The sequence below is a fragment of the Gluconobacter cerinus genome, assembly GCF_025961355.1.
Classification (GTDB): domain Bacteria; phylum Pseudomonadota; class Alphaproteobacteria; order Acetobacterales; family Acetobacteraceae; genus Gluconobacter; species Gluconobacter cerinus.
Map to the genome: position 1 here is coordinate 1,122,501 of NZ_JAOQNM010000001.1, position 115,343 is coordinate 1,237,843.

103 protein-coding genes, 3 tRNA genes and 1 pseudogene (2 of these 107 cut by a window edge) are annotated in these 115,343 nt (G+C 56.8%); 39 read left to right on the forward strand and 68 right to left on the reverse strand.

Going from position 1 to position 115,343, the window contains the following annotated elements:
* The 7 genes from M2305_RS05125 to M2305_RS05155 all read right to left on the reverse strand — a co-directional run.
* Nucleotides 1-5,020: the 5' portion of a DUF4011 domain-containing protein gene (locus tag M2305_RS05125; RefSeq protein WP_264648753.1), read on the reverse strand. It extends 992 nt beyond the left edge of the window; 5,020 of the gene's 6,012 nt are visible here — the first part of the coding sequence; it begins with the start codon at nucleotides 5,018-5,020; the stop codon falls past the left edge of the window.
* Nucleotides 5,021-5,145: 125 nt separating this feature from the next.
* Nucleotides 5,146-5,562, reverse strand: a complete 417-nt coding sequence (atpC, locus tag M2305_RS05130; RefSeq protein ID WP_046900215.1) for an ATP synthase F1 subunit epsilon — start codon at nucleotides 5,560-5,562, stop codon at nucleotides 5,146-5,148.
* Nucleotides 5,563-5,567: 5 nt separating this feature from the next.
* Entirely contained in the window at nucleotides 5,568-7,031 is a 1,464-nt protein-coding gene (gene atpD / locus M2305_RS05135) for a F0F1 ATP synthase subunit beta (protein ID WP_099213283.1), read from the reverse strand.
* 21 nt (nucleotides 7,032-7,052) lie between these two features.
* Nucleotides 7,053-7,940, reverse strand: coding sequence for a F0F1 ATP synthase subunit gamma (locus M2305_RS05140; protein WP_046900217.1), 888 nt, complete (start codon nucleotides 7,938-7,940; stop codon nucleotides 7,053-7,055).
* Nucleotides 7,941-7,949: 9 nt separating this feature from the next.
* Entirely contained in the window at nucleotides 7,950-9,485 is a 1,536-nt protein-coding gene (atpA, locus tag M2305_RS05145; protein ID WP_046900218.1) for a F0F1 ATP synthase subunit alpha, read from the reverse strand.
* Nucleotides 9,485-10,057, reverse strand: coding sequence for an ATP synthase F1 subunit delta (gene atpH, locus M2305_RS05150; RefSeq protein ID WP_264648755.1), 573 nt, complete (start codon nucleotides 10,055-10,057; stop codon nucleotides 9,485-9,487). The genes atpA and atpH overlap by 1 nt, the downstream gene beginning before the upstream one ends.
* A 504-nt stretch (nucleotides 10,058-10,561) precedes the next feature.
* Nucleotides 10,562-10,635, reverse strand: a tRNA-Gly gene (locus M2305_RS05155).
* 174 nt (nucleotides 10,636-10,809) lie between these two features.
* Here M2305_RS05155 and M2305_RS05160 point away from each other — a divergent pair.
* From M2305_RS05160 to nusG, 3 genes are all read left to right on the forward strand, one after another.
* A tRNA-Trp gene (locus M2305_RS05160) sits at nucleotides 10,810-10,886 on the forward strand.
* Nucleotides 10,887-10,948: 62 nt separating this feature from the next.
* On the forward strand, nucleotides 10,949-11,203 hold the full coding sequence (gene secE / locus M2305_RS05165; RefSeq protein ID WP_232309136.1) for a preprotein translocase subunit SecE: 255 nt from the start codon (nucleotides 10,949-10,951) through the stop codon (nucleotides 11,201-11,203).
* 9 nt (nucleotides 11,204-11,212) lie between these two features.
* Nucleotides 11,213-11,743 carry a transcription termination/antitermination protein NusG gene (nusG, locus tag M2305_RS05170; RefSeq protein ID WP_046900219.1) on the forward strand — a complete coding sequence of 177 codons (531 nt, stop codon included), beginning with the start codon at nucleotides 11,213-11,215 and terminating at the stop codon, nucleotides 11,741-11,743.
* Between the two features lie 75 nt (nucleotides 11,744-11,818).
* Here nusG and M2305_RS05175 read toward each other — a convergent pair whose 3' ends face one another.
* The 4 genes from M2305_RS05175 to M2305_RS05190 form a co-directional block, all read right to left on the reverse strand.
* Nucleotides 11,819-12,433 carry a PqiC family protein gene (locus M2305_RS05175; RefSeq protein ID WP_086633137.1) on the reverse strand — a complete coding sequence of 205 codons (615 nt, stop codon included), beginning with the start codon at nucleotides 12,431-12,433 and terminating at the stop codon, nucleotides 11,819-11,821.
* Between the two features lie 4 nt (nucleotides 12,434-12,437).
* Nucleotides 12,438-14,108: a PqiB family protein gene (locus M2305_RS05180; RefSeq protein ID WP_046900221.1), complete on the reverse strand. Its 1,671-nt coding sequence runs from the start codon at nucleotides 14,106-14,108 to the stop codon at nucleotides 12,438-12,440.
* Complete coding sequence (locus M2305_RS05185; RefSeq protein WP_046900222.1) at nucleotides 14,105-15,580, reverse strand: paraquat-inducible protein A; 1,476 nt, start codon at nucleotides 15,578-15,580, stop codon at nucleotides 14,105-14,107. Before M2305_RS05185 ends, M2305_RS05180 begins: the two co-directional genes overlap by 4 nt.
* 224 nt (nucleotides 15,581-15,804) lie before the next feature.
* A tRNA-Thr gene (locus M2305_RS05190) sits at nucleotides 15,805-15,880 on the reverse strand.
* 174 nt (nucleotides 15,881-16,054) lie between these two features.
* Between M2305_RS05190 and M2305_RS05195 the strand changes: the two are divergent.
* Nucleotides 16,055-16,222 (forward strand): annotated as a pseudogene (locus tag M2305_RS05195) (plasmid stabilization protein); the annotation flags it as partial.
* 49 nt (nucleotides 16,223-16,271) lie between these two features.
* Here M2305_RS05195 and M2305_RS05200 read toward each other — a convergent pair.
* Both M2305_RS05200 and M2305_RS05205 read right to left on the reverse strand, forming a co-directional pair.
* Nucleotides 16,272-17,498, reverse strand: a complete 1,227-nt coding sequence (locus M2305_RS05200; RefSeq protein ID WP_264648757.1) for a pyridoxal-phosphate-dependent aminotransferase family protein — start codon at nucleotides 17,496-17,498, stop codon at nucleotides 16,272-16,274.
* Nucleotides 17,495-18,730, reverse strand: a complete 1,236-nt coding sequence (locus M2305_RS05205; protein ID WP_264648758.1) for an allantoate amidohydrolase — start codon at nucleotides 18,728-18,730, stop codon at nucleotides 17,495-17,497. The genes M2305_RS05200 and M2305_RS05205 overlap by 4 nt, the downstream gene beginning before the upstream one ends.
* A gap of 101 nt (nucleotides 18,731-18,831) precedes the next feature.
* Here M2305_RS05205 and M2305_RS05210 point away from each other — a divergent pair, with 101 nt between their 5' ends.
* Nucleotides 18,832-19,713 carry a LysR family transcriptional regulator gene (locus M2305_RS05210; protein WP_264648759.1) on the forward strand — a complete coding sequence of 294 codons (882 nt, stop codon included), beginning with the start codon at nucleotides 18,832-18,834 and terminating at the stop codon, nucleotides 19,711-19,713.
* Between the two features lie 39 nt (nucleotides 19,714-19,752).
* A complete protein-coding gene (locus tag M2305_RS05215) occupies nucleotides 19,753-21,318 on the forward strand; it encodes a gamma-glutamyltransferase family protein (protein ID WP_276556513.1) in 1,566 nt (521 codons plus the stop codon).
* 46 nt (nucleotides 21,319-21,364) lie between these two features.
* Here the strand turns inward: M2305_RS05215 and M2305_RS05220 are convergent, their stop codons facing one another.
* From M2305_RS05220 to M2305_RS05235, 4 genes are read right to left on the reverse strand one after another with little or no spacing between them, the layout of a single operon-like run.
* Complete coding sequence (locus M2305_RS05220) at nucleotides 21,365-22,699, reverse strand: AtzE family amidohydrolase (protein ID WP_264648761.1); 1,335 nt, start codon at nucleotides 22,697-22,699, stop codon at nucleotides 21,365-21,367.
* Complete coding sequence (locus M2305_RS05225; protein WP_046900228.1) at nucleotides 22,696-22,875, reverse strand: DUF4089 domain-containing protein; 180 nt, start codon at nucleotides 22,873-22,875, stop codon at nucleotides 22,696-22,698. Before M2305_RS05225 ends, M2305_RS05220 begins: the two co-directional genes overlap by 4 nt.
* A 31-nt stretch (nucleotides 22,876-22,906) precedes the next feature.
* Nucleotides 22,907-23,287 (reverse strand): oxalurate catabolism protein HpxZ, encoded by a 381-nt coding sequence (gene hpxZ / locus M2305_RS05230; RefSeq protein ID WP_264648762.1) that lies wholly within the window; start codon nucleotides 23,285-23,287, stop codon nucleotides 22,907-22,909.
* A 1-nt stretch (nucleotide 23,288) separates the two neighbouring features.
* Entirely contained in the window at nucleotides 23,289-24,188 is a 900-nt protein-coding gene (locus M2305_RS05235; RefSeq protein WP_264648763.1) for a DeoR/GlpR family DNA-binding transcription regulator, read from the reverse strand.
* Between the two features lie 60 nt (nucleotides 24,189-24,248).
* Between M2305_RS05235 and M2305_RS05240 the strand changes: the two genes are divergently transcribed.
* From M2305_RS05240 to nagA, 5 genes are read left to right on the forward strand one after another with little or no spacing between them, the layout of a single operon-like run.
* Nucleotides 24,249-25,208 carry an N-acetylglucosamine kinase gene (locus tag M2305_RS05240; RefSeq protein WP_264648764.1) on the forward strand — a complete coding sequence of 320 codons (960 nt, stop codon included), beginning with the start codon at nucleotides 24,249-24,251 and terminating at the stop codon, nucleotides 25,206-25,208.
* 11 nt (nucleotides 25,209-25,219) lie between these two features.
* Nucleotides 25,220-26,173, forward strand: a complete 954-nt coding sequence (locus tag M2305_RS05245) for an SIS domain-containing protein (RefSeq protein WP_264648765.1) — start codon at nucleotides 25,220-25,222, stop codon at nucleotides 26,171-26,173.
* A gap of 3 nt (nucleotides 26,174-26,176) precedes the next feature.
* Nucleotides 26,177-27,463: a D-tagatose-bisphosphate aldolase, class II, non-catalytic subunit gene (locus M2305_RS05250; protein ID WP_264648766.1), complete on the forward strand. Its 1,287-nt coding sequence runs from the start codon at nucleotides 26,177-26,179 to the stop codon at nucleotides 27,461-27,463.
* Nucleotides 27,460-28,740 (forward strand): glucose/galactose MFS transporter, encoded by a 1,281-nt coding sequence (gene gluP / locus M2305_RS05255; RefSeq protein ID WP_264648767.1) that lies wholly within the window; start codon nucleotides 27,460-27,462, stop codon nucleotides 28,738-28,740. The genes M2305_RS05250 and gluP overlap by 4 nt, the downstream gene beginning before the upstream one ends.
* Nucleotides 28,737-29,846, forward strand: coding sequence for an N-acetylglucosamine-6-phosphate deacetylase (gene nagA, locus M2305_RS05260; protein WP_264648768.1), 1,110 nt, complete (start codon nucleotides 28,737-28,739; stop codon nucleotides 29,844-29,846). The genes gluP and nagA overlap by 4 nt, the downstream gene beginning before the upstream one ends.
* A 26-nt stretch (nucleotides 29,847-29,872) precedes the next feature.
* Here the strand turns inward: nagA and M2305_RS05265 are convergent, their stop codons facing one another.
* The gene (locus M2305_RS05265; RefSeq protein WP_264648769.1) at nucleotides 29,873-31,618 is read right to left on the reverse strand and encodes a glycoside hydrolase family 13 protein; all 1,746 of its coding nucleotides are present in this window, start codon (nucleotides 31,616-31,618) and stop codon (nucleotides 29,873-29,875) included.
* 207 nt (nucleotides 31,619-31,825) lie between these two features.
* On the opposite strand from M2305_RS05265, the gene M2305_RS05270 reads away from it, so the two are divergent.
* Nucleotides 31,826-32,470: a D-sedoheptulose 7-phosphate isomerase gene (locus M2305_RS05270; RefSeq protein WP_264648770.1), complete on the forward strand. Its 645-nt coding sequence runs from the start codon at nucleotides 31,826-31,828 to the stop codon at nucleotides 32,468-32,470.
* A 56-nt stretch (nucleotides 32,471-32,526) separates the two neighbouring features.
* On the opposite strand, the gene M2305_RS05275 is transcribed toward M2305_RS05270, so the two are convergent.
* From M2305_RS05275 to M2305_RS05285, 3 genes are all read right to left on the reverse strand, one after another.
* Nucleotides 32,527-33,432, reverse strand: coding sequence for an NAD-dependent epimerase/dehydratase family protein (locus tag M2305_RS05275; protein WP_264648771.1), 906 nt, complete (start codon nucleotides 33,430-33,432; stop codon nucleotides 32,527-32,529).
* Between the two features lie 205 nt (nucleotides 33,433-33,637).
* Nucleotides 33,638-33,805, reverse strand: coding sequence for a hypothetical protein (locus M2305_RS05280; protein ID WP_167386170.1), 168 nt, complete (start codon nucleotides 33,803-33,805; stop codon nucleotides 33,638-33,640).
* Nucleotides 33,806-33,883: 78 nt separating this feature from the next.
* Nucleotides 33,884-35,386, reverse strand: a complete 1,503-nt coding sequence (locus tag M2305_RS05285) for a carbohydrate porin (protein ID WP_264648772.1) — start codon at nucleotides 35,384-35,386, stop codon at nucleotides 33,884-33,886.
* A 302-nt stretch (nucleotides 35,387-35,688) separates the two neighbouring features.
* On the opposite strand from M2305_RS05285, the gene flgH reads away from it, so the two are divergent.
* Entirely contained in the window at nucleotides 35,689-36,435 is a 747-nt protein-coding gene (gene flgH, locus M2305_RS05290; RefSeq protein ID WP_046900238.1) for a flagellar basal body L-ring protein FlgH, read from the forward strand.
* A gap of 60 nt (nucleotides 36,436-36,495) precedes the next feature.
* Here flgH and M2305_RS05295 read toward each other — a convergent pair whose 3' ends face one another.
* From M2305_RS05295 to hrcA, 9 genes are all read right to left on the reverse strand, one after another.
* Nucleotides 36,496-37,743 (reverse strand): hypothetical protein, encoded by a 1,248-nt coding sequence (locus tag M2305_RS05295; RefSeq protein WP_211497154.1) that lies wholly within the window; start codon nucleotides 37,741-37,743, stop codon nucleotides 36,496-36,498.
* A 3-nt stretch (nucleotides 37,744-37,746) separates the two neighbouring features.
* The gene (locus M2305_RS05300; protein ID WP_046900240.1) at nucleotides 37,747-38,181 is read right to left on the reverse strand and encodes an ExbD/TolR family protein; all 435 of its coding nucleotides are present in this window, start codon (nucleotides 38,179-38,181) and stop codon (nucleotides 37,747-37,749) included.
* Nucleotides 38,182-38,253: 72 nt separating this feature from the next.
* Entirely contained in the window at nucleotides 38,254-38,679 is a 426-nt protein-coding gene (locus M2305_RS05305) for an ExbD/TolR family protein (protein WP_086633118.1), read from the reverse strand.
* Between the two features lie 4 nt (nucleotides 38,680-38,683).
* Nucleotides 38,684-39,763, reverse strand: a complete 1,080-nt coding sequence (locus M2305_RS05310) for a MotA/TolQ/ExbB proton channel family protein (protein ID WP_080951457.1) — start codon at nucleotides 39,761-39,763, stop codon at nucleotides 38,684-38,686.
* 141 nt (nucleotides 39,764-39,904) lie between these two features.
* Nucleotides 39,905-40,570, reverse strand: coding sequence for an energy transducer TonB (locus tag M2305_RS05315; RefSeq protein ID WP_046900242.1), 666 nt, complete (start codon nucleotides 40,568-40,570; stop codon nucleotides 39,905-39,907).
* Nucleotides 40,571-40,967: 397 nt separating this feature from the next.
* Nucleotides 40,968-42,099, reverse strand: a protein-coding gene (gene prfB / locus M2305_RS05320) for a peptide chain release factor 2 (protein ID WP_099213300.1) whose coding sequence is annotated in 2 segments (ribosomal slippage) — nucleotides 40,968-42,029 and nucleotides 42,031-42,099 — 1,131 coding nt in all. Because the reading frame shifts where the segments join, the coding sequence is not laid out codon by codon here.
* 40 nt (nucleotides 42,100-42,139) lie between these two features.
* Nucleotides 42,140-44,758, reverse strand: a complete 2,619-nt coding sequence (locus tag M2305_RS05325) for a penicillin-binding protein 1A (protein WP_264648773.1) — start codon at nucleotides 44,756-44,758, stop codon at nucleotides 42,140-42,142.
* An 85-nt stretch (nucleotides 44,759-44,843) separates the two neighbouring features.
* Entirely contained in the window at nucleotides 44,844-45,734 is an 891-nt protein-coding gene (locus M2305_RS05330; RefSeq protein ID WP_264648774.1) for an aldo/keto reductase, read from the reverse strand.
* A gap of 62 nt (nucleotides 45,735-45,796) precedes the next feature.
* On the reverse strand, nucleotides 45,797-46,867 hold the full coding sequence (gene hrcA, locus M2305_RS05335; RefSeq protein WP_046900246.1) for a heat-inducible transcriptional repressor HrcA: 1,071 nt from the start codon (nucleotides 46,865-46,867) through the stop codon (nucleotides 45,797-45,799).
* An 83-nt stretch (nucleotides 46,868-46,950) separates the two neighbouring features.
* On the opposite strand from hrcA, the gene rph reads away from it, so the two are divergent.
* Together rph and rdgB are read left to right on the forward strand one after the other, a co-directional pair.
* Complete coding sequence (gene rph, locus M2305_RS05340) at nucleotides 46,951-47,661, forward strand: ribonuclease PH (RefSeq protein ID WP_264648775.1); 711 nt, start codon at nucleotides 46,951-46,953, stop codon at nucleotides 47,659-47,661.
* On the forward strand, nucleotides 47,661-48,260 hold the full coding sequence (rdgB, locus tag M2305_RS05345) for an RdgB/HAM1 family non-canonical purine NTP pyrophosphatase (protein WP_264648776.1): 600 nt from the start codon (nucleotides 47,661-47,663) through the stop codon (nucleotides 48,258-48,260). Before rph ends, rdgB begins: the two co-directional genes overlap by 1 nt.
* Here rdgB and M2305_RS05350 read toward each other — a convergent pair.
* The 3 genes from M2305_RS05350 to M2305_RS05360 form a co-directional block, all read right to left on the reverse strand.
* Nucleotides 48,238-48,699 carry a hypothetical protein gene (locus M2305_RS05350; protein WP_211497159.1) on the reverse strand — a complete coding sequence of 154 codons (462 nt, stop codon included), beginning with the start codon at nucleotides 48,697-48,699 and terminating at the stop codon, nucleotides 48,238-48,240. The two genes, rdgB and M2305_RS05350, sit on opposite strands and share 23 nt — an antisense overlap.
* Before the next feature lie 235 nt (nucleotides 48,700-48,934).
* Entirely contained in the window at nucleotides 48,935-50,320 is a 1,386-nt protein-coding gene (locus tag M2305_RS05355) for an amidohydrolase family protein (RefSeq protein ID WP_264648777.1), read from the reverse strand.
* Nucleotides 50,321-50,421: 101 nt separating this feature from the next.
* Complete coding sequence (locus tag M2305_RS05360) at nucleotides 50,422-52,260, reverse strand: ABC transporter ATP-binding protein (protein WP_264648778.1); 1,839 nt, start codon at nucleotides 52,258-52,260, stop codon at nucleotides 50,422-50,424.
* 121 nt (nucleotides 52,261-52,381) lie between these two features.
* On the opposite strand from M2305_RS05360, the gene nth reads away from it, so the two are divergent.
* On the forward strand, nucleotides 52,382-53,062 hold the full coding sequence (gene nth, locus M2305_RS05365; RefSeq protein ID WP_197463201.1) for an endonuclease III: 681 nt from the start codon (nucleotides 52,382-52,384) through the stop codon (nucleotides 53,060-53,062).
* Between the two features lie 6 nt (nucleotides 53,063-53,068).
* Here nth and M2305_RS05370 read toward each other — a convergent pair whose 3' ends face one another.
* The 3 genes from M2305_RS05370 to M2305_RS05380 are packed head-to-tail and all read right to left on the reverse strand — an operon-like array spanning nucleotide 53,069 to nucleotide 56,626.
* The gene (locus M2305_RS05370; protein ID WP_456306137.1) at nucleotides 53,069-55,261 is read right to left on the reverse strand and encodes a ComEC/Rec2 family competence protein; all 2,193 of its coding nucleotides are present in this window, start codon (nucleotides 55,259-55,261) and stop codon (nucleotides 53,069-53,071) included.
* Between the two features lie 55 nt (nucleotides 55,262-55,316).
* Complete coding sequence (locus M2305_RS05375) at nucleotides 55,317-56,042, reverse strand: NADPH-dependent F420 reductase (RefSeq protein ID WP_211501481.1); 726 nt, start codon at nucleotides 56,040-56,042, stop codon at nucleotides 55,317-55,319.
* Nucleotides 56,039-56,626 carry a hypothetical protein gene (locus tag M2305_RS05380; RefSeq protein ID WP_064274299.1) on the reverse strand — a complete coding sequence of 196 codons (588 nt, stop codon included), beginning with the start codon at nucleotides 56,624-56,626 and terminating at the stop codon, nucleotides 56,039-56,041. The genes M2305_RS05375 and M2305_RS05380 overlap by 4 nt, the downstream gene beginning before the upstream one ends.
* A gap of 200 nt (nucleotides 56,627-56,826) precedes the next feature.
* Between M2305_RS05380 and gltX the strand changes: the two genes are divergently transcribed.
* From gltX to M2305_RS05425, 9 genes are all read left to right on the forward strand, one after another.
* Nucleotides 56,827-58,230, forward strand: a complete 1,404-nt coding sequence (gltX, locus tag M2305_RS05385; protein WP_264648779.1) for a glutamate--tRNA ligase — start codon at nucleotides 56,827-56,829, stop codon at nucleotides 58,228-58,230.
* Nucleotides 58,223-59,164, forward strand: coding sequence for an aspartate carbamoyltransferase catalytic subunit (locus tag M2305_RS05390; protein WP_046900251.1), 942 nt, complete (start codon nucleotides 58,223-58,225; stop codon nucleotides 59,162-59,164). Before gltX ends, M2305_RS05390 begins: the two co-directional genes overlap by 8 nt.
* Complete coding sequence (locus tag M2305_RS05395; protein WP_264648780.1) at nucleotides 59,161-60,435, forward strand: dihydroorotase; 1,275 nt, start codon at nucleotides 59,161-59,163, stop codon at nucleotides 60,433-60,435. The genes M2305_RS05390 and M2305_RS05395 overlap by 4 nt, the downstream gene beginning before the upstream one ends.
* A complete protein-coding gene (gene plsY / locus M2305_RS05400) occupies nucleotides 60,432-61,061 on the forward strand; it encodes a glycerol-3-phosphate 1-O-acyltransferase PlsY (protein WP_264648781.1) in 630 nt (209 codons plus the stop codon). Before M2305_RS05395 ends, plsY begins: the two co-directional genes overlap by 4 nt.
* Before the next feature lie 41 nt (nucleotides 61,062-61,102).
* Nucleotides 61,103-62,290: a DNA-processing protein DprA gene (dprA, locus tag M2305_RS05405; protein ID WP_264648782.1), complete on the forward strand. Its 1,188-nt coding sequence runs from the start codon at nucleotides 61,103-61,105 to the stop codon at nucleotides 62,288-62,290.
* A 20-nt stretch (nucleotides 62,291-62,310) separates the two neighbouring features.
* The gene (gene topA / locus M2305_RS05410) at nucleotides 62,311-65,016 is read left to right on the forward strand and encodes a type I DNA topoisomerase (RefSeq protein ID WP_086633109.1); all 2,706 of its coding nucleotides are present in this window, start codon (nucleotides 62,311-62,313) and stop codon (nucleotides 65,014-65,016) included.
* 169 nt (nucleotides 65,017-65,185) lie between these two features.
* Nucleotides 65,186-66,871, forward strand: coding sequence for a S41 family peptidase (locus tag M2305_RS05415; RefSeq protein WP_408871491.1), 1,686 nt, complete (start codon nucleotides 65,186-65,188; stop codon nucleotides 66,869-66,871).
* Between the two features lie 26 nt (nucleotides 66,872-66,897).
* Nucleotides 66,898-67,239 carry a DUF1491 family protein gene (locus M2305_RS05420; RefSeq protein WP_264648784.1) on the forward strand — a complete coding sequence of 114 codons (342 nt, stop codon included), beginning with the start codon at nucleotides 66,898-66,900 and terminating at the stop codon, nucleotides 67,237-67,239.
* Nucleotides 67,240-67,381: 142 nt separating this feature from the next.
* A complete protein-coding gene (locus tag M2305_RS05425; protein ID WP_099213312.1) occupies nucleotides 67,382-68,530 on the forward strand; it encodes an OmpA family protein in 1,149 nt (382 codons plus the stop codon).
* 140 nt (nucleotides 68,531-68,670) lie between these two features.
* Here M2305_RS05425 and M2305_RS05430 read toward each other — a convergent pair whose 3' ends face one another.
* Nucleotides 68,671-69,222 (reverse strand): hypothetical protein, encoded by a 552-nt coding sequence (locus tag M2305_RS05430; protein ID WP_264648785.1) that lies wholly within the window; start codon nucleotides 69,220-69,222, stop codon nucleotides 68,671-68,673.
* Between the two features lie 316 nt (nucleotides 69,223-69,538).
* Here M2305_RS05430 and M2305_RS05435 point away from each other — a divergent pair, with 316 nt between their 5' ends.
* The 3 genes from M2305_RS05435 (at nucleotide 69,539) to M2305_RS05445 (ending at nucleotide 73,095) form a co-directional block, all read left to right on the forward strand.
* Nucleotides 69,539-70,099 carry a hypothetical protein gene (locus tag M2305_RS05435; RefSeq protein WP_249203008.1) on the forward strand — a complete coding sequence of 187 codons (561 nt, stop codon included), beginning with the start codon at nucleotides 69,539-69,541 and terminating at the stop codon, nucleotides 70,097-70,099.
* An 81-nt stretch (nucleotides 70,100-70,180) separates the two neighbouring features.
* Nucleotides 70,181-72,196 (forward strand): DNA topoisomerase IV subunit B, encoded by a 2,016-nt coding sequence (gene parE / locus M2305_RS05440; protein WP_046900259.1) that lies wholly within the window; start codon nucleotides 70,181-70,183, stop codon nucleotides 72,194-72,196.
* A gap of 2 nt (nucleotides 72,197-72,198) precedes the next feature.
* Nucleotides 72,199-73,095, forward strand: a complete 897-nt coding sequence (locus M2305_RS05445; protein ID WP_264648786.1) for an EamA family transporter — start codon at nucleotides 72,199-72,201, stop codon at nucleotides 73,093-73,095.
* Nucleotides 73,096-73,114: 19 nt separating this feature from the next.
* Here the strand turns inward: M2305_RS05445 and dld are convergent, their stop codons facing one another.
* The 5 genes from dld to ileS all read right to left on the reverse strand — a co-directional run bounded on the left by dld (nucleotide 73,115) and on the right by ileS (nucleotide 80,881).
* Nucleotides 73,115-74,830 (reverse strand): D-lactate dehydrogenase, encoded by a 1,716-nt coding sequence (gene dld, locus M2305_RS05450; RefSeq protein WP_264648787.1) that lies wholly within the window; start codon nucleotides 74,828-74,830, stop codon nucleotides 73,115-73,117.
* A gap of 165 nt (nucleotides 74,831-74,995) precedes the next feature.
* Complete coding sequence (gene mutL, locus M2305_RS05455; protein WP_264649934.1) at nucleotides 74,996-76,858, reverse strand: DNA mismatch repair endonuclease MutL; 1,863 nt, start codon at nucleotides 76,856-76,858, stop codon at nucleotides 74,996-74,998.
* 39 nt (nucleotides 76,859-76,897) lie between these two features.
* Nucleotides 76,898-77,473, reverse strand: a complete 576-nt coding sequence (locus tag M2305_RS05460) for a DUF3035 domain-containing protein (protein ID WP_064274244.1) — start codon at nucleotides 77,471-77,473, stop codon at nucleotides 76,898-76,900.
* A gap of 49 nt (nucleotides 77,474-77,522) precedes the next feature.
* Nucleotides 77,523-78,035, reverse strand: coding sequence for a signal peptidase II (gene lspA, locus M2305_RS05465; RefSeq protein WP_080951423.1), 513 nt, complete (start codon nucleotides 78,033-78,035; stop codon nucleotides 77,523-77,525).
* Nucleotides 78,035-80,881, reverse strand: coding sequence for an isoleucine--tRNA ligase (gene ileS / locus M2305_RS05470; protein WP_211510223.1), 2,847 nt, complete (start codon nucleotides 80,879-80,881; stop codon nucleotides 78,035-78,037). Before ileS ends, lspA begins: the two co-directional genes overlap by 1 nt.
* Nucleotides 80,882-81,100: 219 nt before the next feature.
* Between ileS and M2305_RS05475 the strand changes: the two genes are divergently transcribed.
* Entirely contained in the window at nucleotides 81,101-82,066 is a 966-nt protein-coding gene (locus M2305_RS05475; RefSeq protein ID WP_264648788.1) for a TraB/GumN family protein, read from the forward strand.
* An 89-nt stretch (nucleotides 82,067-82,155) separates the two neighbouring features.
* Nucleotides 82,156-82,935, forward strand: a complete 780-nt coding sequence (locus M2305_RS05480; RefSeq protein WP_264648789.1) for a tetratricopeptide repeat protein — start codon at nucleotides 82,156-82,158, stop codon at nucleotides 82,933-82,935.
* Between the two features lie 23 nt (nucleotides 82,936-82,958).
* On the opposite strand, the gene M2305_RS05485 is transcribed toward M2305_RS05480, so the two are convergent.
* From M2305_RS05485 to M2305_RS05520, 8 genes are all read right to left on the reverse strand, one after another.
* On the reverse strand, nucleotides 82,959-85,346 hold the full coding sequence (locus M2305_RS05485; protein WP_264648790.1) for a TonB-dependent receptor: 2,388 nt from the start codon (nucleotides 85,344-85,346) through the stop codon (nucleotides 82,959-82,961).
* 217 nt (nucleotides 85,347-85,563) lie between these two features.
* Nucleotides 85,564-86,487 carry a bifunctional riboflavin kinase/FAD synthetase gene (locus tag M2305_RS05490; RefSeq protein ID WP_264648791.1) on the reverse strand — a complete coding sequence of 308 codons (924 nt, stop codon included), beginning with the start codon at nucleotides 86,485-86,487 and terminating at the stop codon, nucleotides 85,564-85,566.
* A complete protein-coding gene (gene mtnC / locus M2305_RS05495) occupies nucleotides 86,484-87,164 on the reverse strand; it encodes an acireductone synthase (RefSeq protein ID WP_264648792.1) in 681 nt (226 codons plus the stop codon). The genes M2305_RS05490 and mtnC overlap by 4 nt, the downstream gene beginning before the upstream one ends.
* Before the next feature lie 9 nt (nucleotides 87,165-87,173).
* A complete protein-coding gene (locus M2305_RS05500; RefSeq protein ID WP_046900271.1) occupies nucleotides 87,174-87,728 on the reverse strand; it encodes a 1,2-dihydroxy-3-keto-5-methylthiopentene dioxygenase in 555 nt (184 codons plus the stop codon).
* Nucleotides 87,729-87,731: 3 nt separating this feature from the next.
* The gene (locus M2305_RS05505; protein WP_264648793.1) at nucleotides 87,732-88,358 is read right to left on the reverse strand and encodes a methylthioribulose 1-phosphate dehydratase; all 627 of its coding nucleotides are present in this window, start codon (nucleotides 88,356-88,358) and stop codon (nucleotides 87,732-87,734) included.
* Nucleotides 88,358-88,615 carry a twin-arginine translocase TatA/TatE family subunit gene (locus M2305_RS05510; protein ID WP_046900273.1) on the reverse strand — a complete coding sequence of 86 codons (258 nt, stop codon included), beginning with the start codon at nucleotides 88,613-88,615 and terminating at the stop codon, nucleotides 88,358-88,360. The genes M2305_RS05505 and M2305_RS05510 overlap by 1 nt, the downstream gene beginning before the upstream one ends.
* Before the next feature lie 71 nt (nucleotides 88,616-88,686).
* Nucleotides 88,687-89,157: a CHAP domain-containing protein gene (locus M2305_RS05515; RefSeq protein ID WP_264648794.1), complete on the reverse strand. Its 471-nt coding sequence runs from the start codon at nucleotides 89,155-89,157 to the stop codon at nucleotides 88,687-88,689.
* Nucleotides 89,154-89,762 (reverse strand): regulatory protein RecX, encoded by a 609-nt coding sequence (locus tag M2305_RS05520; protein WP_264649935.1) that lies wholly within the window; start codon nucleotides 89,760-89,762, stop codon nucleotides 89,154-89,156. The genes M2305_RS05515 and M2305_RS05520 overlap by 4 nt, the downstream gene beginning before the upstream one ends.
* 64 nt (nucleotides 89,763-89,826) lie before the next feature.
* Between M2305_RS05520 and M2305_RS05525 the strand changes: the two genes are divergently transcribed.
* The 9 genes from M2305_RS05525 to M2305_RS05565 all read left to right on the forward strand — a co-directional run bounded on the left by M2305_RS05525 (nucleotide 89,827) and on the right by M2305_RS05565 (nucleotide 100,493).
* A complete protein-coding gene (locus M2305_RS05525; RefSeq protein WP_264648795.1) occupies nucleotides 89,827-91,392 on the forward strand; it encodes a D-aminopeptidase in 1,566 nt (521 codons plus the stop codon).
* A 151-nt stretch (nucleotides 91,393-91,543) separates the two neighbouring features.
* A complete protein-coding gene (locus M2305_RS05530; RefSeq protein ID WP_264648796.1) occupies nucleotides 91,544-92,746 on the forward strand; it encodes an aspartate aminotransferase family protein in 1,203 nt (400 codons plus the stop codon).
* 41 nt (nucleotides 92,747-92,787) lie between these two features.
* Entirely contained in the window at nucleotides 92,788-93,717 is a 930-nt protein-coding gene (gene argF / locus M2305_RS05535) for an ornithine carbamoyltransferase (RefSeq protein ID WP_264649936.1), read from the forward strand.
* A gap of 47 nt (nucleotides 93,718-93,764) precedes the next feature.
* Complete coding sequence (gene hslO, locus M2305_RS05540) at nucleotides 93,765-94,646, forward strand: Hsp33 family molecular chaperone HslO (protein ID WP_211497217.1); 882 nt, start codon at nucleotides 93,765-93,767, stop codon at nucleotides 94,644-94,646.
* Nucleotides 94,643-95,695, forward strand: a complete 1,053-nt coding sequence (locus tag M2305_RS05545) for a hypothetical protein (RefSeq protein WP_264648797.1) — start codon at nucleotides 94,643-94,645, stop codon at nucleotides 95,693-95,695. Before hslO ends, M2305_RS05545 begins: the two co-directional genes overlap by 4 nt.
* A gap of 19 nt (nucleotides 95,696-95,714) precedes the next feature.
* A complete protein-coding gene (locus M2305_RS05550) occupies nucleotides 95,715-96,542 on the forward strand; it encodes a hypothetical protein (RefSeq protein ID WP_264648798.1) in 828 nt (275 codons plus the stop codon).
* 121 nt (nucleotides 96,543-96,663) lie between these two features.
* Nucleotides 96,664-97,389 (forward strand): gluconate 2-dehydrogenase subunit 3 family protein, encoded by a 726-nt coding sequence (locus M2305_RS05555; RefSeq protein ID WP_080951425.1) that lies wholly within the window; start codon nucleotides 96,664-96,666, stop codon nucleotides 97,387-97,389.
* A gap of 12 nt (nucleotides 97,390-97,401) precedes the next feature.
* Nucleotides 97,402-99,180: a GMC family oxidoreductase gene (locus M2305_RS05560; RefSeq protein WP_264648799.1), complete on the forward strand. Its 1,779-nt coding sequence runs from the start codon at nucleotides 97,402-97,404 to the stop codon at nucleotides 99,178-99,180.
* The gene (locus M2305_RS05565; protein WP_264648800.1) at nucleotides 99,177-100,493 is read left to right on the forward strand and encodes a cytochrome c; all 1,317 of its coding nucleotides are present in this window, start codon (nucleotides 99,177-99,179) and stop codon (nucleotides 100,491-100,493) included. The genes M2305_RS05560 and M2305_RS05565 overlap by 4 nt, the downstream gene beginning before the upstream one ends.
* Nucleotides 100,494-100,539: 46 nt before the next feature.
* On the opposite strand, the gene M2305_RS05570 is transcribed toward M2305_RS05565, so the two are convergent.
* The 18 genes from M2305_RS05570 to M2305_RS05655 all read right to left on the reverse strand — a co-directional run.
* Entirely contained in the window at nucleotides 100,540-101,760 is a 1,221-nt protein-coding gene (locus M2305_RS05570) for a glycine-rich domain-containing protein (protein WP_249203006.1), read from the reverse strand.
* Between the two features lie 35 nt (nucleotides 101,761-101,795).
* Nucleotides 101,796-102,482, reverse strand: coding sequence for a hypothetical protein (locus tag M2305_RS05575; RefSeq protein WP_264648801.1), 687 nt, complete (start codon nucleotides 102,480-102,482; stop codon nucleotides 101,796-101,798).
* A gap of 3 nt (nucleotides 102,483-102,485) precedes the next feature.
* Nucleotides 102,486-103,724: a hypothetical protein gene (locus M2305_RS05580; protein ID WP_264648802.1), complete on the reverse strand. Its 1,239-nt coding sequence runs from the start codon at nucleotides 103,722-103,724 to the stop codon at nucleotides 102,486-102,488.
* 44 nt (nucleotides 103,725-103,768) lie between these two features.
* Nucleotides 103,769-104,908 carry a baseplate J/gp47 family protein gene (locus M2305_RS05585; RefSeq protein WP_264648803.1) on the reverse strand — a complete coding sequence of 380 codons (1,140 nt, stop codon included), beginning with the start codon at nucleotides 104,906-104,908 and terminating at the stop codon, nucleotides 103,769-103,771.
* A gap of 42 nt (nucleotides 104,909-104,950) precedes the next feature.
* Nucleotides 104,951-105,310 carry a phage tail protein gene (locus M2305_RS05590; protein ID WP_264648804.1) on the reverse strand — a complete coding sequence of 120 codons (360 nt, stop codon included), beginning with the start codon at nucleotides 105,308-105,310 and terminating at the stop codon, nucleotides 104,951-104,953.
* Nucleotides 105,307-105,930 carry a baseplate assembly protein gene (locus M2305_RS05595; protein ID WP_264648805.1) on the reverse strand — a complete coding sequence of 208 codons (624 nt, stop codon included), beginning with the start codon at nucleotides 105,928-105,930 and terminating at the stop codon, nucleotides 105,307-105,309. The genes M2305_RS05590 and M2305_RS05595 overlap by 4 nt, the downstream gene beginning before the upstream one ends.
* A complete protein-coding gene (locus M2305_RS05600; protein ID WP_264648806.1) occupies nucleotides 105,927-106,988 on the reverse strand; it encodes a hypothetical protein in 1,062 nt (353 codons plus the stop codon). Before M2305_RS05600 ends, M2305_RS05595 begins: the two co-directional genes overlap by 4 nt.
* Nucleotides 106,985-107,194, reverse strand: a complete 210-nt coding sequence (locus tag M2305_RS05605; RefSeq protein ID WP_064274264.1) for a hypothetical protein — start codon at nucleotides 107,192-107,194, stop codon at nucleotides 106,985-106,987. Before M2305_RS05605 ends, M2305_RS05600 begins: the two co-directional genes overlap by 4 nt.
* A gap of 6 nt (nucleotides 107,195-107,200) precedes the next feature.
* A complete protein-coding gene (locus M2305_RS05610) occupies nucleotides 107,201-108,118 on the reverse strand; it encodes a hypothetical protein (RefSeq protein ID WP_264648807.1) in 918 nt (305 codons plus the stop codon).
* 18 nt (nucleotides 108,119-108,136) lie between these two features.
* On the reverse strand, nucleotides 108,137-109,012 hold the full coding sequence (locus M2305_RS05615) for a hypothetical protein (RefSeq protein ID WP_264648808.1): 876 nt from the start codon (nucleotides 109,010-109,012) through the stop codon (nucleotides 108,137-108,139).
* A gap of 166 nt (nucleotides 109,013-109,178) precedes the next feature.
* Nucleotides 109,179-109,499: a hypothetical protein gene (locus M2305_RS05620; protein ID WP_099213336.1), complete on the reverse strand. Its 321-nt coding sequence runs from the start codon at nucleotides 109,497-109,499 to the stop codon at nucleotides 109,179-109,181.
* Nucleotides 109,496-109,921 carry a hypothetical protein gene (locus M2305_RS05625; RefSeq protein ID WP_046900291.1) on the reverse strand — a complete coding sequence of 142 codons (426 nt, stop codon included), beginning with the start codon at nucleotides 109,919-109,921 and terminating at the stop codon, nucleotides 109,496-109,498. Before M2305_RS05625 ends, M2305_RS05620 begins: the two co-directional genes overlap by 4 nt.
* Before the next feature lie 2 nt (nucleotides 109,922-109,923).
* Nucleotides 109,924-111,408, reverse strand: a complete 1,485-nt coding sequence (locus M2305_RS05630; protein WP_264648809.1) for a phage tail protein — start codon at nucleotides 111,406-111,408, stop codon at nucleotides 109,924-109,926.
* Between the two features lie 84 nt (nucleotides 111,409-111,492).
* Nucleotides 111,493-112,470, reverse strand: coding sequence for a hypothetical protein (locus M2305_RS05635; protein WP_264648810.1), 978 nt, complete (start codon nucleotides 112,468-112,470; stop codon nucleotides 111,493-111,495).
* A 10-nt stretch (nucleotides 112,471-112,480) separates the two neighbouring features.
* Nucleotides 112,481-112,885 (reverse strand): hypothetical protein, encoded by a 405-nt coding sequence (locus M2305_RS05640; RefSeq protein WP_264648811.1) that lies wholly within the window; start codon nucleotides 112,883-112,885, stop codon nucleotides 112,481-112,483.
* 205 nt (nucleotides 112,886-113,090) lie between these two features.
* Entirely contained in the window at nucleotides 113,091-113,492 is a 402-nt protein-coding gene (locus M2305_RS05645; protein ID WP_264648812.1) for a hypothetical protein, read from the reverse strand.
* Between the two features lie 55 nt (nucleotides 113,493-113,547).
* Nucleotides 113,548-114,927, reverse strand: a complete 1,380-nt coding sequence (locus tag M2305_RS05650; protein WP_264648813.1) for a DUF4043 domain-containing protein — start codon at nucleotides 114,925-114,927, stop codon at nucleotides 113,548-113,550.
* 76 nt (nucleotides 114,928-115,003) lie between these two features.
* On the reverse strand, nucleotides 115,004-115,343 hold the 3' portion of the coding sequence (locus tag M2305_RS05655) for a phage scaffolding protein (protein WP_233125942.1). Its footprint extends 149 nt past the window's final position; 340 of the gene's 489 nt are visible here — the last part of the coding sequence; its start codon lies beyond the right edge, outside the window; it ends in the stop codon at nucleotides 115,004-115,006.

The window sequence follows — 115,343 nt, forward strand, 5'->3', positions numbered from 1 at the left end:
CAACGGACCCGTGGTGTAAACCGGCAAGTGCACCTGCACCATGCTCCGCAAAAGTCAGGAACTTCCGAAGATGCAGTACACCCTCTGCAGAGCTTCTGGACGGATCGATCTGTTCAGCGCGCAGGGAACCAAAAACAACCAGTTTTTCACGCGCCCGCGTCACAGCGACGTTGAGGCGTCTTTCACCGCCCGCACGATTCAACGGCCCAAACGAAACGTAAGGCGCCCCTTTTAGCTCCGGCGCATAGGTGAGGGAAAAGAACATCACGTCCCGCTCTTCTCCCTGCACATTTTCCAGATTTCGAATCAGGACGGGTTCCGGGCACTCTTCGCTGAAGAACGGCACCAGCGAGGAATCCTCCATCTGGGCCTTTTCCAGCAGATCAGTAATCAGTGTCTGCTGTTCTCCGTTGAACGTTACGACGCCAACAGATTTCTCTCCGTCAGTCTTCAAATGCCTTACAACAGCATCCGCAACAGCTCTGGCTTCTGCGGGATTGGTTCTGCTGCCACCTCTCTGGTAGTTGCCCCCCTCCACAAACCGGAAGGAAACGGCTCGATCCTGCGTCACGTTCGAGGGGAACGTGATGAGGTCGCCGCCATAATACTGACTGTTGGAAAACGCGATCAGGCTCTCGTGCCGGCTGCGATAGTGCCATTTCAGCGTAATTTCCGGCACACCAGCCGCACGACACTCATCGAGAATGGACTCCATATCGCAGAGTTCACCGTCGTCGTCCTCATTCTCACTTCGCGCAAAGAAGCTGGTCGGCGGTAGCTGCTTGGGGTCTCCGACCACGATCACCTGTCGGCCACGTCCGATGGCCCCGATGGCATCCCATGTCGGGATTTGCGAGGCTTCATCGAAAATAACCAGATCGAACGGCTCACTATCCGGGGGAAGATATTGCGCTACGGAAAGAGGGCTCATCATGAAGCAGGGCGTAAGCGCTCTCACCGCCCGTGGTGCAGCAGCAGCCAACTGACGAATCGGCATATGCCGGGCTTTCTTCTGCGCTTCACGATGAATCATCACATACTGTGAGTCCTGCCGCCGCACGTCCTGAGCGGGAATATTACCTGAGAGCCTTGCCCGGATCAGACGCCCTGCCAGACTGGCAGCGTCTCCATCCCAGGTCTTGAAGCGCTCGATTTGTTCTTCATGCGCTGCGGCAACGAAACCGCGCAGTCGTGGCTGCTCATCAACGGCTGCTGCCAACCACCATCGGGCATAAGCGGCAGTCAGAACGGATTGAAGCTCTTTCGGAGCCACGCGCTCTGCCACAAGCGCCTCTACTAACGGACCCAATCCCAGACGCTCAGCTGTATGACAGGCCTTTCGCCATGCACACCAGTCCCGCAGATTTTTACCCTGCTCAAGCCAGCCAGTCAGATGTTGAGACAAACGCAGCAGCCAGTCTTCGCCATCTGGCTCGATTGCAAGAAGAGGACTTCCCGCCAGGTCGGCCAAAAGGCTCAGGCTTTCCTCAGCAGCCGAAAGTGCCTTCCTGAACCCCGTAATTTTCAGACCTACCGGCCCACTCTCTGCAAGAAGATCGCGCCCTTCTGTAAGCAGCTCCCGGATTTGCCGTCTCACAGAGAGCAATCCTGCGAGATCCGGGACGCAGCTTGCCAATGCAGCGCGAATCTCAGCTCCCCAGAGCAGAGCGGCTTCGATCTTGCCAAAATCGGTCGTCACATCACTCCAGAGAGAACCGACAACCTCTCTATGAGGGGCTCCCTTCAGGTCGCGTTCCAGCGCAGACAGGTCCAGAAGCCGGGACAGTTCATCACTCAAGTCGTCCGGCAAGACGCCTTTCGCACTCGCTTCAAGTCGTCGGCGTACAGCTTTCTGAGCACTCCTGCGCGAAAGAAGCCATTTGTCTTCGGAGTCCTTCCACTCACGATGCAAGTCTTCCAACGGGAGTGTTTTCGCATCACTCCAACGCACAGCCAGCCCCTGCTCTAGAGTGCAATGACGTGCAATCCGTTCTTTTTCTGCAAGAACAACCTGAGCCTTGTCCTGCGCATCTTCGGAAAGGGCCCACGCTCCCCAGGCCGCTTCCGGCCGATACAACAGAGCACAGAACGACTGCAGTCGATGGAGTTGAGCCAACGATCGGTCAGTGCCAGTCAAACCCAGTACGCGGCACAGATCATCCGTTGCTTGAGACAGCGCATCAAGCTGTCCTCTCAAGGCCTGACTCTGCTGAAGGATCTGATCCTGCCAGCGAGACGTCCAGTCTTCCTGCTCTATTCCCGACAACTGAGGCGACAGGGTATCCCGCCCGAAGCGCTCATAGAGGCCCGCCAACAAACTGGCCGCATTCTTGAGCGACTCCCAGTCTGCTTCAGTATGGGCGTCTGGAGCTGACCATTTCAGAGCAAGCGGATAAGTGCCGTTACGATCAGCCTCCAGAACCACGCCTATGGCCTGATAGGGAGTCCATCCGTTGCTCCACCGCTTATGCAGATCCTGCACATAGGCATTCAGATCCTGGCGGACTGCCATCAGACGGCTTTGGGCCGAGGTCCATTCCGCTGTTGAAAACTCTTCCCTGACCAGTTGAACCTGCTGAAACTGTTCCAGCACTGCGCCACGCCCCGCCTGAGGCGAAAACAGATCCAGGCAGAACTCACCCAGCCCTACAGAACGCAGACGATTCCGTACGACTTCCAGCGCAGTTCTCTTTTCTGCGACGAACAGGACCGTCTTACCCCGTCCCAGCGTATCAGCGATGATATTGGCAATCGTCTGGCTTTTGCCGGTTCCCGGCGGACCGATCAGGACAAAGTTTTCACCCGCTGCCGCCCGGGCTACGGCGGTCAATTGGGACGAGTCAGCCTCCATGGGACAAAGCAGGGAAGCCTCGTCCAGAGCGTTATCCAGCGATTTCTGGCCCTCGAACACAGCCGTGGAGAAGCCACTTCCAGTGTCATCAGATTCTGAAACCCCATCCAGAAGACGACTGGCAACCGGGTTAATACGCAGCGCGTCCCGTCTTTCCTGCAAATCCTTCCACATGAGGAACTTGGCGAAAGAGAGGGTCGTCAGGCTGACACGTTCCTGAACTTCCCATTGCGGGAGCTGGCGGATTTTTGCGCGGAAAATGTCAAAGATGCGCGCAACGTCCAAACCAGCCTCATCCTCAGGAAGCTCTCCTTCAAGCTCAGGAAACCGCATGGCGAAATTTTGTCGAAGAACTTCCAGAAGACTGCCATTCACCCGACTTTCATCGGTATGCGCGCGCAACCGGAATGGAGCGTTAATGCTGCTACGTTCCAGAATAACGGGGACCAAAATCAAGGGGGCTCTCGCCTTGCGATCCCGCCCCCGAGGTTCCCACACAAGCTCTCCCAGAGTCAGGAAAAGTATGTTTGCCCCTCCCTCCTGCGCGGCCGCACGCGCCTTGCGATAGATTTCTGTAAGAGCGGACTGTAAGCCAGCTTCATCCCGGGCAACCAGCAGTTCACCGTGCTCCAGAGCCTCTGCAGCAATAGCCCTGTGCTGATCGTCATGATGACGCTGCTGATGGAGCGCAGCACTTCTCGGGTCAGACCCATCCATCAGTTCGGGACGAGCTCGAAGCCTGAGCGCTGGTTTCCGTTCCCCTCCCCGCATTTCTGCCAGACGGTCTTCCAACCTTCCCTGATCTGCACAGCAGATCTCGATGATCTGTTTCTCAGAGCGTGGCAGGTTCAGAAGGCGGCTTCGGCCTGAAATATCCAGTAGCCGTTTACACCAGCGATCCAAACGGGATTCCGGTGTCTCTTCGTTTTCATGGTCTCCGAGTTCTTCCCGAAGATCAGGCGCTGCTTTCCACTGAGGCGTGGCAGAGGTCTCCACATCATCGCTCTCGGCCGGATCAGTATTAGGCACAAGCGATGACAACGGCCGAATGCGGCGCAGTCGGGCGCGGTGGACGTCTATGACCTCTTCAAATTTCGAGTCTTCACCGTCATCCTGAAGCTGTGCAAGCCCACGCTCACAGGCCTTTGCAAAATCCGGGCAAGACGCTGCAGTTACAAGCGTTGTCTCGAACACACAGACATCATCAAGGGCTACCCTGTTCCGCAATCCAGGCAGATCCTGAATGACTGAGGTTCCAGACTGCTCCCGAGACAGCCAAAGCCCGGTAAAAGCATGACCTTTGAGCATGATCAGTAATGGCCGCAAGCCAACAGCTTCAAGGCAGGACGCAAACAGTAAGGCTGTATCCAGGCAAGTCGCCAGCCGGTCTTCCACAATCTGAGTGGGAAGACGCACCCTCTGGCCAGCCTCCACAAAAGAGGCCGGGGGACTAACATACGTAATGTTTAAGCCAGCGATTGCGCACCAGATCGCTTGTGCCTGTTCCCACGCCCGCTTTCGACCACCCTGGTATCCCTCCAAAGCGCCACTGTGGCCGGCCTCCTGTAGAAGAAGAGAAGCTGAACGAAGAATTTTTGCGACAGCAGGATCGTTCGGTAGAACAAAGGCTGCAAGCAGATCGGGCAGCCCTTGTAATCCGCCCCATTCGCTTCGGCAGCGGACAGTCAAAGGAAAAACACGCTCGAGAAGCGTCACCCGCGCACTATCGGGCTGTATCTCCGAGACTGTAAAATGAACTTCAGCGCGTGTTGCTTCGCTCAGCGAGGCGAGATAGGCGCTATCCAGTTCCACATCGAGGCGCTCTAACGCCCGAAACTGTCCCATTCCGAGAGACTGAATTCGCCAAGAGGTTGTTCGGAGCACACCGGGTTTGGAATGCAGCGTAATCTCAACATCTGAGAGATCCCGATCTGCAAGATTACGAACCGCAAGCTCCAGCAAAACTGGGACGCTGTTTTCCCAGAGCGCACTACTGACGCTCTCCCGGACGACAACCGTCAGCTCGACGATATCTTCTGCAATCGGTTCAGATGTCGCGCCTTCTTCCCGCTCTGCGTCTACTACATCCCCTGCACCTTCGATTGCCTCTACAGGGGCGAGATCAACGCCCTCGGACATAATTTCAGTGTCAGGGGAAGAGTCCGTCATTACGCGCCACCATCACTTGGTAAAGTCTGGACGGCAGCATACAGGAAGCTTGCGGACAAAGAAAAACCCACCCAGTCAACTGACCGGATGGGTTCTTTCTCTTTTCATAGATGCTGCGTTCAGCCTCAGACTGAAGCAGGACCTTCAACAGCTTCCAGTTCAGCGCGAACGCTCTGGATTTCACGGCTGAGACGATCATGCGCATCAGTATCGTTCGGCTCGATCTGGGCCCATGTGGTTTCCAGATCACGCAGACGATCACGGGCATCATCCGCAGACAGCTCGCTCATGAGCTGAGCAGAATCTGCCAGAATGGTGCAGTGTTCTGCGCCCATATCTGCGAAACCACCGCCCACGAAATAACGGTCGACGATCTTGTCGCCTTCATACAGGGCCACAACGCCACCACGCAGCTGAAGCATCAGCGGTGCACGGTCCGGCATGGCTGCAATATCGCCCTCCATGCCCGGGACCACCGCCATGTCGACCTGACGGTCAACAAGACGCTTTTCCGGGCTGACGATCTCGATGCGTAGGGGCATCAGGATCAGGCCTCCTGCTTCATCTTCTCGGCCTTGGCGATGGCCTCGTCAATGTCGCCAACCATGTAGAACGCGCCTTCTGGCAGGTGATCGTATTCACCGTTTACAACAGCCTTGAAGGAACGGATCGTGTCTTCCAGAGCAACCAGCTTGCCAGGTGCGCCTGTGAACACTTCAGCCACATGGAACGGCTGGGACAGGAAGCGCTGGATACGACGTGCGCGACCAACGATCTTCTTGTCTTCTTCAGACAGCTCATCCATGCCCAGGATCGCGATGATGTCCTGCAGACCCTTGTAGGTCTGAAGCGTCTGCTGAACCTTACGAGCAATGTCGTAATGTTCCTGACCGACGATCTTCGGGTCAAGGGAGCGGGACGTGGAGTCCAGCGGGTCAACAGCCGGATAAATGCCCATTTCTGCGATCGAACGGTTCAAAACCGTCGTGGCATCAAGGTGAGCAAAGGTCGCAGCAGGTGCCGGATCGGTCAGATCGTCAGCAGGGACATACACGGCCTGAACGGACGTGATGGAGCCCTTCTTGGTGGACGTAATGCGCTCCTGAAGGGCACCCATTTCCGTTGCCAGCGTCGGCTGATAACCCACGGCGGAAGGAATACGGCCCAGCAGAGCGGACACTTCCGAACCAGCCTGCGTGAAGCGGAAGATGTTGTCCACGAAGAACAGAACGTCCTGACCTTCTTCGTCACGGAAATATTCTGCGAGTGACAGACCCGTCAGAGCAACACGGGCACGTGCTCCCGGTGGCTCGTTCATCTGGCCATAGACCAGAGCAACCTTGGAGCCTTCCGTGGAACCGTCTTCAGCGATCTTGATAACGCCAGCGTCCTGCATTTCGAAATACAGGTCGTTACCTTCACGGGTACGCTCACCCACACCTGCGAATACGGACACGCCACCGTGTGCCTTCGCGATGTTGTTGATGAGTTCCTGAATAATAACGGTCTTGCCAACGCCTGCGCCACCGAACAGGCCGATCTTGCCGCCCTTCAGGTACGGGCAAAGAAGGTCAACGACCTTGATGCCTGTTACGAGAATTTCGGACGCAGCAGCCTGCTCCTCAAAGGACGGAGCCTTGCGATGGATCGGGAAATACTTGTCGCTAACGATCGGACCACGTTCGTCAATGGCTTCGCCAATGACGTTCAGGATACGACCAAGTGTAGCCGGGCCAACCGGAACCATGATCTGCTTGCCAGTGTCACGGACTTCCGCGCCACGGCTCAGGCCGTCCGTCGTGTCCATGGCAATGCAGCGGACCTGACGCTCACCGATTTCCTGTGCAACTTCCAGAACAAGCGTGTGATCGCCGTTCTGAACATGCAGGGCGTTCAGGATAAACGGAAGATCGCCTTCGAACTGCACGTCAACAACCGGGCCACGCACCTGCGTGACACGGCCGACGACGTTATTTGCAGCCGGGGCAGAAGGGTTAAGAGTCTCAGACATCGGTTCGTCTCCTGCGTGATCTCAAACGGCTTCTGCGCCGGAGATGATCTCGATCAGTTCATTGGTAATGTTGGCCTGGCGCGTACGGTTGTACTTCTGGGACAGACGGTCGATTGCCTTGCTGGCATTCCGGCTCGCGTTGTCCATAGCCGTCATCCGTGCACCTTGCTCACCTGCTGCACTCTCCAGCAGGGCAGAGAAAATCTGCACCTGAAGATTGCGTGGCAGAAGATTGGCCAGGAGCGTAGCCTCATCGGGCTCGAATTCGTATTGGGCAGCCTCGGCAGGCGCCGCATTGTCATTTTCCGCGACGGACAGAGGCACCAGCGGAAGCTGGATGGCAATCTGCGTCATCGCGTTGACGAAGCGGTTGTAGATCAGCGTGCAGCGATCAATCTCGCCGGCTTCAAGCATGGCGACAATCTTCTTGCCCACATACTCAGCCTTGTCGAAACCGACGTCACGGCCTTCCGTCCCTGCCACGCGCTCAACCACCAGATCCGGATATTCCTTTGCAAGAATATCAGCACCCTTACGGCCAACCGGCAGAAGACGCACTGTCCGACCCTCATCCCGCAGCGTGCGGATCAGCTGACGCGCACTCCGAACAATGTTGGCGTTAAAGCCACCCGCCAGACCACGATCCGAAGTAAGGACCACCACAAGATGGACCTGATCCTTACCCGTACCGCCCAGCAGCGTCGGCAGGCTGGACGCATCAGCGCCGCGGCTTGCCGCTGCCAGTTCCGCCATCATGCGGCCCATGGCCTCGGCGTAGGGACGAGCCGCCTCAGCCTGGGACTGGGCGCGTCGCAGCTTGGATGCTGCGACCATTTTCATGGCGTTCGTGATCTTGCGCGTCGATTTGACGCCCGTGATCCGACCGCGCAGTTCCTTCAGCGAAGCCATGGACTATCCTCAGGCTGCAAAGCGCTTACCGAAAGCTTCGAGCAGCTCCTTGAGCTTGCCTTCCGTCTCCGGCTTGATCTGGCGATCGTTGCGGATGGCCGTCAGAATGCCAGCGCCAGCGCCGCGCATTTCCGTCAGCAGTGCAGCCTCGTAGGCCACAACCTTATCCACGGCGATCGGATCAACATATCCACGGGTACCAGCGAAAAGAACAACAACCTGCTCTTCAACCGGAAGCGGGGACGTCTCAGGCTGCTTCAGCAGCTCGACCAGACGTGCACCACGATCAAGCTGCTTGCGCGTTGCAGCATCCAGATCGGAAGCGAACTGCGAGAACGCAGCCATTTCACGATACTGAGCCAGCTCGAGCTTGATCTTGCCAGCAACCTGCTTCATCGCCTTGATCTGAGCGGCCGAGCCCACACGGGACACAGAACCACCAACGTTCACAGCCGGACGGATACCCTTGTAGAACAGGTCCGTCTCAAGGAAGATCTGACCGTCGGTGATGGAAATCACGTTGGTCGGGATGTATGCAGCCGTGTCACCAGCCTGCGTCTCAATGACCGGCAGAGCCGTCAGAGAACCGCCGCCGTTGGCATCAGACATCTTGGCTGCACGCTCGAGAAGACGGGAGTGCAGATAGAACACGTCACCTGGGAAAGCTTCACGTGCCGGCGGACGGCGCAACAGCAGTGACATCTGACGGTATGCAACAGCCTGCTTCGACAGGTCATCGTAGCAAGCCAAAGCATGCATGCCGTTGTCACGGAAGTACTCACCCATGGCGCAAGCCGTGTAGGGAGCCAGATACTGCATTGGTGCAGCATCAGAAGCCGTGGCAGCAACAACGATGGAATATTCCATCGCACCCTGCTCCGTCAGCGTACGAACCAGGTTTGCAACCGTGGAGCGCTTCTGACCAACAGCAACGTAAATGCAGTAAAGAGACTTCTTCGGGTCGCCTTCAGCATTGACTGGCTTCTGGGCCACAATGGTGTCAACCAGGATCGCCGTCTTACCGGTCTGGCGGTCACCAATGATCAGCTCACGCTGGCCACGCCCGATCGGAACCAGAGCGTCAATGGCCTTGATGCCCGTCTGCATCGGCTCGCTAACCGACTGACGCGGCATGATGCCCGGAGCCTTCACTTCAGCGCGGCGATATTCCACGTCCGTCAGCGGGCCACGACCGTCGATCGGGTTACCAAGGCCGTCAACAACGCGACCAAGGAGCCCCTTGCCAACCGGAACTTCAACAACGGACTTCGTGCGAAGAACCGTGTCACCTTCACGGATTTCGTCGCCATCACCGAAAATCACGATACCGACGTTGTCGGCTTCGAGGTTCAGCGCCATGCCCTTGAGGCCAGAGCCTTCAAACTCGACCATTTCGCCAGCCATGACATTCGTCAGGCCGTAAACACGAGCAATGCCGTCACCAATCGACAGGACCGTGCCCGTCTCGGAAACGGTCTCGACCTTGTCGAAAGACGCGATCTGCTGCTTGAGGATGTCCGAAATCTCAGCGGGACGGATATCCATCACGCGGCTCCCTTCATGGCGTTCTGCAGGCGAGTCAGGCGCCCGGCGATCGAAGTATCAAACAATGTAGAACCGACACGCACAGTCATGCCGCCAATCAGGGAGGCATCTGTACGTTCGATCATGGACACGCGGCTGTAACCCGCTTCGGCCAGACGGCCCTGAAGCTGGCTGCGCTGCATGTCAGTAAGAGGCTGAGCGGAGCGGATTTCTGCAACGGTTTCGCCGCGGAGGCTCGCATCAAGGGCCAGCACGCCGTCCAGAATAGAAGCGAGATCAGCAAGACGGTGGTTAGCAGCAATCACGCCGACGAAGCGACGGACGGCATCTCCGAAACCGAGTTTCTCGGTCAGGGCACCAGCAACCTTGCTTGAACGATGTGCATCAAGGCGGGAGTCCACAAGGAACGTCCGCAGGTCAGCACTCTGGGAAATCGCATCGCGAAGTCCCCGAACCTGAGCCAGCACATCAGAGAGCGCTCCCTGCTCTGAGGCATAGTCGTAAAGCGCTCGGGCATAGCGTTGAGCCAAGCCACCTGTGGGTCCCATCTGCGGCACCTGTGTCACCGTCACACGCGTGTTCCGTCTCACTTTTCCGCCGCAGGATGCGGCCGGAACCGGCTTATCCGGTCCCTTGCTTCCAAATCCGTTGGGATTCAGGCACACACGACCCTACGCAGGATTCGTCTGAACCCGGTCCTCCACTTGGCGCCGCCTCTAGCACGTCCCCATGATCCAGTGCAACCGAGGCAGAGCTACAACCTTACCGCACAACTAAATTTTTCAGCGTAACACTGCTCTTTGCAGGCAAATTCTTCATTCCCAAAAAACAGCAGCGCGCATGCCAGCCTGCTGCTGTCAGGGAGAGCTCAGAATTTCTAAAATTTTGCGGAATTGCCTGACAATCATTGGGGACTGTGTTCAAGCAGAGATAAAATGCCGGCATCGAGCAAGAGAGTTGCGGAGTATGCAATCAGCTCACAGGAACTGCGGCCAGACGCTTGGCAGAGCAGAAAAGGCACATAGAAGTACCCAGCTCTGATTAGTCGCCTGGATCAGATTTTTTGGGGAACCTGCTGGAGCGGGCGAAGGGAATCGAACCCTCCTCAGAAGCTTGGAAGGCTACTGCATTACCACTATGCTACGCCCGCCCTTAGGTTGCCGGTGTCATACTCCATTCCTCAGCATCCTCGCAAGAGGGGGAATGCCAGAAATGAAAAATATGAACCTAGATGCTTATGGGTACTTGACTTTCATCCCTGAACATTATCTTTTCCGCCCCACTGTCGTTGGTGTATCACAGTCTTTGTGGTACCCCCGATGATAGGGGCGTAGCTCAATTGGCTAGAGCGTCGGTCTCCAAAACCGAAGGTTGTGGGTTCGAGACCCTCCGCCCCTGCCACCCCGCTTTACCGGATAGCTTTTCCGGCACCGGGACGCGGATTTTCATTTGATTCGAGGACGATGGTGTCGGTCACTACCCCGAAAGACGAGTCGCGTAAGACGGCGCCTCATAAAAACGGATCCGGCTTCAATCTGGGCACGTACATCAAAGACGTGCGCAACGAAGCCAAGCGGGTTACGTGGCCTACACGTCGTAACACCCTCATTACGACGGGTGCGGTGCTTGCCATGGTTACCGTGACCTGCATCTTCTTCTTCATCGTGGATCAGGTCATTGGCCTGGGCGTCCGCGAGCTGTTTGGCGTTGGAGGCTAGGTCCGCAGCATGGCAAAACGTTGGTATGTTGTGCATGTCTATTCCGGGTTCGAGAAAAAGATCGCGAGCCACATTCAGGAACAGGCTGCACAGAAGGGCTTATCTGACCATTTCGAGCAGATCCTTGTCCCATCCGAAGACGTGACGGAAATGCGCCGGGGCCGTAAGGTCAATTCAGAGCGCAAGTTCTTCCCCGGCTACGTTCTTGTGAAGATGGAACTGACGGATGATGCATGGCATCTCGTCAAGGACACCCCCAAGGTCACCGGCTTTCTAGGAACGCGCAATCGCCCAACCCCGATTACGGCTGCAGAAGCAGACCGGATCATGAAGCAGGCTCAGGAAGGTGTGGAACGTCCACGTTCTGCCCTCACCTTCGAGATCGGCGAGCAGATCCGCGTTGCAGACGGCCCGTTCACGTCCTTTACGGGCATGATCGAAGAAGTCGACGAAGAACGTCAGCGTCTTAAGGTCAGCGTTTCCATCTTCGGTCGTTCGACCCCGGTGGACCTGGACTTCACGCAGGTTGAGAAGCTCTAATCTCTTCTGCTGAGACGGTATGAATAAAAAAGGCTCCCATTTGGGAGCCTTTTTTATTGCCTCGGGTAGTCCCTCTTACCGGCTTGTAGAGGGGAGTGATCGCAGCCGGGAAGCTGCGTGATCCGCGAGAACGGATAGCCCCTGACTGAGAGAGGCTACCAGCTTCCCGGTGTTGAGCTGCGCACTCTCAGGAGATTGCCAGGCAAACGCTTCAGTCAGAACCGGGCCAATCATCTTCTGGGCAGGATGAACGGATACAGCACCAGTGATAAGCGCATGGCCAGCCGCATCGGCTTCGAAATTCCGGATTGTTACCTCTACATAGGCAGAGGGCGTCGTCGTTACCGCATCTCCCTGCGACACGACAGTTGTTCCCGGAAGACGCTGCGACAGATCAGTCGTCAATGTCTGGGCTATCATGTCTGGAAGCGCTTCGCTCCAGCTATCGCCAGTCGCCAATGTCGTCTGGTAATCGCGATTCTGGCGAACAATAGTATCCCGATCGAGGCGAGAAGGAACAACAGGCGTTCGGACTTCCACGACAACAGGACCGCCCGATTGGACCATCCCGGATACAGGTGCCAGCGTATACAGTTTGGGGTCACTGCTACAGGCCGTCAGTGAGACTGCAAGGCCAAACATGCACCCCATGGACAATAGGCGCATACGAAAAGGCGAATATTTTGCCATGGGATCAGTTCCTACGACCGGTAATAAGTGCTGATGGATGATGTCCCAGATAGTCTGTCAGGAAACGGAGCGAACGCGCCATCTGCGTCATCTGTGTAATCATGCCCTGAAGGCTACGCTGAAAATCCGTATCTCCGCCGTAGGACCCAAGAAGAGTCTGAGCGTTGGTCAAGGTTCCCTGCAAGGCCGTCATAAGCTCTGGAAGATGCTGATTGGCATTCTTGCTCAACGCATCCAGGTTTTGGAGCGAATTACGCAACGCAACCAGAGACTGCGTCACTTCGCGGCTGTTCAAACGGCCATCCGCATGCGCGATCAGGTCATTGACGTGCTCACCAATCTGCGTGAGCGGCATCGCTGCAATCTTGTCCGTGATGGTGGAAACAGACTCCATAATCCCATCCATGCCACCTGGCTGACTGGGAAGCACAGCGACGTCACCCTCGTACGTCATGGTCACAGGTGGTGCATTCTTCACGAACTGTAGCCCGATCAGCGATTCACCCGTCAGGAAGCTGGCACTTTGGACGGAAGCACGCAGGCCATTGGCCACGAACGCGGCAAGATACTCCTTGGCACGCGCAAGCTGGCTTTCGCTCCATTCCGGCATCATGCGCTCGGGCTCGATCTGCATTTCCACCCGGACCTTCGGGTGCGCCTGCGGAGAAGGCATCTGCAACTTTACAGATGTCACTGTTCCAACCTGCAGGCCGAACAGACTGACCTGACTTCCAGCCGCAAGCCCCTTCACGGATGTATCGATATAGGTCACGACACGGAGGCGCTGATGGTAGCGGGCACTTTCTGCATCGGCCTGGCTTGTGTAAAGCTTGAAAACCGAGTTTGCAGGGGCAACAGGCGCGTTCACGGCATTCCGATTATCCGGTAGCCCAAATGCCACACCACCAGAGAACAGCGCTTGCAGCGACTGCATCTGAACCTTCAGACCACCCGCCCCCAGACCAACCTGAATTCCCGAGACATTCCAGAAGCGACTGTCCGTACGCAGGTAATGATCATATGGCGCCTTGATGAAGACCTGCACAACAATTGGGCCCTCCCCCCCGGGCGGCATCGTATAGCCCAGCACGTCACCAACTGGGACATCCCGGAAGAATACGGGAGCGCCCTCACCCAATGAACCGAGAGCCGGTGACACGAGCCAGAATGTTGTTCCAGGCTGGTCAGAGCGGACGCCCGGTGCTGCTTCAAGACCGCGGAATTCAGTCTGGTAATGCTCCCCAGAGGTTCCAGGATCAATCGCGATATAAGCCCCGGAGATCAACGTATCGAGTCCGGTGATGCTGGCACCGTTGATACGTGGCCGCACAACCCAGAAACGCGTGCTGTCTGTCAGAATATGGGCGCTATTCGCATTCATCTGAACCTTGACGCTCACATGACGCATGTCACGGCTCAGAGTGATGTCCTGCACTGTACCCAGCGTCACGGCCTTGTTCTTGACCTGCGTCTGGCCAGGAGTGAGGCCATCTGCAGTATCAAAGGTAATCGTGATCTCGGGCCCACGCGTGGCAAAATGCTTCCAGGCCAGCCAACCAGAAATCAGAATAGCCAGAACTGGAATCAGCAGAATCAGGGAGAAGCGGGTCCGGCGTACCGGAGCTTCCTCCGGAAAGGCCGGCTGCTGCCCGCGATTATTTCGGGAATCGCTCACGCGCTTTCAGGCTCCATAGAGGTATCAGAAGAAGGGGTCGGGCCATCGGTTGGCCTGCCATCAGAAAGGCTACGCCTCGTTGCGTCGCTAGCCACAGAACTGTTCAGGCCTGCCGCATCCCACATTGCCCGAGGATCAAACAGCTCCACGGCAAAAATGGTCAGGATCACGACCAAAGCAAAACAGATCATGCCGGGGTCGGCAGTCACATTGGCCAGAAACGCAAAATGGACCACCGCACAGAGAATAGAGATCATGAAGACGTCGATCATCGACCAACGCCCGATAATGTCCACCATGCGATAGAGTTTCCCAAGCAGCGGTAACTGCCACCGGGACCTCAGCTTCGTGCTGATGATCATGAAACTCAAGGCCAGAATTTTCAGAACCGGAACGGTAATGCTGGCAAAAAGAACCAGCAGGGCCAAAGGCACCATACCAGCCTGCCACAACTCAATCACGCCGCTGATAATGGTACTTGGCGCGCCTGATCCCACCTTGGTGTAGGTCATGACAGGCAGCATATTGGCCGGAATGTAGAAAATAACGCCTGCGATCAGAAGACAGCTGGCCGATGCCAGGCTTTGCCTTTTACGTCGGCGCAAAATCTGATCGCACCGCGGACAATCGCCCATATCTGCCTCCTGCAAAACAGGATGATCAAAAGCGACCACCAGTCCGCAGGCGTGACAGGACAGCATGTGCTCAACAGGAGGAAGCGCGTCTTCGTGAGCATCCAGATGAGCAACATCCAGAATACGCCCCCGATGGCCGTCCACCCTTTTTCGCAAGTCGCGATTGTTCCAGATCAGATCGTCATCAAACGTGGAATCCATGGCGGCCATCGTCAGCATCAGGCCACCCAGCAGGTACACCCCGGGTTGCAGATCGACGAGGGCAAGATCCACGAGCTTGGTATAGGCAACCAGCACGCCCAGAACATAGACTTCCACCATGGACCAGCCGCGAAGGCGATCGTACCAGGTCAGAAGTCTCGGGGTCCAGTCAGGCATGTGGGGGCGGGACGCGCCATACAGCACAGCCCCCATCAAGGCGATGACAATACCTGGCATGACCAGAGTTGTCAGTCCGACCAGGAAAGACATGGTGTTGTAGCCCTGATGCGATAGCTCAATAGGGCCAGACATCAAAGCGACGGTGTTCTCACGTCCATAGACGTTCAGCGTCATGAGTGGACTGATCAGGAGAGCAATGTAGAGCGCAGCGGAGGCCACACAGAAAGCAGCAGGCGCACCAATGACGGAGGTCTTTCGACGGCGTGCAATTTGCGCGCCACAGCGTTCGCACTCTGCCAAAAAGCCAGGCTTGAGTTCGGGAACCCTCTGGAACAGCCCACAGACGGAGCACTCGTGCAAACCTTCCACAACATGCAACGACGCACGTGGACGCTGCGGTGTCCGGGACAGGTTGACGGCATTTTGCCAGAGGCGTTTGTGAAAACGGTCAGTCATGACGCTCCTAACCTAACGCATGGAGCCGCCATAAGACAGTGCAGCCAGCACAACGTGGCCCACGCATCAGGATCTGATGCCGAATGGTAAACCCACTTTACAGCATTTGCCCAGAGCCAGAAAATTTTCTGGCAATAATCTGACAAAAACCAGACATCAAAGTCCGTCTGCATACTGGAACTGTATGCCTGGTAGCCTGATCTATTTTGAGGAAAATACCTCGATGGTGCCGGAGAAGAGATTCGAACTCCCGACCCCATCATTACGAATGACGTGCTCTACCAGCTGAGCTACACCGGCGCATCCATCGAGGTGGGCGCTTTCTAACTAACGGCTTTGAGCTTGGCAAGCCCTTAATGAAAGAAAACTGTCTTACATTCTATGAAAATACCACATCCGACCATCTTACTGGCAAAACCTGACGGTTCTTAAAGCGTAATGCCGCTTCAGACCTTGTTTTCAGGAGGACAGGCCATGCCACGTGGAGACAAATCAGCCTACACAGACAAGCAGAAACGCCAGGCTGAGCACATCGAAGAAAACTATGAAAAGCACGGCGTCCTTAAGAAAGAAGCTGAGAGCCGTGCCTGGGCAACCGTCAACAAGGAAAGTGGCGGTGGCAGGAAAAGTGGGTCAGGCCGGAAAAATCATCCGGAAAATTAAATCCGGCCTGATCTGACTGCGAAAGACTTCAGGCAGCATCCCAGGAAGCACGCGCCGCATCTACTCCGGCCCCACGGGGTAGCTGGACGCCCTCACCTGCGAGAACGGCTTCAAACGCCGCCAGGGTCAGTAGAACCTTATGCTTCTGCGCATTCACACCCATCGCGCCAATACGCCAGATCTTGCCTGTCAGTGGACCGAAAGACGAGACGATCTCGATTTCAAAGTCCTTGCGCATCAGCTCGCGAACCCGGGCGTTATCAACCCCTTCAGGAACCCATACGCCAGTCACATTGGTCATCCGCGTAGCGTCGTCGCCATAGACGCGCAGCCCCATCGCCCGCAGACCCGCCACCATGGCCCGTCCAGCACGCGTGTGACGGGCGACCCGGGCATCCACACCTTCCTCAACCACGATCCGAGCAGCCTCACGGGACGCATAAAGCATGGACGTCGCTTCAGTGTGATGGTTCATCCGTGCCGGAGACCAGTAATTCATGAGCATCGCCAGATCGAAGTAATTCGACTGAATCACCGGCCCCTCACCCTGCGGCTGGCCTGTCGCAATACCGGCTTCGTCATGCCGCCGACGCAGGATGGCTTCTACAGCACGATCCGATAGCGTGATCGGTGCAGATCCCGGCGGTCCACCAAGGCATTTCTGAAGCCCGGCAGTTGCGACATCGATGTTCCAGGCGTCCGTCTTGAACTCCATTCCGCCCAGCGTAGCAGTCGCATCGACGTAGAGAAGGACGTTATGACGGCGGCAAATAGCACCGATTTCTGCGAGTGGCTGGGCCGTTGTGGTGGACGTATCGCCATGCACGGTCGCCACAAGGCCAGGCTTGTGTTCGATAATGGCAGCTTCAATGGCGGCCGGGTCAACAACCTGCCCCCATTCCATATCCACAGTGCAGGGAATACCGCCGCACCGATGAACAATTTCCGTGAGCAGAAGGCCAAAGCGCCCGATCCGCGGAATAAGCACCTTCATGCCCGGAGAAACCAGCGAAACCAGAGCAGCCTCAATGGCCGAACGGGCAGAACCGTTGATCAGCAGCGTCCAATGATTCTTTGTCTGAAAAACTTCCCGATACAGCGCCATGGTTTCATCCATGTAAGCCGTCATTTCGGGGTCCATCTGGCCAATGACGTCCGTTGCCATGGCCCGTAGAATGCGTGGGTGCACATTGGCAGGCCCTGCGCCCATCAGCAGGCGCGATGGCGGATCAATTTGAGCAAAAGATGAAGTCATGACTGAAATTCCTTGACGCAAGCAAGCAGGGTGCGATGGGCGAGTTCAACGTCTTCCACAAGCACTGTTTCATCTGGATGATGGCTCAGACCACCAGGGCTGCGAATAAACAGCATACCCATCGGGCAGAAGCCCGCCATGGCCATGCTGTCATGCCCGGCACCGCTGAGAAGCCGAGGGGCAGAGCGCCCTGTTACCGCTTCAACAGCCGAAGCAAATCGTTCAATGATCCCCGGAGAGCACGCTGCCGCTGCCAGTTGCTGTGGAGCCGTAAACGAGACATCCAGTCCGCGCCGGTTCGCAATGTCGCGAATATCAGACCTGATGCCTTCAGCCAGTGCGTCGCGCACCTCATTGGAGCCTGCGCGCATATCCAGTGAAAACCAGACATCGCCGGGAATGACGTTTGACGTATTAGGCGTCACTTCTATTTGCCCAACCGTTGCCACGAGATTTCCGGCCCCGTTCAACCCACGCTTTTCTACTGCCAGCATCATCTCCGCAGCCCCGGCTAGCGCATCGCGGCGCAGAGTCATCGGCGTAGTACCAGCATGATCGGCCTGCCCCTTGACCATAACGCGCTGGCGGGTCTGGGCAGCGATCGCGGTCACGACGCCCAAGGGCTCATCCGCAGCTTCCAGACAAGGGCCCTGTTCGATATGCGGCTCGATAAAGGCCAGAATATCCTCTGGTCGGCGCGTTGCATTCTTTAGCTGCGACGGGTCCAGGCCATATGCCAGCATCGCGTCGGCAACCGTCATGCCTTGAGAATCCGTTACGCCCTGAGGAACGGCACTGATCTCCCCCGTCATTGTTCGGGAGCAGATCATGGGAACAGGAAACCGGGATCCTTCCTCGTCACCAAACCCAATAACCTCGATTGGGAATGGGAGGCGCGTGCCCTGATCCTTCAAGGCTGCAACCAGCTCGATTCCCAGCATCACGCCGAGGTTGCCGTCGAAAGCTCCCCCATTCCGCACCGTATCAAGATGCGAGCCAATCATGAGAACCGGCGCCTTTGGATCTGTCCCTTCATAGCGACCAACCAGATTACCCACGGCATCGGTCCGCACATCCATGCCTGCTTCTTCCATCCAGATCTGGACCTGAGCGAGGGTATGTCGATAGGATGTTCCGAGCCAGAAACGGAAAAGGCTACCAGCCATCTCGCTGAATGGAGGTTCAACGAGAATGCGGCACCGTTGAACGGCACGGGCTCCGTGGGCTGTCATTTTGTCTCCGCCAGAAGGACGTACAATCTTGAATAAAGTTTGCGCTCATAACGGGACCAGATCAAGTTGACCTCGTGATAAAACTCACCTCACATATTCGCATGAAAGATCAAACCCACCTTGATCCCATGCATCTACAGTCGTTTCTGGCGGTTGCAGAAACTCTGCATTTCACGTCTGCAGCGCAGATGCTGGGTGTCAGTCAGTCCACGATCAGTCAGCATGTCAGCCGGCTGGAAGAGCAATTGAGCACCCGGCTGCTGGCACGCAGCACAAAAGCTGTACGCCTGACGGAAAACGGCACGGCCCTCGTCTCATTAGGGCAGCGCCTTTTGCAGGTTGAAGATAGTCTGTTTGCCTATTTCCGGGACGGGACACCACGTGGAACCATCCGGCTGGGTGTGACGGAAGACCTCCTGTTAACGCGTTTCCCAGAAATTCTAGGCGTTTTTCGCGCGGCACATCCCTCTCTTCAGATCACAATGACCATCGGGCTCAGTGCATCCCTGACGCGCCTTCTGGACAATGATGAAATTGATCTGCTTTGCGGGATGCGTCGCTCTTCCGAGACGCACGGCCAGAAGCTCTGGACCGAAGAGCTGCGGTGGTTCGGCCCGGCGCAAACACCTTTCTCAGACGGTCAGTCCATTCCACTGGTGACGTTCCCGGAAGGTAGCGTCACCCGACGCCTTGCAATCGAAGCCCTGAACCGTGCCGAACTCCCGTGGCACATCGCCTTCACCAGCGGCAATCTGAGCGCAATTCTGGCCGCCGTCCGTGCAGGATACGGCATTACGGCGCAGCCCGGGTTTCTGCGAGAGTCTGATGGGCTTTCCCTTTGCGAAATGCCCGCCCTGCCGCGCATCCCGAATGTCGATTTTATTGCGGCCACACGTCACCAGACCGCTCAGGGGCCAGAAGAGCTGCTGATCCAGACTTTGTGTGACCATATCTCCCGCCTCCAATCTTCCCCTCCTGCCTGACGGGTATTTTCCATGCAGACGCCCAATTCTCTCCGCGGGATGGTGACATCCCCCCATCACCTCGCAAGTCAGGCTGGACTGGACGTCCTGAAAGATGGCGGGACAGCTATTGAAGCCATTGTAGCAACAGCGGCCGCACTGGCTGCAGTCTACCCCCACATGACAGGCCTCGGAGGGGATTCGTTCTGGCTGATTTCCTACCCCAACGGGCAGACCATTGCGATTGATGCCTGCGGACGGTTGGCCAGAAATGCCACGCTGGATCTGTATGCTCAGGCTGGTCACAGCGTCATCCCTTGGCGGGGCGGTCTGGCTGCCAATACTGTCGCCGGAACGGTCTCTGGATGGGAAGCAGCCCTGAAAGAAAGTGCCAAGCAACAACCTTCCCTCCCGCTAGATCGCCTCCTGCGCGATGCCATCCATTATGCCAGCACAGGACGCGTCGTTTCGGAGAGCGAAGCCGCACTTCTGAAGGAAAAGCAGGCAGAGCTTTGTGGAAACGAGGCTTTTCGGTCTTTCTGCATCCCTGACGATATTCCCTGGCAGGAAGGAGAAATTCAGACCTCGCCTATTCTGGCGGCTACACTCCGAAGCCTCGCTCACCACGGTCTGCGGAGTTTTTATGAGGGCGATCTGGCAAAAGGCATGGCGGCCGATCTTGAGGCCGCTGGCAGCCCCCTGCGTCTGGACGACTTCCTGTCTCATCGCGCTGAAGTCAAAGCGCCACTGGATGTTCAGACCTCAATGGGGACGCTCTATAATATGGCACCCCCAACACAGGGTGCAGCCTCTCTGCTGATCCTCGCGCTGGAAGATCGTCTTCCCCAATGCGACGCGTCAGAAAGTTATGAACACCTTCACGGACTGATCGAGGCCACGAAGCAGGCTTTTCGTTACCGAAATCGCGAAATTGATGGCCGTTCGACCGCGGAAGACGATATTCGCGCCCTTCTGCAAGACCCGTCAGCTCTCGACGAAATGGCTGCCCGCATTTCCATGACAGAAGCATTCCCCTGGACGGAAGAAACACAGTGGGGCGACACGACGTGGATGGGCGCCATTGATAGCAATGGTGTAGCCGTCAGCATGATCCAGAGCCTCTATTTCGAGTTTGGCTCCGGTGTAATGCTGCCGCAAAGCGGTCTGTTCTGGCAGAACCGTGGATCTTCATTCCGCCTGAAACCCTCTGGCTGGAACTGCCTGCTACCCGGCTCAAAACCTTTCCACACCCTGAACCCCGCCGCTGCCCGCCTCAATGATGGACGCGTCATAGTTTACGGAACCATGGGGGGTGAAGGCCAACCCCAGACACAGGCCGCCGTTTTCAGCCGCTATGCCCGACATGGTGTTCCACTGCAGGAGGCGATCTGCCGTCCCCGCTGGCTCCTGGGTCGCACATGGGGGGAGGAAAGCACGTCGCTCAAACTGGAGCCTGGATTTGATCCGACCGTAGTTCAGGCCCTTCAGGATGCAGGACATGTGATTGAGCAGCTTCCTGGCATGTCATCCATCATGGGACATGCCGGAGCCATCGTAAGGCATGCGAATGGTCGCCTCGAAGGGGCTACCGACCCACGCAGCGATGGGTCCGTGGCGGCCTGGTAACTTCAAGAGAAGGAGGCACTCCTGTAAAAGCGCCTCCTTCTCATGCTCAGACCAATCGAGCTTCGGCAGTTCCATCCCGCTCAAGGGATTCACCCAGAGCCAGCAACAGATCTTCCCTGCCCGGACGCGCAATAAGCTGGGCTCCCAACGGCAGTCCTGCCGTTTTCATCGGAACCGTCAAAACCGGGAAGCCTGCCAACGTCAGCGGTTGCGTATAAAGCCCCAGATTGGCACGCGCAGAGACCATTTTACCCCCTACTTCAATCAACGGTTGATCAAAGCGCGGCGCCTCACCCACCACAGCAGGCGCCAGCAGAATATCTGCATCAGCAAAAGCCTCATGCATCCGTGCGCGGAACCAGTTTCTCAGACGATGCGCCTGGAAAATCAGGGAAGCCGGCAAAAGGGCGCCAGCAAGCAGGCGGTCGCGCACTGACGGATCGTAATCTTGCGCCTGTGTGCGCAGACGATGCAGATGCAATGCTGCTCCTTCCGCGGCACTGATCACGAAAGCAGACGCTCTCGCCCGCGCAACTTCAGGCAGTTCCACCGTATTTTTGGCACCAAGCCGGGCCGCCAGTGCGTTTACTGCTTCCTGCATGGAAGCGGACATGTTCTCCGCAAACCATCCACCCAGACGCGCCACTTTCAAGCCACCAACATCAACAGGTGCGTTTTCCGTCCGTACCAATGCCTCAAAACACGCTCTCAGGCCGCCCGCACTGTCCGCAAAAGGCCCAACTGTGTCGAGGCTGGCAACAAACGGGTAGCTACCCTCAATTGGAAAACGCCCCTGCGTTCCCCGAAGCCCCCAAACGCCACACAAAGAGGCTGGAACACGGATGGACCCGTTGGTATCGGACCCCAGACCAAGCGAAAACAGGCGCGCCGCCACCCCAGCCGCCGATCCACCAGACGAACCACCCGCCAGATGATCTGGCGCATGAGGGTTGCGTGTAACGCCATGGTGGGCATTGTCCGTCGCAAACCCGTAAGCGAACTCGTCCATGTTTGTCAGTGCTACAGGGATGGCTCCAGCGTCGATCAGACGTGCCACGAGTGCGGCATCCCGCGCCGCAGGCGGATCATTTGCCAGCACCTTCGAACCCGCTGTCGTAACCTGACCGGCCACATCAAACAGATCCTTGATCCCGAATGGAACACCCGCCAACGCGCCAGGATCACGGCCTTCCGCAACAGCAGAATCAACTGCAGCGGCAGCGGCAAATGCCCGATCCGTGAGGGCGCGCGTGACGCAATTCAATGCTCCATCCCGCTCGGCGATGTCTGCAAAAACAGCTTTGGTTACGTCTGTTGCAGATAACTCGCCGCATCGAACACGCGCAGCAATGTCCAGCGTGCGAAATTCAAGCCCGCTCATGGTTCGTACTCGAACGCAGGTTCAAGCCTGTCTGACAGTTCCATTCCCTCGATCAGGGTCGCATAGGAACGCAGAAGGTCGAGGTTCATCCGAACCCCCTTATGAAATTCAGCGGGTATCACAAGGCCATTCGCCGTTGCGAGAACCTCGATTTCCTTATCTTCCGAAAGATTCATGCTGCTGCCGTCGCCTCTTCAGAGTTAGTCTTCAGGATATGTCGGCCATCAGGGAAACATGCGCAGCCAGAATCTTCCAGCCATTCTGTGTACGAAACCATGTCTGACTCTGACGGCCGATTTTGGAACCACCCCGGCGTTGAAACTCCAGATCAACCACGGCAACATCCTGACCGATCACCGTGATGACGCGTTTCAGCACATCCCGTGGCGGAGAACCTCCTGGACGCTGTTTCCGGAATTCCCTGATTTCTTCGATGCCATAGAGATTTTCACCAACCCCGTATCGGACTGTCTCCGGCCCCGCATAAAAGAGGTCATCCAGGGTCTGAAGATCATTCTCACCCAACGCTTTTTCATAAAGATCAGCCAGGCCTGAAACCTCAGCCAGAATTTTGGGCTCGTTCAGCATCCTATATCTTTCCTTCTGCATGCCCCGCGAGCACGACGTCATGCCCCTCGTCTCGCAGAGACTGAACCTGTCGGGCATCAAGATCGGTGTCCGTAAAAATACAGGAAACCTGATCCAGGAACCCGACACTGTAAGTGGAGTGGAGCGCAAATTTTGTACTATCCACAAGAAGAAAGCACGTCTCCGTCCGCTTCATCATAAGCGCGTTGAGCCTGGCCTCTTCCTCATCAGGCGTCGAAATCGTCGCGTCTGGTTGCACAGCACTAGCGCCGAGAAATACCTGATCGAACCAGAGTTTCTCCAGTGCCTGCTCTGCCAAAAGTCCAACCAGACTGCGATTGGTATGCCTCACTCTGCCACCAAGAAGAATCGTCTCGACACCTTCAACACCGCTCAGCATTTCCGAAACCATGATGTTGTTGGAAAAGACCGTCAGTGGCATGGGCGAAATGCGCAGACGCCGCGCGAGCTGCAGAACGGTTGTCCCGGCATCAAAGAAAACCTTTGATCCTCGCTCGATCCGACAAAAAGCCAGATCCGCAATGGCGCGCTTGTGTTCGAGTGCGTGATTTTCCCGCGCCTCAAACGCAACCTCTCGATCGATGGAAGCAGTCAGGGACGCACAGCCGCGTGTCCGGATGACAATGCCCTGCTCTTCAAGCAACTGAAGATCCCGCCGGATCGTCGCAAGAGAAGCATCCACCTGTCTGGCCAGCTCGTGGACACCACTCATTCCGTTCAGGTAAAGGTAATGCCGGATCTGAGCCAGCCGGTCAGAAGCCAAAAGACGCTCTCCCCACTGAGCCATGACACGGTGCGCCGAAGCATACCCATATTTTTCAAAAAGCACGCATAAAATGATCGAAATCGGAACGTTTCGCTCAGAAAGATGACTTGACATGACTGGCCTCTGGCTAGTCAGATCGAGACAGGATCCTACTACCCGCAAGAAAGCCTGGCCGTGACTGAACCCTGTATCGCAGCGATTGACGGCGGGGGCAGCAAGACTCTCCTTGTTGTCCTTCGTCAGGATGGAACAGTCGCCGCCAGCCGGCAGACAGGCGGAACGAACCCCTTTGACCAACCCCTCTGGCGCGAGAGGCTGACGGGCCTTCTGCAGGTACTCCCTGTCGAGACCCAGTCTGTCGGACTTGGGCTGGCCGGATACGGCGAAAGTGAAACGCTTTGCGCCCGGCAAAAAAACGCTGTCTCCGAAAGTCTCAGAGACATTCCATATTCCCTCACAAATGATGTGGACATGGCTTGTTCAGCCGCATTTGGGGGGCAGCCCGGCATTCTTCTTCTGTCTGGCACAGGTTCCATGGCATGGGCGTCCGATGCTGCGGGCAAGCATTGCCGGGTCGGCGGATGGGGCAGCCTGTTTGGCGATGAAGGCAGCGCCTACCAGATCGGCCGAAACGCCCTGGCACTTCTGACGCACATTCTCGATGGTCGAAACACGCAGGATGCCAGCTTCCTGGCGCCCTTCACTGCGGCCATGGGCCTGCCATCCAGCCCGGAACTCTGCACGCCTGCTCTTCTGGAGTGGTATGGCACCCTCGAGCATCCTCGCTCTGCCGTTGCAGCTCTCGCCCGCCATGTGTCTGCCCTTGCTGAAGACGGTTGTGTCCCGGCCATGGCTCTTCTGGATCAGGCCGCATCCGATCTGGCCACGCATATCCTTGCGGCGCGTAGAAAAATACCGGGATTAGACCTCCCCTGGAGCTATGCGGGCGGTACGCTGCAAAGCGCGTACCTGCGAAATGCCATCGCAAGACAATGCGGAGCACCTCGCCCGCCCCTTCTCCCTCCCATTGGTGGAGGCCTCATTTCTGCTGCTCGCCAAGCCGGATGGGCAGCAGATACACACTGGATTCAATCCCTCTCCCGTACCCTCGACACCGTAGGCTCAGGGGCCTGAAAGGTTTTCTTATGAACGCTACTGAGCGCGGTATTCGCGAACAGTTTCCCCTCTGGAACCAGGTAGACATGCAAGATGTGCATCCAGACCCGGAGACTTTCACAGTCGTCGTAGGATGTGGAACATCTGTTCATATTGCGGATTCAATCGCGGCAAGCCTGAATGCTAATGGTGTGTTTTCGCGTGCTGTTGCAGGCAATGAGTGGACACGCCGCCCGCAGGATTATGTACCGTCCTCAATCCGCCCAAACATTCTGGCTCTTTCACGCAGCGGAGAGTCGACTGAGACGGTCGCCGCTGCCATCGAAAGCCGAAAGAACGGTCTGCACGTTACAGCTTTCACCTGCGCGGAAGAGACTAGTCTCGAGAAGAACGCAGACGAAACCGTCTTGGCCGAAACCCATACGGAAGAAGGCATCGTCATGACAGCGTCGGCCAGTCTGATGCTGCTGATGGGCCTGCGTTATGCAGGTATTTCCGTCACGCCGGAAACAACAAAGGCTGCCGAGGAACTCCTTAACGCCGCAGATCCGCAGCTCAAGACTCTGATCGAAGGGCGTTCCCATTTCGTGTTCCTGGGCGCTGGTGCGCTTTATGGCGTTGCCCGCGAAGGCTCCCTGAAACTTCAGGAAATGAGCCTCAGCCAGACAGAAGCGCATCATCCGCTGGAATACCGTCACGGCCCGATCAGCCTGATTGATGACAGCTCTCTCGTCGTCTTCCTGTACCACCCGGACACGCTGGGAGAAGAGAGCATTCTTGCCAAGGATCTGATGGGCAAGGGCGCACGCGTTCTAGGCATTGGTGGCCCCGGCACCGTCTCTCTTTCCGTTAAGGAAGACGCAGATGTTCGCCCGCTGGTCGTTCTGCCAGTGCTTCAGCTTTTCGGCGAATATGTCGCGCGCTCGAAGGGATTGGATACTCTGGCCCCTCGTCATCTGACCAAAGTTGTGACGATCGCCTGATTCATGAGCCTTTCTCCGTTCCTGAACCTCGTTCGCCAGACGCACGATCCAGACGTTCCGAAAGCCCAACGTCAAGGATTGACTTCTGTCTGTTCCGCACACCCATTGGTGCTGGAGGCGGCGCTTCAACGCGCTGCCCGGACCAAGAGGCATGTTCTGATCGAGGCGACCTGCAATCAGGTCAATCAGGATGGGGGTTATACCGGCATGACCCCGGCAGATTTCCGGGATCTTGTGCTTGGAATTGCCGCTAAGGTCGGCTGCCCGGCGCATCTTGTTCTACTGGGTGGCGACCATCTTGGCCCCAATCCATGGAAAGCCCTGCCTCCACAGGAGGCCATGGACAAGGCCCTGACCATGATCGAAGCCTTTGCGAAAGCGGGCTTCGTCAAACTGCATCTCGATGCCAGCATGGGCTGCGCGGGCGAACCGGTTGCGCTTTCCGATGAAACCGTTGCCGAACGCGCCTGCGCCCTTGCACAGCGCGCCGAAAGCGCGGCTCCCGGTCAGGCCGTCTATATCATTGGAACGGAAGTCCCTGTTCCAGGTGGTACGGCTGAGGCTCTGGATCATCTGGAGCCAACCTCTCCGGACTCTGCCACCGCCACACTTCAGGTTCATGAAACACTGTTCCGCAGCACGCTGGGCGACGACGTCTGGAGCCGTGTGATCGGGCTTGTCGTTCAGCCGGGCGTGGAATTCGGTGTGGAAGATGTCGTGATTTACGACCGGCCGCGCGCGCAGTCCCTCTCGGCCACGCTAAACCAGATGCCGGGCCAGATCTTCGAAGCCCATTCGACCGATTATCAGCCCCTCCCCGCCCTGCGCGCACTTGTGGAAGATGGCTTCCTGCTCCTGAAAGTCGGACCGGGCCTGACCTTTGCCCTGCGTGAAGCCCTGTATGGGCTGGACGGCATCCGCTCCGTCCTTCTGCCACAGCAGGAAAGCCTGCGGGCGCTTATGGAACGGATCATGACCCAGCAGCCTGCGCAGTGGCATGGCCATTACGAAGGCACAGAGAGCAAGCTCGCCATTCTCCGTCACTATGCTTACAGCGACCGTATCCGCTATTACTGGCCTCAACCTGATGCGGAAGCCGCCGTTGAAACGCTTCTGCGCCAGCTTGAGGAAACAGGGCTGCCAGACCCGCTTCTGAGCCAGTTCCTGCCGGTGCAGTACGAAAAAATCCGCGACGGGCTGCTTCCACGGCAACCGCGCGCCATAATTCTTTCCGCAATCGACACAGTTCTTGGCCTGTACGATCAGGCCTGTGGAGCAGAAGTGACATGAACCGTTCCCCGGACAGCCTGACTGGCTCATACGGCCTTGGTCCACTTGGTGTTGCCGCCGCCATCTTCTTCATGATGGGTTTTGTGACCTGGCTGAACGGGCCGCTGATCTCGTTTGTCCGGGTTGCGTTCTCACTAGGAGACGTCAGCGCTTTTCTGGTGCCTCTGGTCTTCTACCTGTCGTATTTTTTGTTCTCCATTCCCGCATCGTTTGTCGCCCGTTCACTGGGTCTGCGTCGCGGTCTGTCCGGAGCACTGGTTTTGTGTGCGGCAGGCGTAGCCCTCTTCGGGCAATTCGTCTCCATGCGCATTTATGGCGGCGCACTGGCTGGGCTTCTGGTGCTGGGTTCAGGGCTTGCACTGATGCAGGTCGTTATCAACCCATTGGTCAGCCTGCTTGGTCCTTCGGAGCGCGCCGCCCAGCGTATTGCCATCATGGGTGTCTGCAATAAATTTGCCGGCATTCTGGCGCCTATCGTCCTGGCCACAGTCGTCATGGGCGATATCGGGAATGTCGCTGAGAAAGCGCAGCTTGCTGCAACACCAGAAGCACGGGACGCCATTCTAAACAGCTTCGTCCATGCCATTTATGCGCCCTATATGAGCATGGCTGTCGTTCTTCTGGTTGCTGCAGTGGGCGTGATCTTTTTTCCTCTGCCGGAACTCCAAGCCCCGCCGCTCCCAAGCGTGAGCGGAAGTACAGATAAGATTTTCCGGCCGCATCTTGTCTTCGGCATTGCGGCTATGTTCATCTATGTCGGCATCGAAGTCATGGCGGGCGATGCCATCGGCACATATGGGCAGGGCTTTGGCCTTCCCCTAAGCGAGACCAAGTTCTTCACCTCCCTGACTCTTGCTGGAATGCTGGCGGGTTATGTCGCGGGGTTCGTGGTTGTTCCACGCATCATCACGCAGGAGCGCTTTCTTGAGTTCTCCTGCATTGGCGGCTGCATCCTGACCATTGCGGCCTTCCTGACGCATGGTTACGCCTCCGTACTTTGCGTCGCTTTGCTGGGCGCCACAAACGCCATGATCATGCCGACAATCTTCCCGATTGCCATTCGAGGCGCTGGCCCTTGGACCCCACTGGCTTCCGCACTGATTGTCATGGCGTATAGCGGTGGCGCAATCATTCCGCAGGTCTATGTCCTGCTAAAGCCTTATGTCGGGTTTCAGGCCATGTTCGCCCTCCTCGTTCTGCCATCCTATCTCGCAGTTCTTTTCTACGCTCGCCGCTACGGACAGACGGGCCTTCTCCCACTGGACCAGAAACAATGACGTCTCATCTCGATGGAAATCTCGTACTCCGGGACCGGATCGTCCCCGGTCGCGTGACCTTCGGCACCCATATCCACGATCTTGAGCCGCTGAAAAACGCTGGCAACCGTTACATTCTTCCAGGCTTCATTGATGGACATGTTCACGGTGGCGGTGGAGCCGACACCATGGACGGTGTGGAAGCCATTGAAACACTGTCCCGGTTCCACATGTGTCACGGCACTACGACCATTCTCCCGACAACCATTACGGCACCCTGGAATGACGTAATGAATGCCCTGAGAGCCGTCGCGGAAGTCTGTGAACGCGGGGTGGAAAACGGTCCGCGCATTCATGGAGCCCATTTGGAAGGGCCGTTTGTGAGTCCCCACAAGCTGGGTGCGCAGCCTCCCTTTGCCATTCCGCCCTCCCCTGACCGGGTTCAGGAAGCTGTCGAAACCGGGTGTGTCCGCGTGGTCACGCTTGCTCCCGAACTGGACCATGCAGAAAGTGCCATGCGCAGTTTTGCAGCGGCTGGCGTAAGGGTCAGTCTTGGCCATACCACCACAGATCATGAAGGCGCCGAACGCGCCATCTGCCTCGTCTGTGGAGCTGGGGGCACCGTCGGTGCGACCCATCTTTTCAACGCCATGTCTGCGATTGAGGGCCGCAAGCCCGGCCCTGTAACGGCACTTATGTGCAGCGACACCGCATATGCCGAGATGATCTTCGATACCTACCACGTGCACCCCGCCAGCTTTCGTCTGGCCTCACGCGTTATGGGGGACCGCCTCCTGTTCGTAACAGATGCCATGCGGGGAACAGGTGAACCGGAAGGCCCCAGCAGTCTGGGTGGACAGGACGTCCTGATCCAGGATGGCGTTGTCCGCCTTCCCGGCGGCTCTCTGGCAGGAAGTGTCCTGACCCTTGACCAGGCTGTGCGCAACGCCGTGCAGGCCGGGAAATCACTTCCGGAGGCTGCACGGCTCGTCAGCACCAATGCAGCTGCATATCTTGGCCTTCATGATCGGGGCACAATCACTCCCGACCTTCTGGCCGATTTCACCGTTCTGGATGACACGCTGCAAATCGCGGAGGTCTGGGTTGGTGGGCAAAGAACTTTTTGAGGCTGCCTAATTGAGCAGACGTCTCTTCAGATATCCGCGGGTGGTGCCAGCCGATAAACGCCTGCCTGCCAAGGCCTAAGCTCAGGTAGCACATCCGCTGCCTGAGCTGATGCGCTGTCGATCAGAACCTCAGATATTTTCAGACCATGCGGCAGAATATAGTGTTCCTTTTCCCCACACATATTGATCAGAACAAGAAACTGCTCGTCCTCTAGCGTACGCGTAAATGCAATGACCGAAGGATGGTCTGGATCAACATCTTCAAATGTACCGTAAATCAGCGCCTGATGCGTAGCGCGAAGCTCAATCAAGCGGCGGTAGTAGTTCAGAATGGACCCGGGGTCAGCTTCCTGCTGGGCCACATTGATGTCCGTATGATTTGGATTGATCCGAAACCACGGCACACCAGTCGTAAACCCGGCACGCGACGTTCCATCCCATTGCATGGGTGTTCGTGCATTATCCCGACTGATCTTTGAGAGGCTGGACAAGACCTCTTTTGCGGACATTTTTCCAATACCGACAGTATTGTCCCAGATGCCCCTGGCGTTGATGTCCTCGAAATCCTCGATCCCATCGAACCGGATATTCGTCATGCCAATTTCCTGCCCCTGATAGATATAGGGCGTCCCACGTCGCATCAGGAGCATTGTTGCCAGCGCCTTGGCTGACGGGCCGTGCCCTTTGGGCGAAGGATCTCCGAACCATGAGACAGATCGTGGATTATCATGGTTTTCCAGAAAGGATGTCAGCCAGCCCTCTGGGCCAGAAGATGTATCTTCCCCTCTTAAAACTGCTTTAAGATCCTTGATCGTCCAATCCTGAACCTGCCAGTCATGGCGACCAAGGCGGACAATTTCGAAGTGAAAAACCATCGTCATTTCCCCTCGGCTTTCCTCTACAAAAGCCGGGGTCTCATCGAAGGGCACACCAAAAGCTTCCCCAACTGTCAGAAGGTCCCGGTCTGCGAAAACCTCCCGATGCATGTCCTGTAGATAATCATGCACTTTGGGGCCGGTGACATACACATGCTCAAGGCTCTCCATCTCAGCCAGCGTCAGGTCTCTGAGATCAGGTAGCTTGGACAGAAAGCAGATCGCATCCAGCCGGAAGCCTGCGACGCCCCGGCCCAGCCAGAAACGCATCATCTCGTACATTTCTTTCCGGACTGCCGGATTTTCCCAGTTCAGATCAGGCTGTTCACAAGCAAAATAGTGCAGATAATACTGCCCTGTTGTCTCATCTTTCTGCCATGCGCTTCCACCAAAGATGGACAGATAATTATTGGGCGGTCCGCCATCCCGGCCATCCCTCCAGATATAGAAATCGCGATAGGGGTTTTCCCTGCTGGCACGGCTTTGGCGAAACCAGGCATGTTGATCACTCGTGTGGTTAGCCACGATATCCACAATGAGTTTCATCCCACGGGCATTTAAGCCTTCTACCAGCCGGTCAAAGTCTTCCATAGTCCCCTGAAGGGGATCGACTTTGCGGTAATCCCGGATGTCATACCCGTTATCAACATTCGGGCTGTCATAATGCGGGGCCAGCCAGATCACCTGTACACCCAGAGATTGCAGGTAATCTAACCGACTGATGAGGCCCGGAAGATCACCAATTCCGTCTCCATCGCTGTCACAGAATGAACGTGTGTAAACCTGATAAACCACAGCTTCCTTCCACCAGCGCCTCCTGTCAGGCGTATTGGCTTCACTTGCGCGAAGGGCAGTCAGGAAGGGAGCACTGGAATTGCTGGAGGATGGCTGTGACATCGGGTCTATCTCCTCACGGATACAGGCCTGCAACGAGCCACACGCAAAAAGCGTTTCAATCTTTAGCGCACAAGTTAGCGAGACTGCTTTATAGATCAGCGGCTTGACAGATGCGCCCTGAGCCAGTCTGTCTCTGTGTCATGCCGGTGAGCCTCAATAAGCATTACCGCCGCTTTTTATATCGTATTCCAGGAGCTGTTGACCCTGATGTCATCGATCCAGACATCCACCCTGCTGAATGACCTTCCTGCTTCCGAGCGGAATTATATGCAGGACTATCTTAACCAGTCGGCAGAAACGATGGTGGCGTTCTCAAAGGACGACTCCTGCTCCGAGATGATGGCAGGAATTGCTCTGACCATCATGTCAGCCCTGCAGGATGACCGAAAGCTTCTGGTTGCAGGCAATGGTGGAAGCGCCGCCGATGCCCAGCACATTGCCGGTGAATTCACGGCACGCCTGATGTATGACCGCCGACCGCTAGCCGCTATTGCGCTGACAACGGATACATCCAGCTTAACCGCCATTGGGAACGACTACGGCTTCGATCACGTCTTTTCCCGGCAGGTTCTCGCTCTGGGGCGCAAGGGGGATGTTTTCCTCGGCATCACAACATCTGGACGTTCGCCGAATATCATAGAGGCGCTCAAGGCTGCCCGCGCACAGGGTGTTATAACCGTCGTCTTTACTGGCCAGACATCCGTGGACATTCCCGAAGCGGACTTCGTGCTCCGCGTTCCTTCCGCATGGACCCCCCTGATCCAGCAGATGCATATCACCGCCGCACATATTGTTTGCGCCTTGGTTGAACGGGCACTGTGCCCACAGTCCGCCGATCAGGAACAGCACTGAGCACAAGCCAGCAGCCAGATTTCAGTCTCTGCCTGCTGGCTCAAAATTTTGAACGGTCAGGACCGTACACGCCAACGCCAGTCGTTCAGAACTTCCTCAAGGGTGTTTTTCCAGGAAATCTGAGCTGTCCATCCCAGAATGCGTTGGGCTTCAGAAGGGTCCCCCACCATATTCTGCAATCCTGACGGCGTCGGATGAGTAGAATCCAAACGGACTTCTGGGTGCACTCCCGCCATTTCCAGCAGATCATTTAGCATGGACTGTACGGTTCGGGTCTCACCACTACAGATGTTCAAAATCATGCCATCCGCAGGAGCATCCTCTAACGTCAGGGCATCGATATAGGCGTCACACGCATCCCGGACGTTTGTAATGTCGTATCCGACATCCGGGTGGTTGATCGTAATACTAGTCTGCTGATGCGCCTCAACCCGAGCGACCTGAGAGGCCAGAAAGGGTAGAATGGCATTCACATCCTGGCTGCTTCCAGCCTGCGTAAACGGCCGCATCCTTACAGCATGCAGGCCTTCTTTCGCCATCATTCCTACAGCCATGTCCGCGGCCGCCTTGCTGGCAGCATAGGAATTCAACGGCGCTACGGTCGCTGCTTCGTTCAAGGGAATGCCCTCTGCGAAAGAAGCACCGTAAATTTCAGCTGAGGAGACATGCACAAATCTGATGTGACGGGCGTGTTTTTGAAACGTCTCCGCCAGATTCATTGTACCATCAAGATTGACCTGCCAGGCGCGCCGTGTGTCCTGACTGGCTTCCAGAACCGATGACACAGCCGCAAGATGAATGCAGGCGTCAGGGCGTGTATCCTGCACAACACGCTCTACGGCCTCACGATCCAGAAGATCCAATTGCCCTTCAATCAGAACATGATCGGGCATCCGGTCTTTAAGGCGTGTTTTGAGATGGGTCCCGACAAACCCAAGACCGCCCGTCAGAAGAATTCGCATCGCCTGCACTCACACTGGCCGCCCTGAGGGACCACGGGAATTAGACAACGTGAGAAGCGAATTTTCCGAAACGGGCGGCATTGATCATTCTCCCATGCTGACGGATCTGAGGACCGAACAAAGGTACGGCCGTTCCGCCATCCCTTCGTTCTCGACCACATTCAGTCACGGGGCAAGAGAGCAACTCTTGTGCAGGGGTACAGGATCAGTTCCCGAGAGAACGATCAACAGAGCGGCCAGCGCGTTCGATCGGGCCCTTCGGCGGATCAACGGTGTCACGCACCTTCTCACCGAACGTCCGGTGGTGTTCGCAGGCCGTCAACGTCACGCAGGACACGGAAAGGGCCAGAAGAAGCAGTATCGATTTACGCACGTGGAGTAATCCTCCGAAAAGACGGTGAAGCCATCAGAAACGATCAGCGCCGTTTCCGGTTCCCTGCACGTAACGAATTCAGAAGATTTCGATATGACTCTTGAAGCCCATCATAACGGCATCCCGTAAGTTCACCTGCCCGTTTGGGTTATGGTAATATTGGAGATCAGGCTCGAACGTCATCGCACGGCCGATTGCGAACGTGTAGTTCAGCTCTGCAACTTCCTGATGCGTCTGCAAGCCCGTCGCCCGATAAGGCAGAGACTTGCCGGCAGCCAGAAGAATCCGTTCAGTTCTCTGCACACCTGACGCGATATGAACATACGAGACCGCCAGTCCGATCGAGTCTGACGGTCGGGCAGCCCAGAAGCCTTTCCAGGTTACTCCCAGATAGATCTGCCGGTCCCTGAGTGCAGTCCGCGGCTCGTTCAGTACAACGCCCCCCATAAGCGTGACACCGCCCTGTGGGTTAATTCTGGAGCCTTTGATGCGCTGGTCCACCATCAGCCAGGTGGACCATGAACCGCTATGGCGGGCAGCAGAATATCCGCTATCTGCATACGGGTTTCCCAACGTATCCAGAAAGTTCTCAGACCGCCCCATCGTCTCCACGGCTATGCCAAGTTTGTAATGGCCCGGATACGCCAGCTCTCCGGAAGGGCGACGGAAGATGGGCTGCCATCCGATTTCTACGGGAAAGATTTCACCAACAATATTCGAGCCATTCAGCTTGAACCCTGTTCTGTGCTGCGCGACCGAATAAATGCCCTCTTCCGCAAAATAGACACCCGTCTCGACATAAACATCCCGCCGCCAAGGCCGCCCCCTCACACGCAACGCCCAGACAGACGCCGGATAAGAGCTATAATAGGCACTGTCAGAAGCACCTTTGGGCCGACCGCAGAAGCTATTGTTCACGAAGGAGCAAAACACAGTACCGGCGGCAAAATCCGAAAGCTGGGACATACGGCCCGCTGCGATTGCCAGTCGGTTCTGGAACAGGTGCTGCTCCCCATATGCCATCACAAGATGCACGACGACGTTTCCGCCACCACCGTAGGTTTCCTGACTGTGAGCGAGCCAGTCTCCAAACATGCGGTTAGCCGTTGTGCCGTAGCGTCCTATGAAAATCACATGAGTCGCAAAGCCCTGAAGCTTCGCCAGACGGTTCCAATCCGTGACAATATTCAGAGCATACTGTCCGGCATTAGACGCGCCCTGCTTGTAACCATACCCTTTGGTCGGAGCCGTCACGGCGCCCATCATCTCGTTCATATTGTCGAACTGGGCAATCGTTCCATGGCGCCTCAACCAACCATGAGCATCATTCACAAAAGGAAAAAGCGAAGGCGGAGCAGACAGATTTCCAGCAAGGTCTTCATAGGCCGACGCTTTGGGCAAAAGCTCCGCAGCCCCTGCTGACAACGGTGCAGCCTCTGTTTCCCCACTGGCCTGATCTGACGCAGTACGTCCTTCGGTCGAAGACGTTTCAGACGCCGGCTCGGCAGCCATGGCGCCACCGGCCGAGGACAGCACACATACGGAAACAGCAACACGCATCATACGCCGCACAACGGCCATGCAGCTTTCTTCCGTATCGCTTTTTACGTGATCGCTTATCGAACTATCACCGCTCAAAAATGAATTTTCCTTGATGTCGCTTCAACCCACCCTGTTTATGCACACGACGACATCAGCTTCCATCCTGCAAATGCTGCCCCCTGCACGGCGTGAACCCTAGACGGGGGATAATATGGATATTGTAAATTTCACAAACCGGAGAAAAGTGCGCTAAAGGGGCCGTCCAGAGGCAGAGTTAACCCGTTTTTTACGAAATATATGTTTGGGTCGTTTTGTTCATAACAAACGGAATTGCCCCACACATGCTGCTTCCATCTCGTCATGCTGTGCGTTGCCTGGGGCTATTGGGGCTGATTCCCGCCCTCTCCGCCTGTAACTCGCTGGCCCAGCTCTCCGAGGTAGGTCGCCCACCCCGCATGACGTCAATCACCGACCCCACATTGGCAGCCAGCTACCGTCCGGTCACAATGCCAATGCCGCCCCTGCGTCCCCCGCCGCAAGAAGCTTCCAGCCTGTGGCGAAGTGGCAGCCGTGCATTCTTCAAGGACCAGCGCGCCTCTCAGGTCGGAGATCTGGTCACGATCATTGTGGATATCACCGATAACGCTGCTTTCAATAACGGCACGACGGCCAATCGGGCAGCAGATGAAAAATTCGGAATCCCAAATCTGTTTGGCATCAAAGGACGGGTGATCAGCGCGGTCACAGGCGCTGACAGTCTGAACACAGCCAGCAGTAGTGATAGCAGCGCGACGGGGAAGATCATCCGGAATGAAACGGTGACACTTCGTCTGGCAGGAACCATCACTCAGGTTCTTCCAAACGGCAATTTTGTCGTGATGGGAAAACAGGAAGTCCGGGTTAACAGCGAGCTACGCGAACTCGGGGTCAGTGGCATTGTCAGACCACAGGACATTACGGCCGACAATACTGTTACTCACGACAGAATGGCAGAAGCCCGCATTTCGTACGGTGGCAGAGGAACCATTACCCAGATCCAGACGCCGCGCTACGGGCAGCAGGTCATGGACTCGGTTCTGCCTTTTTAAACACAAAAAACGCCGGGAATGACCCCGGCGTTTTCCTTGAACTTGTAGTTCTTATCCAGCTCAGTGAGCGGCAGGACGAGACAACAAGAGAGCCCAGAGCTCAGCAACATCCTTTGCAGGACCATTACCGGAAATGGACTCAAAGGTTTTGATGGCATCAGCCTTATGGCCTGCATCCATCTGAGCCATGCCAAATTCGACCTGAGCCAGATCCGGATAGTGCGGATTTTTGCCCAGGCCCGTTTTCATCAGGGCAAGACCCTGATCAGCCTGACCGTTCAGAACGAGATTATAACCCGTTGTCAGAGCAGGACCGGCAGAAGGGTCTGTGGCAGCAGAAGCAGTAGCCTGCGCAAGCTGTGCACGATCGGCAGCAGCACGCTGTGCAACAAATGCGTGGAACTTTGCATCGCCAGCAGCTGTCGGACCGTTACCCAGAGACTTGTTGGCGTAACCCTGATTGAGCAGGTTCAGCGCAAGCTGGGGAAGACCCAACTGCACAGCGCGCTCGCCCATATCCTGATAGTCAGACGGATCCTTCAGGACACCCGTCGCCAGACGCAGACGCTCAACATAGAAAACCAGCGGCGGTGCCAGATTAGGATTTGCGACCAGATCATGGATCAGCATCGCCCAGTAATCAGGCTTGGAATAATACTTTGCCAGCAGGACGTAGGCGTGCGTCTTGGCGTCCGCATCCTTCAGGTTCGTATAAGCCGTGGCAAGCATCTGAAGCTGATTTTCGGCAGGAATCTTACCTGCCTTGATCGTCTCGTCCACCTGCTCCTGAGCAGCCTTAGCCGTTCCCTTCCAGTCACCCTGAAGATAGTAGCACTGGATCAGCATGGTCTGCATGCGCGGATCGGGCCCGTGTTCATGCAGATAGCGCTCGGTCGGCGGAATGGCAGCCGCATAGTTTTTGGCGCCATAAGCCATGGTGGCCTGAGCCATCAACATTTGACCCTTGGCAGCCTTCGGCGTGCGAGAGCTGTTGATGAGCACATCATACGCCTTCGTTGCCGCAGCCACGTTACCGGACTGAGCGGCAACCGCTGCACGCATCTGGGCAATAGTATAGGATTCGTAATCCGTCTTGCCCTTGACCGCATCTGCGGCATCAACCGCAGCCATGGCTTTTTCATAGCTCTTCGCGGCAAGAGCACTCTGCGCCTGCTGAAGATCCTTGCCGACAGCTTGGCCCAGCACATCATCAGCATGGGCAGCAGGCCCAGCAACAAGAGCTGCACCAATAGCGCCAGCCAGCAGAAGGGAGCGGGCGCTCAGACGGCGGTTAAGGGACAAAGACACGAATTACTGTCCTTCCATGAACTGATCCAGACCGACGATACCCAGCTTGGTCACGCCGAGACGCTGAGCGTCAGCCATGACGTGGGCAACCGTTTTATAATCGGCAAGACGGTCAGGATGAATGTGGACTTCAGGCTGATCACCTTCAGCAGCAGCGGCCTGGAAATGGGCCTGGAGTGCTGCTTCCGAGCTGACCGGCTCGCTGTTCCACGAAATGCTGTTGTCGTAGTTGATGCTAACAGTCACCAGCTTGGGCTGTTCGGTAGACGGCGGAGGATTGCCCTGAGGCAGATCGATCGCCACCGAATGTGTCTGCAGCGGGATGGTGATGATCAGCATGATCAGCAGCACCAGCATCACGTCGATCAACGGCGTGGTGTTGATATCGACGATACCTTCGTCTTCGTGCGTGCTGTCCGATCCGACGCTCATGCCCATGACGGCGGTTCTCCAAAAGGGTGACTTGAAAGAGGTTGCCGGACCGTTTTTCTATAACGGCCCGGCAGACCTTCAGTTCGTGTGGGGCTGCTCGGTGATGAAGTCCACGTGAGCGATACCAGCTTCCTGAGCTGTAGCGACCACCTGGCCAACTGCCAGATACTTGGCAGCACCGTCACCACGGATCTGGACCTGTGGCTGAGGTTTCTGCTTAGCCACCTCTACGAGGCGGTTCAGCAGATCCTGATGCGTAGGGACCAGGGTGGTGTTCCAGAAAACCTGGCCATTCGCAGTCACTGCCAGAACAACATTGTTTGGCTTAGTCTGGGTCGGCTGATTTGCATCAACCGGCAGCTTCAGCTTCACAGTATGCGTGGCGACTGGGATGGTGATCAAAAAGATGATCAGCAGCACCAGCATGACGTCGACGAGGGGGGTGGTGTTGATTGCCGACACCACCTCGTCGTCACCGCCGCCTCCTCCGACGTTCATTCCCATAGTATCAGACCCGCTGGCTGGTGGTGATGGTGGTCGGAGCTGACATGCCGCCGTCTTCCGGAGACACGCCGTGACGGAAGCCACCGATCAGGACAGACTGGACGTCTGCAGCGAAGTTGCGAACGCGATCCATAGCGCCCTTGTTACGGCGAACGAGCAGGTTGTAACCCAGAACGGCCGGAACAGCGGTTGCAAGACCAATTGCCGTCATGATGAGGGATTCACCCACCGGACCAGCAACCTTGTCGATGGATGCCTGACCCGCAATGCCGATGGCGGTCAGAGCGTGGTAAATACCCCAAACCGTACCGAACAGACCGACGAACGGAGAGGTGGAACCCACCGTACCGAGGAACGCAAGGCCGCCCTGAAGACGCGTGTTGATGGTGTCGACGGAGCGCCCGATGGACATTTCCGTCCAGGAGTGCAGGTCGATCGCATCACGCATGGAACCTTCGTGGTGCTCTGCAGCAACGATACCGGTTTCAGCGATGTAACGGAACGGAGAAGAAGCCTTCAGGGACGCAGCGCCAGCCTGAACGGACGGCTTCGTCCAGAATTCACGGGAAGCTTCCTTGGAGGCAGCGAACACACGGCCCTGCTCCAGGAACTTCATGACCATGATGATCCAGGTACCAGCGGACATGATGACCATGATGATCAGAACGCCACGAGCGATCACGTCACCATTGGCCCACAGAGCGCCAAGACCGTACGGGTTGCCCTGCGGAGCCGGAGCTTCAGGAGCGGCCGTTGCGCTTTCACCCGGGGTGGCAGCAGCAGCAGGCGTCTGGTCAGCAGGAGCAGCTGCATCACCGGCGGCAGGTGCCGGAGCGCCAGCATCATTCGGTGCAGAAGCAGCAGGTGCAGCAGACGGGTCCGAGGACGGAGCCGGCGGCACTGCCGACGGGTCGGCCGGAGCGGCAGCCGGAGCACTCTGATCAGCCGGTGCAGGCTGAGCGAAAGCGACGGCCGGTGCGATTGCACCCGAAGCCAGGGCCAGCGTCAGAGCCATGGCGCTGGCCCGGACGGCGCGCGCCTTCGTCGGAACGTCAAGAGCAGGAAGGCGGAACAGTCTGGTCATGAACTCCATATCCTCGTTAGAGATGCCCGTTTTAGGAGCTGTCTGGGGTGCCGGCCATATGGGGACCGGCCCTTTTCCTGAACCTCTCCGAACCACCTGATCCGAAGAGGCAATCTTATTGGACTACTGGCTGACGGACACTTAGTCGCCCATCGTGAAGTCAACGTGCAGAATGTGGTGATGCTCGGTAACCGGAGCGCCGTTAACGACGGCGGGCTGGTACCGGGCTCGACGAAGGAAGTCGAGCGCACTTTCCACAAACTCGTGACCACCGGTGGAGCTGACAATCGCGCAGTTTGCCGTGTGACCGTTCGGAAGAATGTCGCAGGAAGCCGTAACTTTACCTTCACGGTTCTCTTCCTGGGCTTCCTCCGGATACTCCGGCTTGGCGCCGTTGATCGGAGACGCGCCAGCCGTGTGATCAGGCACTGCCGGAGCTGGCGGACCCTGCGGAGGAGCCGGAACAGGCTCAGGTGCAGGCGTCGGGCTCGGCGGAACCGGATGCGGCGGCTTGGCGTGTGTGACCCGCTGGATCGCCTTGGGTGGCGGCGGAACACTGATCTTCGGCGGCGGAATATACGGCGGCGGCGGCTGTTCCATCTGCGGCGGCGGCGGAGGTGGTGGTGGCGGAGGCGGCTTAGGCTGCTCCTTGATCACTTCCGTCTTGATGGGCGGCTTTTCGTGGACGAGTTTGCCCACAGCACCGCTCATGAGCGCATAGATTACCGCGCCCATAGCCAGCACGGCCACGACGATCGCGACAATATAGTCCGTCGGCTTGCGCTGCTGTGCGGCGTAGCTCTTCATGTCGAAACCTTCTTACCCCTCACTGACACCGACAATGGATCCACACCTGTACGGTGCGAGATCTCGACCTTGTGTTTGCATCGAGTTCCCTCACCTCACGGACGTGTGATTCGTCTCATGTCGTGAGAACATACCCGATATGCTGATTGGGCAGCCTTCGGGCCATGGTGTCAAGCTGATTATTGCCTGTCCCGAAACGAAAAATTCTCATCTTTCGATCGTCTGGCGCCAATATTCGCAGGAGAGCGGGCGAAAAAGTACACTTTTCCGCTTTTTTTCTGCCTTCAGAAAATCAAATTTCCAAAAACTGTAACAGAATTATAACAAGAAGGCCGGGACAGCGTATTAATTACGCCGCCCCGGCCTTCCAGTTTCGTTTTAATGCGCCAAAGTACTCTTACTGAGCAGAGGCGCTGGCTTCCGATCGTGTTGCCCCAACGCGCTGCGCCAGAGAAGCCGACATGAAGTCGTCCAGGGCGCCGTCCAGAACAGCGTCCGGATTTCCCTTTTCCACGCCTGTCCGCAGATCCTTGACCAACTGATAGGGTGCCAGGACGTAAGAGCGGATCTGATGACCCCATCCGATATCCGTCTTGGCAGCTTCCGTCTGGGCTGCAGCAGCTTCGCGCTTCTGCAGTTCCGCTTCGTACATCCGGGCCTTCAGCATTTCCATCGCCTTGGCGCGGTTCCGGTGCTGAGAGCGGTCCGTCTGGCAGGCGACAACGATGCCTGTCGGGATATGGGTAATACGAATGGCCGAATCGGTCTTGTTAACGTGCTGACCGCCTGCGCCTGAAGCACGGAAAGTATCCACACGCAGATCCGAATCGTTGATCTCCACTTCAATGGAATCATCGACCACCGGATACACCCAGACAGACGCGAAGGACGTTTGACGACGGGCAGCAGCATCGAAGGGCGAGATGCGGACGAGACGATGCACGCCAGCTTCCGTTTTCATCCAGCCATAAGCGTTGAGGCCACTGATCTGAATGGTGGCAGACTTGATGCCCGCCTGCTCACCTTCACTGCTTTCAATGAAGGTCACCTTGTAGCCGTGCTGTTCTGCCCAACGGGTGTACATGCGCAGGATCATCTCGGCCCAATCCTGGGCTTCCGTTCCACCTGCACCGGCATTCACTTCGACGTAGCAGTCATTGCTGTCAGCTTCGCCGGACAACAGGCTTTCGATTTCGCGCTTGTGCACGTCGGCTGCCAGCCCACGCAACGTCGCGATGGCCTCCTGCACCAGATCCGTGTCGTTCTCCATTTCTGCGAGCTCGACAAGTTCCAGCGTGCCTTCAACGTCTTGTTCGATCTGTTCAACGCCCTCAATCTGATTGGCGAGCATGGTTCGCTCGCGCATCAGCTTCTGGGCAGCGTCAGAATCATTCCAAAGGTCTGGGTCTTCCGCGCGGTGGTTCAGTTCCGCGAGGCGTGTTGTGGCGACATCCCAGTTAAAGATGCCTCCTCAGCAGTGCCACCGACTGCTTGATCTGTTCGGAGAGGGCTTCGGTCTCAGCCGACATTATAAATACTCCACTTATATATAAGGTGGTTTGGCTGCCCTCAGTACAGGCCGCCTACACCAATGTCACCATCCGATGCAGCAGGTTTCTGGGCCTGAGGCTTGGCATTCGGGGAAGACCCAACACTCGGCGCGCTGGTGTCTGTCATATCGCTCTCGGAATCCGAAATAACGGCATCCGCACCGGTATCTGCCGCTGTCAGGGCTTCCGTACCAGCACCGAAGCCATGCAGAGCCACCGACGCACCCGGAACCTGATCAGCCTTGAAGCCGTCAGTCGCAGTGATACGGCCGGTGTTGTAGGACGCCAGCGTGATATCGGCCGGAACACGGAAATCCAGCTTCGGCCGGTTGGCGAGCGCCACCTTCATGATCTTGTTCCAGATCGGGCCGGCAATACGGGCACCATCAGCATTCCGTCCGAGCGTTTGTGGCGTATCGAAACCGACCCAGACGATCGTGACGATATCCGGCGAAAAGCCAGCAAACCAGGCATCATGGAAATCCTGACTGGTGCCGGTCTTCCCCGCGATGGGACGGTCAATCCCAGCCCCCGCCATGCGACCTGTGCCGTTCGCAATGACGTCTTTCAGCATGGCTACGATCTGATAGGAGCTGGCTTCACTGGCGAGCACGGGACGGCTGTCTGTAATGGAGGGAACCGAAATGCTCCCGGCAACGGGAGCTGCTGGCGGCGCAGGTGTTGCACCAACTTCAGGCGTGACCGGAGCAATCGTGGGGGATGAAGGATCGGCCGCCGGTGGAGCTGGGGGAGCCTGCAACGTTGTTCCCAACGCCAGACCTGGCGCACGCCAGATGATATTGCCCAGACGATCCTGAACGTCATCCACCAGTGTCGGCGACACTACATGACCGCCGTTTGCAATGGTTGCGTAGGCTGCTGTTTCCTTGAGGACCGTTGTCTCGACGGCACCAAGAGCAGCAGGCAACACATGCGGCATTTCATCCACCAGCCCCGCCTTGATGGCAGTATCTGCAACAGCCTTCATGCCCAGATGGGCGGCCACCCGGATAGTCACCAGGTTCCGGCTTTCACGCAGGGCATCGTGCAGAGTGGTCGGGCCCCAATTGTCGTGTTCGTAGTTCTTGGGATGCCAGTCGCCATATGAGACAGGGGAGTCATCAAACTTCTCGGACGGAGAAATACCCTGCTCCATGGCCGCAAGATACACAAACGGCTTGAAGGAAGAGCCCGGCTGACGCAGAGCCTGCGTTGCGCGGTTGAACTGACTTTCGTGGAACGACCATCCACCAACCATCGCCAGAACACGGCCTGTATGGACATCCATCGTCACGACAGCGCCTTCAACCTGCGGAATCTGACGCAGGGCAACGGAGCCACTTTCCTGCGGTTCAATCATGATGACATCCCCAGCACGAAGCGGGTGCATCCGACGTGCCCACGCGATGTCTGTTGCCAGAAGAGGACCAGTCTTCGCTTGGCCTTCCTCATTCCAGCCAACATGAGTTCCGCCAGGAAGAATGACGCCCAGACGCCACTCCCTTAGCATTCCGGCTGGACCGGAGACCTTATCGAGATTTTCTTCCCAACCTTCTGCGTCAATGCCATCAAGATGGATGACCGGACCACGCCAACCGCCGCGGCTTCGATCGTAATCCATCAGACCTTCATGCAGCAGCTTCGTCGCTGATACCTGAAGGGGCTGATCCAGACTGGTATGAACTTCAAGGCCGCCTTGAAGAGCGCGATCCTGACCATACAAGCTGATGAGCTGACGCCGGACCTCGGCCCCAAACCATTCTGAATCCGGCAAAGGTCCAAACCGCTGCTTCTTCTGCGGGACCAGTGGCTCCTTCTTGTCTTCCTGAGCCTGCTCGCGGGAAATGACACCGTTATCGGCCATCAGATCCAGAACAAGATTCCGGCGCATCAAGGCTGCGTCAGGATGAAGGAACGGATTGTAGTGTGTCGGTGACTTCGGAAGGGCCGCCAGTGACGCGGCTTCTGCATCATTCAGCTGGTCGAGAGGCTTGTTGAAATAGGTCTGGGCCGCGGCGGCGACACCAAAAGAGCCGTTCCCCAGATCCGCCCAGTTCAGATAGATCTCAAGAATCTTATCCTTGGAAAGCACCTGCTCCATTTTTACGGCAAGCAGGGCTTCCTTGATTTTACGATCAAGTGTGCGGGCATTGCTGTTAAGCAGCATCCCACGCGCAACCTGCTGCGTAATGGTGGACGCACCGACAGCACGGCGCCCATGGCGGGCAAAAACGTCCGTTACGCCTGCCCGGGCAATGGCCATTACATCCACACCACCATGGGTGTAGAAATTGTGATCTTCCGTTGCGAGGAAGGCGCGCTTTACCCGATCCGGAATCGCTTCCAGCGGAACGAAAATACGTCGCTCATTGGCAAGCTGAGCCATCAGGCGATCATCAGACGCATAGATGCGACTGACGGTCGGGGGCTGATAGGCCCTCAGGCTGTCCACACTTGGCAGATCAGCCACGAGTTTGGCGTAGGTGGTCCAACCCAAGATACCCGCACCCGCAACACCGACCAGCCCGACACCGGCGACGATGGCAAGAGACTGACGGAAACGGCGGAAACGGGGCCCGCGGGGCACACTGGCCCTGGGGTCCTGCGGATTACGGGAGCGAATGGAACGGCGCGTCATACAAACTGCATAGCACTGAAACGAGCCGTTCGTCGCCCCCACTGAAAAGGGTCATTTTGTGACAGTTTACGGCGGCTCGTGATCGTTATGATCCGGCAGCGGATTTCTTCCACACCTCTTCACCCTGTCGATTCAGAGTAGCAAACTCTTCATCGTTGAGATTCAAGGATGCTGCCCGAACATTAGAGGCCAGATGGGCTCTGCTTCCGGTCCCCGGAATGGGCAACATGACCGGTGATCTTTTCAGGAGCCACGCCAGAGCAATCTGCCCTGCATCTGCATGATGCCTATGCGCGATCTTGTTCATGTCCGTACCGGGCTTGGCCAGTTCTCCGGCAGCCAGAGGCGCCCAGGGAATGAAACCGATGTTTTCCTTGGTACAGAAATCCAGAACATCTTCGGACTTACGGTCCACAAGATTGAAGCGGTTCTGAACCGTCGAGACCGGGAAGTATTTCTGCGCGAGCTTGATGTCCTTCACGCTCACTTCCGACAGACCCACGTGCCGGATCAGGCCTTCTTCGCGGAATTTGGCAATTGCCTCGAACTGCTTTTCTGCCGGGCAGTCTGGTCCAATCCGATGCAGCTGCCAGAGATCAATGTGCTCCACGCCCAGCCGTCGCATGGACATCAACACGCACTGCCTCAGATAGTCCGGATTTCCGACTGGCTTCCAGATATCTGGACCATGCCGTGTCAGGCCGCCCTTCGTCGCAATGACCATCTTTTTGTAAGGATAAAGCACTTCACGGATCAGGTTTTCCGAGACGAACGGACCGTAGGAATCCGCTGTATCAATAAAATCCACCCCGAACTTCGGGAGGCTTTCAAGGGTCTGGACCACTTCTTCATGGTCTGGAGGTTCATCCCAAATGCCCTTGCCGGTAATGCGCATCGCGCCAAACCCGAGGCGGTGGACCTTAAGATCACCACCAATGAGGAATGTACCGGATTTCTTTGCGTCAATCGTAGCCATGGACTCTTTCCTTTCCGATGGACGCAGGATTCAACAGCGCAAAGGCGGAAGGGTTGCAGTCACTATCCCAGCAGGCGCCCGACCATCCGGGCCGTATAATCCACGACGGGTACAATTCGCCCGTAATTCAGGCGCGTTGGCCCGATGACGCCAATGGCGCCCACGATTTTCTGGGCCTCATTGCGGGCTGGCGCGACGATCATGGACACGCCCGACATTCCAAACATTCCGCTCTCACTGCCGATATAGATTCGCACACCTTCCGAAGCGTCCGCCAGTTGCAGGAGCTGAAGCATGGTCTCCTGCGTTTCGAGGTGATCGAACAACATACGGATCGTGGTCAGGCGTTCGATCTCGGTGATATCCGCCAGCAGCTTGCCCTGCCCCCGAACGAACAGCGTTCCGCCATCAGCGTCCCATGTGGCCAGACCACTTTCGATGACGCTGGCCGTCAGAGCGTCAAGTTCATGGCGGTTGACGTCCATTTCCTTGCTGACACGCTCTTTCAGAGTGCCAAGTGTCAGATCCCCTAGGTGGGCGTTAAGATAGTTACCAGCCTCGACAAGGGCAGAATGCGGCAGTCCTGCCGGGGTTTCGATGATGCGATTTTCCACCTGGCCGTCTGAACTGACGAGCACCACAAGAACACGTCCCGGACCGAGCGCAACAAACTCAATATGTTTGAGCGTCGCGTCAGATTTGGGGGCCAGCACCAAACCTGCTGCGGATGACAGACCCGACAGCATGGACGATGCTTCCGCCAGGGTCTCCTGATAGGACCGGCCATGAATTTCCAGCCGGCTGTCGATACTGGCTCGATCTTCGTCAGTCAGGGCGCCGAATTGAAGAAGACCTTCCACGAAGAGTTTAACGCCTTTCTCGGTCGGCAGACGCCCTGCGGACACATGAGGGCTGAACAACAGCCCGGCCCGGCCAAGATCTGCCATGACGTTGCGGATCGTCGCGGGAGACAGAGACAGATTCAAGCGCTGCGCCAGAGTGCGACTGCCGATTGGCTCCCCTGTTTCAACGTATTCCTCAACGATTTCCCGCAGGATCGCAGCTTCCCGTTCTCCCAATCCGGAAGCAAAGGAGTTCGGCATGCGGAAGAAGGATGGGTCAGGTCTGATCATGGTAAAACTGTATGTCGGGGCTGGAAGGCTTCTCGTCAAACGCGGTAGAGGCAGGGCTCGGTTCTGAGAGAGGATTTTTTCGCATGACAAAGCGCCCATCCGGACGCGCCTGTGACGAAGGTCGCGCCATTTCCATTGAAACAGGCTTTGCCCGACATGCGGAAGGTTCAGCACTTATCCGGGTGGGTGGAACGGAAGTTCTGTGCACGGCGTCTCTCGAAAATCGTGTCCCGCCATTTTTGCGCAACAAGGGTCAGGGCTGGATTACGGCCGAGTATGGCATGCTTCCGCGCGCAACCCATCAGCGTGGCAACCGAGAAGCATCCAAGGGCAAGCAGTCTGGCCGGACGCAGGAAATCCAGCGCCTGATTGCAAGATCCCTGCGGGCCTGCGTGAATCTGAAGAAGCTGGGAGAACGGACCATCACGCTGGACTGTGATGTGCTGAACGCTGATGGCGGGACACGCTGCGCTTCCATTACCGGCGCCTGGGTTGCTCTCTCCATGGCTCTGAAAAAAGCCAATCTGTCCTCAGTCATGACAGCACAAATTGCGGCAGTCTCCTGCGGCCTGACCTCTGCTGGCGCCGTGCTGGACCTGGATTACGTGGAAGACAGTGCCGCTCAGGCCGACACGAACTTTGTTCTTACCGCAGAGGGTGGCATCGTCGAAATTCAGGGGACGGCGGAAACGTCCCCCTTTCAGGAAACCGAGTTTTTTGAACTGCTGCGTCTGGCCAAGCTGGGCACCGCCTCCCTCTTTAAAGCTCAGATTTCCGCACTGGAGACTTTGTAATGCGTCGCCTGTCCCGTGGGTCAAAAATTGTTCTGGCAAGCCACAATGCCGGGAAACTGCGTGAATTCTCCAGCCTGCTTGCAGAAAGCGGCATCACTGTTGTGTCTGCAGGGGAGCTGAATCTGCCAGAACCGGACGAAACGGCAGACACATTTACGGGCAATGCTGAAATCAAGGCTCTGGCGGCGGCCCGTGCATCTGGTTTGCCAGCCCTGGCGGATGATTCCGGCTTTTGCGTCTCGGCACTCGGCGGCCAGCCCGGCGTTTATTCGGCACGATGGGGCGGCCCTGCAAAAGACATGACCGTTGCCATGGAGCGTGTGCATCGCGAAATGGGTGAAACGTCAGACCACGCAGCATCGTTTGTGGCGGCGCTCTGCCTAGCATGGCCAGACGGCGAAACACATTGCGTGGTTGGGGAATGCCATGGCCAGACAGTCTGGCCTCCCCGTGGGGATCATGGCCACGGCTATGACCCGATGTTTGCACCCGAAGGCGAAAGCCTGACCTTCGCAGAAATGGGCGAGCACGAGAAAAACGCGATCAGTCACCGTGGCCGCGCGCTCACCCTTTTCCTTACTGAATGTGTGGAAGACTGAGCTCTACGTTCGGCGAACAGGAGAGCGGCGGACTCTCCTGTTCCAGGTGATAGGGCCCTTTTGAACAGACCTCCACAGACAGCATGCCCGTCTCCTTGCCCAGAACATTTTCGAGTTCCAGGTGAGCACGCCCCTCTGTCCAGCGGGCATCATCGCCTTCGCTCGACGCCCATCCCATACTTTCAGGAAATGTAAGATGTGATGTGAGACGGTGAGCCCCTCTGACGGCGTAAAGAGTGATGTCCCTGATCAGGACCCCACGCTCTTCGCTGGGGCAAGACTGACTGTGCCTGCGAGAGAGAAGCCAGAGTGATTTTATGGGGGTGGAAAGAATAAAAAGGGCATGACTTCCCTGCCAGCGGGCTGGATGGATGAGATATCCATCATCACAAGCAAGGTGAAGGCCGGGATCGTTTGTAAGGTAGTCAAAAGAGGACATGCGTTTTCCTGCCGTATGCAGTGATTTTATTGTCCATCATCGAGCACGCACTTTCCCGACCATGGACAGCTCCATGAAGCAGACTGCAGTCTCTCATCCACACTACATTCCCGCCCGCTTCATAGAAATATTATGTCATAAACAGATCTGGTAACAGTATAAAATCAGACTTCTGCAGAGAAAAACGGCTCGATAGATACTTTGTCGAAATGATATGCGTCAGGATGCACTCCCGTCAGAGCCCCTGATGCCTAACAACAGGCCCGTGACTGACGAGAATACCCCGCTGCCACACCTGATCTACCTGATCGATATCCGCGATGGTTTGGTCTGGGGCGCCACGAACGATCAGAAGATCTGCCCGCTTCCCTGTTTTCAGAACGCCACGATCTTCAAGCTCAAGCAGTTCAGCGGCATTTCCAGTCGCCAGATGAATGGCTTCAAGTGGTGTCAGACCAGCTTCCACGGTCAAGGCAAGTTCGCGATGTTCCGCAAACCCCGGCAAACGCGTCGGAGCAGCGCCTGAGTCTGTTCCAAAACCCACTTTCACACCTGCCCGATAAAGCGTCAGAAGGTTCTTCTGATTAATCGCAAGCGCGGTGTGCGAAGCCGCGACAAGCGGCTTGGAAAGTGTCTGTTTACGCCAGTCTGCATCTGAGAGCTGAGCCATCAGGGCAGGATCGATGGCGGCTGCCACGAAGGGAACGTTCAGAAGCTCCGGATGCTCTGCAAAAAGGTAATTCGCCTCGTCCAAGCCCAGAGTAGCGATGTACCAAACACCATGGGCCTTTATGGCGTCGATCAAAGCCTGATCAACCGGCTGATCCCGCACACCATGCGCGAGGATATTGGCCCCAGCATCCACGACAGCTTTGGCAATATCCAGATCATGAATATGGACCGCCACGCGCGTATTGTGCTGATGGGCTTCGTCTATGACCGCCCGGTAAATGTCAGGAGACATCTTTGGAAGCGTCTTGCCATTCGGCACACCGTTCCGGAAATCATCCACCCAGAGTTTCACGAGATCCGTATGTTCCGCGACCATACGGTCTACGTCCTGACGCGCCTCCTGCGGCGTGGTCGGACGATAAACCTGATCCGGGCCTAACCCTTTGACCATGGCCGATGGCGGTGCACCATTGGGAGCACCAATGCCCTGATCGACGCCAAACAGATCCGCACCTGGATTTTTACCCGCGTGCTGTTCCCGCCGCAGATCATCGAAGAGCGGCGATCGGTTTAGGCCAAGCGCTGTAACGGTAAGGACGCCGTAATCACTGTACTGTTTCAGAGCCGCCAGAATATTGGCTCGGGTATAGTTCTCGTTGCTGCCAGACGTTCCCTTGATGATACCGACATGGCTGTGGTCGCTGATCAGAGCGGGCAACAGGGTTTTGCCACTGAGATCGACATGTTCGGCTCCTGATGGGGCCGGATCACCAATAGAGACAATTCGCCCATCGTTAATGACGACTGTAACGTTTTCACGAACAGGGTCCCCTGTTCCGTCGATCAGACGGGCATGATCGAATGCTACAGGTTCTGCCTGCGCGGTGCAGGCCATCAACGTCGCCGGAGCGGCCAGCAAAAGCCCAGCGAAAGCAGAACGAAGTGTCATGATGGAATTTCCCCTCAGCAGCATTCAGGCTAAGGGGAAACGTTCTGTCATGCAGAAAAGACCAATACAGTCTCGCGATTGTGAAAAGACCCTTGGAACTTTTAGCCTTCGAGAGACTGAAGCTCGAACAGGCGGCGGTAAATACCGCCCTCCTGAGCTACCAACTCGGCATGAGTGCCATCTTCCTTCAACTCACCCCGACTGAAGACAAGAATCCGATCCAGCTCCATCACCGTGGAAAGACGATGGGCCACCACGATGACGGTGCGGTTCTGCATCAGGCGGCGCATTGCCTCCTGCACCAGGGATTCAGATTCTGAATCCAGACTGGATGTTGCTTCATCGAAAATAAGGATGGGTGCATCTGCAAGGAATGCCCGGGCAATCGCGACACGCTGACGCTCACCGCCCGAGAGCTTGACCCCGCGTTCACCGACCATCGTGTTGTAGCCTTCCGGCAGACGCTCAATAAAGGCTGCTGCGTTGGCCTGACGCGCTGCTTCCTTGATGTCTTCGATGGATGCCGAAGGCCGGGCATAGGCGATATTCTCAGCCAGTGTGCGGTGAAACAGCACGGGTTCCTGTGGAACAATGGCAATGTGCGACCGCAGGGAATCCTGCGTGACATGCGCGATGTCCTGACCATCAACCGTGATGCGCCCACTGTTCACATCATACAGGCGTTGCAGAAGCTTCGTGAGGGTCGTCTTTCCAGACCCACTCGGCCCCACGAGGGCCACACGTGATCCCGGCGCGATATCGATCGTGAGGTCCTGATAAAGAGGTTTGTCCTGGCCCGGATACTGGAAGGTCACGTGCTCGAAGTGAACTTCACCCTTCGTAAACCGTGCAGGCTGGGCATCTGGTGCATCCTGAATAGCTGAATCCCGGCGGAAGATGGCGATCAGCTCTTCCATCTCATTGACGGAACGCTGCACCTGACTGACCTGCTGGCCAAGATCCCGAAGGTATCCCTGCACAAGAAACATCATTGTCAGAACGTATGCGACGTCACCCGGACCGGCCTTGCCCTGCCACCACAGCATGACGGCAAGCCCAATCATGAGCATCCGCATCACGAGAGAGGCCAGCGCCTGAATATTGGCGCTATTGGTGCCGCGCAGCCATGTCCTCAGGGTACGTCCGCGCCAGCCTTCGACGATGGTGTCCAGCCGCTGCTCTTCCCGCTTTTCAGAGCCGAACGCTTTGACAACCGGATTGCAGGTGACGGAATCCGCGATCGCTGCACCCATTTTCGTGTCCCATTCATTGGATGCACGGGCACTGGGCGCAACGTAACGAAGCGTCAGGATAATTGAGAGCCAGGCAAACAGCACCACCGAAACCGCAAGGACTGATCCCATCAGGGGAGAACGGAACATGAGGACGGCCGTAGTGCCACCGAGCACCAGAACCTCTGGCCCGATCATTAGCAGCAGGGTGTCGTCCAGTGTGTCGATAGCCCACATGCCTCGGGTTAGACGGCGAACCGTCGACCCGGCAAAGGTATTGGCATGCCAGTCCGTTGAGAATCGCTGCACGCGGGCAAAGGCCTGATTGAGGACCTTGTGCATGATTGCCAGCGTCAGATGTGAAATCCCGACAAAAGACGACCGACGACCGAACAGCCCAATCAAGCCAAGCGCAATCAATCCCCCCACCATGAGGAACGCATCATTACGCAGGCTCAGAAGCTCATCGGTTTTCGGGATGGTTGGTCCGGCAGCATGTTTGGAAATATCCGAGACGAGGCGACCAGCCAGAATCGGTGTGACGACGTCTGCCAGTGTGGCGAGCGCCACACCAGAGAGTGTCCAGGCCAGCAGCGCTGGATGTGCCAGCCAGCGGCGGCAGACAAAGGACAGGACTTCTGTAAAGGAAACGTCGATTTTCCGGCCTTCCTGTTTCTGGCCGGTGAGTTGCTTAGAAGTATCGGACACGAAGAGCTCCGCCGTCTTGTCCCTCAAGGACAACGGCCTGATGGCATGAAATTTTCAGATGTTTCGCGTATCTTGCCGGACAGTCCGGATCAGACGCAACAGCCCGCGCGGAGTTTCAGCCATGACAGACGCCCCCAGACCCATGAGCAAGGCCGCGGCCAAGGCTTTCATTACCGCTCTGGCCGAAGCCAACCCAGATGCGGAAAGTGAACTGATCTTCCGCAATACGTTCGAGCTTCTGGTAAGCGTGGTTCTGTCGGCTCAGGCCACGGACAAGTCCGTCAACAAAGCGACCAAGGGGCTGTTTGAACACGCGCCCGATCCGAAAAGCATGGCGGAACTTGGGGAAGCCGGGATCGCGCAGTACATCAAGACGATCGGTTTATGGCGGGCCAAGGCGCATAACGTGGCCCTGCTGTGCGAGCAGCTTCTGGAACGACATGGCGGGGAAGTCCCCGCTGACCGCAAGTCTCTTGAGGCGCTGGCTGGTGTCGGGCGGAAGACCGCCAATGTGGTGATGAATGTTGCGTTTGGGGCCGATACCATGGCGGTTGATACGCATATTTTTCGCATCGGGAACCGGACCGGGCTGGCTCCGGGGAAAACAACCCGGCAGGTTGAGGATGGTCTGGTAGCGCGCATTCCCAAGGATATGCTGCGGCCAGCCCATCACTGGCTGATCCTGCATGGGCGTTATGTTTGTAAGGCCCGTGCGCCTGAATGCTGGCGCTGCCCGGCAACACAATGGTGTCTGTATCCGGACAAGCGTCTCACCCCGCCCCGTACAAAAGAAGCTGCCTGATTGAAACTACTCTGCCTCAGCCAAGGGCAGATTGGGCATTCCGTGTGAGCCTATGGCAGGAACCCAGGGGCGGCTCCCACGCCAGCTCCGATCCGAGATAAGTTCTGGACCGCCTCGATGGAGAAAGACCGCATAGGCGCCATTTCTCCAGACCGAAAAGCGGTCAATAAACGGAACTCCTGGGCAGGCATTACGGGCCGGGGATGCACTCACAAACAGACGAATTCCCTGACAGTCCTGCTCAGACGGCAAACGAACACCATCCAGGCTATCTTTAGCCCGCAGCAGCACCGTCTGGCCTTTGAGTGAGACACGGCAGAGACCCATCATGCAGTCAGGTGGCAGGGAGCCTGTTGGCAGAGCCAGCGCCCGTTCCCAGTCCTGAAGTGCTAGGTTTTCGAGACTGCCATGAGGACCAACCATCAGAACGCCGTCGTCCCTCAAGGCAAGCAACCCTGCATCAGCGGAAACCAGAAGGTCCGGATGAGGCGCCATCCAGATGGAGAGAATTCCCACACCAATAGGCCCTAATCCAACGAGGCGCGGCCACCTCTTCCAGAGGCACAACCAGCACAGCCCGAGAAGCAAGGCAGCAAGCCCCCAGCCTGGCATGGCTGGAACAGGTGCGTAAGCAAATGGGAACATCGCAACGGTGTGCGCGATGATCTGAATAATCCGGATGCCCCACCCCATGACGATGAGCGGAAGACCTGCGGCATGCAGTGGCATCAGGAGCAGGGACAGGAGACCTGCGGGCATGATCCAAACGGCGGCCAAAGGAACGGCCAGCATGTTGGCGAGCACGAACCACGGCTGGAAGACACCAAAATGCGCCATGCTGACCGGCAGGGTCGCTAACCCCGCAAGAAGGCTGGTGAGGGACAAGGCAACCAGATGGGACAGGATGACGCGCACTGCCCCACCTTCACCTCGAAGGCGTGCAAGCGGTTCACGCAGAACTTCATACCCGGCGATCAGCCCCATCACGGCGGCAAAAGACATCTGAAAAGAAACGTCCAGAACGGAAACCGGAGAAACAAGCAGGATAACGAGCGCAATCAGGGCAAGTGAGCGTATGGACAGTGCGCGCCGCCCTGTAACAAGAGCCAGCGTGACCAGTGCCGCCATGCCGAGCGCGCGGACGCTGGGCAGATGAGCCCCCGTCAACAGGACATATCCGATACCCGCAAAAAATCCTGAAACTGCTGCGATTTCTCGACAGGGCCAATACAGAGCCAGACGCTCGAAGGCGGTCAGCAACGCGCGAACAGAAACCGTGACGACAGCCATGACCAACCCAAGATGCAGTCCGGCGACCGCCAGAAGATGCGCCAGCCCGGAGGCAGCGAATTCCTGACGGGTGGAGGCATCAATCCCGCCCGCCTCTCCTGCGAGCAGCGTCGCGGCGATGCCGCCGGTCTGGCCGGGGAGCACGCTTTCGATGCGCGCTTCTATGGCTTCTCTCAGTCCCTCCAGGCCTGCCGTCGCGTTTGCACTGTCCACGTGCTGGAGTGTGCCCAAAGCATACCCACTCCCTGCTGAGCCAGAGAACCAGGCTTCGCGTTGCAGATCGCGGCCGCCCGGCCACGACGGAGCCGAAGGAGAGCGCAACATTGTCCTGATCTGGACGGTACTGCCCGGTAATGAGGATGCCGGATCATCATCACGGAGTTTCAAACGCAACGTACGTTTGAGAGGCGCCATTCCTGCATCGACGGGCGTATCGAACTTTGCGTGCGCCAGAACAATCCGTCTCCCGCCTTCATCGCTGCCTGGCCTGGGAGGCAGTGTCTCTAGCGCGATAACCTGCCCTGTTACGACAGAGGCTCGCGTTGGCAGAGACGGCATGGGCGGCTGTCGGCGTGTCTGCCATGAGGCGTCCAGAAAGCCGATCAAAAACCCTGAAAGTACCAGGAATAGAGACAGTAAGGTTGGACGCTTTCGCCAGAACCAGACGGCCACCGCTACGCAGCCCGAAATACCGGATGCAGGCCAAAGAGGGGGCTCGAAGCGGAGTGTCAGATACGTGAGGGCCCCCAACGCAACCGCGACAGGGAGCCAGCAGAACAGCCGCCGCCCCTGCTCTGCCAATATCCTCTCCATCAGCGACGGACGAAAGCCACCACTGACTGGCGCGTCCAGAGAGGTTTCAAACTCATCAAGCAACAGAGTATCGGCAAGAGATATCGGACGGGTCACGGGAAGAGCGTAACGGATTTTAGTCCATCACGCTCTGCCGTAATTCCTGTGCCCGTCAGTTATGAAGGTGCAGCGCGCTTCTGAGACCCGCAGCGTCCCGTTCCAGCTCAAAACCCGCGCTTCCTGGCTGGAAGAGACGAGCGCTGGCGAGCCCTCCCGTCACGACAGGGTCGAAACCGGCCGCCTCAACCAGATCCTTGACCTTGAGCACCGCCGCCGTGTCATCACCCGCGATTGGTACGGCGAGACGTGGGTCTGGCCGGTGTGCTTCAGCACGCAGGCTGGTCATGTCGATGGAATTAAAAACCCGTACGACATGCGCAGAGGGAAAATATCGCTGCGTGGTGATGCCTGCACCATCTCTGAGAGCAACATCAGCAATCCATCCGTCGCGACCCACATAGGGATTGGCAGGGTCAATTATGACCTTGTCGGTCAATGTCCGGTTCAGATCGCGCCCGAGAGCAGGTATCGCGCCATACGGCACGGCAAGCACCACGACTTTGCCGAAAGCAGCAGCCTGAAGGGGCGTGCCGGCAGACGCCAGTGGCCCGAGCGTCTGCGCCAGAGCTTGGGCGTCCGCAATATTACGGGCGGAAAGCATGACACAGTAACCCGCCTGTACCCACAGGGCTGCCAGCGTTCTGCCAACCTGCCCGGAACCAATAATACCGATTCTTGGGAGTTCACGCTTCGATTCGGCCATTGCTGCGCTGCCAACGGCAGCCAGTCCGGCAACAGCGGCAAGGAAAGGGCGTCTGCGGAGAGGAAAATTCTTCATGAAGGGTGCCATTCTCGGGACAGAGAACCGCCCTTACCCTGGACGGGGTCGATCGAAGGGAAAGTCAGCGCGTTGATCCGAGCCAGTTGCTCCGCAGACGGCGCGCTCCGCAGAATGTCGAAAGACTGGCTCGGCGGATAAGCCCCGATGACTGTGAAATCGTCTGTAGAGCCCACGTTACAGTGACCGGTTCCTGCCGGGAGCAGTGCAACATCGCCACCGCGAACTTCGACTTCCCGCCCTTCAGGGCCACCAAGAATCAATCGGGCAGAACCGTTAGAGAACCCCAGAACCTCATGGCCCAGACTGTGATAGTGATGGAAGGAATAAACCCCGTTCCGCCACCGCGCAGGCCACCCGTTCTGACCGAACAGGTGTTCATAGACATCTTCACGGCCCACGCCGCTCTCGAGCACATTCCGATAGAGAATGACGGGTAGATGCTGGTTGTTGGGCACCCATCCATTGGAGCGGAGCATGAAGGTCTCAACCCGTGCGGAAGACGCAGCGGCCTTCCGGATGCGGCCACTCCCCAGAGTCAGCCCGACCCCCGTCAGCATGGCGTTGAAATCTCGCCTGTCCATGTTCACCCCCAGTGGAAATACTGAAGACAGGATAGGGAACGCATCGTTGGTGCAGGAAATCACACACGCTTGAAAAACCGGGTTTTTCTTCATGTAACGGCCTTGTGACACTTAAAGGCAACACATTGCAAAAGAGTGACACACTTTATGGTCGAACGATGCGGATGGCCCGTGCCGCATGACCATGATATGAGAGCCGCATGACCATCCGTACGCGCTTTGCACCCTCCCCTACGGGCCTGCTGCATGTTGGTAATGCCAGGGCTGCTCTGTTCAATTTCCTCTTCGCACGCCATCACGGTGGCGAATTCCTGTTGCGGATTGAGGACACTGACAAGGAACGTTCCACGCAACGTGCTGTGGACGTCATCTTTGACGGCCTTGCCTGGATGGGAATTACGGCCGATGCCGAACCCGTTTTCCAGTCAGCCCGTCAGGACCGCCATACGGAAGTCGCTCTTGAGCTTCTGGCCAAAGGCGAAGCCTACAAGTGCTATTGCACGCCAGAAGAACTGACGGCCATGCGCGAGAAGGCCATGGCCGAGAAGCGTCCGCCCCGTTATGACGGCACCTGGCGTGACCGTGATCCGTCCGAAGCGCCGGAAGGTGCGCCTTATGTGATTCGCCTGAAGGCACCACGTGAGGGCGAGACCGTCATCAAGGATCTGGTGCAGGGCGAAGTCCGCGTTGCGAACGTGGAAATGGATGATCTGATCATCCTGCGTTCCGACGGCACGCCGACCTACCTGCACGCCGTGGTCTGTGATGACCATGACATGGAGATCACCCATGTCATGCGCGGTGATGACCATCTGACGAACACCTTCCGTCAAGCCATGATCTATCGCGCAATGGGCTGGGATCTGCCTCACTTCGCTCACCTGCCGCTCATTCACGGTCCGGATGGCGCCAAGCTGTCCAAGCGTCACGGCGCGCAGTCCGTCGTAGATTTCCGCGAGGAAGGGTATCTGCCGGAAGCCCTGTGCAACTACCTGCTCCGTCTGGGCTGGGGTCATGGTGATGCTGAGGTTCTGTCCCGTGAAGAGCAGATCAAGCTGTTCGATCTGGATGGCGTCGGTCGTTCCCCGTCCCGTATGGATTATGTGAAGCTGGCACACCTCAATGGTGTCTGGATGCGTCAGGCTGACGATGAGCGTCTCACAAACGATGTTCTGGAGCGTCTGCAAGGTCGTGAAGGCGTTGTTGCTGATGACCGCACGCGTGCCCGTGTTCTGGCCATGATGTCCGGCCTTAAGGAACGCGCCAAGACGCTGGTCGAACTGACGGAGAACGCAGCCTTCGCAGGCTTCACACTTCCGCTGACCTTTACGCCCAAGGCTGAGAAGCTGCTGGACGAGAACGGTCGCAAGGTTCTTGAAGGCGTCGGGCATGATCTGGCAGCTCTGCCGGATTTCACAGCGGAAGCCATCGATGGTGCCCTTCGCGCTTATGCCGAGAAGAACGAGTTGAAGCTTGGGTCCGTAGCTCAGCCGCTCCGGGCAGCAATGACAGGATCCACCACCTCCCCAGGCATTGACCTGACGCTGGCGGCTCTTGGCCGTGACGAGGTTCTGGCCCGCATTGCGAGTGTGCTCAGTGCCTGAGCGGCCATCCGTCCCCCGGCATCTGCTGGGAATCGAGGGGCTAACAGCGGGGCAAATTGCTCCGTTCCTCGATCTGGCGGAGAGCTATGCACTCCTGAGCCGTTCCCGTTCCGCACCACGGGATGCGTTACGGGGCCGGACAGTCATCAATCTGTTCTTCGAAGACAGCACCCGTACCCGCACCAGTTTTGAGCTGGCAGGCAAACGCCTTGGCGCAGACGTCATCAACATGACGGTTGCGACCAGCTCGGTGAACAAGGGTGAAACACTGCTGGATACGGCATCCACGCTGAATGCCATGCGCTGCGATCTTCTGGTCGTGCGTCATGGCCAGTCCGGTGCACCGGCCCTACTATCCCAGAAGGTCGAAGCCAGCGTGGTGAATGCTGGGGATGGCACGCATGAACATCCAACTCAGGCTTTATTGGATGCTCTGACCATCCGTCGTCATTTCGGGCGGCTGGAAGGTCTGACCATTGCGATCTGCGGAGATGTGGGTCACAGCCGGGTCGCGCGATCCAATATCCATCTCCTGACCGCAATGGGAAATACGATCCGCCTGGTTGGACCGCCAACGCTTCTACCGTCCGCCATGGCAGAGCTTGGGAACGTCACGCTGTACTCGGACATGGACGAGGCCCTGAAAGGCGCAGACGTCGTCATGTCCCTGCGGCTTCAGAAAGAGCGCATGGGCGCCGGTCTCGTACCAAGCTCGCGCGAATATTTCCGCTTTTTCGGTCTGGATAGCCGCCGACTGGCACTGGCCAACCCGGGCGCGCTGGTCATGCATCCCGGCCCCATGAACCGAGGTGTCGAGATTGCCTCAGATGTAGCAGATTCGGACCAGAGCGTGATTGCCGAACAGGTAGAAATGGGTGTGGCGGTGCGTATGGCTGTTCTTGATCGCCTGTCACGCGCACGGATGCCCTCATGACGATTACTGTTTTTGAAAATGTCCGTCTGGTCGATCCAGCATCTGGCCGAGATGGCATCGGACGCCTGACGGTTGAAGACGGCCGCATCGCCGCTATCGACAGCCCCGAGACGCCAGAAGGCGCGCGCGTGATTGATGGTCAGGGTGCAGTTCTGTGCCCTGGGCTTGTGGATATGCGTGTTGCCTTGGGTGAACCGGGCTTTGAGTATCGTGAAAGCGTCAAGTCAGGTGCGCGGGCTGCCGTGGCGGGTGGGATTACCACCATGGCCGTTCTGCCCAACACGTCTCCGGCAATCGACAATCCGGCGCTGGTGCATCTTCTGAAGGTGCGCGGCGAAGAGACGGGTATGGTCTCTATTCACCCTTATGGCGCGCTGACGCGTGGCTGCGAGGGCGGAGACATGGCGGAGCTGGGTCTGTTGCAGGACGCAGGCGCCGTGGCGTTCACGGATGGCACGCGTGCCATCACAGACGCCAAGCAGATGCGCAATCTGCTGTCCTATTCCCGCTTCCTTGACGCGCTGGTTGTGCAGCACCCGGAAGAGCCTTCGCTCGCCAAGGGCGCCTGCGCGACGGCAAGTGCGCTGGCGGTCCGTTTGGGTCTACCGCAGGTTCCGGCCGCGGCTGAGGCGATCATGATTGCCCGCGATCTTCGTTTGGCCGAGATGACTGGGGCGAGACTGCATTTCGCGCACGTCTCTACGGCCGAAGGGCTGGATCTGATCCGAACAGCCAAAACACGTGGCGTCAAAGTAACATGTGACACAGCGCCCCCTTATTTCGCCATGACGGAAGAAGACATTGGGGACTTCCGTACCTACGCGAAATTCTCTCCACCGCTGCGTGCAGAATCAGACAGGGCAGCAGTTTGTGCGGCCCTTGCTGATGGTACGATTGATGCCGTGGCATCTGATCACGCCCCGGCAGATGCGGACGACAAACGTCTTCCATTCGCGCAGGCGCGTGCAGGTGGGACAGGTCTTGTCACGCTTTTGGGTGTGACACTGGGCGCAGGGCTGCCTCTGATGGATGCCCTGCGTCTTGTCACCTGTGCTCCTGCCGCTCTTCTGGGCATTTCGGCGGGAACACTGGCAATTGGTCAGGATGCCGATCTCTGCCTGTTCGACCCTGATGCTGTTTGGGAAGTGACGGCTGGCGAACTACCGGGCCGGGCCCAAAATACGCCATTTGATGGTCAGAAGCTGACAGGACGAGTCCTGCGGACCTTCCGACGAGGCCGCGAGGTCTTCACGGCTGAGGGCTTGGCATGACGCTGTCACATCCCAACCTGCTGCTTGTCGCCACAGTCGCGTATGTTATCGGGAGCATCCCGTTCGGGCTGATTTTAACGGCTTTCGGCGGCGGCGGAGACATTCGCCAGATTGGTTCCGGGAATATCGGCGCCACCAATGTCCTGCGGACTGGTCGCAAGGGCTTGGCCGCGGCCACCCTTCTTTTAGATGCTCTCAAAGGGGCGCTGGCAGTCTTTCTGGCGCTTCGGTTCGGTGGTGGCCCGCCGTCACTCGCCATGGCCGTAGCGGCAGTCTCGGTGGTGGTCGGGCACTGTTTCCCCGTCTGGCTGGGATTCAGGGGCGGTAAGGGCGTTGCCACGGGACTCGGGACAATCTGGGTTTTGTGCTGGCCTGTTGGTGTGGCGTGCTGCGTGGTCTGGCTCGCCGTAGCGCGGATAAGCCGGATCTCGTCGGCTGGAGCGCTTTCAGCATTTCTTGTCGCGCCGATTTTGATGGTTGTCGTGCTGGGCCGGGGTGCCAGTTCTCCCATTCCTGTCGCGACCTTTCTCATCGCCCTCCTGATTTGGGTGCGACACTATAGCAATATAGTCCGTCTGCTGACGGGCAACGAACCTCGGGTGAACGTCAAGACAAAATCATCCTGATTTTAGGCAACTGTTAATGAAATTCGGATAGGAGCGAAAACATGACGACGTTTTCTGCTCCACCGTTCCGGTTGTCTGATCAAGAGCGACTCGACGCGATGCGTCTTGCTCGCACGCCGGGCGTGGGTCCGATCAATTTTTCCAGACTACTCTGCCAATATGGCGGCCCGACTGCGGCTCTTTCCGCACTTCCTGAACGGATGCGTCAGGCTGGCCGTCTGGATCTTCCGGTTATTCCATCGGCTAACCAGATGGCCGATGAAGTTGAAACCCTCCGGAAAATGGGCGGAAATGTTTTGATCCGGGGGGACGCCAATTATCCCCTGATGCTATCCTTCATCAAAGACGCTCCACCTGTGCTCTTTGTTCAGGGAGATCCATCTAAACTCTCTCTGCGCTCTGTCGGCATTGTTGGAGCACGCAATGCTTCAGCTGCGGGCATTCGCATGGCCGAAAGCCTCTCTGCCGAGCTGGCGGACTCGAAAATCTGTGTTGTTTCAGGTCTGGCTCGTGGGATCGATTCGGCGGCTCATGAGGCAGCCCTTTATCCCGGCCTGACGGCGGCGGCTGTCGCTGGAGGGCTGGATCACGTGTATCCGCCAGAAAATGCAAAGTTGCAGGCCAGTATTGCCGAACGCGGGTGCCTGGTGACAGAGGCGCCATTGGGGACTGTTCCCCAGGCGCGACACTTTCCTCGCCGCAATCGGCTGATTGCCGGGATCTCTCTCGGATGCGTTGTTGTGGAAGCCGCATTGCATTCCGGAACGCTGATTACGGCCAGTCTGGCGATCTCATATGACAGGGAACTCTATGCCGTTCCCGGCTCGCCACTCGATCCCCGGTCTCGCGGCGGCAATGAGCTTTTAAGGCGCGGAGCGACGCTCACGGAAAATGTGCAGGATATTCTTTCTTGCCTCCCTTCCGAGCTCCCGGCTCCCCTTTCACCTCCATGGGTAAAGCAGGCGCACCAACCTAGTATTTTACAAGGCTTTTCAGAACCTTACACAGCATGGAATGTGAGTACGGAGGATCACTGGGAAGACCCCGATCTTGTGCTGTCTGAGGTGCTTCCGCTTCTCTCCATGACACCGGTAACAGTTGACGAGGTGATGCGCCGCTGCCAGTTCTCCGTTTCGGCAGTACTGTCGACACTGACCGAGCTTGAGCTTGGGGGTGTCGTGGAGTTCGTGCCCGGCGGGCGCGTGGCGTTACAGCCGAACAGGAAGTGACGCGGAAGACCGGAGTGGCAATGACAGACGTTGTGGTAGTCGAGAGCCCATCAAAGGCCAAGACGATCAACAAGTATCTGGGAAGCGGGTTTACCGTTCTTGCTTCCTTCGGCCATGTGCGGGATCTGCCGCCCAAGGACGGGAGCGTACGCCCGGACGAAAACTTTGCCATGAGCTGGCAGACGGACGACCGGGGCGCCAAACAGATTGCGGCCATTGCAAAGGCTCTCAAGGGAGCAAAGAACCTCTATCTGGCCACTGACCCGGATCGCGAAGGTGAAGCAATCTCGTGGCATGTGCGCAGTGTTCTTGAAGAAAAGAAGCTCCTGAAGGGAATCGACGTTCATCGCGTCACCTTCAACGAAATTACGAAATCTGCCGTCACTGCTGCGATGGCTGGCCCACGTGAGCTGGATCAGCCCCTGATTGACGCTTATCTGGCCCGTCGTGCGCTGGACTATCTGGTGGGCTTTACGCTGTCGCCAGTGCTTTGGCGTAAGCTGCCGGGCAGCAAGAGTGCGGGCCGCGTGCAGTCCGTAGCGCTCCGCCTCATTTGTGAGCGTGAAGCCGAGATCGAGGTTTTCAAGCCGAAGGAATACTGGACCGTTACTGGCGGGTTCAATACTCCGGCGAAAGCAGCTTTTCAGGCGCGCCTCACCCATCTGCGTGGTGACAAACTCGACCAGTTCGATCTCAATAACGAGCAGCTGGCCTTTGAAGCTCGTGACATCGTACAGGCAGGTCAGTTCACCGTTCGCTCTGTTGAGCGCAAACGGACAAAGCGCAACCCACCGCCGCCATTCACGACCTCTACGCTTCAGCAGGAAGCCTCCCGCAAGCTTGGCATGAGCGCGCAGACAACGATGCGCACGGCCCAGCAGCTTTATGAGGGCGTGGATCTTGGTGGTGAGACGATCGGTCTGATCACCTACATGCGAACCGATGGCGTCACGATGGCCAAAGAGGCAATCGGTGCGATTCGCGGGCATATCGGCAAGGCGTTTGGGGACGAGTACGTACCGGATTATCCGCGTGCCTATTCGACCAAAGCCAAGAACGCGCAGGAAGCGCATGAAGCCGTGCGCCCTACGGATGTGTTCCGCACACCTCAACAGGTCGCTCATGCGCTGTCTCCTGAACAGCGGCGGCTGTATGAACTGGTCTGGAAGCGCGCGGTGGCGTCACAGATGCAATCTGCCGAGCTTGATCAGGTTGCAGTCACCCTGGCGGATGCCAGCGGACAAACACTGCTTCGGGCAACGGGTTCGACGATTGCCTTCGACGGCTTCCTGAAGCTTTACATCGAAGGCAAGGACGATTCGAAGGCGGAAGACGACGACGGCAAGCTGCTTCCTGCCATGAAGGAAGGGGATCGCGTCGCGACGACGGCTGTTGACGCTGAGCAGCACTTCACCCAGCCGCCGCCGCGCTATTCCGAAGCGTCTCTGGTCAAGAAAATGGAAGAGATCGGCATTGGTCGTCCTTCCACCTATGCCTCTGTTCTGGGCGTTCTGCGGGATCGTAACTACGTTCGACTGGAAGCCAAGCGCTTCCTGCCGGAAGACCGCGGACGACTGGTCACAGCGTTCTTGACGTCCTTTTTCGAGCGTTATGTCGATACTGGCTTCACGGCGTCTCTTGAAGAACAGTTGGATGACATTTCCGGTGGCCGGGCTGACTGGCACGATGTCATGGCAGCCTTCTGGCATGACTTTTCGGCAGCCGTAGATCAGACAAAAGATCTGAAAATCTCAGACGTCATTGACGCGCTGGATGAAGATCTGGGCGATCACTTCTTCCCGCCCAAGGACGACGGTACTGATCCACGGGTCTGCACATCCTGCGGAACAGGCCGTCTGGGGCTGCGTCTTGGCAAGTTTGGCGCCTTCATCGGCTGCTCCAACTATCCGACCTGCCAATTTACGCGACGTCTGGTCGCTGATGACGGTGCGGATGAGGGCCTCAAGGACGGCATCAAGGTTCTGGGCCAGCATCCGGACACCAGTGAGGATATCACCATTCGTCGTGGGCCCTATGGACTATACGTCCAGCAGGGGGAACCCAACCCGGAAGACAAGAAGGCCAAGCCCAAGCGTACAACCATCCCCAAGGGGCTGGACGGTAACACCATGACCATGGAGCAGGCTCTGGGACTTCTGTCCCTACCCCGGCTGGTTGGGATGCATCCGGAAACTGGGGAAAAGATCGAAGCCGGCCTTGGACGGTTTGGGCCCTATGTGAAGATGGGTGCGATCTACGGCACGCTGGACAAAGACGATGACGTTCTGACGGTTGGGCTGAACCGGGCAGTCGACAGCCTGGCGAAGAAGCTCGCCTCCATCCGTAACCTCGGAGCACATCCCAAGGACGGTGAGCCGGTCATGATCCGCAAGGGGCGTTTCGGTCCGTATGCGCAGCATGGCCAGTTGATTGCCAATCTGCCCAAGGATCAGGACATGAACGACATCACGCTCGATGCTGCGGTGGCGCTCCTGGCTGAGAAGGGCAAACCTCTGAAGGGTGCAGCCAAGAAGACCACTGCGAAGAAGGCTCCAGCCAAAACGGCAAAAAGCAAAAAAACTTCGGATGTGGATGCAACTTCTGGCGAAGAAGCTCCAAAGAAAAAGACGACCCGCGCCACAACAAAAACTTCGACGGCGCGGAAAACAGCCGGATCCGCAACGAAAAAGCGGAAAACGGCAGCAGACTCTTCCTCGGAAGCCTGAAGCGTTACTCTGGAGGGGGTGTGACCTGGTTGCACTCCTTCCAACAATGTCATTGGTGTGTCTTTACCGGGGCCGAAGTTTGTGGCGTGGTCAAAAGATGGATGGGGTAACCACTTCCTTCTTTCCGCCTCTCCTCAAGGACCCCTCTTTGCGCCATGCCGCACGTCCCATGATCCTGTTTCTGTCGCATATTCGCGAGACGGCGTGCCGCCCGGTTCTTATCCTCAGCCTTCTCACACTGGCGCTGGGAGGGGGTATCCAGCCTGCTCTGGCCCAGACGCAGGCCACGCCATCAAGCAGCACACCTGAAGCCGCTCCGGCCTTTGCTGGTGGAATGACCAGGGACGTTCTTGTCGCCGCCCTCGGGTTTCTGGCGCCGCGCACCCTTGATGCCCATTCCGCAAGGGAATTCTGTATCTGGGGACTGGATGGGCTAACGGCGATTGATCCCACAATTATCGTGACAACGAACCCTGCTGAGGATCGTGACGGTCAGCATATTCCTGAAACCGTGACAATCACGCGCGGACAGAAGGCTTTCTTCAAGCATCCCCTCCCAGCCGATACCAGCCGAACCGGATGGGCGGATCTTGTAACTGCCGCCATGGACGCTGCCTGGTCCCACTCATCCACGATCCGGGAGGCGGGTGATGATGCCCTGCTTCAAGGGTTCTTTGATGAACTGTTCAACCACATGGACCCGTATTCACGGTATCTGGGACCGACCCCGGCGGTTGCGGACCGAACACGCCGTACCGGCCAAAGCGGCACTGTAGGACTGACGCTGGGACAAAAAGGTCATTCGATTGTTGTGACGGCTGTCAATGCCAATGGACCGGCCTGGGAGGCTGGGGTGGACATGGGACAGCGTCTGGTGTCGGTGAATGGAAAATCTACGCACGGACAGTCTCCTGATACCGTCCAGAGCTGGCTGGACGGCGATGAGCGCACAGCCGTATCTCTGGCCCTGGCCTCCAAGGGGAAACGTCCGGCGACCTTGAAGCTGATGAGAGCGCAGGTCCCGCCCGAGACTGTTTTTGCATCTACGATGGATGCCTACACACTTCTGAGGATCACTTCCTTTTCGACCCAGACGGCTGAGGAAATCAGCCAGTATCTCGATCAGGTGGTGGAAGATGACACACCTGATGGCTCTGGTGCCACGCAGGCAGCAGGCAAAGCAAAGCGCCCTGCCGGGATCATCATCGATCTGCGCGGGGACCGTGGCGGCGTTCTTCAACAGGCTGTTACGGCTGCCGCCTTGTTCCTCGATCATGGCGTAGCAGTCACAACGCATGGCCGCGATCCTCAGGCCAATCACATCTGGGCCGTTCAAGGCGGCGACATGACAAGTGGAGCGCCAATTGTCATTCTCGTGGATGGCCGCACAGCAAGCGCAGCGGAAATTCTTGCCGCAGCCTTGGCCGATCATCGCCGCGCCGTCGTCATTGGCAGCGAGACCTTGGGCAAGGGTCTGGTTCAGGTGATTGGCCAGATGCCCAATGGCGGCGAACTGTTCGTGACATGGAGCCGCAATCAGGCCCCGCTGGGCTGGCCCATTCAAGGTCTGGGCGTCATGCCTCAGGTTTGCACCTCCCGGGGGAGCGATGACCTACATGCCCAGCTTGACGCTCTGAAAAACGGGAATGCCCCGCAGGCAGGCGCTGTTCAGATGGCTCGGGCAGCGCGCTACCCCGTTCCTGTTGCCCGAATTCTGGACATTCGACGTCATTGCCCGGCAGCGATCGGGACAGACGCAGACATGGACACGGCAAGATTCATGCTGTCTTCTGCTTCGGCCTACAAGGCAGCACTTGAAGCTGTCCCAGACGAAAATACCGCACCTCTGCACTAACTTTTCAGGATATGGACGGAACTTTCATGGGTGCACGTTTAAAAACAGGTCTCTGGGTGCGCGCCGTGATGCGACGGATTTCTTCCGACGGCACGTCCGCCATGGTCATGAAAAAGGGTGATGAGGATGCCGGAGCCGTCCTGATCGTTCTCAGGGACCGCGACGACAATGTTGCCCTTCTTCGTGAAAATGGTTCGGACTGGATTCGGGCCGACGTTGAAGGTGCTGCCGGACTGGAAGAGTATCTGGAACGCCAGCGTCGTTATGATCCGGACCTCTGGGTCATTGAACTGGAAGTTCGGAATGTGGCCACGCCGCTGGAACGAACACTCGGTTCGCGTCGCGCAGATCTGGACGTGATGCACTGAACTGTGGGAGGGAGGACACACTGGGCGACGAACATGCCCATTGTGAAACTTTCGCATCACCCATTAAAGGGTTCGGCGCGTTGCCATCGCCTGTAGTTTCGGCAAGAAGACTTTCAAATTGGGTTGGTTGGAGAGAAATGACATGATGCAGCGATCCGTTTTCAGGACCTGGCTTGCCCGGGCCGGGCTCACTGCAGGCGTTTCGATGCTGGTCATGGGGGCCGCAGAGGCGCAGCCGGTCAGGGGACTGTACGTTTCCGGGTCAGGCGGCGCGAGCTTCAACCAGGATCAGACAGTCCGTCTTTCTCCTGTCTTCCCGAGTGGCCGTGACCATTATCAGGCAGGCGTCACGGGACTCGGCAGCGTTGGCTGGGGCCTGGGAAACGGGTTCCGGGTCGAGGTTGAGGGAAATTACCGCAACAATCGTCTCCAGCAGTTCAAGAGCAGCCTGTTCCCGTCTTCTGTTGGTGGTCGCCAGCAGAGCTACGGCGTAATGGCAAATGCCCTGTTTGACATGGATATCGGGCAGTCCTGGGTTTATCCGTATTTCGGCGCAGGCGTAGGCTACGGCTGGCAGTCCATGAACACCTATGTTCATGCGCCCAGCGGTGCATTCGACCAGCACGTCACCGGTACGGCAGGAAACTTCGCCTATCAGGGCATCTTTGGTCTGTCCTTCCCTGTTCCCTGGGTGGTTGGTCTCTCTGCCACGACAGAATACCGTTTCTATTCCCTGCTTGGGCCTAACGGTCATCACGCTACGGCGACAGGCGTTTACGGCGGCTGGGATCAGAAGCAGGCTTATGGCTCTTCCACGGGCAACCGCGATACCCGCACGAACTTCAATCACTCGCTGCTCCTAGGCCTGCGATACGAGTTCAACCCGGCTCCGCCGCCTGCACCACCGGCTCCAGCAGTGATCGCTGCGCCAGCGCCAGCCCCGACACGCACGTATCTGGTCTTTTTTGACTGGGATTCGGCTGCGCTGAGCGAACGTGCGAAGTCTGTGGTGGCTGAAGCTGCCAAGAATTCCACTTCGACCCAGGTCACGCATATTGAAGTCAGCGGATATACGGACACGTCCGCTGCCCAGCCAGGTGCACGCGGTCAGGCTTACAATCTCGGCCTCTCCAACCGTCGCGCCGAGAGTGTGAAGGCTGAGCTGATCCGTGACGGTGTGGCAGCTGGCCTCATTTCAACACAGGGCTTTGGTGAGGCTCATCCCCTCGTCCCGACAGGCCCGAATGCTCGTGAGCCTCAGAACCGCCGCGTTGAAATCGATTTCAAGTAAGGTTTAGCCTTACGTTTTAAACGGCCTTGAAAGCCGGCGCCCTTGACTGGGGGCCGGCTTTTTTCATGTCTGATCTGGTAAAAACGATACAAAAAAAGCGGGGATAAACCCCGCCTTTTTCGTCACGAAGCTAAAGAGCTTCAGTGCTTGCGACGTGTCGTCTGACGCGTAGTTGTCTTCTTTTTCGTGGTGGTTGTAGCAGCCTTCGGCGTCGGTGCCGTAACAGCAGGCTTGGCAACAACAACGCCGGTCGCGTCCACAGTGATGTGTACAACGAGGTGTTCGCGCTTCTTGCCACCACCTGGGATCAGCTCCGCCGTGAACGTGTCTGCACCAGCATAAGCCGTTGCAGGGGTATAGTTCACGTAGGTGTGGCCATCGTAGTTGTAGAGGAAAGCCTTGCCGTGTGACGGCGCAGGATTCACACCGAAGGAGGAATAGCTGCTGCCGAAGGATTTCTGCACGGAGATCGCGCAGAGGCCATCGTCACTGCGAACGGTCATGTCCACGTTCATCGTGCCATCAGCGGCGGTTGTAACCGGCGAGACGTGGCAGACTGCAGAAACCTTCTGGTAGCCGAAGGGGTTCGGCGTCACAGAGCGTTGAACGATCGCCTGCTGTGCGCAGCCGGAAAGAAGCAGGGAAAAGGCAAAGGCCGATCCCAGGGTAATGACGGAACCTCGCAGGCGCACGGTCAACTCCAACGCTCGTGACAGACTTAATGCCGCGCTTCCCGCGACAAGATAGACGTTCGCATGTAGAACAGGACGAGGCGGGGTGAAAGCCTGTCCGTCTCCCTTAAGCGCACTTTCAGGGCTTTTTCTGCGGTCGGCGCGATAAATTACAATTGAGAACGCGAACGCCCATTTTCCGCCACGAAATTATGTTGCAGGTAAAGAGCTTGCCGCACGTTTCTCACATGCGGATTCATCTTTCCGCGGGCCGCAAGCCCGGATTATGCTGTCTGTCTGTTTCCGGCCATCAGTCCCGGCCTTGTGGAGTTTGTCGATGCCTTCGTTTTTCCGTCGTTCCTTCGTCCGTCTGGCTGGTGCTGGCCTGGCGTGCACAACACTGTTCGCCGCTCATGCCACGCCAGCTTTCGCAGCTGAGTGCGGCAACTCCCCGGCTCATGAAGCTTTTGACGTCGCGGGCCTGAAGTCCGAACTGATGGTAACGGCTCTCTCCTGCAAATCGCAGGATCGCTACAACGCGTTCGTTGCCAAGTTCCGCCCGTCCCTTCTGGACGCGGAAAAGCGCCTCGATGGCTATTTCCGCACCACCTACGGCCGCCGCGCTCAGGCAGCTCACGATGATTACATCACGCAGCTAGCTGATGTGCAGTCTCTTGGCGGCCTGAAGTCCGGCACGGTCTTCTGTGAACAGCGCACAGCCATGTTCGATGAGATTGATGCACTGGAAACAGGATCTGATCTGGCTCACTACGCCGAAGCCAAAGATGTCGCCCAGCCTGCGTCCTATGAGAGCTGTGCAGCACCTGCCACGGTTGACCGTCGCCCGCGCCATGGCACAACCAAAAGCACTACGACGCGTCGCACGCACCGCGCCTGATCTGCTGCCGAAAGTCAGTCGTTCTGTTCCATCCGGAAGCGTTCTCTTGACGTTCCGGACTGGGGCGGCGACAACGCAGACATGAGCGATCTGTTCGAGTCAGGCAAAGCAGGAAATACCAAGGCGACTGGCGGCCGCAAAGGCGCCGTCAACACGGATTATGGCGCACAGGATATCGAGGTCCTTGAAGGACTGGAGCCTGTTCGTCGTCGCCCTGGAATGTATATCGGTGGCACGGATGATAACGCCTATCATCACCTTGCCTCCGAAATTCTCGATAACGCCATGGATGAAGCCGTAGCCGGCCATGCCAGTAGCATCGAAATGCGACTGGAAGGCCCACGGACACTTATGGTGCGCGATAACGGCCGTGGCATCCCAACGGACCCTCACCCCAAATTCCCGGATAAATCCGCGCTGGAAGTAATCTTCACGACGCTTCATGCGGGCGGAAAATTCTCTGGCAAGGCGTATGATACGTCTGGCGGCCTGCATGGTGTCGGCAGTTCGGTCGTCAACGCGCTCTCCGACAAGCTCGAAGTGGAGGTCGCCAGGGACCGGGTACTTTATCGGCAGGATTTCTCCCGTGGTGTGCCGCTTGGCCCTTTGGCCGAAGTCGGCAAGGCTCCCAATCGCCGAGGCACCACGGTCCGATTTTCGCCTGATCCGGAAATCTTCGGGAATCTTCATTTCTCCGCATCCCGCCTGTACCGGCTCTGCTGCTCCAAGGCCGCCCTGTTCCGTGGCGTCATCATTCAGTGGAAATGTGATCCGGAGCTGATCAAGGCTGGCGACGAAACACCAGTCGAAGCCACGATCCAGTTTCCGAACGGCCTGGAAGATGCCCTGACGGCAGAACTCGGTGCCAACCCCGATCTGTTGACGCCACTTTGGGCCGGAGAAGCTGAGCTTCCTCTGGCAGCCGACGGCCGAACAGGTGGCAAGGTAGAGTGGGCTGTCGCGTTTCTGGAAGCTGGTACATCCACACTCACCTCCTATTGCAACACGATTCCCACGCCGCAAGGCGGCACGCATGAAGCGGGCTTCCGAGCCGCTCTGGTTAAGGGTTTCCGTTCCTGGGGGGACCAGCGCAAGGTCAAACGAGCAGCGGCGATCACGGCTGAAGATGTTCTTGGCGCCGTTGCCGCCAAGCTTTCTGTCTTTATTCGTGACCCGCAGTTTCAGGGCCAGACCAAGGACAAACTGACCAATCAGGAAGCCTCGCGTCTTGTAGAAGGCGCCCTGCGTGACCGAATCGACCATTGGCTCGGGGGGAACCCGCAGCAGGCCGATAATCTTTTGGCATTCATGGTGGAGCGCGCTGAAGAGCGTTTGCGCCGTCGTGAAGTCAAGGAAACAGCGCGGAAAAGTGCAACCCGCAAACTGCGCCTTCCCGGCAAGCTGACAGACTGCACCCGCGAGAATGCCTCCGAGACCGAGCTGTTTCTGGTCGAGGGCGAATCGGCTGGTGGCTCTGCGCGCCAGGCACGTGACCGGGAAACGCAGGCTGTTCTGCCACTGCGTGGCAAGATTCTGAACGTCGCCTCCGCCACCGCCGACAAACTCCGCGGAAATCAGGAACTTCGTGACCTGACGGAAGCTCTTGGCTGCGGTCTGGGGTCGTCTTTCGACATCAGCCGCCTTCGATATGGCCGCGTCATCATCATGACAGACGCCGACGTCGACGGGGCGCATATCGCCTCCCTTCTGATGACGTTCTTCTATCGCGAAATGCCGGAACTGATCCGTCATGGTCATCTGCATCTGGCTCAGCCGCCGCTGTATCGCCTGACGCATGGGGCAAAGACGGTCTATGCGATGAACGATCAGGACCGTGACAAGCGCATCAAGGCGGACTTCAAGTCCAATGCGAAGGTCGAAGTGTCCCGATTCAAGGGTCTGGGCGAAATGCCTGTGAAGGACCTCAAGCAGACGACGATGGACCCTGCACGCCGGACGCTTCTGCGGGTTGTTGCTCTTCCTGAAGATCGCGCGCTGACAAGCGAACGCGTGGAAAGCCTCATGGGGCGCAAGCCGGAACTCCGCTTCCGCTTCATTCAGGAGCATGCCCGTTCCGTCGAAGATCTTGACGTCTGAACGTGACCACTGGTGTGCAGCCTGTTGAAAAATACGGACAACTTAAGGCGGTAGGGCTACTGATCGGGGGGATATCCTCCTTCCAGATCGGCGCCACTCTGGCGAAGGGGCTTTTTCCGCTCTTTGGTCCAACCGGGATGGTGGGGCTGCGTGTCTGCATGGCCGCACTCATTCTGCTGGCCATCTGGCGCCCGACTCGCATGACCCTGACACCAGCAGCCCTGAAGCTACTGCTGCCTTATGGCGCGTCTGTCGCGGTCATGAACTTCTGCTTTTATGTGGCGCTGGTTCGCCTGCCACTGGGAATCGTGGTTGCACTTGAATTCACAGGCCCGCTGACGCTCGCACTTGCTGGATCACGTCGCTGGCTCGACCTGTGCTGGGTGCTCTTTGTGATTTCCGGGCTGTATCTGCTGCTGCGCCCGGAGACGGCAGCCGTCGCCGGATCTGCCCATGCTCTGGATATATTCGGAGTCTGTGCAGCACTCCTGAGTGGCTGCGGGTGGATCGTGTATATCCTCACAGGCACACGCATGGGGAAAATCCTGGATGCGGGGCAAGCGACGACGCTGGGTATGGCAACAGCGGGAATTTTTCTTCTACCCTGCCTGATCCCCACAATTCCCACAGTCATCACGCATCCGTGGCAAGGTGGAGCGGCACTCAGCGTGGCCGTTCTTTCCTCGGCCGTGCCTTATATTCTTGACATGATGGCCATGCGCCGACTTCGACCGAAAGATCTTGGAATTCTGCTGAGCATGGAGCCCATGCTCGGCGCCGTTTCAGGCTGGATCTTTCTGGGCGAAGCGCTGTCGATCACGCGATGGGCAGGCGTTCTGTGCATCGTTGTTGCGTCTCTCGGCAACGTTCTCACAGCCCAGAAAGCCACTCTGCACTAACCATCCGGGCAAAGGATAATCAGACGCTTTCAGCAACCCAGTTCCGGCGTTTGGTGGCTTTGCCAATACCCGGGTTAAAGCAGTTGCATGGGTCCAGACTGCGATAGTGTTCGATCATCTCTTCCGGCGCATCGTAAAGATGACCGACGTTATGCTCGGCAGGATAACGGGCGCCCCGGGCTTCCAAACCTGGCAGCATAGAGTGCTCCACGGCCATGGCGTTGTAGCCCTTTTTCACCACGTAATCCTGATGCATCACGTGGCAGAAGAAGTGGCCGTAGTAGAGTTTGACGATCAGCTTATCTTCAATCTCTTTCGGCAGGGTTTCAAACCACTCCCGGTCATTTCGGCGCAGCGCCACATCAAGAGCAACAATGTCTTCTGCCGTCTTTGAATGAACGGCACGATAACGGATGGCTGCTCCGGCTGCTGCAAAGCGATGAAGGAACGCCAGCTTGCCTTCTTCCGGGGTGCAGGCAAAGAAATCGCCAGACGTTTTTGAGTGCCATTCTTCAAGATACGCTTTGACGGGCGCTGCAAGCTCCGCCGATACCTTGAGCATGAGATGATGCTCGAAACGATCCCGGAAATCACACATGCGTGCCGGGAGCTGCTTGGGAATGATCTTGCTGAACGCCTGAAGCAACAGGTCACTCAGGTGGCCTGAAATGCCGGGGATGCGCTGTACGGCAATATCGAACCGGGATTTCAGACCGAAGAACGTGGGCAGGAACCGTGTGCCCATGTAGCGAATGATGGCCGTCGTGTCCTTGCCATACACCTCGGCAATATTGAACGCGTCGCGGTGGATATATTCCCCGGCGATTGGCAGCTCGTCGAAGCTTGTGAGGATATGACGACGCAGGTCTTCCAGATCCTGCGTGCTGTTGGTCCCGATGTAGAATACTGCTGGATTCTTATTAGCCTTGAAGGTGTCGAGGCGAACGGCGAACACAACCAGCTTCCCCGCGCATCCAGCGGCTTCGTGCCAGCGGTTGGGGTCCGCATTAAAGCGTGCAGGCGTTTCAGCATCCACGTCTCGCACATGCTGGGCATAACCCGCGTCATGGCCGCGGCCTGCGTTCCAGTCGATGGCACTATCAGGAAGCTGCCCAGCCTGGACGGCAGAAAGAATCTGCTCCGGATCACCCGCGAGGCGGATCCCCAGATGGTTGACGAGATGCAGTTTCCCATCTGCCCCCATCTGACCGAACAGGGCCATTTCCGTGAAAGCAGGCCCGCGCTGGACCAGAGCGCCGCCGGAATTGTTACTCACACCCCCGAGAACAGAGGCACCGATACAGGATGAGCCGATAACCGAGTGGGGCTCGCGGCCAATTTTGGCGAGCTTTTCTTCCAAATCATGCAGGGTCGAGCCAGGAAGACAGACAACCTGCCGCCCCTCACCGATCAGGTGGATGCCATCCAACCGGTTCGTGCTGATGATGACGATCTCGCGGTCATAATCATTGCCGTCCGGTGTAGAGCCACCGGTCAAGCCGGTGTTAGCGGCCTGCATGATGATGATCTTGCCGCTTTCAGCACAGAGCTTGGCAGCTTTCCACAGTTCAACAAGGTTTCCCGGCTGCAGAACGGCCAGCACATCGCCGAGCCCAAACCGGTATCCTTTACGGAAGCGATAAGTCGCGTTGGGCTTGGTCAGAACATGACGACGGCCAACGACCGAACGAAGGGCATCAAGGAAAACCGTGTTCCCGCTGGAGCTGGCCGGCATGTCTGTATTCTTCCTTCAACGTTTCTGGCGTTGCTACCGTCAAAGCGCAGCCAGCGGACTCCATGGTTCCAAAATTTACGCCTGTTCAGCGACAGGCTTACAGACACACCCGCAAGAGCGCGCCGTCCATGCCTCAGATCAAGCAATGGGATCACAATCGGGCGACTATTTAATACGCCCGAAAAGACGCTCGATCTCGCTACGCGTCAGTTTTAACCAAGTTGGACGGCCGTGCGAACAGGTATTGGCGCGCGGAGTACGCTCCATTTCCCGCAAAAGGGCATCCATTTCTTCCGGTTTCAGGCGTCGGCCCGCGCGAATGCTTCCATGACAGGCCATCCGAGCCAGAATGGCATCCAGACGATTAGAAAAACTATCCGTATTGCCAGCATCAAGATCCGGATCATTGGCGAGTTCGTCCGCCACATCCCGCAGAAGGCCCTGAACATCCTTTGTGCCGAGAAGGGCGGGGACTGATCGGAGCAGCACGCTCCCTGCACCAAAGGATTCGAGGTCTATCCCCAGCCTGGACAGATCTTCAGACCGTGCCAGCAGAGCCTCAGCGTCCCGTCGGGGAAGGTCCACGACTTCAGGCAGAAGAAGAGCCTGAGAGCGTAGAGTCCCGCTGGCATATTGCTCTCGCAAGCGCTCATGGGTCAGACGCTCATGAGCCGCATGCTGATCCACGAGAACCAGATCCCCATCAGGGGCAACGGCAATAATATATGTGTCGAAGACCTGAGCCACCGAAGCACCGAGCGGAAAAGAGGCGTCAAGATGCTCTGGGACAGGTTGGGGCGCACGCGCAGCCGGCGCAAAACCGGCCTCCTGCTCAGCAAAGCCCGATCGATCGGGAGCGAATGGCGCTGCCTTTGGCATAATTAAGGGCAACGATGCTGCTGGCTCTGCCCGGAACTCATTGAAAGAGGGCAGTTCAACGGGAACGTCTGGCCGCGACGGGTAGGAAATTGAGGGACGCGCTGGACGTGACCCAAAGCTGGCGTGGATTCCGCCTCCGCCACTGGACCCGTGACCGAGTGCCCGACCCAAACCGCCAATGACGAGTGCCCGGACTTCAGCTTCATCGGCAAAGCGCAGTTCTGTCTTGGCAGGATGTACGTTCACATCCAGTCGCTCCAGAGGCACCTTGAGATGAAGAGCCATCACCGGAAAACGCCCACGCTCAATGACGGGACGATACGCCACACGGATGGCGGTCCGTAGCATGGGATCTGTAACCGGGCGGTGATTGACCATGATGAACTGGCCCGAACCGGTAGCCTTGGTTTTGGCAGGGCCACATGCAAAGCCGGACAGGCGTATATGGCCGCGCTGTTCATCAAGCGGGATCAGCGTGTCGGGTGTTGTCTCCAGAACCGTTGCCGTCCGGGCGATGGGGCTCTGTTCGGGCAGGTCAAACAGGACCTTGTCGTCCAGTGTGACGCGCATGGCGCAATGCGGCGCGCTCAGCGCCAGACGCCGCATGACCGATTCGGCATGACTGTTTTCCACACGCGGGCTTTTAAGAAATTTGCGTCGCGCAGGAGTAGCGAAGAACAGATCCGTAACCACAATCCGCGTGCCCACCGGACCGGACGATGGGTGTGGCGGCGTGATGACGCCTCCGTCAACACGAATGCACCAGGCCGTGTCAGATTCGGCTGTTCGGGATGTAATGGAAAGGCGTGCGCTTGCCCCAATGGATGGCAGGGCTTCCCCACGGAAACCAAGCGTGCGGATCTGAACGAGACGTTCGTCCTGCAATTTGGATGTGCAATGGCGCTGGACAGCCATGTCCAGCTCTTCCGGCGTCATGCCGCAACCATTGTCCGTGACATCAATACGATCTGTGCCGCCAGCGCGAAGGGCGACTACAAGGCGTGTGGCGCCAGCATCAATCGCGTTCTCGACAAGCTCTTTCAGAGCCGCAGCCGGGCGTTCAATCACCTCACCCGCCGCAATCAGATCAACAACATGACCTGAAAGCCGACGGATGACCGGGCGTGCAAGGGAAGTTTTCTCAGACAGGATGGTGACTCACAATCCTGAAGGCAGGGAGAGTGCTGTTTACAACACGCCCAGAAAGTGACCGCTCTTTTTCTTGACGGTCGGGGTCGCGCCTGTTGCAGGGTTACGCCCGAGAGCCGAGTTCTCACGAATACGGCGGTTTTCAGCGTCCCCGTCGACCACGGAGCCAGCCTGGCCGCCCTTCCAGAACATCAGGTTATCAACGAAGCCCGCATCGGCAGCACCGAGCTCGGCATTGTTGGGAGCACCCGAAGCCTTGTCCACCTGGCCAACCAGCGCGGACTGGCCGCTGCTGTTTTCGCCGTTGAACGGGTGAAGGGCTGCATCCGGAGACAGCGTTTCAAGAGCCTGCATCCGCGGGCTCTCGTCCGGACGGTGCGCATCGGCAGCACCAGGAAGCTGCATCTTCTCTGTAGGCGGCATGGACAGCGGAGCACGCGTCGTGACGGTGTATTCGTCTGGCATGTAGCGTTCCATGCCGAAGGCCCGCTCCAGATCGCTGCCTGAGCAACCAGACAGCATCAGGCCGAATGAAGCAATTGCACCCATCTGTACGCTGAGACGGGCAACTGGAAGACGGTTACGGCGCATTGAGGGACCCTGGGACGCGATCATGATGGGATAGTCCTACAGTCCACGCAGCGTGGGGGCAAGCTCCCCTTGTTCACTGCGGCTGGCTGTTACGTTCAGCAAGAAGAGAGTCGATCAGCCAGACGGCCACTCCGCACACAATACCGGCATCGGCAATGTTGAAGACATACCATGACCAGCCGAAGGCATGAGCATGGAGAAAATCTACAACAGCGCCGTACCGCAGGCGGTCAATGACGTTACCGATGGCTCCGCCTGCGATGGCCCCGCAGGCGCCGGCAACCAGGGTTCGGCGCGTCTTTGTCATGGTCCAGACCAGCAGGCAGACAGCCAGCAGCGAGACCGTGCAGAAGACCAGAGGCCCTTTGCTGCCCAGACCACCAAACATTCCAAACGTCACGGCATGGTTCCAGACCATGGTGAAGTTCAGGAATGGGAGGATCTGAACGGACCCTTTCTCCGGCAGATTATAACCGTAGAGAATCCAGTCCTTGCTGGCCTGATCCAGAACGAGGACCAGAACCAGCAGGGCGAGCCCGAGAACCAGCCGCCCCATACGGCTCATACCTTCCTGCCAGAGGGACATCAGGCACTCACCACACTGACGCAGCGACGGCACAGGGCCGGATGCTCGGCATTTTCACCCACATCCGGAAGCACCTTCCAGCAACGGGCACATTTGTGGCCCGGCGCACGCTCGACTTCCGGGCCACCGTGAACTGTTTCGCCGGGAAGAAGCTCGATCTCCGCGTGGGATGTGATGAGCAGCTCTGCCCAGTCAATTCCTGTAAGAGACGCTGCCTCTTCCTGTGAGATCGGAAGCGTCACACTGGCTTCCAGAGAGGCGCCGATGACGCCATCACGGCGGGCTGTTTCCAGTTCGGTCGTGACAAGGCGGCGGTAGGCGCGGATCTCGTCCCAGTTGGCGCCCAGTTCCGGGTTGTTCCACTCGGCCTCAGGCTCAAAGAACTGCTCCAGATGGATGCTGCTCTCTTCACCGAAACGGGCGCTCCAGGCTTCTTCTGCGGTGAAGACCAGAACGGGTGCCAGCCAAGTGCAGAGCGCACGGTGCAGTGCATCCAGAACCGTGCGGGAGGCGCGGCGCGTCAGATCAGAAGGAGCGTCGCAGTAGATCGCGTCCTTACGGATATCGAAATAGAATGCGGACAGATCCGTCGTGCAGAAACCATGCAGAGCCGGATAGACACCCACCCACTGGTGCGTCTCGACGGCCGTGCTGATCAGGCCGCGCAGTTCCGAGAGGCGGTGTAGGATATACTGCTCCAGCGGCGGCATTTCAGCGTAGGGGACAGCCTCTTCTTCCGTGAAGCCATCCAGCGCGCCCAGCAGCCAGCGCAAGGTGTTGCGCAGGCGACGGTACAGTTCGCCCTGCTGCTTCAGGATCTCGTTGCCGATGCGCAGATCTTCATTCGTGTCGGAGTTCAGCACCCACAGGCGCAGAATGTCGGCGCCCAGTGAGTCCGTGACGTCTGCTGGGGCAATGACGTTCCCGAGCGACTTGGACATTTTGCGGCCCTGCTCGTCCAGCACGAAGCCGTTCGTCACAAGGGCTTTGTAGGGGGCGACACCACGTGTGCCGACGCTTTCCAGCAGGGACGACTGGAACCAGCCGCGATGCTGATCAGAGCCTTCCAGATAGACGTCTGCCGGGAAGTTCAGGCCTTCCTGCCCCAGAACAAACTGATGCGTAGAGCCGGATTCAAACCACACATCCACAATATCGAAGACCTGTTCGTAATCCGCCGGATCACGGTTTGGACCAAGGAAAACAGCCGGGTCTGTGTCGTACCAGACGTCCGCACCCTTTTCGTGGAAAGCCTTGACGATCCGGTCCATGACGTCTGCATCACGCAGGACTTCACCGCTTCGCTTCTCGACGAATACGGCAATCGGCACGCCCCAGGCGCGCTGACGGGAGATGCACCAGTCCGGACGCTGCTCGACCATGGATGTCAGGCGGCGGCGGGCGGCCTCAGGCACGAAGGTGACAGGATCAAGCGCCTTGAGAGCCTTCTCACGCAGCTTCGTTTCCCCATCCATCGCGATGAACCATTGAGGTGTGGCGCGGAAGATGATCGGGGCTTTGGAGCGCCAGGAATGCGGATACGAATGACGGATCTTGCTGCGGGCCATAAGGCCAGTCGCAGGTGCGTCATCATGTTCACCGGCCTGGCGGGCTTCCGTCAGCAGATCGCAGACCGGGTCAGCCGCTTTGAAAACATGGATGCCTTCGAGATGCGGAACCCATGAAGCGTAGCGACCGTCATCCTGCACCAGTTCTGGCACTTCAATGCCGAACTGGCGGCAGACGATAAAGTCATCCTGACCATGAGACGGCGCCATGTGAACAAGGCCCGTACCGGCATCTGTCGTGACGAAATCGCCCGGAAGCATCGGCACGTCATATTCGTAACCACGACCACGTAGCGGATGAGCGGCAATAGCACCTTCCAGCGCGCTGCCGGGCAGCGTGTAAAGAATGTGATGCGCACTGATACCGGTTTCAGCGCAGAAGGCCTCAACACGGTCTTCCGCGATCAGCAGGCGCGCGCCCTGCGGGACAACGCTGGCTTCCGTGATTTCATCAGCACGCAGAACCACGTAGGTGATGTCCGGACCGTAAGCGAGCGCGCGATTAGCCGGAATGGTCCAGGGCGTCGTGGTCCAGATAACGGCTGAGACGCCATCAAGGGCGTCACCCGGCGTTGGGTCCTTGATGATCGGGAAAGCGACGAAGATCGTGGTGGAGTCAACGTCGTGGTATTCGATCTCGGCTTCGGCCAGCGCGGTCTTCTCGACGGGGCTCCACATAACAGGGCGGAGGCCCCGATACAGACCGCCATTCAGCAGGAACTTGCCGATTTCTCCAACGATTTTGGCTTCAGAGCTATAGTCCATCGTGACGTAACGATTGGCCCACTCGGCCTGAACACCGATGCGTTTGAAGTCTTCCGCCTGTTTGCTCACCCACTCCGCGGCGTACTGGCGACACTCTGCACGGAACTGGAGCAGGGGAACCTGATCCTTGTCCTTGCCAGCCTTGCGATACTGTTCCTCGATCCGCCATTCGATCGGCAGACCATGACAGTCCCATCCCGGCTGATAGCGGACTTCGAAACCGGACATACGATGCGCACGGTTGATGACGTCTTTCATCACCTTGTTCAGCGCATGACCAATGTGAATGTGCCCGTTGGCATACGGAGGGCCGTCATGCAGCGTGAAGACCGGGCGTCCCTTCCCTTCCTCACGGATTTTCCCGTCCAGATCCATGGCCGCCCAGCGGGCAAGCGTCTCAGGCTCACGCTTCGGCAGGCCACCCCGCATGGGGAAGCCGGTGCGCGGCAGGAACACAGTATCGCGGTAGCGGTCCTGCTGTTCTTTGAAGGTCGTATCGGACTTGTCGGACATGGGACGGGCCAACTTTGGTCATTCACACAAAATAAGGGGGACCATATGGAGATTGGGCGGGGATGTGGTCAAGTCTTCTGAGGGTAAACCGCGTCATGTTCTGCCAAAAACGCTGTTATTCAGGCCTTCAAGACAATTGAATGACAGGTCTGGTCATGGATTGTTTCAGGGGCAGAAGCATGATCTGTTTTGGCAGAAGATCTGTACGGGGGCATTTTCATGAAGACATTCTGGCTGACTGCGATCCTGGCGATTGCTCCTTCTCTCGCGGTAGCACAGGCCCCTCGTTGTCCGGCGCCGGCAGCTGTTCCGTCCAAATCTGATCTGCCTCATCTTCTGATGACATCCCAAGACCGCGGTTTTCTCTGGAAAATCACGAAATCTGGTCATACGTCTTGGCTGTACGGCACTGTTCATGCCTCTCGCGAAGAATGGCTGATGCCTGGGCCGCTCATACGGTCCGCCATCCTGCAAAGCCAGGCTGTTGCGCTTGAACTGAATCTGCAGGATCCCCAGACACTGGCAGCCCTTCGCAAACCCGAAGAACCAGCTAACCGTGAAAAGCTGATTGCTTCAGGGCGGAAGAAAAAACTCGATGCCCTGGCAGATGAACTCTGTATTCCCACGGCAGGCTTTGCCACTACGGCAATCGGCCTTGAAGCGGCCGGGCTTAGCGCGTCAGCTGCGCGCGCGGATGGCTATTATCCCGATTATGCCGTCGACTTTGTCCTTCAAGGAATGGCTGGCAGCCTGAAAAAGGAAGTTATCGCGCTCGAAGATGTTCAGACACAGCGTAACCTCCTGATCTCCCCCAAGCTGTCCGAAGAAAACGCTTTCATTGATGAAACCATCAAGCAGATTTCGTCGGGGGAAGCGCGGAAAGATGAAGATCAGTTGATTGCGATGTGGGGACGCAGCGATCTGACGCGACTGAACCAGTACAAACAGTGGTGCAAATGTGAGCGGACACCACAGGAGAAACGCCAGACGTTCCACATGATTGATGAGCGAAATGCAGCGATGGCCCAGAAAATCCTGACCCTCCATGATTCTGGAAAGTCCCTGTTCGTGGCGGTTGGGTCTTTACACATGGCGGGCCCAGAAGGACTTCCTGCGCTCCTGAAAAAGGACGGTTTTGACATTCAGCAGATCGTGCCCGCGCCTTCGGCAAAAACATCGCTTTAAACAGCGTGCGCTTTGCCTGAACGACCTGGGGCGGTACAGTCTGGCAGCAGTATTTTCTGCATTCGGACAGGGCGGATGGTGACCCCGGCATGAAGCGCGTTTTCAGGAAAATCTTTTCCCGCCCACCCGAACGTGAGGCAGCCCCCCCGCTGCCGTCTCATATCGAGATCATCCGTGAGAAAGCCCTGAAAGGGCACCATCTGGAAATCGTCCAGTGGGGGCAGATCCTGCTGGAGAGCATTTATGTTCCCAAGGACCCTGTCGGAGCACTGGAATGGTTTACCATTGCCGCAAAGGCTGGGTTCGGGCCGGGGCACAATATGCGGGGCCGGTGCTTTCAATTCGGCTGGGGATGCGAACAAGACCTTCAGGAAGCCGCCCGGTGTTATGCAGCAGCAGCTGACGCTGGAGACGAATGGGGCCGCTATAATCTGGGCATTCTGACCATGCGGGGCATCGGGCAGCCCCAGGATCTGCCCAAGGCGCTCAATCTGTTTCGAACAGCGGCGCATAACGGCCATGCCAAATCCATGAACCTGTATGCGCGTTTTCTAGAAGAAGGCTGGGTTGTGCCCCAAGACCGCGCGGCAGCCTTGGACTGGTATCGGAAGTCAGCAGAAGGTGGAGATTACCGGGGGCAGCACAACTATGCGACGGCGCTGGTGGATGCTGGCCAGATTGACGAAGCGCTGGGCTGGTGGCGCAAGGCTGTTGTGGAGGCCACGTCTGACATTCTTCTGGCGATGAACAAGAAGCTGGCTCTTCTGGGAACCAAAAGAGACCACGTTCTGGAAACACGGGTTCAGGACCGTCTGAAAGAAATGAACGTACCGCTCTCCACCGAGGACGCAAAAATCAGGCCGGAATAACCCGGCCTGACATAAGATAAGGCTCAATAATTGGCCGAAATGTTGGCCAGAAACGAGCGACCAACCGCAGGTGTTGCGCGGTCAGAGAACAGATTGCTGTAGTTCAGGCGGTTATCGAGGTTGTAGCCATTCATGGCGATCCGCCAGTGCTTTCCGAAGTTATGGGAAATCACGGCATCCCACTCCATGGTGGCAGGAACACGCGCCGTATTGGCGGCATTGAGCCAGACCCCGTCGCGCCATGTCAGCCCGCCACCAAACGTCAGGTTCCAGGGACGATTGGGAGCGATGGTGTAGGTGGACCAGAGGGTTGCCGAATTTTTCGGCGCATACTGAATACGCTTGCCAACATCTGCTGCCGTCAGGGAACTGACTGTGGTTGCGTCGTAGTAGGCGTAGGTGCCGATCATGGTCCAGTTCTTCAGGATCTCACCGGACACACTGAGTTCGACGCCCTGATTGCGCTGCCTGTCGCTGGATGACGTGACATCACCGGTAGACGCATCGGTCTGCATGGCGTTGCCCTTTTCCAGCCTGAAAACAGACGCCGTGAAGCCCATGCGGCCGTGGAAGGCGTTATATTTGGCGCCGAGCTCGTACAGGCTGCTGCGTTCCGGGCTGAATCCTTCCGTTGAGGATTTCAGGGGCTCGGTTCCACTGGTCACATACAGGCCAAGTGGTGTCGTGGACTGGGCCCAGTTGAAATAGACCATCAGATTGCTGTTTGGCGTGTACATGAGGCTGACACTGGGATTGAACGTATCCTGTGTCTGCCCATAAGAGACGCCTGCCCCGGCCTCCCCACCGTTCGCCGCGTAGTGACTGTCCCAGTGATCCCAGCGAAAGCCACCGCGGACCGAGAACCATGACGTCAGCCAGAACTGTTCGGAGAAGAACGCCCCAACATCAGTCGCATCGCCTGTCTTGTAACGCGGTTGGCCGACCCCGGACACATTGACCAAATCGTAGCTGTATTGACCGGCAGACCCCAACAATAGACCCGGCTGCGTGGCAGAAGGATTGAGAAGGCTTGTGGTATCGGCCTTTGTACCGTTCTGGCCGTTGAAGTTGTACGCGTAGTTTGTGCGGCGGTCATAAACGTGTTCGATATCCACACCTGCAATAATCTGGTGCCGGATGCTGCCGGTCGAAAATTTCGCAACGCCGGAGAACACATCCTGCACCGACCAGTCATTCTGCTGGTAAGGCTCTGGACCACCCAGATGACCACGCCTGTCAACAACTGCAGCAGAGGGATTGGTGAAGAAATCAGTCGCGCAGGTTGTGTCACAGCCGGGCTGGGAGGCTGAGAAATAACGGCTGTATTTGCCGCCGCGAAGATCGTTATAGAACGTGATGTTCTTGTTCAGGTCGAACTTCAGCCGGGCAGTCAGCATATCCACACTGGAGGCGTCCTGATCATAGGTCGTGCCATACCAGTTGTTGCGGTTGAGCCCGTATTCCGTGATGGGGACAGCAACCTTTGTTCCCGGCTTGGTAATGACAGGCACACCATAATCCGGAACGTTGTTGCTGGTCTGATGCAGGTATTCGAGGGTGAGCGTTGTACGCTTGCCCAGGCCAAAGGCGATGGATGGCGCGATACCCCAGCGGTGCGAATAGACGTCATTCCGGCCAACCGTGTTGTTCTCGTTCCCCATACCCGTGATGCGGATGGCCGTTGATTCACCGATCTGCTTATTGAAATCGAGGGTGCCGCGATAATAATCAGCGGAGCCACCTGAGAAACTGCCGCTATAGCTGTCCCCGAGGTGGGCAACCTTCGTGGTAATGTTGATCGCTCCGCCCGTCGTCCCGTTCCCGAAGACTTCCGATGATGGTCCTTTGATGACGGTGATGTGGTCGTAATCAAAGCTGTCTCGGGTATAGACGCCGAAGTCACGCAGGCCATTTTCGTAAATGTCATTACTGGCCGAGAAGCCGCGGATCAGAAACTGATCCCCAGCCATTCCCCCCTCGCCCTCCCCGACAGACGCGGTGACACCCGGAACATTGCGCAAAGCCTCATCAAGGGATTTGACGTTCTGCTGCTCCATCAGGACTTTCGGCACGACGTTGATGGTCTGCGGCGTGTGCAGAACATCATCCGGGAGGCGGCTGATCCCCATAGGCGTCTGCAGAATGTTCATCGGCGAACCGACGACATGCAGATGCTCGGCCTCTGCGGCGCTGGCCTCCACGCTACTGGCCTGCTGAACATTAGAATGAGGCGTTGGAGCCGTAGTTTTCTGTGTTTCCTTCGGAAGAACTGCTGCATTGCGCCGCCCTTGTGAATGGCGCGTTTTGTGATGGTGCGAGGTGGACTGGGCATGGGCGGCCGTGCCCACCAATGTCAGACCAGCGGCAAGAGAAAGTGGCCCAAGGGGCCGGATGGAATGTTTCGGGTGCATCGCATCACGATCCTGCAAAAGGATAAAAGCGATTGCCCTTAAAGCGAAAATGAGAATGATTCTCAATATAGGAAAGCGGGAATTTTACATCTTTCGTCATAAATTAGACATTCAGTGATATAATTAACACAGAGACCGCCCTGGATATGGGCATAAAAAAACAGGCTGTTCCTCACGGAACAGCCTGTTGGAAGGCTCATCAAAAATGATGCGGGTTTTAAATCTCTAGAAGACCGCGCGCCTGTTCGGCATCCTGAGCAATCTGGGCCTTGAGCTCCTCGAGCCCTGAGAAGCGCTTTTCATCTCGCAGCAGAGCAATCAAAGCGACACTCAGGGTCTTGCCGTAAAGGTCTTCCGAAAAATCAAAAAGATGAACCTCAAGACGGCTTTCCTGCCCGTCGTTGATCGTCGGGCGTCGGCCAATATTTGCCACTCCGGGGATGACACGCCCATCTGGTAGCGTCACCTGAACGGCATAAACTCCGCGTGCGGGTTCAAGATGCTGACGGAGGGGAATGTTCGCTGTGGGAAAGCCCAGAAGGCGCCCCCGCTCATCTCCGTGGATGACAGGCCCGACGATCGACCATGGTCGGCCCAGTTCCAGAGCTGCCCGTTCAGGATATCCTTCCTGAAGGAGACGGCGAATGCGGCTGGATGAGATAGGGCCGCCCTCATCCACTAACTGCGGCACGATCGTCAGCCCGACACCCTTTGGCGCCAGAAGCGCTTCCAGATCGTCAGTGTTTCCGGTTCTACGGTGGCCAAAGGCAAAATCTGCGCCACAGGCGACGTGACGAACACCAAGAGACCGCAGAAGAACATCCTGAACAAAGGATTCAGCGCTTAACCGTGAAAACTCTTCGTCGAAAGGAATCTGGAAAACGTGCGACACACCCTGCTCTTCCAGAGCCTTGGCGCGAACATCCGGGAGCATGAGCCGACACGGCGGGTCCTGAGGGCGAAACAGCTCTCTGGGATGCGGATCGAACGTTACGACGGACAGGGGATGGTCTGGACGTGCGGCACGGAGGCTATTCAGAAGGTGCACATGCCCGCGATGAACGCCGTCAAAATTCCCTAGAGCGGCAACTGTACCAAGGGCGTCCTTCGGGATATCCCGCCAATCAGTGTGCAGGGTCATGCGGGGAGACTGAATTTCTGGGTAACGTCATTCAGATCGGTCGCGTGCGGTACGCCTTCATGCGGCACTGTCTGATCCTGTGGCCGCACGAGCTGACAGACCTTAAGGCCAGCTTCCAACGCAGCATCCAGTTCTGCTCCGATGTCAGAAAGGAAGAGAATATCTTCCGGATTCAGGCCGCAGACTGCCGCAATTTTTGTGTATGACGCTGCGTCTTTCTTCCCACCTGTGGAAAGGTCGAAAAAGCCGTCGAACAGGGACGTCAGGTCACCCTGCTCCGTGTAGCCATACAGAAGCTTCTGGGATGGAATGGAGCCGGAGGAGTACACCGCGAGACGCAAGCCGCCCTCAGACCAAGCCTTCAGGGCTGGGGGAACATCCTTGTAAAGATCTGCACGGAGCGTGCCATCTTCAAACCCCTGACGCCAGGTGATGCCCTGAAGTGTTTTGAGGGGAGCCGCTTTCTCGTCCCTGGCCATCCAGTCCTGACAGACCTTCAACGGATCTTCTCCAGGATGGGAGATGGCAATATCTGCTCGTGCGGCAACAACCTGCGGGTTTGTGTGGTCTTCGATCAAAGCCGGAAGGGCCTTGGCCGCATAAGGGAACATGACGTCCCGAACGAAAGAGATCGGCAGGGTCGTGCCTTCGATATCAAGCAGGACGAGACGGATCATGTCGGACTTTCAGGAGGAAATGGAAACGTCTGCGGGGAAACGCTCGGCGATGTCATCGCCTGTATATTGGGCGATCCACCCGGTTGTGTCTGTGAAGACGCGCAGAGCGACCACATCCGGGGATGGGCCAGCATCAAACCAGTGCGGGATGCCTTCTGGCACAGAAATCAGGTCTCCGGCTGTGCAGAGAACCGAATAGATCCGGCCGTGAATGTGCAGGACGAAAGCGCCCTGACCATGCACAAAGAACCGAACTTCATCTTCGCTGTGCGTGTGCTCCGAGAGGAACTTCTTGCGCAACTCTGGCAGATTGGGCGTGGACGCATTGATGCGCACCACGTCTGCACTTCCCGCGCCCGTTTCACCCATCAGGGTGTCGAGATAGGGGCGATATGCGTCCAGAATTTCGTCCGTAGTCGCGTCTTTTGCAGGCGTGACAGGCGGCGTCCAGCGTTCAAAACGGATGTTGTGCGGGCGCAGGGTCTCGGCGATTTCCCCGGGGGTAGTGACGTCAAGAAGGATCGTTTCGGGACTATCGTCCCGATAAACAGTCAGTCTGCTCATGGTTCAGCGTGCCTTCTGGAGACGGGCGAGATGACAGGCAAGCAGGAATTCAAGCCCTTCAAGCCGCGCCAATGCTGTGAACATGTCTTTACCCCAGACATAAACGCCATGACCGCGGATCAGGTAACCCAGACGCATGTCCGACAGTTTCGGAGCAACAACTGTCGAGAGACGGGCGATATCCTGATCGTTGTGAAACAGCGGCAAGTCCAGACTGGTGTCGTGCGTTGACTGGCCTTCGAAAACCTTCAGCACTTCATAGCCCGCGAGGGTGATCGCGTCTGTTGGTTCATCCATGGATAGGATGGTGGCCGCAACAGAGTGACCGTGCAGTACAGCACCGATCGACGGATCATGCGCATAGAGCTGGGTATGGAGCAGAGTTTCCGCACTGGCCCGCTTCGTTGGGTCCAGCGGTACGCCTTCAGGGGTGATCTGGATCACGTCCTGCTCTGTCAGGAAGCCTTTGTGCCCTCCTGACCGCGTGATGGCGATGCGGCCATCTGCCAGACGTACGGACAGGTTGCCAGCTGTCGCTGGAACCCAGCCGCGCTGATCCATCCGCTGGCCTGCCCGGACGATTTGCCCGGCGGCCTCGGCCCATGCCGTATCAGACGTCGTATTCAACATCAGACCTGCGTGCGGTGCGTGTCGCTGTTGGTGGTCGTCTGGCTGTAGCCGGGCGACTGATTGGGGGCCGAGATATGACCCGGCGCCTGATTGGCTTCAGGCGGCGTCATGTTCTCGTCTTCGCCCATATTCTTCTTGAAGGACTTGATGCCCTTCGCGAAGTCTCCCATCAGGCCGCTGATCTTTCCACCGCCGCCAAACACGACGAGCAGGACGACCGCCAGGATCAGCCAGTGAACGGGGCTCATGCTGCCCATAATGTATTACTCCGAAAAGCCAAGGCTACACCTTCATGTGGCAAGGCTTGGGCGTTTGTGCAAGCGTTCGCTCAGGACGCATCATCCGGACCGGAGGCCGAAACGAAGCCATAGGTTGGATAGGCTCGGCGCCCCAGGCTGTGAATGGGTGCCCACCAAACCCGGACGAGTGTCCAGTCATGACGGGGTGAAACATCCGTGATGGGAACATTGCGATCAATGCGTCCCGGTTCCCAGTTAGCATGATCTACGAGGATCGTGTTTGAAGAAATCTGTCTGCGCACGATGGAAACGTGTCCGCTCGGTACACGGGACGTTGCCCGGAAGACCAGAACAGAGCCCGCAATGGGGGCATGGCTTCTGGCATAATGACCCTCGGACTGGCGCCACCATGAGGCAGCATCTCCCCGCAACTGAAGACCTGTTCGGGAGCGGGCATAAGGCGCGCACTGGAGTGGCCCATTGAAACTGGCACGACTGTATTCGCGGCTACCACCACAGGCTGTGAGTGACAGCAGCAGGCAGAGTGCCAGTTTTTTCATGGGCGGCTCCGGAAGGCGATGATGCGGTCTTCTGCTTCCTCAGTGTCCATTTCCAAAGCTGTCTGCACGACATCCCTGGAAAAACCATTGCGCGCGAAGATTCCCATAACGCGAACCGGATCCTCTTGCGGACGGTCCGGGCGGCAGAAGGGACCGACGCGACGTTTGCGCGCCAGAACGAGCGCAGCCGCCAGTTCTGCCTCCCGCGCCGGTTCGTCTGATCTTTCACCCAGCGATTCGTTGAGCGCTTCCTGCGTGGTCGTCTGATCAACGCCCTTCGTGGCCAGATGTGCGGCGACAGCCCGGCGAGATCGTCCGGTCCGGGTTAGGTTCAGAGCGCGGGAACGGGCGAATCCGGCATCATTGACGGCTCCGAGTTCTGTCATGGCGACAATGACGTCTTCCACGGCTGGCCGAAGAGTTCTGATGGTGGCTTCGGCATCTTCTTCAGGCATCCCGGCATGCACGGCTCGCGTGCCCCAGCGCCGAAGACGACGTTCCAGCGTCTGGCGCAGACTATGCTCGGTTGTGGCAAAGCGAGCCACGTGGGCCAGGGCCATTTCGCGCAGTGCCTTGAAATCAGGTGCTGTTGGTATGTCCTCCATAGTGGATGAGTATGCTGCGAAGAGGGCATTTACGGCAAGATCGGATAGGGTCATCATTCGAGCTATGAGCGACTCTCTTTCAGCCCGCCTCGAGGCGGCTGTCTCCGCCCTTCCTGTCCGTTTTCCTGGCCCCGGTGGGGCTGTGGCTGTCGTGAAAGATGGCGAGGTTCTTGTCCGTCACACATGGGGCTACGCCAATGCGGAGCGGCGCCTGCCGTTCACCCCGTCTTCCCTGTTCCGCATGTGCTCCATCACGAAGCAGTTCACCTGCGGCGTATTGCTGGATCTTTTCCAGGACCCGGCGGAACTGGACGGAGATGTGGACGACCGGTTGCCGCAACTGGATGAGCCCGCGCCAGGCGCCCTTCATCTTGCACACAACCAGTCAGGCCTGCGTGACTACTGGGCCGTAGCGATGTTGCATGGCGCACCAGTCGAAGGATTTTTCGGGGATCGGGAAGGACGTCGCGTTATTGATGGTACGCGTACGCTCCAGTTCCAGCCCGGGAGGTCTTACTCCTATGTGAACCAGAACTTCCGCCTGCTGTCTGACATTCTGGAAGACAGAACAGGGCGGAATTTTGCTGAACTGCTTCAGACGTCCATTTTCAATCCCGTGGGCATGGAACGGGCCATTCTGGCTGCCGAAACACGCGCCATGCCGGATGGGACTGTTGGATATGAAGGAACCGTGGAGAGCGGTTTCCGCCCGGCTGTCAATAACATCTGGTGGACCGGGGATGCAGGTCTGGGCGCATCGCTGGATGACATGATTGCCTGGGAGCGTTTCATTGATGCGACGCGCGATGATCCTGACGGGCTTTACAACCGTCTGACAATGCCGGTGACCTTCCGCGATGGTGAAGCAGCGCCTTACGGATTTGGACTGCAACGGACATCACTTTTCGGGCGTGATGTGACGATGCATGGTGGCGCGCTTAGAGGCTGGCGGTCCCACAGACTGCACGTTGCATCTGAGCGCCTGTCTATTGTTATGATGTTCAATCATATGTCGCCTGCACAGGTTGCAGCGGGACAGATCCTGGCAGCAGCACTGGGTGCTCCCTATGAGCCGGATCGGACGACACAGCCGCCTCATGAATTGTACGGCACCTTCATTGAGCGGGAGACCGGGCTATCCGCGCGAATCGAGCCCGCTCCCGGCGGAGCCAAGCTTCGATATCTGATGGTACCGGAAATGCTGGAAGGTGCTTCCGCCTCGCGGGCTGAAACACCCGGCGTCCAGATTGTTCGGCAGGGAGACGAAATCCGGATGGAGCGGCCGGGTGAAAACCGCGTAGGCATTCTCACCGCCTGTGACGAAACTGCCGGTGAAGACATCGAAGCACTTGAAGGTGTTTATCGCTGTGAGGAGCTGGATGAGGCAGAAGTCACCATCGAACTGGCAGGTGGCGTGGTCTATGGCGGTTTCTCAGGCTTTCTGGGCAACGGCCGGATGGAACCGCTTCAGAGGCTGGCACGGGACGTCTGGGTTTTGCCGTGCCCTCGGGCGCTCGATCATACGGCACCGGGCGACTGGACGCTGCTGTTCGAGCGGGATTCTTCAGGCGTCAACACGGTGAAGGTCGGGTGCTGGCTAGCGCGGGATCTGATTTACAGGCGCGCCTGACAACCGTTCTTTCCCCGCAAGGGGTTTGACGGATCGTATTTCTGCCGCACAGTATGTGTCTGCGGAATCTTTGGCCCTGCCCCGGGCGACCGGGGCAGGGTTTTCCGATTCTGCAGCTTTCATTCACCCTGATCCAGGATCGACGATCATCATGATCTCCTCCCTCATGCCCAATTACAAACGTGCCGACCTTGCTTTCGAGCAGGGCGAAGGCGTCTGGCTGACGGCATCGGACGGGCGACGATATCTGGATTTCGGGGCTGGCATTGCCGTCTCTTCGCTGGGCCACGGCCACCCGAAGCTGGTGAAGACCATTGCGGATCAGGCCGCGAAGGTCATGCATGTCTCGAATCTTTACCGTATTCCACAGGCTGAAAAGCTTGCGGATCTTCTGGTGAAGAACTCATTCGCGGACTCTGTGCTGTTCTGTAACTCGGGCGCTGAAGCGAACGAGGGCATGGTGAAGATGATCCGTCGGGCGCAGTTCGAGAACGGCCATCCCGAGCGTACGCGCATTCTTTGCTTTGACGGCGCGTTTCACGGTCGGACATTGGCCATGATTTCTGCGACCGGAAATCCTGCATACCAAAAGGGGTTTGGGCCTGTTGTTGAAGGGTTCGACCATGCGCCGTTCAACAATACCAACACGCTGCGCGCAGCTATTACGCCGGAAACTGCCGGGATTATCGTGGAGCCCATCCAGGGAGAAAGCGGCATCAAGCCCGCGTCTGAAGTCTTCATGAAGGCCTTGCGCGCAGTCTGTGACGAGCACGGCATCTATCTTGGCTTCGACGAAGTCCAGACCGGTGTTGGCCGGACAGGAAAGCTGTTTGCGCATGAGTGGTATGGCATCAAGCCGGACGTCATTTCCATTGCCAAGGGCATTGGTGGCGGCTTCCCGCTCGGGGCTGTTCTCGCAACGGAAGAGCTGGCCAAACATCTGACACCCGGTTCTCACGGAACGACGTTTGGCGGCAATCCCTTGGCTTGTGCGGCAGGAACGACAGTTCTGGAAGAAGTTCTCAGCCCCGGCTTTCTGGAGCATGTCTGCGCGGTTGGAGAGGCCTTCGACGGCATGCTGCGGGATGTCGTGAAGCGTTCACCGGGCGTTTTTGACGATGTCCGCGGCATGGGTCTGATGCGTGGTCTGCACTGCGTTCCGCCTGTTGGAGAGGTGATGCCGCTCGTAACAGCCGCCGGACTTCTGACCGTTGGTGCGGGCGATAATGTGCTGCGTCTGGTGCCTCCGTTGATCGTGACGGAAGAAGACTGCCAGCAAGCCTGCAAGAAATTGATCGAAGCTGCCGAAGCATATGTAGCAGCCCATAAGAAAGAACAGGAGAACGTGTCGTGAGTCTGGCAATTGCCCCCCGGACAGCAGGAACGGACCAGCAGATGCCACGGCATTTTCTTGATATTCGCGATTTCAGCGGCGACGTAATCCGACAGATCATTGATCTGTCGGCCCACATCAAGGCACTCCAGAATAATCGTAAAAATCCGCTACATCCGGACCGTCCTCTTGAAGGGCGTACGCTCGGACTGATGCTGGCACAGCCTTCCACCCGTACACGTGTTTCATTCGAAGTGGGTATGGGGCAGTTGGGTGGCCAGGTGTCTGTCCTGTCGCCGGGCGATATGCAGCTTGGCCGCGGGGAAACCATTGCAGACACGGCGCGCGTTCTGTCGCGCTTTCTGGACGTAATTGTTCTGCGAACGGGCACGGACGAGAACCTGCGCGAACTGGCAAAGTGGAGCACGGTTCCGGTCATTAACGGTCTGACGCCGGTCTCCCATCCTATCCAGATTCTGGCAGACGTGCTGACATTTGAAGAGCATCGTGGCCCGATTGCGGGAAAGACGCTTGCGTGGATTGGGGACGGCAACAACGTAGCCACTTCCCTGATGGAAGCGGCAGCTCTGCTCAAATTCAATGTTCGTCTGGCAACGCCAGAGGGGTTCGCGCCCAGTGAGCGTGCTGTTGCCTGGGCACGCCAGAATGGTGCCTCCATCGAGGTCTTCCAGAACCCTGCCGAGGCTGTCGTGGGCGCAGATGCTGTTCTGACAGACACGTGGGTCAGCATGGGGGACAAGGATCGCGATCAACGTCTTTCTGCTTTCCGTGCTTACCAAGTAGATGCGGCCCTTATGGCAAAAGCTGCACCCGATGCCCTGTTCCTTCACTGCCTGCCTGCCCATATCGGGGAAGAAGTGACTGCCGGGGTGTTCGAAAGCCCGGCGTCTGTTGTTTTTGACGAGGCGGAAAACCGCCTTCATACGCAAAAGGGCCTGCTTCTCTGGGCTCTTGGAAGAGAGAACGGGTGATCGATACACCGCCATTCCTTGACAGGGGACGCCCCAACGTCCCGAACATGGTTGTTTCAGGGGGGATTGTGCCATTTCATCTGGCACAGTCTCCCGTCCGCGGACGCCTGATTCGACTGGGAGCACTGGCAGACGCCATCCTGTCACGGCATGATCTCCCCGATGCTGTCCTGACCATGGGTGGGCAGGCTCTTGCATTGGTTGCAGGCATGGCATCTGCCTTGAAATTCAAGGGATCTTTCTCCCTTCAGATCAAGGGAGATGGCCCTGTCTCCATGCTGCTGGCTGATGCCACAGATACAGGCGATCTGCGTTTTACGGCCCGGCTTGCGGAAGATGCTGACCCTGCAGCACTACCGACATCCCCCAAAGAGTTGCTTGGTAACGGCTACCTCGCCTTCACGATCGACCAGGGGGCGGATATGGACCGCCATCAGGGTATCGTGGAGCTGACGGGTGAAACTCTCTCTGAGATGGCCGTCCACTATTTTCAGACCAGCGAACAGCATGACTGCTGGATCCGGCTGTTCTGCCTCAAGACAGTTGACGGCTGGAGTGCCAGTGCCCTCGTCCTAGAACGGATTGCAGATGAAGGCGGCATCGAGAATGCCGCTCAGGCAGAGGATGCCTGGGAAACGGCCTGCACGTTTGCCGAAACATTGCGGGACCAGGAAATTTTTGACGAAACGCTCGAAAGTGGTGATCTGATCCATCGTCTGTTCGGGACGTTAGACGTTCAGATTGCTACACCACGCGCTCTGGCTTACGGCTGCCGCTGCTCCCGGGCACGACTGGCCTCAGTTCTGGAGCGTTTTGGCGAAGACGATCTGGATCACATGGTGGAAAACGGTGCCATCACGATGAACTGTGAGTTCTGTAACGTCGGCTTCCGTTTCACCCGTGATGAGCTTGGAGAAAAACCTGCATGACGCTTCCACTGCTCGACGGAATCAGGATCGACGGCCTTCCCGTCGAACAGCTTTATCCAGGTTGGATAGCTTTGGAGCGCCACCCGGTTGTTGGCCAGTTCGAAGTTATTCTCTTTCAGGATGAGGACAGCGGGCGACAAGCCTGCTGGTGGATTGAGGATGGAACCTACAAGGGCAGCCATGTCATGGCGCTTCGCCCGGATGTGCAAAATCGCCTTCTGACGGGCATGGACTCGGTATTCTGGCCACTGGCGGAAGGCGTTCTTGGTGGTGACATCCGGGACGATGCCACCTCTTTCAGAACTGACCTTCCTTCAACCGCTTTTCGGGAGCTGTCGGGCCTCTGGCTGGGACGACATGCGCCCCATGCAATTTTCATTGCTGCCGGACATGCGGATAGCGGCGAAGCCCTGACCTGCCCTGATGGGAAGCCCGTGGCTGAAGGGCGAATGAAAGCGCTTCTTTCAGCTCGCAGAGGAACGGACGTTCTGGTCGTGTCCTCTCCTTTTTCTGCAATGCCTGTACGGGCGCAGATTGAAATGAAGCTGGGCACAGCAACTGCTTATCGCTTCCACGATGCACTGGAAAATTCAGTTTTCTACCTTGTGTGGAACGAAGCAATACCGGGTAACCGTCCATCATTCTACTATCCCAGAGGCCCACTCCTGATTAGCGATGACCCGTCAGGACCACTGATTCCTGGCTGGATTTTAGAATGGTTTGCACGACATTCCGGACATGCCGATGTCATCAGAGCTGCACGTCCTTTCCTTCCGGAAGACTTTGGTGTCGGTCAGGCGTCTTCGCTACGGACGCCCCGCGTTCCTCAGGCGGCTCCGGCTGCGTCGGTTGTGAAACCGACTGATCCTGAGCCAGAAAAGCCTTCTGATAACAGTCCGGAAGTGACGGAAATTCGAGAAGCAGAGCCTGTTCAACGTCGGTCTTTTTTGCCGGAGCTTCCGTTGGAGCCGCCTCCGGTATTACAGTCACCGCACAAGAAGGGGCTGTTCGGGCGTTTCAAGAGCCTATTGGGCCGCGACGACCAATAAGAGCATGGGGAATAGCGTGATGGGTGTACGGTACTGGTTCGGAGCTGTTGCTCTGGGATTATCACTCGGTCTTGCGGGTTGTGCAGATGATGAGCCAGCGCAGACATTCCCTCCCGCAGACTACAGCTATTTGTCGCAGTTGCACCTGAATGTGGCGACAATCAACATTCAGGATGAAGCTGTTCCGGCCCCAGGTTCCCTGAGTTCGAAAGCCCCTACGCCCCCCGATCAGGCCCTGAAACAAATGGCGAACCAACGACTGGTTGCCAGTGGACAGCAGGGTCAGGCAGCATTCATCATTAAACAGGCCTACATTTCTTCAGAGGGCGAGAATGCGATCTCAGGCGCCCTGGATGTGCAGCTGAATATTGCCGATGCGGGAAATCTGCATACGGGATATATCCATGCACGGATCAGCCGAAAGCTCGACACCGGCACCAAAAGCGCTACATCCCGCGCTTCTCTCTATGCCCTGACCAATCAGATGATGCAGGACATGAACGTTGAGCTTGAGTTTCAGGTCCGTAAAAAACTCATGAGCTGGATGACAGACGCGGTAGGGAACCCTCTGGTTGATGGGGGCGTGAAGCAACAGGCTCTTGATGGACCAGGCAGTACCGCATCAGCTGCTCCCGCAACGCCTGTCACACAGGACGTTCCAGCCGCAGTCACAAGCACGCCAAGCGTTGCCGCCCCCGTTCAGCCCAGCATTCCCGATGCAATTTTCCCGACGGGCGCAGGGGATGACAGCACGTCCCCTGTAACTGCTGCACCGAAGCAGAAATCTCCTCCTGCAGGTGTTCTGCAACTTCCATCCAATGGGAAAGCCAGCGATTCAGCTGGGTAAATAGCGCTCATCGCTAAATGATGATCGAAAGTTCTCTGGCATTACGACCTCTATCCACCCTATGGGGGTCTGATATCTTTTATTCCGGATATGTTTGTTTTCCGAATATGACCCTACCCTTATGCTGGAGAACAGTGTGCCTTCGACGGAACCGACCGTGACCCGCCCTCTTCGCCGCAGTTTTGTCAAAGGCCTGCTCGGGTCCACATCCTTCTGGATGGTTGGGGGCCATGCCCACTGGGCTGAAGCCCTGGCTGAAGAATCCAAACAGCCATACCACCCTTCCTTCTTCACACCTGACGAGTACCGCCTTCTGGAATCCGCTACGGAACGGCTTTTTCCACAGGATCAACATGGACCAGGTGCGCGCGCCTTGGGTGTTGCAGAGTTCATAGATCGTCAGATGGAAACGCCTTATGCGCAGGGAGACAATTGGTACATGTCAGCCCCTTTCGTACAGGGCCCGGCTAATCTCGGTTATCAGCTGCCGTTTGTGCCGCGCGATTTGTATCGCAAAGGCCTTCAGGGACTGGACGCCTATACTCGCCAGCAACATGGAAAATCCTTCCCGGATCTTCCTGTGGCAGAGCAGGACGCAATTCTGACGGCACTGGAGGGCGGCTCTGTCTCGTTGGGAGATATTCCTGGCCGGGTTTTCTTCGAGCAACTCCGAACCAATACCCTTGAGGGTGTATTTTCTGATCCTCTTTATGGGGGCAACAGAGGGCTGGGCGGGTGGCTGATGCTGGGCTTCCCGGGTGCTCGGGCAGATTTCATGGATTGGGTCAATCAGGACGGCGCAGCCTATCCGTTTGGTCCGGTTTCCATCTCAGGTGAAACGGCCTGAGGGGCTTAAATCATGACAAAAAAACACGTAGATGCCATCGTGGTCGGAGCTGGCTGGGCTGGTGCGATCATGGCGAAAGAACTGACAGAGGCCGGACTGTCGGTCATCATGCTGGAACGCGGCTCCGAGCGTACGACGCCCGTAGAAGGCGCTTACCCGGAGTCTATTGATGAACTGCGGGGGGCAATTCGCAAACGCCTCTTCCAGAATCTTTCCCAGACGACAGTCACGGTCCGCAATACCATTGATCAAACTGCCCTGCCCTATCGTCAGTTAGCAGCATTCCTGCCAGGCGAAGGCGTTGGGGGGGCGGGACTACACTGGTCAGGCGTCCATTTTCGCGCTTCGCCAGAAGATCTCAGGCTTCGTAGTTCAGTAGTAGAACGTTACGGCGAGAAGTTCATTCCTGAGGACATGAACCTTCAGGATTACGGCGTGACCTACGCGGAGCTGGAACCTTTTTTCGACAAGGCCGAAAAGGTTTTTGGGACATCTGGCGAAGCCTATCGGGTCAACAGCAAAATTGTCGGAAACGGTAATATCTTTGATGGAGACCGGTCGGATAATTTTCCGCTCCCGGCCATGAAAGACACCTTCACAGCCTCTACCTTTCGGGATGCGGCATCCCAGGTAGGCTATCATCCCTATTCCCTGCCCGCAGCCAATGCATCCCGCCAGTATACGAACCCGTATGGCTGCCAGATGGGGCCCTGCAATTTTTGCGGGTATTGTAGCGGATATGACTGCTACCTCTACTCAAAAGCGTCTCCGAACGTGAATGTTCTGCCTGCTCTCCGGCAGGACCCTCGTTTCACTCTTATTTCCGATGCGCACGTTCTTCGTGTCGACTTGGACAGCACCAAGAGCAAGGCAACCGGTGTCACGTATCTGGAGACCAAAACGCAGAAAGAAGTTTCCCTCTCAGCTGATCTCGTCATTCTGAGTGCGTTTCAGTTTCATAACGTCCATCTGATGCTCCTCTCGGGCATCGGAAAGCCGTATGATCCTGTTCAGAACACAGGCACAGTTGGGCGGAACTTCGTTTACCAGACCATTACGTCATCGCGCATCTGGCTTCCACCGTCCAAATATACCAACCAGTTCATTGGTGCAGGCGGCGTTGGTGTCGCATTTGATGACTTCAACAGCATGAATTTTGATCATGGCCCGCTTGGCTTCATCGGGGGGTCTCCGGTGTGGGTCAATCAAGCCGGAACGAAACCCATTGCCGCCGCCATCGGGACAGGCGGCGGGGGCACACCACGATGGGGCTCAGCGTATAAAGGCGCTCTCATCGACAGTTATAAGCACTCTATCGGGGTGGATGCACATGGCAGCAACATGGCCTACCGGGATGTTTATCTAGACCTGGACCCGACATGGAAAGACGTTTACGGCCTGCCATTGCTTCGCATGACCTTCACGTGGAAAGATAACGATATCCGCATGAACCAGTACGTTGTCAGCAAGATCGAACCGCTGGCAAAAGCCATGGGCGCCACGAAGACCAATCTTGTTCATCTCAACGCTGGCCAACCCTTTGACACGCGCCACTATCAGACCACTCATCTTGGCGGCGGCGCAGTTATGGGGACAGATTCCCAGACAAGCGCGCTCAACCGCTATCTTCAAAGCTGGGATGTTTCGAACGTGTTTGTGATCGGCTCCAATGCTTTTCCGCAAGGGATGGGATATAACCCCACAGGCACAGTCGCGGCCCTGGCATATTGGGCGGCCTACCACATCCGTACAACCTATCTGAAATCTCCTGGTCCATTGGTGAAGGCATGAAATTTTTTCCTTTTCTGGCCTTCACCAGCAGCGTCCTGTTCTTCAGTTACGATGCCTCAGCCAATGATGAAAAATCTGCCCTGATCGAAGAAGGCCGCTATCTTGCCGCCGCTTCTGATTGCGCAGCCTGCCATTCAATTCATGGGAAACCGGAATATTCTGGAGGAGTATCGTTTTCTCTTCCGATCGGTACAGTTCATTCCACGAACATTACCCCCGATATGGAGCATGGGATCGGAAAATATTCAGAGGCCGAGTTTGGGAAAGCCCTGCGAGAAGGCATCCGCCGAGATGGCGCAACGCTTTATCCCGCAATGCCCTATCCATCCTATGCTCGCCTGACAGATCATGACGTTCACGCGCTTTACACTTATTTCCACGACGGTGTTGAGGCATCATCCCTCACAACACCGGAAAATGGTATTCGCTGGCCACTTTCCATGCGTTGGCCGCTGACATTCTGGCGCTGGATGTTCTCCCCTGCTCCAGTCAAGGCTCAAGCCAAGACGCTTCAGACATTTACAGATCCACAGATAGCCCGCGGAGCTTATCTGGTGGAAGGTCCAGCACATTGTGGGGCCTGCCACTCACCACGTGGCCTTGCAATGCAGGAAAAAGCTCTTACAGCGGCCGATAGCGAGACCTTTCTATCAGGTGGAGTAGCTGTCGATGGATGGGTCCCAACCTCGCTTCGTCAGGAAAACCGAACTGGCTTAGGTCGATGGAGCGAAGAGGACATCGTCGCGTTTCTTAAAACCGGACGAAACATGCAGGCAGAAAGTTTTGGTGCCATGACGTCTGCCATTGTTCATGGCACGCAGCATCTTTCTGCCGCAGATCTTCTTGCGATGGCCAAATATCTGCGCACTCTCCAGCCTTACGACAAAACGCAGAAAAACTGGGTCTATGACCCGGCATCCACCAATACTCTGCGTAGAGCAGACGTTTCCGCGCGAGGTGCCAAAGTCTATATCGATAATTGTGCAGCCTGCCACAGAACAGACGGCAAGGGATATCCTGCCGTCTTTCCGCCGCTTGCGGGTAACCCTGTTGTCATGGGAGAAAATCCGGCGTCACTCGTTCACATCATTCAGAGTGGGGCAACATTACCCAAGACCGAGACAGCCCCTTCTGCCTTTACGATGCCGGATTTCATGCATCGCCTCAGCGATCAGCAGATCGCAGATGTCACAACGTTTATCCGTCATGCATGGGGAAACAACGCACCTGCTGTCAGCCGAGAGAACGTTGTAAATCTGAAAAAAGACATGCCGCCGCGCAATATGGTGGACGGCGAAATTTCATTGAACTGAGTCTACGTAACGAGGGGAACACCCAGTTGAGGCCCCCTCGCCTGCCCTACGGCAGAAAACGGTACATAACACACCCGGAATAACCAGCGCCGCCCGGCGAGTGCGTCCCATCTGCAGGTGTAGAATAAGAGCCCCCGCCGCCGGCACCAAAATGGGTGCCATTGCGCCCTCCTTCGTTTCCGCACCGGCCGCCGCCGCCCCATGGGCCGCTACCGCCGTAACCTGCAAAGGTACTGGAATTCGTTTGGCCATCTCCTCCCGAAGTCCCAGTCTGATTCCAGACGGTGCCGCCTGACGCTACGCCACCTTCACCACCTGCAGAGCCCATGGCGCTATAAAAATAGCCACCCTGCCCTCCACCAGCCTGTAGCAATGTTTGCCCATTGTAACTGACAAGGGAGGTGCCACCCGTCTGCTCCGATCCGCCACCTGCGCCGACTGTCACATTCAGTGCGCTACCAGTTGCGAGGCTGACGTCATAAATCCCTGAAGCATCTCCCCCACTGCCGCCGCCGCCGCCTGAAAATGATCCGTTCAGTGTCATGGAATTAGACGATGCGCCGCCGCCGCCGCCGCCCACAACACGTAATTCCACACGGGACGCCCAAACTGGAATGGAAACTGATGCATTGGCTGTGACAAGCTGTAGAGGCTGCATAGCGGCACGCAGCAAAGTCTGCGTTGCCAATTCAGGAATTGTTGGCCAAAAAACCTTCCCTGCCTGCGGCTGTACGCCAGCAAGAGACGTGGCTCCCTGAGGCACATTCAAAGTATATAGCCCAACAATTGCGCCACCGGGCGGCACAGCTGGTGTATCTGTCGAAACAACAAAAGAAAGACCTGCCTGTCTCCGCGTTGGCAAGGCATTTCCGTCGTTATTCATGCCCGCCTGCGTCTGGGAGGGGTTTGAGGCATTGAAAAACGGGAGGACAGTCTGATCGACATCCTGTTCGGTACAAAGAGCGAAAACCGTATATGTCGCGCCAGTTCCTGGAACAGAAACCGTTACATCCTCATCACTTGAATACTGGCAAGTTGTAGGGGTTGCATCCGCTCCATATCCCCCGCCGGCGCCCCCCAGAAATGCAGCATCCATAGTCCCAGATGCTGTGATGGACCCTGCCCCGATTGTAACAGACAGACCGGAGGGAGAAGGCGTACAAATCAGACCCGAAGCAGCTGTCACATCCCGGCCATAAAGCATATCAGACAGATGACCGAGCGCCGCCTTGCCATATCGCCCTATTCGCAGCAGATCCGTATCCATTGGAATTGATCCTGCGTATACAATTGCCCGATCCATTATTTGCTCACCTTGACCCAGCCGGTTATGCCGCTGGCTGCCGTTTTTTCAATTGTTTGGTAAATTACGTGGACATCAGCTGCGTGCCCCAGCGCTGTCTCCACGAAGAACTGACCACCGTGCCGGCTGCCGTATCGCAACCCTGCGCTCCCATACCCATAACCTCCTCCACCGGCAGGAGCGGCGAGTGACGCCAATGCATGGCAATCCGCTGCATTCAGAGGTTCGAGAATAGTGGGGGCGACACCTGTGATTGACAGCAGCGCGTTGAAAACAGATTCACGCGTATTCTTTTGCGCCACCAGAGAGGACACGATACGGGTGCGATAGTCCCTGTCCAGCTCCGAAGTGCGACGCGTCAAACCAGCCGGTCCAAAATAATCAGCCGCCAGCATATCCAGAAATGGGCCACTCATCGTTATGAGGCGTGTCTGCTGCTGACATTCATCAAGTAATGTCCATATTCCAGCCAGAACGGCTGAAAATCCCCTCAGAACCGCGACAAGAACTGGTGCAGTTTCCTCCTCCAGATCCTGAGGCGCTGCTGGGAACCAGCCGACAGGCAGAAGGCTTCTCAACCTCGACGCAAAATCATCGACTGATCCGGGAACCACCCCCGTATCTAAAAGAATTTTCCCATCAGTCGCCTGAAGGACCACTTTCTGACGGTCGTACAATCTGGCCATGCTTCAACCTCCAGCCTGCTCTGGAGTCATCAGCGGGATACGATAATCCGTTCCATTAACGCTGATATGCAAAAAGCCTCCCCCCACTGTGGCGGGAAGTGTGCCTGCCGCATTCGTTACCGGGGAAGAGATTTGCAACTGCCCTCCCTCTTCCGGAAACAAACCAAGGTTTGACGATCCGTTTTCGCCACTTTGCACATACAGACCAGCCGCCTGAGTGCCTGCCCCAGGTTGGACCTGCAAAGTGTTGTTAGGTGCCACAGCACTTGCGACTGAAAAGAGTGTCTGTCCTTCAATATTGCTGAACAGAATTCCATTATCGATAAAATCCTGTCGTACGCCCTTCGAACGCTCTGTCACGGTAGAGCGGACAAATGCTCCAACATTACCGCCCGCGACCCCACTAACAACTTCCGGCGTATGCCACTCCAGAGCATGATTACGCGCAAGAGACAGGGCAGAGGCATATCCATTATCTGTCCCGTTTGTGCCGCTTAAAGCCGTCGCGCCGAAAACAATACCGACCTGCCAGGCGTCAGGGTTTGAAACAAAAACGACCCCCGCAGCAGCATCGGAAGTACCCGAGGTCTGACCACCACCCGCACCGAGCTGAATGCCATAAACACCACCGCCAACATTGGGGGCATAAGGCGTAGACTGACCAATCGCCAAGCCACCAAAATTGACCGCTTCAAGTTCCATGACGAAAGTCGGTTGATAATTTACACCAGCAAGACGCCACGCTTCTCCATAATAAGCGTAGGCTGTCGTGGTCGTAGGTGCAGAAGTGTCATCAGCGACACCCCATGACGCAATGCCGATCGTACTTGGCTGAAACCCTAAAATATCTGGTGCCGTTTTTGCATCAGATGTCCGGGACGCTGCCACAAAAGCACTATTTCCAAACTGTGCTACCGAAGCGCATTGCGCGTCCTGCAATGCCCAGGGCCCAATCGAGGTGGCTCCCATTGTCTGGGATAGCCACTCGTTTTTAGACGCTGCATCCCGATCGCTCAGTCCTGGATTAGCCGCAGCATCCCCGATCAGAACACGATCAGCGAAACGACTGATCTTTGCTCCTTTATCCTGATAGAATGCCCCACTCGGCTTGGAAACTGCTGGAGTACCTGCAATCTGGGAAGCCGTTGCAGTAACAGTTTGATGGCCGCTGGAATCTGCCAGCACCAGAACTTCATCGCCCGTCAACGTGTCAAGCCGCGGGTATGTATTGAAAACAGGCATAGCCTTCCTTCTGCCCCGATACAGTTAGCAGGGGGCCTGTTTGGTCAGTTCTGAAGAACGTTGATCTGAATTATGCCGACTGTGAGTGCCTGCTCGCCATTCGCAGCAATATCGGCTTGCCCACCATTCAGGCGGACATCCAGAACGGAGGTAACCGTCACGCCGGCCCCCACATACGCTAGATATGATAGGCGGCTATAGGCATAACCTGCACCAACCACTGCCCCTGCAATGTCCAAGCTAAGGGCATTCTCAATCGCTGTTGCAGCCTGCTGAACCACAACCGACATTGGCACGACGACTGTCATGGACACATTAACCGCGAGCGTCTGGGGAGACCTGACGGCAAAGCCGACTCCCAAGGCCCGAACAGCGTCAACAGCCTCATAAACCTGTGTCAGCAGCGCATCCGATGGCGAGCCACTTCCGTCATTCACGACGACCGTAAAATACCCGGTCTGTGCAGTTCCATCAGCAGCAACACCATCTCGAAGCGAACTCGATAATCCTGTCTGAACACCCGCAACAGCATTCCCAACGGCTGCTCTGCACCCAGATGCTTTTGCAGCAAGCCACAGAGGAAAACGCGCACGCAGCTGCGCATCCGTCTCTTGGTCGGCACCGTTAAGAAAAGCCGCTGGATTTGTAACAGTGTCAATGCCGGAAATAGCTGTGCCCATCAGACAGAGCGCACCAACAGGTACGTTACCATTTGATCCCGCAACCTGACATTGAACTGGAACCGATATGCTCTGCATGTCCGTCTGCCGAACATACCCGCCTGCAACGTCGGACCAGACAGGCAGATTGCTATCTTTGATCACTGCGAATGATAGGCCAGAAACAGTGCGGACAATGGCTCCTGGCACAATCACTGCCGATTGCTGGGCTGGCGAAAATGACATCATCGTCACCATCCCGGTCGATGCCGTTCCTGGTAAACGCATCATCCCGAAATCTTCGACAAAACTGTCGCAATCCTCAGCAGAGGATGTTGCCAGACGTGTGCGGAGCAAGGTTTGTAAAACAAGATATTGCAGCCATAATCCTATGCCACCGACACCTTCCATCAGTGCCCGCACGGGCGATCCAACAGAGCCATCCAAAAGCTGCGCACAGGAAGACTGCGCCGTCGCCACGGCGGTGGAAACCGTCGTAGCAAACGAGCGAAGAGAAAGAGACATTACGTCCTCCGGAAGCGCAGAACATAGCTCTGCGCTTCTTGTTTAGGCGGAAAAATCCACTGTTTGCTGCTGCCCCGTGTCAGCATCGACATAGGAGATATGGCAAAGGCAAAGCCCGTTATCGGCAGCACTCACAGTCACATCAACAGAATGACCGGAATCAACTCCAGGGTCCTTGAGAACCTGCACCCGAATAGCAGCTTGCATGACGGCCGGAACAACGACTTCCCCAACCATGCTTTGCAGACCCACCCCGTATTCCGGCTGCCAGATGTAATCACCAGGATTGGTTAACAAGCGCCTTAAAAGCCTCTGGCGTGTTTCGTCAGCCTCGGAAATAACCTGTAAGCCACCGTTCTCCAGCAGCAGATCACCGCCACACAAATGACTGATGGAACTCATCCAACAGGTCCCCCTGTCGTCTGGCTACCCATCAGATGTACGTGCTGCGTCAACGAGTGCTGATCTGTTTGAATATCGCCACCAGAAACCTTCAGACCATTTGCAGAAAACGCAGCCGTTACGTCGCCTATCGTCAGTGAAATACCACTCTCTGCAATATGTAAGCGCGCATTGCCTGCCCCCAGGATAACCCCGTCAGAGCCAATCTGACACCAACCAGCCTGAGGATTTACATCACCAACCTTGCCGTTTTTTTCTGTCGGGGGTGCACCGCATCCTGCCCTGATCAGCATGGTCCCTGGCTGAATAGCCTGCCCATCAGAGGGAGAGACGGGCGCAGTCACAACCGTGTCAAAAACAGCCCCGATAGCAATCAGATGCTCACCATCCCCTTCAAGGGGTAACAAGGCAACGTGGGTCCCTGGTTCAGATGGACAAGAAACACGCAGATTTCCGGCCTGTACGCCCCCCACATCAGGTATCCAACCGGTTTCCACATTGTCAGGCTGGATACGAACCTTGATGGCATGGTTCGAAGGATCAACTGCGGACACAATTCCAAGGACCGCGTGCGCGCTTCGGTTCGCAAGGGCGGCAGCTAGCATTCGCGTATCACTCATACCCCGCTTCTCCGGCTACGCAAAACCACATGCTGAATAAATCCATCATTCACAGAAAATCGGGAAACAACCTGATCCACACCCAGCGTCTGCTCCGTTGTCCCCAGTGAAATCTTTATAAATTGCCGCGGACGCAGCCTTATAATACCAGGCATTGAAATACGGACTGACATTGCATGTGCAGAAATACGCTCATACTTACCACGAGCCAGCCGACGCAGATCTTCCAAACGACGGCCCGGCACACGAAAGCTGTGGAGTACAGTCACACCTGATGGTGCATCCTGGAAAAATGTTTTGCCATCATAATAAATATGCGTACTGCTTCTCTGTCGAGAATCCCAAGATGCCATATGCACCACAATACCCCTGAGCAATTGAAGATCTCGAGAAACATCTGTCTCGAATACGGCATTTCGAACATCAATAATTTCAGCGGTGTCCTCATTTACGTAAGACGGCTGACAGACAAGCGTTTTCCCATCCGCATAAAGATCACATAACGCATCCCTCGCAACGGCAAAGGCCAGATCTGCCGCCGTCTGAAAGCGATGCTGCGACAGAAGGGCACCCCTCTTATGCTCTACTTGCCAAAACTGACCCATCATATGGTCAGAGCCATCGTCAGGAAGAGAAATCCGGGTCTCAAGTGTAGCGCTTCTGGCAATATCCTGCAGCAGATCAGATCCCGTATGGTTAAGCCAGGAATCCTGCACGCGCAGGTCTATAAGTGCCGCGAGAGCGTCCCGACACTCCATTTCGACAAGAGAATGCTCGTCAACATTCCGTACATGATCTGCACGCCCTTGAAATAGAACGGTCCATCCTGAAGAAATTTTATTGTCCCTGATTTCAACAGAAATCCACGGGCTTGAAGGTATATCTTGTTCAAACCAGAACGGTGCCTCTCTAACCCTCTGCCTCTTTATTGCGAACGTCAAAACTGCCGTATCGCAAGACTCATATCTATTAGAATCCAGTTCGAAACTTTTAAGCGCAAGATCTGGATTTTCTATTCCATCCCATAAAATTCGAACTTCGATCTGGCGTGTGGTCATCCTCCCTCCTCATTGGGAAGCCCTGATGAGAGCGTAAGGTCTTTCATCGGAATTTTCAGAGGTTGGACTGTTTCAACTTTGCTTAAATCTGGATCTGATAGCCCATTGGTCTGAGCAATTCTCCACCACTGGCAAGCATCTCCCAGTTCACGCGCCGCAACATGAAACAGCGAAATATCAGCTGCCGTTACAACAATATTTTTCATAATTCCTCACGCGTGCACTACTGGCAATTGCCCGGAAGCACCTTGAGAACCACTGACATACGCCAGAGAATGATTAACCAGACCGCCAGTATCTGATGCTGCACTAAGCAAACCGGCACTCCCGGCAACTGCGGCCAGAGACGATGTATCCGCAATCGCGACACTTTCCAGATTGCTTCCTGTGCTCTCCATGATGGACATCAACCCACTCCCCGCGGTCGTAAGCTGATGGGATATCGCTGCCATACCGGACGGAGTAGCCGCAAGATTAGAACCACTCTGGCTCAAGGTATTTGCCATACCCAGAGCATCAACAACCTTGGCCGCAGTTCCCCCCGCCCCTACTAAAGTGGCCAATGGCATAAGCTGGCCTACGATGGAATTAACTTGCCCAGTGCCTGTAAAAACGCCTTCCGAAATACGCGCTACCATATCTGAAACAGTCTTGAGCCCACTCTCAGTATCATTTCCTAGAATGCCTGTGAGTGAACTTTGGTTTGTCCCAAAATCAGTGGCTTCCGCTGGCCGTTCCAACGTCAGTTCATAGGAGCAGACAGCCCCCTTCGCTTCATATGAATAAACAAAGCGAGCAATCCAAACATCACTTGCCATACCTGCCGCAGAAAAAGCGACAGGCTGGCCCGAAATCCGCATCCGCTCCACGGCTTGCGCTCGGACCTGTGCGTTCGGCCCTAAAAAACGCCCTCGCAATTCCAGTCGGCCAGGGTCGTTTCCAAGCGTATCAACAACACGCTCGCCTCCGGGAAGCTTATGCACGACCATCATTTGATGGCCACCAACCTCAAGTCGGTCAGGAACTTCAATACCGCTCAGTACAAGTGAGCCAAGGGTAACCGGCGCGGACGTCCCTAAACGACCGATGGAACCGATCACGTTTTCAATGGCAGAGAGCGTTACACTCATTGCGGCTCTCCTCTGATCTCATCCAATTCCAATGCTACAACCTGGATATTGGGGAAATTGAATTTCATCGACGCCTCCCGTTGCACGTCGCGCAGCAAGACGGCTCATTTTTCCAAAATCGCTGATGTCTTTGCGCTGCTCTTCACCCAAAGGGGGCATTCCTGATCGGGAGGAGTGAAATGTGTGGGGTAAGGTATTTTCTTCAAATTCAGGCTGCCGTATCCGCCCCAATTTTCCCAACGATATTGGAAGGAACTGTGATGAAATTGCTGAACAACCTTCCAGGTCTCGCACACCAGATTTTAGAACAGGGACAGACCGGGTATTGATTGCTGACTTCCAAATATCAGGGCGAGAACCCGCTAAATCTGGCGTATTACGGGAAAAAACATGAGGTGCCACGCGGCAGTGCTGCCTCGGGCTTCTTGCAGAAAAAAAATTCTTCGCCGGTGAGGCTGCGCTTAATCTTCCCGGCTTGATAAAAAAATTTTCCGTACCGCTCAACTGCATATCATCGCGAATTTTTTGCGATACAGCGTGGCCAGACTTCTCCAATTTAGCCTGCACAATATGCACGAGACTTTCTTGCTTAGGCCCCATTTTAAAAATGCTGCTTTTATTTCTTACAAGCTTTGGAGCATTTTCTAATGTGCCTTCGACATATGTCTCTGGGCCACTTTTCGAGAAGGAAAAGCTCCCGGCTGACGTCACGCGAGGTATTAAAGAAGCCATCGATAATTTCGGGAAATCCAAATTTCCTCTCTCGCGGCTCTTAACAAAACTCACTGTGGGAATGACAGCCGTCCTTCCCTCTAGCAAAGATCGTCGCAACACATTCCGGGAAAACAACATTCCTGACGAAAGAACGCCTTTCCACAATTTATCCGTATGCATGCCTATTCTCGGTACTGTCTTTGGTCCCAGTCAAAGACATGACCTGCACGCTCTGCCGTCACAACACACGCAGCCATCCGCCTTGCGCGAGACCACGACTTCAACAAATTCCATGGCACCCCATGATCCAGAAGGTAAAGCATCTCCTGAAACGCAGAGTGCCTACTCAGTTTTTTGCTGTAGCGACCACCATCTCTTCATCAGTATCCTGATGAAAACATGGATAAAGCACTGCAATTCCACCTTTACCGATACGGCGCGCCAGATCACGAATTTCTTCTTTCGTACCCGGCATCTGCACTGGAACACCGTCGATAGCCGTAACTGAACAGATCATTTCCGCATAGCCCAACCATGCAGCAGCCGAAGCACCAGTCACAGCAGAGCCTGCCGCCTCAATCAGATCCAGCATATCCGCAGGATCGATCTCTTTCAGAGAAAGACATCGTCCATCAGCAAGACGAACTTCTTTCGGAAGCATACTCATGAAATCTTTGCCCTCGTTGATGCAAAGAACTGCACCGTTTGATGAACCATCTGATCCGACTGCCAGGCATCATTTTTCAACTTGATGGACACGTTCGTGTACTCCCACGTACTTGTCGTGCCATCAGGCTCTGTCACATACTGGTAAATTGTACCGCTCCCAACCGTTCCAGCATTCCAGTAAGCAGCTTCAATAGCAGCAACCAGATTGTCCAGTGCCGCACTCGCACGTGCGATCTGAAACGAACCACGCCAGCCATTCGGGACATTGAACTCGACTGGCATGCCATTAAGCGGACTTGCTCGCAGAGCATGCGTCTCCTGTGATGCCCCGAAAGACGTGACATCACGCAAATCAACCCGCTGGCCGTTCCAGAGAACTGTAATCCGGCAGTCGCGACCAATACTATAAGGATTTGCCATGCTCAGACGCTCCCGCCCGCAGTCGTCACCGTCACGGAGGTGCCGCCCTGCAAATTCACCACAAATTTTTCATTGATGCCCTGGTACCGCACAGCCACGTCAGCCTGCACATATCCCAACGCAGTCCGCGACTGGGGATTATTCGAACTATCGCAAACAACACGGTAAGGCAGTTCAGAATTCTGAACACCCAAAATACCTTGAGACAACAAGGACGACAGGAAACCCAGCAAGGTCGAGCGAATATCGGAAAAGAGCGTGTCATTCACGACCTGCCCAACATACGCTCCCATGCCACCAGCAAGGGATGACGCAATATAATTGGTCAGACGGGTGTAATTATCTCCATTTACCGTCGCTTTACTTGACGTATTGTGCCCACACCGTACTGCCCAGTAAGTCCCGCCCGGCGCCGGATTGCAGATAACATCGATCCCAGCCGTAAACAGTGTAGACAGTTCGGCCGTGGAATAGGTTGCGCTGCTTCCCCCTAACCCCGCCTTTTGGCTACCAACAATACCGGAAAGTGCTTTGTTCAGGCTCGACTGTTCAGGTGAAAGTGCAGAAAGAATGCCTGCAGCAAATGCCTGAGGGCTAACAAGCATCATGCCATTAACGTCATCGTTCCACCAGATCCAGTCACCGAACATCAACTTTACAGCTGAAGAATCCAGACCACTGGCGGCTTTGACGGACACTGCATTACTTACACTGTCATATGCGGGGCTTGCCGCCACCATATAGACCCCTTCACCGAGGCCAAATGCCGCCTGCAACGAATAGGACGCGCTATCTGTCATGCCATGAAGGGTGGCAACGGCACATCCCTGCCCCCTAAGAGCATACATACCCGTCCGAATGATATCGTCTTTTCCTAGAAAAGCCGACGTATCAGGCGCCCCACCATCTAGTCCTCCAGACAGCGTCACGCTTCCGGGAACAGGATCAGGAACTGCATCCGGCAAATGGATCGTTACCAGAGCTGACAAATCCTGCGCGACAGCGGCTTCCAGAATGTTCCATGTCGCACCTGAATAAGATGCTGCTCCAAGAACCGGATGCGAAACTGCCAGCCCATAACCCGCCCCCGTTGCGGTCAGTGTCACAACGATAGAATTACCAGCAGCGCCGGTATGAACAGCACTGAGTGTAACGCCTCCCAAAGAGGCCGTTGCGTTTGCATCCGTTCCATCTGTTACACGCACGACAACGAACGATGACGCCCCTTGCAGAGCCGCAATATTTACAGCCAGCCCAGCATCCGTCGTTTTGTTCTGTTTACTCCCAAACGCAGAGAGATAATCACTCATGCCACCCACTGGCACCGGAAGCCCTACCGGGCCCCATCCTGCCGTTCCAACGATACCCAGCTTCGATGAAGAGGCACCCGTTAGTCCCAGCGGCTGTGGCTGCGCAATCTGTACATAAAGGTTAGGAACCGTAAGCGCAGTCGTATTCAGCGTACCCGCCTGATAAACCAGAGACATCCGCCGATATTTCCTCCAAGAAATACAATATATTGTTCCGATAATCGAACAATTAATTTTTCTTTATTATATTGACTCTATTTTTTAATGGCTTTGACAGACGACAGTCCCAAACTGATTGACCATCATTCCCGGATATGAATTCTGAGCTGCCTGAGAAGTTTGTGCCGCCTGCATTGCCTCAAGAGCATGCAGAACCACACTATTATCAAAAGCAGGCTCGATTGCGCCGAAACTGCTAACTTGATCACCAGCAGAAACAGTCCCGGCCCCAAACATCATGTCAGACGACCACTGAACCTGAAGGGTGTCAAAAACCAGCTCGTACAAATAATCCCGTCGATACAATGCCTGATTTTGCATCGTATCGATGTCCTCAACACTCACGAACCTAAGCTGTGCCTGCCGCCCATCCAACGTGGAAATCCAGCTCTTCTCAGCCAGTTCCGTATCCAAAAACTGTCCAAGCGTATCCCGAACACCAGAATCAGCCGTCCAGAGCGAAACCCTATACCGCTGATTCTGTCGGCGGTTCACCCTTACGGACTGGCCATAACCAACAACGTTTCCGGCTAAGTTATAACCCGGAACCTGAACAGAATTTCCGTCTGCAAGACCTTTTGGGAGTTGCCCGGCCAAAGCCAAAGCCACAGTTTCAGGCGTGTCCTGCTCAGTCACGGCATAGGCGGCAGAAATCTGAGTTTTCCCCGCCTTGTACCAAACACCAACAACACCTGAAGGCACCCCCTCAGAAGGAAAAGCAACGCAAACAGCTTGCGCACTTTGCTTCACCGTTACCGTGGGCAGAACACGCGCCTGAACCTGCCAAGGGCGCCCCAAAGGCTCTGGCACAACAATCCCTTTCTGAGGTGCCAGTGTGACCGTCAGGAAATCCGTATTATTCCGAATATTTTGAGCTGCAAATATATCACTCGGCAAAAGCCACCCGCGACGAACGATCGTCTGCCGCCCCGTTACAGACGGCTTTTCGAGCCCGTCTGGATATAAAATTCCCGCACACACATAAGCCAGAGCCAATCCGACCTGAGAAGCATCCGCCATTTTTCTCTCCTCAGACCTGTTGCAGAGACATGGTGCAACGCAAACCCCAGTCCGACATCTCGGCAGCGTTAATCGTGTACGTCGTATCCAAATCCGTCGTGACCGTCATATAGGGTTGCAACACAATGCCCGGCAGCCGCGGTAAATACATGACGAACTGCCCGGGCTTGGCTGACCCTGGAATACCACTCCCAGATCCCTCTCCTTTAGACCGCAAAACAATCGCAGCAGGACATTCCTCAACGATGTTCCCTTGCGTCCCAGAAACGCCACTGACCTCCACAGTCCGATTACATGCCACACACAGCGGAGGTCGAAGGTCATCCACGGCCGCAACAAAAAACGTATTTCCCCCGCAAGTCAGAATATCTCCGACCACAGTATCTTCACGGCAATCCGTAAGCACATATTCCATAACCCCACCCCAATTGGGGGATCGGAAGAATGTAAAGTCAGCACTCGAATCAAAAGCGAGCATCGGATGTGCATAAATATTTTGCATGGGAGACAACGGATTATCCGGCCGGTATTGCTCTCCGGAGTGACCTAAAATCCCTGCCGCTTTTGCATACCCTCGACAAAGTCTGGACGCGATCTGTTCCGCCCGCATCATGCCCCCTTCAGATGATGACCAATCGGCCATCCTGCAATTCTAAACCGCCTGTCACCCCAAGAAACGCGCATAAACGCCGACGCCATAACGTCAGAAGCATCACGCGATCACGCACTTCATGACCGTTGTGATACCAACTCGCAGCCTGTGCCGTGTCCAGATTTTCAGACGCCCCCAAAAGAGCCGTTTCCAACGGGTAAAGCTGTGAAAGGTACAAGCGTACCTGCTGCAGCTCGGCGCCAGACAAGCTGCTAATTCGCCATTCCAACGCTCCCTCAACCTGAAAGAAGCGCCAGGATTCCTGCCCTTTCTCCCGCGATCCAATTGCCGGATACCCGCAGAATCGCCGAACATCGACCTTTTCCCCGTCCGTCAATGGGCCCGAGGAAAGGCTTGCAGTCCCAGACATATAATCCTCCTCCACCAGAAGAACCCCCATGGAATCATGGGGGTTCGAAATCAGCTTAGAAGGTCATGCCAAGTGCATCCGTGCCCAGGCTCTCAATGACAACGCCACGCTTGAGATAGCTGTTCGTCGCCGTGGGAATAACGTTTGTATCTGCCGTCACATCCGTCGGTAGCGCGAAACCCCCAATCCAGTACCAGGACTGAGCGATAATCTGACGCAGTCGATCCAGTGGCTCACGCGTCACCATTGCAACCCCATCCACCATCTCAATCAGTGCGCGATCAGCGTCTGGGATGTCCGAATGGCCAGTCAGCGCACAGTCACCCTCGATCAGAGCCCCCTGGCCCAACAGCAGAGCACGATGAATAGGACCAGCACCAAGAGAAAGCTGCTGAGGGGCCTCTGTCGTCGGAATAAACCGAACACCCAGCAGCTCAATCACTTGTCCGGAACGATACTCTTCCGAACCATATGCTCCCCGATAAAGATGCTTGAAGTCATCGTCACGGAACAGCGATAGAAGCTGAATATCATCCAGATAACAATGATATGCCCCATTGATCATAGGAACGTTGTTACGGCGAAGCGTCGCAACACCAGCCAGAACCTGCTGGATACCCAGCGTATCCGCGAGACCGCTTGCACTCGCCGTCTGTAGAGCTGCCGTCGTCAGACGGCCATTCGGACGGATCACCTTCGGTGCCGTTGCTGCCACCACCGGCTGCCCAACGGCACCATCCGCAACAGACACGCTGGCGGAGAATGTCATCTGCCCGGAGATTCCGCCCGGCGCCGTAGAAACATTGGTCGCGTCAGCTACCACGCGCACAAGCGTGTACACATCCGAACCAACAGTCACAGTCATGCCATTGCTGGATCCAATCAGCGTAACCTGACCATTAACAATGACGGACTGAAATCCCCGAATGTCATCGACCTGAATGGTGTCGCCTTCAGCATCAAGCGCAACACTAACGCGCGTATTGCCACCCAGATAACCACCTACTCCATTCTGAGCTCCACCAAACAGCGTATTGCGTGCAAGCCGGTCCAGAGACTGCATGGCCTGCACACCATTCGTGTTGGCATTTGCAAGAAACTGCGATGCAATCCCGACACCACTCGTCACCATATTCAGATCAATCGTGTCGCCATACTGATTGATCGAAAGAGTGTATTGCTCAACAGACCAGCCAGCAGGGCTCATTCCATTATCGAAGTTGGTATTGCCCGTTGGATTCAGCGGTGTCGTAACAGGAGCCTTCAGACTCTTACGCGTCTTTGTAAGAGTTTCACCAATAGCGTTAGGGAAAATCTCGCGGTCAGCAACCTGTCGAAACCCCAGTCGAGATTTGAGGCCGTTTTCAAACTCCCGCGCCAGAAAACCCTGCTGAATAGCGGCCTGAAGCTGAACTGGAAAATTTTCGATGCTCATGAATGTCATTCCGTAAATATTTATGAAAAATTCCGGCACATTTGGCCGGGCAAATATTTAATTCACTGTCGCGCTATCAGGCCCGAGCCAGAAACTGCCACTTGCGCGCTTCGTAATCAGCTTCAGTAGCTGCGCGCGCATCAAAAGGTTCAATGCCGCCAGGCTTCGGTGCCGGGTACCCAACTGTTGTGCCACTCGAATATCCGGGACGCACAATTTCTCCGAACAGATATGCACGCTCCTGCCGCGCCTGTTCTAAAGCCTCAATCACTCCCACAACCGCGCCATCCTCAGTGCGGGTAACACCGCCCATATCAATCAGACGAACAACATCTTCAGGATTATACGCGCCCAAACGAACAGCCTCTGACCGCAGAGCCGCAACCATAATTTCACGGTCACTTTCCTGCTTCACA

Excerpts from the sequence above, each read along its gene's own strand:
- atpC (WP_046900215.1), bottom strand. The coding sequence starts at position 5,562 with ATGCCCCTACGCATCGAGATCGTCAGCCCGGAAAAGCGTCTTGTTGAC.
- atpD (WP_099213283.1), bottom strand. The coding sequence starts at position 7,031 with ATGTCTGAGACTCTTAACCCTTCTGCCCCGGCTGCAAATAACGTCGTC.
- M2305_RS05140 (WP_046900217.1), bottom strand. The coding sequence starts at position 7,940 with ATGGCTTCGCTGAAGGAACTGCGCGGTCGGATCACGGGCGTCAAATCG.
- atpA (WP_046900218.1), bottom strand. The coding sequence starts at position 9,485 with ATGGATATCCGTCCCGCTGAGATTTCGGACATCCTCAAGCAGCAGATC.
- secE (WP_232309136.1), top strand. The coding sequence starts at position 10,949 with ATGGTGTCGGTCACTACCCCGAAAGACGAGTCGCGTAAGACGGCGCCT.
- nusG (WP_046900219.1), top strand. The coding sequence starts at position 11,213 with ATGGCAAAACGTTGGTATGTTGTGCATGTCTATTCCGGGTTCGAGAAA.
- M2305_RS05175 (WP_086633137.1), bottom strand. The coding sequence starts at position 12,433 with ATGGCAAAATATTCGCCTTTTCGTATGCGCCTATTGTCCATGGGGTGC.
- M2305_RS05185 (WP_046900222.1), bottom strand. The coding sequence starts at position 15,580 with ATGACTGACCGTTTTCACAAACGCCTCTGGCAAAATGCCGTCAACCTG.
- M2305_RS05200 (WP_264648757.1), bottom strand. The coding sequence starts at position 17,498 with ATGACTTCATCTTTTGCTCAAATTGATCCGCCATCGCGCCTGCTGATG.
- M2305_RS05205 (WP_264648758.1), bottom strand. The coding sequence starts at position 18,730 with ATGACAGCCCACGGAGCCCGTGCCGTTCAACGGTGCCGCATTCTCGTT.
- M2305_RS05210 (WP_264648759.1), top strand. The coding sequence starts at position 18,832 with ATGAAAGATCAAACCCACCTTGATCCCATGCATCTACAGTCGTTTCTG.
- M2305_RS05215 (WP_276556513.1), top strand. The coding sequence starts at position 19,753 with ATGGTGACATCCCCCCATCACCTCGCAAGTCAGGCTGGACTGGACGTC.
- M2305_RS05220 (WP_264648761.1), bottom strand. The coding sequence starts at position 22,699 with ATGAGCGGGCTTGAATTTCGCACGCTGGACATTGCTGCGCGTGTTCGA.
- M2305_RS05225 (WP_046900228.1), bottom strand. The coding sequence starts at position 22,875 with ATGAATCTTTCGGAAGATAAGGAAATCGAGGTTCTCGCAACGGCGAAT.
- hpxZ (WP_264648762.1), bottom strand. The coding sequence starts at position 23,287 with ATGCTGAACGAGCCCAAAATTCTGGCTGAGGTTTCAGGCCTGGCTGAT.
- M2305_RS05235 (WP_264648763.1), bottom strand. The coding sequence starts at position 24,188 with ATGTCAAGTCATCTTTCTGAGCGAAACGTTCCGATTTCGATCATTTTA.
- M2305_RS05245 (WP_264648765.1), top strand. The coding sequence starts at position 25,220 with ATGAACGCTACTGAGCGCGGTATTCGCGAACAGTTTCCCCTCTGGAAC.
- M2305_RS05250 (WP_264648766.1), top strand. The coding sequence starts at position 26,177 with ATGAGCCTTTCTCCGTTCCTGAACCTCGTTCGCCAGACGCACGATCCA.
- gluP (WP_264648767.1), top strand. The coding sequence starts at position 27,460 with ATGAACCGTTCCCCGGACAGCCTGACTGGCTCATACGGCCTTGGTCCA.
- nagA (WP_264648768.1), top strand. The coding sequence starts at position 28,737 with ATGACGTCTCATCTCGATGGAAATCTCGTACTCCGGGACCGGATCGTC.
- M2305_RS05265 (WP_264648769.1), bottom strand. The coding sequence starts at position 31,618 with ATGTCACAGCCATCCTCCAGCAATTCCAGTGCTCCCTTCCTGACTGCC.
- M2305_RS05270 (WP_264648770.1), top strand. The coding sequence starts at position 31,826 with ATGTCATCGATCCAGACATCCACCCTGCTGAATGACCTTCCTGCTTCC.
- M2305_RS05275 (WP_264648771.1), bottom strand. The coding sequence starts at position 33,432 with ATGCGAATTCTTCTGACGGGCGGTCTTGGGTTTGTCGGGACCCATCTC.
- M2305_RS05285 (WP_264648772.1), bottom strand. The coding sequence starts at position 35,386 with ATGGCCGTTGTGCGGCGTATGATGCGTGTTGCTGTTTCCGTATGTGTG.
- flgH (WP_046900238.1), top strand. The coding sequence starts at position 35,689 with ATGCTGCTTCCATCTCGTCATGCTGTGCGTTGCCTGGGGCTATTGGGG.
- M2305_RS05300 (WP_046900240.1), bottom strand. The coding sequence starts at position 38,181 with ATGGGCATGAGCGTCGGATCGGACAGCACGCACGAAGACGAAGGTATC.
- M2305_RS05305 (WP_086633118.1), bottom strand. The coding sequence starts at position 38,679 with ATGGGAATGAACGTCGGAGGAGGCGGCGGTGACGACGAGGTGGTGTCG.
- M2305_RS05310 (WP_080951457.1), bottom strand. The coding sequence starts at position 39,763 with ATGACCAGACTGTTCCGCCTTCCTGCTCTTGACGTTCCGACGAAGGCG.
- M2305_RS05315 (WP_046900242.1), bottom strand. The coding sequence starts at position 40,570 with ATGAAGAGCTACGCCGCACAGCAGCGCAAGCCGACGGACTATATTGTC.
- M2305_RS05325 (WP_264648773.1), bottom strand. The coding sequence starts at position 44,758 with ATGACGCGCCGTTCCATTCGCTCCCGTAATCCGCAGGACCCCAGGGCC.
- M2305_RS05330 (WP_264648774.1), bottom strand. The coding sequence starts at position 45,734 with ATGGCTACGATTGACGCAAAGAAATCCGGTACATTCCTCATTGGTGGT.
- hrcA (WP_046900246.1), bottom strand. The coding sequence starts at position 46,867 with ATGATCAGACCTGACCCATCCTTCTTCCGCATGCCGAACTCCTTTGCT.
- rph (WP_264648775.1), top strand. The coding sequence starts at position 46,951 with ATGACAAAGCGCCCATCCGGACGCGCCTGTGACGAAGGTCGCGCCATT.
- rdgB (WP_264648776.1), top strand. The coding sequence starts at position 47,661 with ATGCGTCGCCTGTCCCGTGGGTCAAAAATTGTTCTGGCAAGCCACAAT.
- M2305_RS05350 (WP_211497159.1), bottom strand. The coding sequence starts at position 48,699 with ATGTCCTCTTTTGACTACCTTACAAACGATCCCGGCCTTCACCTTGCT.
- M2305_RS05355 (WP_264648777.1), bottom strand. The coding sequence starts at position 50,320 with ATGACACTTCGTTCTGCTTTCGCTGGGCTTTTGCTGGCCGCTCCGGCG.
- nth (WP_197463201.1), top strand. The coding sequence starts at position 52,382 with ATGACAGACGCCCCCAGACCCATGAGCAAGGCCGCGGCCAAGGCTTTC.
- M2305_RS05375 (WP_211501481.1), bottom strand. The coding sequence starts at position 56,042 with ATGAAGAATTTTCCTCTCCGCAGACGCCCTTTCCTTGCCGCTGTTGCC.
- M2305_RS05380 (WP_064274299.1), bottom strand. The coding sequence starts at position 56,626 with ATGGACAGGCGAGATTTCAACGCCATGCTGACGGGGGTCGGGCTGACT.
- gltX (WP_264648779.1), top strand. The coding sequence starts at position 56,827 with ATGACCATCCGTACGCGCTTTGCACCCTCCCCTACGGGCCTGCTGCAT.
- M2305_RS05395 (WP_264648780.1), top strand. The coding sequence starts at position 59,161 with ATGACGATTACTGTTTTTGAAAATGTCCGTCTGGTCGATCCAGCATCT.
- plsY (WP_264648781.1), top strand. The coding sequence starts at position 60,432 with ATGACGCTGTCACATCCCAACCTGCTGCTTGTCGCCACAGTCGCGTAT.
- dprA (WP_264648782.1), top strand. The coding sequence starts at position 61,103 with ATGACGACGTTTTCTGCTCCACCGTTCCGGTTGTCTGATCAAGAGCGA.
- topA (WP_086633109.1), top strand. The coding sequence starts at position 62,311 with ATGACAGACGTTGTGGTAGTCGAGAGCCCATCAAAGGCCAAGACGATC.
- M2305_RS05415 (WP_408871491.1), top strand. The coding sequence starts at position 65,186 with ATGATCCTGTTTCTGTCGCATATTCGCGAGACGGCGTGCCGCCCGGTT.
- M2305_RS05420 (WP_264648784.1), top strand. The coding sequence starts at position 66,898 with ATGGGTGCACGTTTAAAAACAGGTCTCTGGGTGCGCGCCGTGATGCGA.
- M2305_RS05425 (WP_099213312.1), top strand. The coding sequence starts at position 67,382 with ATGATGCAGCGATCCGTTTTCAGGACCTGGCTTGCCCGGGCCGGGCTC.
- M2305_RS05435 (WP_249203008.1), top strand. The coding sequence starts at position 69,539 with ATGCCTTCGTTTTTCCGTCGTTCCTTCGTCCGTCTGGCTGGTGCTGGC.
- parE (WP_046900259.1), top strand. The coding sequence starts at position 70,181 with ATGAGCGATCTGTTCGAGTCAGGCAAAGCAGGAAATACCAAGGCGACT.
- dld (WP_264648787.1), bottom strand. The coding sequence starts at position 74,830 with ATGCCGGCCAGCTCCAGCGGGAACACGGTTTTCCTTGATGCCCTTCGT.
- M2305_RS05460 (WP_064274244.1), bottom strand. The coding sequence starts at position 77,473 with ATGATCGCGTCCCAGGGTCCCTCAATGCGCCGTAACCGTCTTCCAGTT.
- lspA (WP_080951423.1), bottom strand. The coding sequence starts at position 78,035 with ATGTCCCTCTGGCAGGAAGGTATGAGCCGTATGGGGCGGCTGGTTCTC.
- ileS (WP_211510223.1), bottom strand. The coding sequence starts at position 80,881 with ATGTCCGACAAGTCCGATACGACCTTCAAAGAACAGCAGGACCGCTAC.
- M2305_RS05475 (WP_264648788.1), top strand. The coding sequence starts at position 81,101 with ATGAAGACATTCTGGCTGACTGCGATCCTGGCGATTGCTCCTTCTCTC.
- M2305_RS05480 (WP_264648789.1), top strand. The coding sequence starts at position 82,156 with ATGAAGCGCGTTTTCAGGAAAATCTTTTCCCGCCCACCCGAACGTGAG.
- M2305_RS05485 (WP_264648790.1), bottom strand. The coding sequence starts at position 85,346 with ATGCACCCGAAACATTCCATCCGGCCCCTTGGGCCACTTTCTCTTGCC.
- M2305_RS05490 (WP_264648791.1), bottom strand. The coding sequence starts at position 86,487 with ATGACCCTGCACACTGATTGGCGGGATATCCCGAAGGACGCCCTTGGT.
- mtnC (WP_264648792.1), bottom strand. The coding sequence starts at position 87,164 with ATGATCCGTCTCGTCCTGCTTGATATCGAAGGCACGACCCTGCCGATC.
- M2305_RS05500 (WP_046900271.1), bottom strand. The coding sequence starts at position 87,728 with ATGAGCAGACTGACTGTTTATCGGGACGATAGTCCCGAAACGATCCTT.
- M2305_RS05505 (WP_264648793.1), bottom strand. The coding sequence starts at position 88,358 with ATGTTGAATACGACGTCTGATACGGCATGGGCCGAGGCCGCCGGGCAA.
- M2305_RS05510 (WP_046900273.1), bottom strand. The coding sequence starts at position 88,615 with ATGGGCAGCATGAGCCCCGTTCACTGGCTGATCCTGGCGGTCGTCCTG.
- M2305_RS05515 (WP_264648794.1), bottom strand. The coding sequence starts at position 89,157 with ATGAAAAAACTGGCACTCTGCCTGCTGCTGTCACTCACAGCCTGTGGT.
- M2305_RS05520 (WP_264649935.1), bottom strand. The coding sequence starts at position 89,762 with ATGGAGGACATACCAACAGCACCTGATTTCAAGGCACTGCGCGAAATG.
- M2305_RS05525 (WP_264648795.1), top strand. The coding sequence starts at position 89,827 with ATGAGCGACTCTCTTTCAGCCCGCCTCGAGGCGGCTGTCTCCGCCCTT.
- M2305_RS05530 (WP_264648796.1), top strand. The coding sequence starts at position 91,544 with ATGATCTCCTCCCTCATGCCCAATTACAAACGTGCCGACCTTGCTTTC.
- argF (WP_264649936.1), top strand. The coding sequence starts at position 92,788 with ATGCCACGGCATTTTCTTGATATTCGCGATTTCAGCGGCGACGTAATC.
- hslO (WP_211497217.1), top strand. The coding sequence starts at position 93,765 with ATGGTTGTTTCAGGGGGGATTGTGCCATTTCATCTGGCACAGTCTCCC.
- M2305_RS05545 (WP_264648797.1), top strand. The coding sequence starts at position 94,643 with ATGACGCTTCCACTGCTCGACGGAATCAGGATCGACGGCCTTCCCGTC.
- M2305_RS05550 (WP_264648798.1), top strand. The coding sequence starts at position 95,715 with ATGGGTGTACGGTACTGGTTCGGAGCTGTTGCTCTGGGATTATCACTC.
- M2305_RS05555 (WP_080951425.1), top strand. The coding sequence starts at position 96,664 with ATGCTGGAGAACAGTGTGCCTTCGACGGAACCGACCGTGACCCGCCCT.
- M2305_RS05560 (WP_264648799.1), top strand. The coding sequence starts at position 97,402 with ATGACAAAAAAACACGTAGATGCCATCGTGGTCGGAGCTGGCTGGGCT.
- M2305_RS05565 (WP_264648800.1), top strand. The coding sequence starts at position 99,177 with ATGAAATTTTTTCCTTTTCTGGCCTTCACCAGCAGCGTCCTGTTCTTC.
- M2305_RS05570 (WP_249203006.1), bottom strand. The coding sequence starts at position 101,760 with ATGGATACGGATCTGCTGCGAATAGGGCGATATGGCAAGGCGGCGCTC.
- M2305_RS05575 (WP_264648801.1), bottom strand. The coding sequence starts at position 102,482 with ATGGCCAGATTGTACGACCGTCAGAAAGTGGTCCTTCAGGCGACTGAT.
- M2305_RS05580 (WP_264648802.1), bottom strand. The coding sequence starts at position 103,724 with ATGCCTGTTTTCAATACATACCCGCGGCTTGACACGTTGACGGGCGAT.
- M2305_RS05585 (WP_264648803.1), bottom strand. The coding sequence starts at position 104,908 with ATGTCTCTTTCTCTTCGCTCGTTTGCTACGACGGTTTCCACCGCCGTG.
- M2305_RS05590 (WP_264648804.1), bottom strand. The coding sequence starts at position 105,310 with ATGAGTTCCATCAGTCATTTGTGTGGCGGTGATCTGCTGCTGGAGAAC.
- M2305_RS05595 (WP_264648805.1), bottom strand. The coding sequence starts at position 105,930 with ATGAGTGATACGCGAATGCTAGCTGCCGCCCTTGCGAACCGAAGCGCG.
- M2305_RS05600 (WP_264648806.1), bottom strand. The coding sequence starts at position 106,988 with ATGACCACACGCCAGATCGAAGTTCGAATTTTATGGGATGGAATAGAA.
- M2305_RS05605 (WP_064274264.1), bottom strand. The coding sequence starts at position 107,194 with ATGAAAAATATTGTTGTAACGGCAGCTGATATTTCGCTGTTTCATGTT.
- M2305_RS05610 (WP_264648807.1), bottom strand. The coding sequence starts at position 108,118 with ATGAGTGTAACGCTCTCTGCCATTGAAAACGTGATCGGTTCCATCGGT.
- M2305_RS05615 (WP_264648808.1), bottom strand. The coding sequence starts at position 109,012 with ATGCATACGGATAAATTGTGGAAAGGCGTTCTTTCGTCAGGAATGTTG.
- M2305_RS05620 (WP_099213336.1), bottom strand. The coding sequence starts at position 109,499 with ATGAGTATGCTTCCGAAAGAAGTTCGTCTTGCTGATGGACGATGTCTT.
- M2305_RS05625 (WP_046900291.1), bottom strand. The coding sequence starts at position 109,921 with ATGGCAAATCCTTATAGTATTGGTCGCGACTGCCGGATTACAGTTCTC.
- M2305_RS05630 (WP_264648809.1), bottom strand. The coding sequence starts at position 111,408 with ATGTCTCTGGTTTATCAGGCGGGTACGCTGAATACGACTGCGCTTACG.
- M2305_RS05635 (WP_264648810.1), bottom strand. The coding sequence starts at position 112,470 with ATGGCGGATGCTTCTCAGGTCGGATTGGCTCTGGCTTATGTGTGTGCG.
- M2305_RS05640 (WP_264648811.1), bottom strand. The coding sequence starts at position 112,885 with ATGGAATATGTGCTTACGGATTGCCGTGAAGATACTGTGGTCGGAGAT.
- M2305_RS05645 (WP_264648812.1), bottom strand. The coding sequence starts at position 113,492 with ATGTCTGGGACTGCAAGCCTTTCCTCGGGCCCATTGACGGACGGGGAA.
- M2305_RS05650 (WP_264648813.1), bottom strand. The coding sequence starts at position 114,927 with ATGAGCATCGAAAATTTTCCAGTTCAGCTTCAGGCCGCTATTCAGCAG.